This is a genomic window from Microcoleus sp. T2B6 (assembly GCF_036700475.1).
In the GTDB taxonomy this organism is placed as follows: Bacteria; Cyanobacteriota; Cyanobacteriia; order Cyanobacteriales; family Microcoleaceae; genus Microcoleus.
In genome coordinates this window covers 1-115,343 of the sequence record NZ_JAUBOZ010000008.1, presented here as the reverse complement: position 1 = coordinate 115,343, position 115,343 = coordinate 1, and the positions used below count along the sequence as shown (strand labels likewise).

The 115,343-nt window shown below is 43.1% G+C and carries 88 protein-coding genes and 3 pseudogenes (1 of these 91 running past the window's edge); 32 read left to right on the top strand and 59 right to left on the bottom strand.

Features of this window, described 5'->3' with window-relative positions:
- Window positions 1-2,867, top strand: partial view of an ATP-binding protein gene (locus QUA00_RS05845; protein WP_333409016.1) — the 3' portion only. It extends 1,705 nt beyond the left edge of the window; only the last 2,867 of its 4,572 coding nucleotides appear in the window; the start codon falls outside the window, past its left edge; it ends in the stop codon at window positions 2,865-2,867.
- A gap of 81 nt (window positions 2,868-2,948) precedes the next feature.
- Here QUA00_RS05845 and QUA00_RS05840 read toward each other — a convergent pair whose 3' ends face one another.
- From QUA00_RS05840 to QUA00_RS05825, 4 genes are all read right to left on the bottom strand, one after another.
- Complete coding sequence (locus QUA00_RS05840; protein WP_333409015.1) at window positions 2,949-3,263, bottom strand: hypothetical protein; 315 nt, start codon at window positions 3,261-3,263, stop codon at window positions 2,949-2,951.
- On the bottom strand, window positions 3,260-3,622 hold the full coding sequence (locus tag QUA00_RS05835; protein WP_333409013.1) for a DOPA 4,5-dioxygenase family protein: 363 nt from the start codon (window positions 3,620-3,622) through the stop codon (window positions 3,260-3,262). The genes QUA00_RS05840 and QUA00_RS05835 overlap by 4 nt, the downstream gene beginning before the upstream one ends.
- A gap of 134 nt (window positions 3,623-3,756) precedes the next feature.
- Window positions 3,757-5,067: a hypothetical protein gene (locus tag QUA00_RS05830; protein WP_333409011.1), complete on the bottom strand. Its 1,311-nt coding sequence runs from the start codon at window positions 5,065-5,067 to the stop codon at window positions 3,757-3,759.
- Between the two features lie 139 nt (window positions 5,068-5,206).
- Window positions 5,207-5,521, bottom strand: coding sequence for a hypothetical protein (locus QUA00_RS05825; RefSeq protein ID WP_333409010.1), 315 nt, complete (start codon window positions 5,519-5,521; stop codon window positions 5,207-5,209).
- A gap of 26 nt (window positions 5,522-5,547) precedes the next feature.
- Between QUA00_RS05825 and QUA00_RS05820 the strand changes: the two genes are divergently transcribed.
- The gene (locus tag QUA00_RS05820; protein WP_333409009.1) at window positions 5,548-5,988 is read left to right on the top strand and encodes a hypothetical protein; all 441 of its coding nucleotides are present in this window, start codon (window positions 5,548-5,550) and stop codon (window positions 5,986-5,988) included.
- A gap of 133 nt (window positions 5,989-6,121) precedes the next feature.
- Here QUA00_RS05820 and QUA00_RS05815 read toward each other — a convergent pair whose 3' ends face one another.
- The 4 genes from QUA00_RS05815 to QUA00_RS05800 form a co-directional block, all read right to left on the bottom strand.
- Window positions 6,122-8,053, bottom strand: a complete 1,932-nt coding sequence (locus QUA00_RS05815) for a hypothetical protein (RefSeq protein ID WP_333409008.1) — start codon at window positions 8,051-8,053, stop codon at window positions 6,122-6,124.
- Entirely contained in the window at window positions 8,031-13,202 is a 5,172-nt protein-coding gene (locus QUA00_RS05810) for an AAA domain-containing protein (protein WP_333409007.1), read from the bottom strand. Before QUA00_RS05810 ends, QUA00_RS05815 begins: the two co-directional genes overlap by 23 nt.
- Before the next feature lie 518 nt (window positions 13,203-13,720).
- Entirely contained in the window at window positions 13,721-14,800 is a 1,080-nt protein-coding gene (locus QUA00_RS05805) for a GIY-YIG nuclease family protein (RefSeq protein ID WP_333409006.1), read from the bottom strand.
- Window positions 14,801-14,835: 35 nt separating this feature from the next.
- Window positions 14,836-15,537 (bottom strand): tyrosine-type recombinase/integrase, encoded by a 702-nt coding sequence (locus QUA00_RS05800; RefSeq protein ID WP_333409005.1) that lies wholly within the window; start codon window positions 15,535-15,537, stop codon window positions 14,836-14,838.
- 543 nt (window positions 15,538-16,080) lie between these two features.
- On the opposite strand from QUA00_RS05800, the gene QUA00_RS05795 reads away from it, so the two are divergent.
- Together QUA00_RS05795 and QUA00_RS05790 are read left to right on the top strand one after the other, a co-directional pair.
- A complete protein-coding gene (locus QUA00_RS05795; RefSeq protein WP_333409004.1) occupies window positions 16,081-16,326 on the top strand; it encodes a hypothetical protein in 246 nt (81 codons plus the stop codon).
- A 243-nt stretch (window positions 16,327-16,569) separates the two neighbouring features.
- Window positions 16,570-16,734: pseudogene (locus QUA00_RS05790) on the top strand (IS701 family transposase); the annotation flags it as partial.
- 142 nt (window positions 16,735-16,876) lie between these two features.
- Here QUA00_RS05790 and QUA00_RS05785 read toward each other — a convergent pair.
- From QUA00_RS05785 to QUA00_RS05765, 5 genes are all read right to left on the bottom strand, one after another.
- Window positions 16,877-20,257, bottom strand: coding sequence for a DUF499 domain-containing protein (locus QUA00_RS05785; RefSeq protein WP_333409003.1), 3,381 nt, complete (start codon window positions 20,255-20,257; stop codon window positions 16,877-16,879).
- 394 nt (window positions 20,258-20,651) lie between these two features.
- Window positions 20,652-23,915 carry a DUF1156 domain-containing protein gene (locus tag QUA00_RS05780; RefSeq protein ID WP_333409001.1) on the bottom strand — a complete coding sequence of 1,088 codons (3,264 nt, stop codon included), beginning with the start codon at window positions 23,913-23,915 and terminating at the stop codon, window positions 20,652-20,654.
- Between the two features lie 96 nt (window positions 23,916-24,011).
- On the bottom strand, window positions 24,012-27,338 hold the full coding sequence (locus QUA00_RS05775) for a helicase-related protein (RefSeq protein ID WP_333409000.1): 3,327 nt from the start codon (window positions 27,336-27,338) through the stop codon (window positions 24,012-24,014).
- Between the two features lie 92 nt (window positions 27,339-27,430).
- On the bottom strand, window positions 27,431-27,814 hold the full coding sequence (locus tag QUA00_RS05770) for a hypothetical protein (RefSeq protein WP_333408999.1): 384 nt from the start codon (window positions 27,812-27,814) through the stop codon (window positions 27,431-27,433).
- On the bottom strand, window positions 27,811-28,224 hold the full coding sequence (locus QUA00_RS05765; protein WP_333408998.1) for a hypothetical protein: 414 nt from the start codon (window positions 28,222-28,224) through the stop codon (window positions 27,811-27,813). Before QUA00_RS05765 ends, QUA00_RS05770 begins: the two co-directional genes overlap by 4 nt.
- A gap of 2 nt (window positions 28,225-28,226) precedes the next feature.
- On the opposite strand from QUA00_RS05765, the gene QUA00_RS05760 reads away from it, so the two are divergent.
- The 9 genes from QUA00_RS05760 to QUA00_RS05720 all read left to right on the top strand — a co-directional run bounded on the left by QUA00_RS05760 (window position 28,227) and on the right by QUA00_RS05720 (window position 36,722).
- Complete coding sequence (locus tag QUA00_RS05760; protein WP_333408997.1) at window positions 28,227-28,403, top strand: hypothetical protein; 177 nt, start codon at window positions 28,227-28,229, stop codon at window positions 28,401-28,403.
- Window positions 28,404-29,233: 830 nt separating this feature from the next.
- A complete protein-coding gene (locus QUA00_RS05755; protein WP_333408996.1) occupies window positions 29,234-29,569 on the top strand; it encodes a hypothetical protein in 336 nt (111 codons plus the stop codon).
- A gap of 329 nt (window positions 29,570-29,898) precedes the next feature.
- A complete protein-coding gene (locus QUA00_RS05750; protein WP_333408994.1) occupies window positions 29,899-30,810 on the top strand; it encodes a glycosyltransferase in 912 nt (303 codons plus the stop codon).
- Window positions 30,811-30,836: 26 nt separating this feature from the next.
- The gene (locus QUA00_RS05745; RefSeq protein WP_333408993.1) at window positions 30,837-31,781 is read left to right on the top strand and encodes a glycosyltransferase family 2 protein; all 945 of its coding nucleotides are present in this window, start codon (window positions 30,837-30,839) and stop codon (window positions 31,779-31,781) included.
- A gap of 101 nt (window positions 31,782-31,882) precedes the next feature.
- Window positions 31,883-33,067, top strand: a complete 1,185-nt coding sequence (locus QUA00_RS05740) for a glycosyltransferase family 4 protein (RefSeq protein WP_333408992.1) — start codon at window positions 31,883-31,885, stop codon at window positions 33,065-33,067.
- Window positions 33,051-34,241: a glycosyltransferase family A protein gene (locus QUA00_RS05735; protein WP_333408990.1), complete on the top strand. Its 1,191-nt coding sequence runs from the start codon at window positions 33,051-33,053 to the stop codon at window positions 34,239-34,241. Before QUA00_RS05740 ends, QUA00_RS05735 begins: the two co-directional genes overlap by 17 nt.
- Window positions 34,238-34,963: a PIG-L family deacetylase gene (locus tag QUA00_RS05730; RefSeq protein WP_333408989.1), complete on the top strand. Its 726-nt coding sequence runs from the start codon at window positions 34,238-34,240 to the stop codon at window positions 34,961-34,963. Before QUA00_RS05735 ends, QUA00_RS05730 begins: the two co-directional genes overlap by 4 nt.
- Window positions 34,964-34,980: 17 nt before the next feature.
- Window positions 34,981-35,907, top strand: coding sequence for a hypothetical protein (locus tag QUA00_RS05725; protein ID WP_333408987.1), 927 nt, complete (start codon window positions 34,981-34,983; stop codon window positions 35,905-35,907).
- The gene (locus tag QUA00_RS05720; RefSeq protein WP_333408986.1) at window positions 35,904-36,722 is read left to right on the top strand and encodes a glycosyltransferase; all 819 of its coding nucleotides are present in this window, start codon (window positions 35,904-35,906) and stop codon (window positions 36,720-36,722) included. The genes QUA00_RS05725 and QUA00_RS05720 overlap by 4 nt, the downstream gene beginning before the upstream one ends.
- A gap of 75 nt (window positions 36,723-36,797) precedes the next feature.
- Here QUA00_RS05720 and QUA00_RS05715 read toward each other — a convergent pair whose 3' ends face one another.
- The 3 genes from QUA00_RS05715 to QUA00_RS05710 form a co-directional block, all read right to left on the bottom strand.
- Complete coding sequence (locus QUA00_RS05715) at window positions 36,798-37,745, bottom strand: IS630 family transposase (RefSeq protein WP_333408985.1); 948 nt, start codon at window positions 37,743-37,745, stop codon at window positions 36,798-36,800.
- Window positions 37,746-38,586: 841 nt separating this feature from the next.
- Entirely contained in the window at window positions 38,587-38,859 is a 273-nt protein-coding gene (locus QUA00_RS36765) for a transposase (RefSeq protein ID WP_445305721.1), read from the bottom strand.
- Entirely contained in the window at window positions 38,852-39,241 is a 390-nt protein-coding gene (locus QUA00_RS05710; protein ID WP_333409049.1) for a transposase, read from the bottom strand. Before QUA00_RS05710 ends, QUA00_RS36765 begins: the two co-directional genes overlap by 8 nt.
- 653 nt (window positions 39,242-39,894) lie before the next feature.
- On the opposite strand from QUA00_RS05710, the gene QUA00_RS05705 reads away from it, so the two are divergent.
- The 3 genes and pseudogenes from QUA00_RS05705 to QUA00_RS05695 all read left to right on the top strand — a co-directional run bounded on the left by QUA00_RS05705 (window position 39,895) and on the right by QUA00_RS05695 (window position 43,020).
- Window positions 39,895-40,689 (top strand): glycosyltransferase family A protein, encoded by a 795-nt coding sequence (locus QUA00_RS05705; protein ID WP_333408984.1) that lies wholly within the window; start codon window positions 39,895-39,897, stop codon window positions 40,687-40,689.
- Between the two features lie 453 nt (window positions 40,690-41,142).
- Window positions 41,143-41,976 (top strand): annotated as a pseudogene (locus tag QUA00_RS05700) (IS1 family transposase).
- Window positions 41,977-42,327: 351 nt separating this feature from the next.
- A complete protein-coding gene (locus QUA00_RS05695; protein WP_333408983.1) occupies window positions 42,328-43,020 on the top strand; it encodes a class I SAM-dependent methyltransferase in 693 nt (230 codons plus the stop codon).
- A 319-nt stretch (window positions 43,021-43,339) separates the two neighbouring features.
- On the opposite strand, the gene tnpC (QUA00_RS05690) is transcribed toward QUA00_RS05695, so the two are convergent.
- Window positions 43,340-44,434, bottom strand: a complete 1,095-nt coding sequence (gene tnpC / locus QUA00_RS05690) for an IS66 family transposase (RefSeq protein ID WP_333409047.1) — start codon at window positions 44,432-44,434, stop codon at window positions 43,340-43,342.
- Complete coding sequence (locus QUA00_RS05685) at window positions 44,422-44,739, bottom strand: hypothetical protein (RefSeq protein ID WP_333408982.1); 318 nt, start codon at window positions 44,737-44,739, stop codon at window positions 44,422-44,424. The genes tnpC (QUA00_RS05690) and QUA00_RS05685 overlap by 13 nt, the downstream gene beginning before the upstream one ends.
- A gap of 972 nt (window positions 44,740-45,711) precedes the next feature.
- On the opposite strand from QUA00_RS05685, the pseudogene tnpC (QUA00_RS05680) reads away from it, so the two are divergent.
- A pseudogene (tnpC, locus tag QUA00_RS05680) lies at window positions 45,712-47,158 on the top strand (IS66 family transposase).
- A 108-nt stretch (window positions 47,159-47,266) separates the two neighbouring features.
- On the opposite strand, the gene QUA00_RS05675 reads toward tnpC (QUA00_RS05680), so the two are convergent.
- On the bottom strand, window positions 47,267-48,031 hold the full coding sequence (locus QUA00_RS05675) for an HAD-IIB family hydrolase (protein ID WP_333408981.1): 765 nt from the start codon (window positions 48,029-48,031) through the stop codon (window positions 47,267-47,269).
- An 84-nt stretch (window positions 48,032-48,115) separates the two neighbouring features.
- On the opposite strand from QUA00_RS05675, the gene QUA00_RS05670 reads away from it, so the two are divergent.
- The gene (locus QUA00_RS05670) at window positions 48,116-49,354 is read left to right on the top strand and encodes an aminotransferase class III-fold pyridoxal phosphate-dependent enzyme (protein ID WP_333408979.1); all 1,239 of its coding nucleotides are present in this window, start codon (window positions 48,116-48,118) and stop codon (window positions 49,352-49,354) included.
- A 48-nt stretch (window positions 49,355-49,402) separates the two neighbouring features.
- Here the strand turns inward: QUA00_RS05670 and QUA00_RS05665 are convergent, their stop codons facing one another.
- Both QUA00_RS05665 and QUA00_RS05660 read right to left on the bottom strand, forming a co-directional pair.
- Complete coding sequence (locus QUA00_RS05665) at window positions 49,403-50,278, bottom strand: radical SAM protein (RefSeq protein ID WP_333408978.1); 876 nt, start codon at window positions 50,276-50,278, stop codon at window positions 49,403-49,405.
- A gap of 66 nt (window positions 50,279-50,344) precedes the next feature.
- Entirely contained in the window at window positions 50,345-51,400 is a 1,056-nt protein-coding gene (locus QUA00_RS05660) for an IS630 family transposase (protein ID WP_333408977.1), read from the bottom strand.
- A gap of 520 nt (window positions 51,401-51,920) precedes the next feature.
- On the opposite strand from QUA00_RS05660, the gene QUA00_RS05655 reads away from it, so the two are divergent.
- Window positions 51,921-53,495, top strand: coding sequence for a glycosyltransferase (locus QUA00_RS05655; RefSeq protein ID WP_333408976.1), 1,575 nt, complete (start codon window positions 51,921-51,923; stop codon window positions 53,493-53,495).
- 408 nt (window positions 53,496-53,903) lie between these two features.
- Window positions 53,904-54,119 carry a hypothetical protein gene (locus QUA00_RS05650; protein ID WP_333408975.1) on the top strand — a complete coding sequence of 72 codons (216 nt, stop codon included), beginning with the start codon at window positions 53,904-53,906 and terminating at the stop codon, window positions 54,117-54,119.
- Window positions 54,120-54,654: 535 nt separating this feature from the next.
- On the opposite strand, the gene QUA00_RS05645 is transcribed toward QUA00_RS05650, so the two are convergent.
- From QUA00_RS05645 to QUA00_RS05610, 8 genes are all read right to left on the bottom strand, one after another.
- On the bottom strand, window positions 54,655-55,629 hold the full coding sequence (locus QUA00_RS05645; RefSeq protein ID WP_333408974.1) for an ISL3 family transposase: 975 nt from the start codon (window positions 55,627-55,629) through the stop codon (window positions 54,655-54,657).
- A gap of 516 nt (window positions 55,630-56,145) precedes the next feature.
- Entirely contained in the window at window positions 56,146-57,051 is a 906-nt protein-coding gene (locus tag QUA00_RS05640) for a ThiF family adenylyltransferase (protein WP_333195953.1), read from the bottom strand.
- Entirely contained in the window at window positions 57,017-57,655 is a 639-nt protein-coding gene (locus tag QUA00_RS05635; RefSeq protein ID WP_333408972.1) for a Mov34/MPN/PAD-1 family protein, read from the bottom strand. Before QUA00_RS05635 ends, QUA00_RS05640 begins: the two co-directional genes overlap by 35 nt.
- Window positions 57,656-57,699: 44 nt before the next feature.
- On the bottom strand, window positions 57,700-58,488 hold the full coding sequence (locus tag QUA00_RS05630; RefSeq protein WP_333408971.1) for a hypothetical protein: 789 nt from the start codon (window positions 58,486-58,488) through the stop codon (window positions 57,700-57,702).
- Complete coding sequence (locus QUA00_RS05625; protein ID WP_194060237.1) at window positions 58,478-58,834, bottom strand: DUF3768 domain-containing protein; 357 nt, start codon at window positions 58,832-58,834, stop codon at window positions 58,478-58,480. The genes QUA00_RS05630 and QUA00_RS05625 overlap by 11 nt, the downstream gene beginning before the upstream one ends.
- A 133-nt stretch (window positions 58,835-58,967) precedes the next feature.
- Entirely contained in the window at window positions 58,968-59,765 is a 798-nt protein-coding gene (locus tag QUA00_RS05620) for a hypothetical protein (RefSeq protein ID WP_194060236.1), read from the bottom strand.
- Complete coding sequence (locus tag QUA00_RS05615; protein WP_333408970.1) at window positions 59,765-60,229, bottom strand: hypothetical protein; 465 nt, start codon at window positions 60,227-60,229, stop codon at window positions 59,765-59,767. The genes QUA00_RS05620 and QUA00_RS05615 overlap by 1 nt, the downstream gene beginning before the upstream one ends.
- A 10-nt stretch (window positions 60,230-60,239) precedes the next feature.
- On the bottom strand, window positions 60,240-60,710 hold the full coding sequence (locus tag QUA00_RS05610) for a hypothetical protein (RefSeq protein ID WP_194060234.1): 471 nt from the start codon (window positions 60,708-60,710) through the stop codon (window positions 60,240-60,242).
- A 243-nt stretch (window positions 60,711-60,953) separates the two neighbouring features.
- Between QUA00_RS05610 and QUA00_RS05605 the strand changes: the two genes are divergently transcribed.
- Window positions 60,954-61,097 (top strand): hypothetical protein, encoded by a 144-nt coding sequence (locus QUA00_RS05605; protein ID WP_333195947.1) that lies wholly within the window; start codon window positions 60,954-60,956, stop codon window positions 61,095-61,097.
- A gap of 791 nt (window positions 61,098-61,888) precedes the next feature.
- On the opposite strand, the gene QUA00_RS05600 is transcribed toward QUA00_RS05605, so the two are convergent.
- From QUA00_RS05600 to QUA00_RS05580, 5 genes are all read right to left on the bottom strand, one after another.
- Complete coding sequence (locus QUA00_RS05600) at window positions 61,889-62,206, bottom strand: helix-turn-helix domain-containing protein (protein WP_333313954.1); 318 nt, start codon at window positions 62,204-62,206, stop codon at window positions 61,889-61,891.
- Window positions 62,175-62,525 carry a hypothetical protein gene (locus tag QUA00_RS05595; protein ID WP_333313952.1) on the bottom strand — a complete coding sequence of 117 codons (351 nt, stop codon included), beginning with the start codon at window positions 62,523-62,525 and terminating at the stop codon, window positions 62,175-62,177. Before QUA00_RS05595 ends, QUA00_RS05600 begins: the two co-directional genes overlap by 32 nt.
- A gap of 303 nt (window positions 62,526-62,828) precedes the next feature.
- Window positions 62,829-63,587: a 4'-phosphopantetheinyl transferase superfamily protein gene (locus tag QUA00_RS05590; RefSeq protein ID WP_333313951.1), complete on the bottom strand. Its 759-nt coding sequence runs from the start codon at window positions 63,585-63,587 to the stop codon at window positions 62,829-62,831.
- Window positions 63,588-63,607: 20 nt separating this feature from the next.
- Window positions 63,608-63,877: a hypothetical protein gene (locus tag QUA00_RS05585; protein ID WP_333408969.1), complete on the bottom strand. Its 270-nt coding sequence runs from the start codon at window positions 63,875-63,877 to the stop codon at window positions 63,608-63,610.
- 415 nt (window positions 63,878-64,292) lie between these two features.
- Window positions 64,293-64,658, bottom strand: a complete 366-nt coding sequence (locus tag QUA00_RS05580) for a hypothetical protein (protein WP_333136337.1) — start codon at window positions 64,656-64,658, stop codon at window positions 64,293-64,295.
- Between the two features lie 289 nt (window positions 64,659-64,947).
- Here QUA00_RS05580 and QUA00_RS05575 point away from each other — a divergent pair, with 289 nt between their 5' ends.
- From QUA00_RS05575 to QUA00_RS05565, 3 genes are all read left to right on the top strand, one after another.
- Window positions 64,948-67,929 carry a DUF3987 domain-containing protein gene (locus tag QUA00_RS05575; protein ID WP_333313949.1) on the top strand — a complete coding sequence of 994 codons (2,982 nt, stop codon included), beginning with the start codon at window positions 64,948-64,950 and terminating at the stop codon, window positions 67,927-67,929.
- Entirely contained in the window at window positions 67,911-68,186 is a 276-nt protein-coding gene (locus QUA00_RS05570; RefSeq protein ID WP_333195936.1) for a hypothetical protein, read from the top strand. The genes QUA00_RS05575 and QUA00_RS05570 overlap by 19 nt, the downstream gene beginning before the upstream one ends.
- 691 nt (window positions 68,187-68,877) lie before the next feature.
- Entirely contained in the window at window positions 68,878-69,132 is a 255-nt protein-coding gene (locus QUA00_RS05565) for a hypothetical protein (protein WP_333360258.1), read from the top strand.
- Window positions 69,133-69,822: 690 nt separating this feature from the next.
- Here the strand turns inward: QUA00_RS05565 and QUA00_RS05560 are convergent.
- Entirely contained in the window at window positions 69,823-70,059 is a 237-nt protein-coding gene (locus tag QUA00_RS05560) for a hypothetical protein (RefSeq protein ID WP_333360261.1), read from the bottom strand.
- A gap of 746 nt (window positions 70,060-70,805) precedes the next feature.
- Here QUA00_RS05560 and QUA00_RS05555 point away from each other — a divergent pair.
- On the top strand, window positions 70,806-71,780 hold the full coding sequence (locus QUA00_RS05555) for a tyrosine-type recombinase/integrase (protein WP_333408968.1): 975 nt from the start codon (window positions 70,806-70,808) through the stop codon (window positions 71,778-71,780).
- Window positions 71,781-72,206: 426 nt separating this feature from the next.
- On the opposite strand, the gene QUA00_RS05550 is transcribed toward QUA00_RS05555, so the two are convergent.
- From QUA00_RS05550 to QUA00_RS05485, 14 genes are all read right to left on the bottom strand, one after another.
- Window positions 72,207-77,141, bottom strand: a complete 4,935-nt coding sequence (locus tag QUA00_RS05550) for a CHAT domain-containing protein (RefSeq protein WP_333408967.1) — start codon at window positions 77,139-77,141, stop codon at window positions 72,207-72,209.
- Window positions 77,142-77,199: 58 nt separating this feature from the next.
- The gene (locus QUA00_RS05545) at window positions 77,200-77,961 is read right to left on the bottom strand and encodes a DUF1822 family protein (protein ID WP_333408966.1); all 762 of its coding nucleotides are present in this window, start codon (window positions 77,959-77,961) and stop codon (window positions 77,200-77,202) included.
- Window positions 77,958-78,653: a hypothetical protein gene (locus tag QUA00_RS05540; protein WP_333408964.1), complete on the bottom strand. Its 696-nt coding sequence runs from the start codon at window positions 78,651-78,653 to the stop codon at window positions 77,958-77,960. Before QUA00_RS05540 ends, QUA00_RS05545 begins: the two co-directional genes overlap by 4 nt.
- Window positions 78,654-78,719: 66 nt before the next feature.
- Window positions 78,720-78,983, bottom strand: coding sequence for an HNH endonuclease (locus QUA00_RS05535; RefSeq protein ID WP_333121326.1), 264 nt, complete (start codon window positions 78,981-78,983; stop codon window positions 78,720-78,722).
- Window positions 78,984-79,135: 152 nt separating this feature from the next.
- Window positions 79,136-79,315 carry a hypothetical protein gene (locus tag QUA00_RS05530; RefSeq protein WP_333230114.1) on the bottom strand — a complete coding sequence of 60 codons (180 nt, stop codon included), beginning with the start codon at window positions 79,313-79,315 and terminating at the stop codon, window positions 79,136-79,138.
- A 12-nt stretch (window positions 79,316-79,327) separates the two neighbouring features.
- Window positions 79,328-79,717, bottom strand: coding sequence for a hypothetical protein (locus QUA00_RS05525; RefSeq protein ID WP_333408962.1), 390 nt, complete (start codon window positions 79,715-79,717; stop codon window positions 79,328-79,330).
- Complete coding sequence (locus QUA00_RS05520; RefSeq protein WP_333408961.1) at window positions 79,710-80,177, bottom strand: hypothetical protein; 468 nt, start codon at window positions 80,175-80,177, stop codon at window positions 79,710-79,712. Before QUA00_RS05520 ends, QUA00_RS05525 begins: the two co-directional genes overlap by 8 nt.
- A 286-nt stretch (window positions 80,178-80,463) precedes the next feature.
- Window positions 80,464-81,405, bottom strand: coding sequence for a ParB/RepB/Spo0J family partition protein (locus QUA00_RS05515; RefSeq protein WP_333408960.1), 942 nt, complete (start codon window positions 81,403-81,405; stop codon window positions 80,464-80,466).
- Window positions 81,402-82,157 (bottom strand): AAA family ATPase, encoded by a 756-nt coding sequence (locus QUA00_RS05510; protein WP_333054914.1) that lies wholly within the window; start codon window positions 82,155-82,157, stop codon window positions 81,402-81,404. Before QUA00_RS05510 ends, QUA00_RS05515 begins: the two co-directional genes overlap by 4 nt.
- A gap of 202 nt (window positions 82,158-82,359) precedes the next feature.
- The gene (locus tag QUA00_RS05505) at window positions 82,360-84,702 is read right to left on the bottom strand and encodes an ATP-binding protein (protein ID WP_333408959.1); all 2,343 of its coding nucleotides are present in this window, start codon (window positions 84,700-84,702) and stop codon (window positions 82,360-82,362) included.
- Window positions 84,703-85,267: 565 nt separating this feature from the next.
- Window positions 85,268-86,017, bottom strand: a complete 750-nt coding sequence (locus QUA00_RS05500) for a hypothetical protein (RefSeq protein WP_333408958.1) — start codon at window positions 86,015-86,017, stop codon at window positions 85,268-85,270.
- A gap of 106 nt (window positions 86,018-86,123) precedes the next feature.
- Window positions 86,124-88,163, bottom strand: coding sequence for a hypothetical protein (locus QUA00_RS05495; protein ID WP_333408957.1), 2,040 nt, complete (start codon window positions 88,161-88,163; stop codon window positions 86,124-86,126).
- A gap of 195 nt (window positions 88,164-88,358) precedes the next feature.
- Window positions 88,359-89,072 (bottom strand): hypothetical protein, encoded by a 714-nt coding sequence (locus QUA00_RS05490; RefSeq protein ID WP_333408955.1) that lies wholly within the window; start codon window positions 89,070-89,072, stop codon window positions 88,359-88,361.
- A gap of 57 nt (window positions 89,073-89,129) precedes the next feature.
- On the bottom strand, window positions 89,130-90,215 hold the full coding sequence (locus tag QUA00_RS05485; RefSeq protein WP_333408954.1) for a hypothetical protein: 1,086 nt from the start codon (window positions 90,213-90,215) through the stop codon (window positions 89,130-89,132).
- 299 nt (window positions 90,216-90,514) lie between these two features.
- Between QUA00_RS05485 and QUA00_RS05480 the strand changes: the two genes are divergently transcribed.
- Window positions 90,515-91,705, top strand: coding sequence for an endonuclease (locus tag QUA00_RS05480; protein WP_333408952.1), 1,191 nt, complete (start codon window positions 90,515-90,517; stop codon window positions 91,703-91,705).
- 182 nt (window positions 91,706-91,887) lie between these two features.
- Here QUA00_RS05480 and QUA00_RS05475 read toward each other — a convergent pair whose 3' ends face one another.
- The 4 genes from QUA00_RS05475 to QUA00_RS05460 all read right to left on the bottom strand — a co-directional run bounded on the left by QUA00_RS05475 (window position 91,888) and on the right by QUA00_RS05460 (window position 99,719).
- Window positions 91,888-92,874 (bottom strand): hypothetical protein, encoded by a 987-nt coding sequence (locus QUA00_RS05475; protein WP_333408951.1) that lies wholly within the window; start codon window positions 92,872-92,874, stop codon window positions 91,888-91,890.
- A 14-nt stretch (window positions 92,875-92,888) separates the two neighbouring features.
- Window positions 92,889-96,092, bottom strand: coding sequence for a hypothetical protein (locus QUA00_RS05470; RefSeq protein WP_333408949.1), 3,204 nt, complete (start codon window positions 96,090-96,092; stop codon window positions 92,889-92,891).
- 308 nt (window positions 96,093-96,400) lie between these two features.
- Window positions 96,401-97,024, bottom strand: a complete 624-nt coding sequence (locus QUA00_RS05465; RefSeq protein ID WP_333408948.1) for a hypothetical protein — start codon at window positions 97,022-97,024, stop codon at window positions 96,401-96,403.
- Between the two features lie 253 nt (window positions 97,025-97,277).
- Window positions 97,278-99,719: a hypothetical protein gene (locus tag QUA00_RS05460; protein ID WP_333408946.1), complete on the bottom strand. Its 2,442-nt coding sequence runs from the start codon at window positions 99,717-99,719 to the stop codon at window positions 97,278-97,280.
- Window positions 99,720-100,064: 345 nt separating this feature from the next.
- On the opposite strand from QUA00_RS05460, the gene QUA00_RS05455 reads away from it, so the two are divergent.
- The 3 genes from QUA00_RS05455 (at window position 100,065) to QUA00_RS05445 (ending at window position 101,960) form a co-directional block, all read left to right on the top strand.
- Window positions 100,065-101,300 carry an RNA-guided endonuclease InsQ/TnpB family protein gene (locus tag QUA00_RS05455; protein ID WP_445243065.1) on the top strand — a complete coding sequence of 412 codons (1,236 nt, stop codon included), beginning with the start codon at window positions 100,065-100,067 and terminating at the stop codon, window positions 101,298-101,300.
- 163 nt (window positions 101,301-101,463) lie between these two features.
- Window positions 101,464-101,793: a XisI protein gene (locus QUA00_RS05450; RefSeq protein WP_333408945.1), complete on the top strand. Its 330-nt coding sequence runs from the start codon at window positions 101,464-101,466 to the stop codon at window positions 101,791-101,793.
- 32 nt (window positions 101,794-101,825) lie between these two features.
- Complete coding sequence (locus QUA00_RS05445) at window positions 101,826-101,960, top strand: hypothetical protein (RefSeq protein ID WP_333408944.1); 135 nt, start codon at window positions 101,826-101,828, stop codon at window positions 101,958-101,960.
- Between the two features lie 143 nt (window positions 101,961-102,103).
- Here the strand turns inward: QUA00_RS05445 and QUA00_RS05440 are convergent, their stop codons facing one another.
- On the bottom strand, window positions 102,104-105,625 hold the full coding sequence (locus tag QUA00_RS05440) for a hypothetical protein (RefSeq protein WP_333408943.1): 3,522 nt from the start codon (window positions 105,623-105,625) through the stop codon (window positions 102,104-102,106).
- A gap of 521 nt (window positions 105,626-106,146) precedes the next feature.
- Here QUA00_RS05440 and QUA00_RS05435 point away from each other — a divergent pair.
- Window positions 106,147-106,359 carry a hypothetical protein gene (locus QUA00_RS05435; protein WP_275526104.1) on the top strand — a complete coding sequence of 71 codons (213 nt, stop codon included), beginning with the start codon at window positions 106,147-106,149 and terminating at the stop codon, window positions 106,357-106,359.
- Window positions 106,360-106,428: 69 nt separating this feature from the next.
- On the opposite strand, the gene QUA00_RS05430 is transcribed toward QUA00_RS05435, so the two are convergent.
- The gene (locus QUA00_RS05430) at window positions 106,429-107,073 is read right to left on the bottom strand and encodes a siphovirus Gp157 family protein (RefSeq protein WP_333408942.1); all 645 of its coding nucleotides are present in this window, start codon (window positions 107,071-107,073) and stop codon (window positions 106,429-106,431) included.
- Window positions 107,073-107,255 (bottom strand): hypothetical protein, encoded by a 183-nt coding sequence (locus tag QUA00_RS05425; RefSeq protein WP_333408940.1) that lies wholly within the window; start codon window positions 107,253-107,255, stop codon window positions 107,073-107,075. Before QUA00_RS05425 ends, QUA00_RS05430 begins: the two co-directional genes overlap by 1 nt.
- A 65-nt stretch (window positions 107,256-107,320) precedes the next feature.
- Between QUA00_RS05425 and QUA00_RS05420 the strand changes: the two genes are divergently transcribed.
- Together QUA00_RS05420 and QUA00_RS05415 are read left to right on the top strand one after the other, a co-directional pair.
- A complete protein-coding gene (locus tag QUA00_RS05420) occupies window positions 107,321-108,349 on the top strand; it encodes a hypothetical protein (RefSeq protein ID WP_333408939.1) in 1,029 nt (342 codons plus the stop codon).
- A 71-nt stretch (window positions 108,350-108,420) separates the two neighbouring features.
- Window positions 108,421-109,467 (top strand): Fic family protein, encoded by a 1,047-nt coding sequence (locus tag QUA00_RS05415; protein WP_333408937.1) that lies wholly within the window; start codon window positions 108,421-108,423, stop codon window positions 109,465-109,467.
- Window positions 109,468-109,536: 69 nt separating this feature from the next.
- Here QUA00_RS05415 and recG read toward each other — a convergent pair whose 3' ends face one another.
- The 3 genes from recG to QUA00_RS05400 all read right to left on the bottom strand — a co-directional run bounded on the left by recG (window position 109,537) and on the right by QUA00_RS05400 (window position 115,200).
- Window positions 109,537-111,621 (bottom strand): ATP-dependent DNA helicase RecG, encoded by a 2,085-nt coding sequence (gene recG / locus QUA00_RS05410; RefSeq protein WP_333409046.1) that lies wholly within the window; start codon window positions 111,619-111,621, stop codon window positions 109,537-109,539.
- 78 nt (window positions 111,622-111,699) lie between these two features.
- On the bottom strand, window positions 111,700-113,298 hold the full coding sequence (locus QUA00_RS05405) for a BRO family protein (protein WP_333408936.1): 1,599 nt from the start codon (window positions 113,296-113,298) through the stop codon (window positions 111,700-111,702).
- Window positions 113,299-113,436: 138 nt separating this feature from the next.
- Window positions 113,437-115,200 (bottom strand): relaxase/mobilization nuclease domain-containing protein, encoded by a 1,764-nt coding sequence (locus QUA00_RS05400; RefSeq protein WP_333408934.1) that lies wholly within the window; start codon window positions 115,198-115,200, stop codon window positions 113,437-113,439.
- Window positions 115,201-115,343 lie beyond the last annotated feature (143 nt).

Below are 115,343 nucleotides of genomic sequence, written 5' to 3'. Positions count from 1 at the left end.
TTCTCGTTCATCCTCAGCTACCTTTTATCCGTCCCGCAGTTCGAGCATTTTTCTTTTATCTGCGTGCTTCTCAACCCGACATATTTAGGCGACAGGTGTGGGAGGTGTTGTCCCATGAGGGAATTGCTTATCATGTTAAGCGTCTTATTTGCGAATCCTTTTCCGAAATATCACCCGTGGATGAAGATTGGCGATTGCTGCGTAGAATTTTCCAAAACTTCCCAGATTTATTTCGACGTTTGTTGTGGCGAGTAAAAAATCGAGCTTGGTTCGATATTCTCACGAAGCAGTGGTTTCCTGAAGTTCTATTAACAACAGAACGGGAAACTTGGTTGCTTGAGTTTGTTCGGCATCTGAATGTGTGGATGAATGTATACCCTGTAGAAGTCGTGGCATTTTGGAGCGAAGCAATCAAGATACCATGGGCGAATGAGCAAAATGTCGCAAATACCATTAGCTTTAGGTTAAACAATTTTGAAGCTTGGAATACTGATGGTATCCGTGAAATACTGGAACAGCTAATTGAAAATGTTAATGCTAAAGATACCCGGCTTGGCAAATATCTTAGTCAATGGGTGCAAGCAACAAATTCTGGAGATGACTTGTTGTGGAGGTACATTACCAAAAATATTTCAACCGAAGATGTAGATAATTGTAATTTAGGGAAACTGCGTTGTAGGCCTCATAATTTCCACAAAGATGACTTTCTAGAAGTACGCCTTTGTCAGTCCGATATATTATTTGATTTAGTTTTAGGTGAATTGGAATCTTGGAGCGCTACGAGATATAGAGAAGGTAGAGGGAGCCATTTTTTACACGATACATCATGGGTAGGAAGACACAGTAGTAATGACATCCTTCCTTGTGATGACCTTAACGTCTTACTTGATGTTGTGGAGAAGGCGCTTAAACATCGCGTTCGCCAAAACAACGCTTGGTGGCGGGAAAATGAATCTCGGTTGCAAAACTTTCAAGAATTAGCTATACGTTACTTTCTCATTGAAGCTTATCAAGAAAATATTTGTGATTCCTGCTCTATTTGTGGAATAGAAAGCCTGTTACAAGATGAGCAACTTTTTCGCCATAGTGATTTAAGTGACGAACTAAGTAAACTAATGCACATGGCTTACCCCAAACTCTCACAATCAGCGCGAGAAGCTAATCAAACAATGATTTTGTTGCTTGTGTCAGAGCGAAAGGAATATGAAAAAGAATATTCTTTTGAGGTGTACGACGATCTATTCTATTTATGCCTTTCAATTCCATCCTACTTCCGAATCGAAAAATTTCAGGAATTTATTGATAATGGAGAAAAATATTTTGGCGACACCCGTCCTGAACCTAACATTTATAGTTGGGGTGGATTTGTAGGACCACCGCTATCTCCACAAGACTTGCTCAAGCTATCAGATCGAGGCATCTTTCAGTTACTGCGTTATTACCAAATACATCGAAGCCAAAACGGATTTGATTTTGATACAGTAGATAGGTTGGGTGGATTTAGTGAGGTTAAAAGCGTACTGCGCGATGCTTGCTCCTTAAACCCTGGACGTTTCGTAGTTTTATTTACCCGTTTTATCGAAGAAAATCTGCACAAAGATTATGTAGACAATATTGTAGAGGGAGTCGCGCTTCATCTGCGTTATCGTGTTGGTAACTTAAGACCAGCACAGCAATCGGAACCGATAGAACCCCTTCCCGAACAAGAAACACTCGCAGCTACTTTGCTCAATTGGCTGGAACGCTATTGGATTATTTGGGAGAATGGTAGGATAGTTAGTAAAGCCTTAGAAGCTTGCTGTGAGGTATTAATTGATTCTGAGTCAGCCGAACGCTTATCATTATTGCTATTTTGGCTATACGCGAAATATTCGAGCGATAGAGACATCAGAGCAAATAACCAAGATATCGTTTCCGCCGCTTTTAATTCGATACATGGTGTTGCAGCACAAAGCGCAATAACGCTCTGCAATCGATTATTAGAAAAAGAACAGCCTGTCCCTGAATTGCTGTTGTTACTACTGCGTAACGTTGCAGGCGATACAGCAATTTATGTCCGTATTCCTGTTCTTCAACGTCTTCCTTTCCTAATGTACAAAAAGCCTGATTTGGGATGGCAACTGTTAGCGGATGTTTTTAAAGAACCGCAATCCCATCTATGGAAATATACAGACAGGTGTTTGTATTATCAGTATCAAAACAATTTTGACCGAGTGGCGCCGTACTTAAATCGTCTTTTGCACGAAGGAATGGAAGAATCTAGCGGTATTTGGGGACGAATTTCTACATTAGCCAGCTTGGCTGGACATATCAGTCTGTCAGAATTATTTGAAGCATTGAAAAAAAACAATAGTCATGCCGCATTGCTGGGAGTAACTAAAGTATTTACGGCTAATTTAAGCTTACAAGAACATACATCCAAATGTATCTCTGGACTATTTGCTGTTTTAGAACATGAAAATTTATCTGATAACATTATTAGAGAAATAGATAAATGTTTTAAAGACAATAAAATAACTTTAATTCCGCATGAGTTTGCTTTTGCTTTTATTAAAGCACTTCCAGGATCCACAAGTGAGTTTGATTTTCAGGGCTTTCTTGAATGGTTAGGTTATGAATCATGTCGAAATTCGTTATCTGTACTGGAATTAACTGAGGCATTAGCCCAAAAATTAGAAACAACGATAGATGCAAGTCAACTATGGGAAACGCAACCATTAATTTCAGCATTAAACGAAATTTTACGGGAAGCAGATGAAACCAATGATCCACAACTAATCCAGCGTGCTATTAACCTACAAGACCGTTTTTTGAGATTGGGTGTATACGGGATGGAGGAATTACTTGATAGGGCTGGACAAGACTAATTAAACTCGCTACTACATATAGGCATTGAGCCAAAACATGTGTAAAAAAGTGCAAGATAAACCACCCAAGCCTTACCAAATCTAAGTTTCAATAATACCAAACAGCAGAGAGATAGCCTGTTCCCAAGGTTGAGGAACATTCTTCGCCGTATAGCCGAGATAACGGCTTTCCGAGGACATGAGGTAAATAAAGGTTAAGAAACACCCGGTAGAGACTGAATTATTGGAATCAAAACGCCAGCACCCCATTATTGGAATCAAAACGCCAGCACCCCATCTAAAGTCTACGGCACTGCACTGCATCCAAATCGATCGGGTGTCGGCAACCAGAGATCGGGCATCGGAGTTCACGGTGATGACAAAGGAACTGCTACTTTTTACGGAGCGTGAGCTCACCCGCTGGTGCTGGCTGTCCTAGGTCGCAGAACTTCGACATTCAGCTCTAGTTTTTCTCCCAGCCACAGAGAATGTAGGGTGTGGTCTGCCAGATCGTCGCCTGTTTCGGGATGGACGAGAATATCTAACCCCTCGCGGTGGAGCATCAACCAAGGAACGACTTTGCCAAACTGCGGGGGTAAAAACGCAACTTGATACATCGCTTGGGGGTGGGGCCCGATGGGTTTGTCGTGCCAGCGCCCTAACTGCACCTCAAATTGAGCCAATCCTTCGCGCACGTGCTCTGCGGCATCGCGGCTATCATTGTCAAAGTAAATATGTGCGTGAAAACCAACAATTTCGATGGTGTCTTCTTTCATCATTTTCACTGGGTTATTGAGCCGACATCATGATAAAACGGCTGTTAACTGAGCGGCTAACTTAGTATGTTGCTTGGGGAAAGGCTGAACCACTACTTTGAAGGGGTAAGCCGTGTTATCGCAAGATTCCTCGCTCATTCGCTGTCCTCCCAATCGAGTTGCCAGGGATAATCAAAGAGCTTCAACAAAACTTGTTCCAGGTAATTAAGGCCCAATTGCCACGCTTGATATCTGGTACTGTCAGAAATGCGGCTTGCCTTCCTGCGCTCTTTGCTTCTGGGATGAACTATGGCGTTTCGCAATTCGGTAATTGCCTGCGGCCCATCAACCCAGTTGTATTCCTTTGACTGCTGAACCAAATCAGTCCAACGGTGGTGTATTGACGAGTCAATCCCCAGTTGCGAAAGCAACAATCTAATTTGATCGGCGGCTGGAATTTTTTCAAATCCATGCGCGCTGATGCTCCTCTTTTCTTCTACCAAAAACACCCACGCTAACCTTTCCAAAGCTGTTTGCTCTAAAACAATTGAACCATTTATGCCACCCGCTTTTTTGTTGCTTTCTAAATACCAGTGAATTGACTCTTGCACTAGCTCTCGCCAGTTGTCATTTTCCCAGCGGCGCATAAACCCTGGGAATATATCAACTACTTCTGTAGAATCAATGTCAAACCAGATACAGCCATTTTGCCAAGGGTCTGCTTCGACCAGAGTGAACCACTCTTCCCAGACCTGCTTTCCTGCTTCATCATAACCAGTCAAAAATATGGGAGCGACTCTTATTCCTCGTGCGAAAGAAAGATATTCGGAAAATGCTTCTAACAGTTCGTTGGCTTCGTCCAGGCTAAACAGGTTTTTGTCAGTTCGTTCCAATTTGCAGGCATGGGTGAAGGCATAACCTCCTTGTTCTTCAAGCAGTTCTTTCGTATCTGGTGCGCTGTTCATTGTTACCAGCACTATCCGCCACCGATCGGTTTTGTAAACAAACTGCCCAAACCAAGTGTCTAAATCCCAATCCCAGTCGGTGTCGTCTTCCCGTTGAGAACAAGCATGGGCGGTAAAAAACGGAATATTAGTTAAATGAAAGAGCAAGGATTTTATTTTTACTTTCGTGCCAATAATAACTGGCTTATTAAAAAATCCAGCAATCTCAATTCGGCTGCGATTGCCGTTACTTGTGATTTTCAAAGGGTAGGGTTCTGTTATGACTCCCATTTCTGTCAGGTTGAGAGTCACTTGCCCAGATTCTAAGTCTGTTTGATTTGCATAAATAAATTCAAATTTGGTATGTGGTGCGGGAAACCATGCAAACTTTACAGTTGCTTCTCCCTCGATAACATTACTTTCCTGAACAATTTCTGCCGCACCTTCATACAACAGTATCGGCTCATTAGGTTGGTGTCCTTCGTAAAGCTTTGGATTCTGTAAATAGTTGCTGGATAACATATATTTGTTTGCTGAGTAATTAGTGTAGTGTAGCATACTACAAGAGATTTTTGGTTTTTAAATTACGGTGTAATGGTTAATGTTTGTACTTGGGAACGATGGCTGCGCCTTCTGGGCACTTATCTAACCCGCTGCTCTCTCAATTTTGACTCACCTCATCTTCCATCTCGATCGCCTTTCGCATCCGATTCAAAATCACGCTCGCACTTTGGGCCTCGTTTCGTACAAACCCCGCAACACGACCTTGATTGGAACACGCGAAATAATTAGTTAGGCAAGCCGATGCAATGGGGGCTCGGGTTGCGTGCATATAAAGTGTAGCGACCGCACTCTTCGAGATTGGGGGCATGGTTGGTGTTGGGTTTGGTTCGGTTTCTCCAAAAATTGGCGTATCGGTGGCGATCGGCAACAAGTTTGGTAATAGATTGGTCGTGGTGACAAGAGAACTCGCCAAGCCTGACACTCCCCTTATTTCCGAATATGTTAACCGTGAATAAAAACTTGAAAACTTTGTCGGTTTTCCTACCGATTCTAGCACTGGGTATTGTTGCCACACCTGCACGCGCAGGGAGAATTGAGGGAGCATCTGTTTCCTGTTGGTTGCTTCGCCAAGACAAGATAGAAGTTAAACAAACCTGCATCTATGAGTCGGTTTCTTGGACTGGAGGCGGAGGAAGGACTTTGCGCTGGTTCGATGGCAGGCAAACAAAAATGACGTGGGGATTACAAGGGCGCGGAGAAAGACCTTGTGCCGGGGATAGCACGAGCATAGATGGTGTCTGCGGTGTGGTATATTTCCGCCATCCCACCACCTTACAACGGATTTCTGAAGAAGAGAGCTACAAGCGCGCCATAAACCGCCAACTGGCCGTGACCTGTGTCCAAGTACCAGATAAATCAATCTGCTGGCTATTTAGATGAAATTAATCACAAAGAGAGAGGTGTGAGTGTTAAAGTTACCTTCGCAGAAGTACCAAAAATAGATGAAATCTCAATAGCAGCAGCTTTCATTCTTATGGTCGGGCAGCAACTAATAATAAATGCTGTAACTTTTTCAACCTTGCTTACTCCTCTTTTTTTTAAGAGATGCTTTTTTACCTGATGTTTTTTGAGGGCGATCGAGTTCTTTAACAACATATTTTAAAATAAAATCATCAGGCTTTACTAACGCCGAGTCTGCAATGTTCAGGCGACGGAATTGTGACCAATGTTCATTTAATAGCCTCAAAGCTTGGTGGCGATTTAAGGCGGAGATCGCACCCATAACTTGACGCAAACTCGACTGCAATAACTCAAGATTAGGGTCTGCCTCCGAAAATTGACTCACCATTGAAATTCCTGTTGCCAAATAAGGTGAATCCGGGGATATCTTTTTCGCTCTTAACCCCTGACGAACCACATTTAGCCACACCGGATAAAGTTCTAACCAATTAGCGAGTTGCAATTCGTTTAATGCCATTTCCTCCATTCCCAACGCTCCCCAAGTGCAAAGCGATGTTTCCGCTAAATTAGCATTCCGATTTTTCACCGCTAACTCCCATGATTTTTGAGCATGATCCTTAAACCGAACTGCTAGAAAATCATAAGCTTCCTCAACTTTATCAGTAGCCGTAACCTTATAAACCGTCTCACCGCGTGGTAGCTTATCGCCCCGATAAGATAGCCAATTGTGAGAACCGCACAAGTGAACTTCCCGATCTACAACAACTTCCTTCGCATGAGAATTTCCCAGCCAAAATACCTGCACTGCTGACAAACCTTCCCGCGTTTTAATTTCTCTTAGCTTTTGCTCAACTTGTGGCGGTATGGGTCTGCTTTCATTCTCTTGTCTCCGAGAAATACCGTGACCAATTAAAACCCATACTCCCCTATTAGCTAAATTTTGGAGTAATTGGATAAACTCATTATCTACCACTTCCTGGCTTACCCAAGGAGAATAAATTAAGACTTGATGATTTCCTCCTCTCAAAGTTTCTAAAAAAGATTGGCGAATTTGAATATCTCGCAGTAAAATTACCTGGTCTTTTTCCTGACTTCCCTTCGGCGGAACTTGTTTTCCAGTTTCCCTCAATTCTTTAACAGTTTCAATCGCCTGCTGTTCAATTTTCTTAATTCTGTCTTCAACTTCTTTATTTCGTTGATTGAGGAGTTGTTCACGCTCCGCAGCAATCGTTTCATCACTCAAATATAACAAAGTTTGTAAAGAAACTTTTCCTTCACTTTGGAAAATGTCAAGTAAATCAGAGGCATAATGTAAAATTTGTTTTCCTCGTCTCATTTGCAACTTAATGGCATCTTCAAGCGCATCAAAAATAACAAAAATTGAAACAGATTGCCAGATAGTTTGGCTCTCCTTGGTGAAAAAAGCAGCAGTAATGATTTTCCCATCTTCAGGAACGTGCAAGCCTAAACCAGAACCCTGAATAATTCGTTGGAGTTCCTCAAGTCCTAACTCAGACATTTCTTGACACCGATTTTCCAGGGTGATAAAATCACCAAATTTTGGTAGGTCAATTTCTACTGCCTCTACAGGGGAAAATACAAAAAATAGATTTCCTTGCAAGGGGTCAGCGATCGCATAAATTTGCTTTGTTTGTGGTGGTTGCGGCACAGAACCTTCCAGATAAAATTGCCGACCTTGAGGGGTTAGAATAATTTTGGCATCCGATGTCCAAGCTAAAGTTTCTAAACTCCGCAGAGTCTTAGCAGTATTTTGCACAAATACGGGATCAAGACCTAATGCTGCTGCTAGTTCATTTTCAGTGGGTATCAATTCACTCTCCATACCAGCGCGGAGAATAAATTCTTCCAGAATGTTAAATTTGCGAGGTTCGCTAATAGTAACTTCTACTGATATTTGCTCTAAAGGATAGCGGAATTGACGACCAGCCAGCACTGATATGCCAGCCGGACTTTGCTTTTCTATTTGTTGAACAAAATCCTGTAATTGGGGGTCAATTGGTTTAGGAGAGGATACTAGAAACATCAATCAGTCCTCCATTTCGGCGTACAATATTTGCTATTTCTGAATACATACTTCCAACTTTACCTTTATGCTGTGTAAAAAGTGAATGGCATCCCACAACTACCAGCAATTCTTGAGCGCGGGAAAAGGCGACGTTTACCCGTTCTGGCTTTTTAGCAAAACCAATATCTCCATTAGGGTTGTTCCTCACCATGCTGACAATAATAACTGCTCGTTCCATGCCCTGAAATCTGTCAACAGTACCCGTTCTAATGGAAAGTGAGGGAAATTTGCGATCGCTAAGCATTTCTTCAATTCGCCTCAATTGAGCACCATAAAAGGTAATGATGCCAATTTCTTTTTTGGGTTCTCCTTCCGCAACTTTCAGGCTCCACACATCCTCCATTTGTTCGCAGAGAATGTCAATCACCTCGACTTCCTTAAGATTATACCTTGAAGTTCCCTCTAACTGCTCTTGAAAACTCTGTTCTTGCGGCATTTTTACCCAGAGCAGGTGATGTTCAGATCGGATGATGTCGCCTGCTAAATTGTGCGATCGCACCTTCTCAGGCTCAATAATCCCACAACGCAGGCTATGGTCGTAAAATTGATTAATCGCTCCCATAATGTAGGGGTGCATCCGATACTGAATAGTCAGCCGTCGCTTGATGCTTTCTGGTGCAGCTTCAAATTGTTTCTTAAAGAGAGATTCTTCCAGAAAGCTAATATCATCCGGTTCGCTTCCCATTTCTGTCGCGATTTCCTCTAAACTCTTTTCATGTAGCATTGGCGGTAATTGGCGGTAGTCACCAATCAATACTAATTTTTTACCTTTGAGTGCAGGTATCAGAATTTCTGGAGGCGTACATTTGCTCACTTCGTCAATGATGACTACATCGAAATTAGTAAATTCTTTGAAACCGTAACCTGCTACTTGGCTGCAAGTAATACCGATGACGTTGGCATTGTCGATGTACACTTGCCTCAATTCACTCTGATCTTGTTCGGAGGGGTTACGGAGTTTGGCTATCCAATCATGAGTTAGGTTCTCATAGCCTTTGAGCTGGGATTCTTCTTGAGTTAGTTCTTGATGCCAAGCATCGAATTGCGTTTTTACTATGCGTAAGAAGTTCAAATCAAATAATCCGTTGACAGAAATTGGTGGTTTAAGGCGATCGGGGATACTTTGCCATGCTGACTCCCACCATTTTCGTTCAGAAATTAAAGTTGGTGGTAGTTGCTGTTGTTGGAGCTGTTGCAGTTGAACGTCCATTTGCTGAAGCTGATTTTGATATTCTCGAAGTTGATTTAAGGCATTACTAACCGCCTTTTGTAAGCTTGCTTGAATGGTTGTAAGAGTCTCTTTTGTTTCTTGTACTCCTAATAATGGAGCGAGTGAGGAGATTAATTGTTCAAGCTGACTGATCTGATTTTCCCACGGCTTTGCTCGTTCCAAAAATTCTGATACAGGTGTGTTAGCGAGCGCTTGTGAAAAAAACTGAAAGGAGTGATACCGCATAGCTAAAATGCGTAAGTTTGCGGGAATACCTGACTCCTTGCTCAATTTTGCTAAGACTTGTATCGCTCTTTGTGACTTGGCTTCAGATTCACGCTGAAGAGCCTCTAATTCCTTTTTAGCATTTGCTATTGCCTGCTGTTGCTTTGTTGTCACTGGCTGCTGTTCCTTAAGCTGTAGTTTTAGCTGCTGGAGTTGTTTTTCAGCTTCCGGTTGATTCTGCTTCAGCCATTGAGATATACTGGCAGCAATACCATCAATCACTTCGGTTGCAATGGGACTTAATTCCGCATCAAAATTGGGAATTTGCACTTCACTTTGTTTGGCAATTAAATTAGCAATTTTCGAGCGACACCTATCGAGGTTAGAACGCCAAGGCTGAGGTTGTGTAGGGACAATTGCCAGCAAATTAGGTGGCAATTTAATCAGGTTATCTGTAAATCTCCGCCTCTCTTCTAAACATTTTTTTAATTCCTCATACACGCTATCATAAGCTGTAGATTCCCAGTTTTTTAAGGCTTTTAAAACAGAGTTCTTTCGGTTGTCTTCTAATTCCTGTTGTTGGTTCAGCCAGTTTCGCGCACTAACAGCAATACCGCTGATAACTTCTTTGGCTACTACGTCCAGTTGAGGCTCAACAAGAGAATTTTGCTTGGCTTCACTTTTGCTTAAATTAGCAAGTTTTGACTTACACCTATCAAAATGCGATCGCCAAGGCGCAGGAGTAGCATTTACAAATGACACCACATCGAGCGGTAGTTGAATCAGATTATCTGTAAAGGCTCGATTAGTTTCTACACATTGCTTCATCGCTACATAAACGCTATCATAAGCGGTGGATTTCCACTGGTCTATTTTAGTTCTGAGTGCAACAATTCTTGATTGTCGGTTTTGCCAACTATTGAGGCTTTGTTGTAGGTTTTTCTGGTTGGTAAGACTTTGCTGATAGTTTGTTTCCAAAAGTTGAACGGAGGCTGACTTCTCACGGAACACTTGTGCAGCTTGCTCGGCTTCTCTAAGGGATGACATCGCATCTCGGAAATGAGACAATGACATTTGAATTTGTGGAAGATATTGATGATTATTTAACCAAGCCGCTAAACGAAAATGATTAAGCCGTAAATCGTGAGGAATTTGAAGATTTATTTTGGTAGCTAGAGTAACCGCTCTTTCAACTTTTACCTTGAAGCTTTCTTCAGAAAGATACCCCAATCTAAGGTCTTTGGTACTGTCGCAGAGTTTTAGAGCTGCTGTCAATAAATTACTGACTGCTACATCTTCCCAATTAATTGAAGATTGAGATATTAGCAATTCCAAACCAGGAAGGAGATATTCAACAATTTCGCGTTGTTTAGCTTCCGCTTCTTGATAGACACCTTCCTGCACTCTACAAGTTTCCTCTAACTCTACCTTGCGCGATCGCAACTTCTCTTGACTTATTTGTAAATTTTCCTCTTCTCCCAAATAGGCATAAAATCGCGCAGATTCTACTAACAATTCCCGAAAAAACTCTATATTTTCCCGCTGTTTAACTAATCGCTTCTCACAATCATCAGCCGTATTTTTCAGCCAATTACCAATTACTTTATCTTCCAAAAATGGCAACCCTTCCTCTTCCACTCGCTCCGCACGACCCTTTCGCAAAGCGCGAATAACAGGACTATGAATTAAGCGACTCAACGCATTATCAACAGCTAAATTCGCTTGAGAAGCAATTAAAGTCCTCCCACCCCGCAGGGCAACTTGATAGGAAATTTCAGCGATGACTGTTGTTTTCCCCGTTCCTGGTGGCCCTTGGATTAGCACTAAATCGGGTGCACATAACACAGCTTCTACTGCTGCAACTTGGTCATCATTAGCCCCAGATAGTAACAAATCCTCTGGCTTCAGTTTAACAGTTGCTTGCAAGGGTCTTGCCTTAGAAGCATCAAAGAAAAACTCTCCTACATAGGGATTCTGAGCAATTCCCATTTGCAAATCATCTAAAGCTTTTTTCTGTCGCTTAATTTGAGTTAAATCTCCCGCCGCCTCGAAAGACAAAAAGCCTGTTTTCGGTAACTGATAGTGTCCTTCTCCTATTTTTTCTACTAACTCAGAATCCAGTCTCACCCGGATAAATCCCTTTGCTCTGTCAATCTCTTCTATCGAGCCTAATAAAATTGCATTCCACTTTGCCGGCTGCGGGACAGATTCTATCTCTGATTTGTTATCATCTTCTTCACGAATTTCTTCGACTCGAACTACAAGTTTTATATCCTCATTTCTAGCCTTAGCTGCTCTTGTCCAGAAGTCATCCTGTTTGAGAAAAATTCCTGATGATTTGTCTAGTTTTGCCTCATATACAGTAATCTCAAAAGTGATTTTACGGGTAGCAGAGCCGTAGTTATGACCATAAAAAGGTACGAAAAATTCTCGCGTCTTAGCAATTCGCTCTTCAATCTTTAAAAAGGCTTTCCAACCTTTTAACTGTTCTTCTGTCGGCACGCAATCCCCACAAAAGGGAACAGTTTTCATGCGATTTAAAGCTGAAGTTGGCACTCCCCTCCGCGATTGGTGATTTAGGTGTAGACTTAGGGAGAAAAGAACGGAAAAACCATCACTATGTCCTCGCTCTGGGGAAACTAAACGAGCAGAAAGTAAGCGCAAGCCATCGGCTCTGCCTTCGGTGACAAGAGCTAATAAACTTAAGGTTTTTTGCCGTTTTTCAAGGATTTCTGGTAACTTTGCTGCTTCGATATCTGTGGCGATCGCTAGTTCCCATTTTTCTTCTCCCGTTTCTTCTCCTGGCCCTTTGCGGCGGACATAGAAAAGCCTGGGTTCGTCTCCTAAAATATCAGATAGCAAGTCTTCGGCACGATCGCGGCGATCGCTAAATTCTGGATACTTTTCCAGAGCATCTTTACCTTCCATTTCACGGATTAGGTAATCGATCGCCTGATTCCCTAAAAACCGATATCCCCAATTTTCCTCATGATCATTGAGAGGTGTTGTTGCGATTTGTGATGAGAGAGGGGATGGATTATTACTTATTTGAGGTGCTGTAACAATTGCAGAAATTTCTATCGAGATGTTGTGGCTAGATGCTTGCAAAACAATAGAGCCAAATAGGTTAGTTCCGGCTGGAATATCTTTGGAATTGACGATAATATTTAGTTTCTGCAAGCCGCAACAAAGGTAAGGCTGCTGTACTTGTAACCAAGGCTGGGAGCAGGAAACTGTGCAGTCGCTGCCAAGTTGGAGTTGTTCGGTTCGTTCCAAGTGTCGGTCGGTTTGGATTTCCCCAAAGTAGACGGCGGCGGGAATGTCCCAGCTTACTCCTAGCCACTGGACGTGGGGAGCGGTTCCTAGACATCTTACTCTATCTAAAACTGGCGCGGTATTTACTGCGGCTGCGATCGCAACTTCTCCCGTATTGCCACCGACAGTCCGCTGAACGGTCAAGTTTTCCAGTTTCACTCCGGGAACTGTGATTTTTAAGGCAGGTTCGTCAGTGGCAAAAATGACGCTGTTTTCTCCCTCCCCCCGAAGCAAAATCGCTCGTTCAATGGTAAATGGCCCCTTATATTCCCCTCCTGTCAAAGCGATCTCGTGTCCATCTTTAACCATTTGCAGCAATTCGCCAAAGTTGTCGGGGTTAGCGGAGAAAGTAGGCATAGATGCTTATTTATGGGGAGTGCTCGGAGAAAGTGTTGATTTTTGGGCTTCTGAGGTAAACTACAGTTTAACGCTGTTTAGTTACGGATAAGCTGTTCCATACTTCAATATGCTTCACTTAAGAGTGACAGTCTGACGGATGATGCGAAATTTTGAGCCTTAACTCAATAGTATTGAGGCAAAGCGCTTCGCTCCATTCATTGACGATTGCTACGCCTCTAATCGATAAAAAACTCGATATTGTTACGGAGTATAGCTTTAACCATATCCCCGCGTGCAAACCAAAATAATTTTTATGTCGCGGAGCGTCCAAGAAAACTACATTAGTTATCAAGTTGCGAGAAACCCGAACAGGTTTTATTAATAAGGTAGACTGGAACTTGATTCGCTATATTGAAGGCTTAGACGCTTGTAAAGTAGCTCCAAATCTTGTAGTGATTGCTAACCTTATCCAGTTTGATGAACCTGCCACAAGCCCTTATAGTTCGGTGACGATGCGTAACTGCTGCGGGGTTTAGTCAGAGGCGATCGCACAAGCCGATCGCATCCGACTCAACATCACTCAACACTTTTGCTTCCATCCCGTACAAATCATTCAGCACCGCCTTGACGTTCGGAAACGCAAAATACTCCGTCAGTTTCCCGATGCGGTAATTAAACGCTTTGTATCGGTGTTTGAAGTACAGTTCCACATTCCCCCGGCTCTCCCAAAGTCCCAGCAAATTAACAACTACATCCGAGTAATGCCCTCTCACATCTCGCTGCACTTCGGCTATCCTCTCTTCAATCTGACGAGTTGTAATGCCAATTTTATAGAAGCAGTGACCGTCCGCTTTGACTTCCAGGAAATAGAGCGAGTTCACCAAAATCCGACGAAGCTGCGATCGATAAATCAGCAAATCAGCCCGCCGTTCATCAAAACAAGATAACCCCGCAGCTTCAGCCACCTCTACAGAGCGCTCTAACTTCACCAACTCCGACAACAACAAAGGTTCTTGGACTTTGTTGAACAACACCAGGGGAAGTGCGCCAACGGGGATTTTACCGAGGTTAGTAAACTGATAAGAGCGATCGCCCTCCGACTCTAGCAATCCTTTCAACTGCCATCGAAAATTTACCAAGTCTTTGGGAATGGCGTAATCCTGTGCACCGTACTCTTTCCACAGCACTTTCAATTGCTCCAATTCCTCTCCCTTAAGTTGCACGTTGAAATGCTCGTAGAGGGGAAGCGAGGGAAACGCTTTGGTTTTAATCCGCTGTGACACGGGCTTGCAAGTTTCCCCGGTGTGGGCGAAGTGATGTTCTTTCACCGCACCCTTTTTTGCTGTGAGTCCGCCACCGCAGTAGAGACAAGCGAGGTTAGTTTTTCCGCGCACAACCTCATCAATGCTCGTCAGTTCGCCGCTGAGAGCAACACCAAATTTAAGCCACATTGTCAACAATTCTCCTTTGAGCCGGTTTTGTAGATGCACCTGCTCCACACGATGGCTTACGCCCCGCTTCGCTACGAGAATTGTAACAACAAATCTAGGGGTTAGGGCTTCTGCCTTGGGAAAGAAAGCGATCGGCACTCGATGCTCTTGATGCGCGGCTGTCAATCCAAAATCTAAAATCTAAAATCTAAAATTGCCCGTCACCAGTCGGGAATTTCTTGGGCCGCGTCGTCGGATGGGGCTTGTGACAGTTGCTCTCTGGGCAACGGATTTTGTGGGGTTGGGGGAGCTGAATCAGGATAAGTGGCTTTCCTGACGTAGGAAAGGGTAGAGAGTGCAGAGACGGCTCCCCTTACTTGGTCGGGCCGCACTTCTAAGTATTTCTGCAATTGTTCTAAGTTGCGGTGGCCGCTGATTTCTTGAATAATCCGCAGCGGAATCCCGGCGTTGCTCATCTGAGTGAGTGCCGACCTTCTGAGGCTGTGGGTGGAAGCGCCGATGATGCCAACTTTTTCGCAGGCTTCTTGGAACAGGTGAGAGGCGGCTTCTGGGTTCATGTGCTTCCAGTGGTGGTTGAGGTGGCGGCTGGGGAACAGGTAGGGGTGTGAGGGATGTTCGTAAGTTTCTAACAGCAGCCTCAAATCTTGAATGATCGGGATAGTGCGGGTGCCGAGTTTGCCTTTGGTGTTGCCTTTGCGGATAATCATTTCGGAGCGGATGACACCCGCCGGGGTGAAAACATCGATGACTTTCAAGCTGCACGCTTCGGCAACTCGGCAGGCGGCATAGAGGCAAATTCCGAAGAGGGCGCGATCGCGATCGCTCTGCAAACCGTCGTTGAACAACTGTTCGATTTCCGCTTGGGTGAGGATTTTCGCCTGCCCATGTCCCTCTATTTTCATTTTGGTGTATACCCGACCTGACACCAGAAAGTTTGCCGCAAATACTGCATTACTGCACCGGTAGACGGGTATTTCTTATTAATGCGACGGATCTTTTAGGATGGGAATAGCTGGGAGATGAAGAGAATTTGGTGTACATAAAGTTTTTTGGGGTTAGCGAACGCCAGCTTTAACAGACTGACCCGTAGAAACCGCTTGTTCGATAATATCCGCAGCGCGAGTCACACCGCCAGCATGACGAATAGTATCTTTTGACATACTCACCGGACTGAAGCCACGGTGATTCTAAGGTCAGACAGCAATTGCAGGCATAGCCTGTCTAACATCGCCTAACTTAGCGAAAGACATTATTAATTATCAATTATCTTCGTTGTTTCGGTTAACAATTCTGGGTTCAGGCTCTGTTTGATGGCTTTGGTTTTGGCGCTGTGTTTTTCTCGCAGCGGTGATTTTGGTATCTATCTCAAAGAGGAGCTGGACGAGCGCGCATTATTGGCATTTGCCTCTACCTAGCAGGCTTCTCTGATTCTGCCACCAGCGTAGATGTTGCCGATATTTACTCCCGTCAGCTTGGGTGAGTATTGGTTTGTCCGTTTCTTTCTGTCTTGCTCTAATGCGCGATCGACCCGACAAAGCAAGAATTTGCAGCACTTACTGCATTACTGCATCCGTCGGGGGTATTTCTTAATGCGGCGGGTGAAGAATTGGCAAGTTAGGAGAGGGCGATCGCACTCTGGTTTATTGATATGTTTGGTTAAGGATACAAGCGCTGCGTTTGAGGTGAAGTGATGCCGCTGAGAGCATTTTTTGTAGACCGAGAGCTATTAGCCCCAAGAAATGTCCGATGAAGAATGGCTCAATTTAAAAGCTCAGCGTATTCTGTCGGTTTAAGTTGCTTGGACAGGTGACTTTGGTAAAATTGAGGTAACATTATTGATAGATGGGGCTGATTAAAAATTTTGATCTCCTCTTTTTTTAGCTCAAGTTACGCAGATCCGATACAGGTAAGGCTTTTGACGGGGTTGTCACCCCGTCAAACCTTTTACCCTATTTAACTTAATTCAGCCTTGGCTTACAGTCTTTCCTATTCCTCAATTATCTTTAGGGTTTGCTAAACTTCAATCTATCGTTGATAGGCTTACTTCCTCAATTTTTATATTCCTGTCTCACCCTGATTTATATTTTTCCTCTGTCTAAAGTGACATAAAAGGGTTAAGTGCTACTTTGTGGCTAGTGACAGCTTTGCTATTTCTAGGTCAAGCAACGGTCAGTCTCCTTACAGATAGCGATTAATTCTTTGAATCGCTCGGACGGAATTTGTATTAACTCTGACCTTCAGCTATTGCAGGGTTAATTTGTCAGAAATCTTGTGCAAGATTTCATTGATTTGTCCGATTACTTCATCGTAAGGAGGCGAGTCTCCACTAAGTTCGATGTGAAACTCGAATTTTAAGTTCATCCCAACAGCCGCCTGCTTAATTTCAGTGAGTTTGTCAGACAACTCTTGAATTTCAGAAATGGACAGTTGCGCTAACGCCTTTACGCTGTTTTTGTGGGTGTCAGTTGATGCAGTTGTAACAACTTTGTAAGCTGATGGTGCTGGGTTAGTTGGTACTGTGAGGGACGTTATTGAGGTAGAGGCGATATCTGGAATGGGTTCTGAAGACGGTGACACAGCAGGCTGCGGAAGTTGCAATAAAACTGTTGCGGCATCAGCATAGGGACAAGGCAGGTGGGCGGAATTGGGTGCATAAGCAATGCGTCCGGTTCGCAAGATGCCTTCGATCGCATTTGCAACAATTTTCCAAGGCAGAGGATGTCCTTTTGCGTGAGATAGAAGCTGGGCGATCGCCCCAGCATTGGTTTGTCCGTCTTGCCACGCTGCGGGTAGATTTTCGGGTAAAATATCGTTAATTGAAATGGGTTGAGGAGGCGGTTGTAGTTGGGCGGTTTCTGTTAGTAAGCCGGTGGGAATGTCTTCCTCCAGCAGGCAGGTATTTTCTGCGATTAAGCACAATTTACCGCTTTTGACAGCTTCCGTGATCGCGGCGTCAATAATACTCTGTTCAGTTTTGGGTATGGCTACATATTCTGAATAGCCTTCTTTGGGAATTTCTATTGTATGACTGCCCGAAAAATATTGATAAACGTCGCCAAGGGTGAGAATATTTCCCGTCCACAAGTGCTGGAGTCGGTTGGGTTCTAATACCGAGGCATCTAATTCACTAAGTTCGGCAAATTCGGGTAAAACCGCTTCTAAACTGGGTTCTTTTAGGGCAACTTCATCTGGGCGTGTGCGCCAGAAAGTTTTAAACGAGCGATCGCCTCGCATATACTGTAAGACAAAAATTCCTTCCACGCAGCCATCAATCAGCGTATCGCGAATCGATTCCGTTTTCAGCATTTTCGGTAGCGCCGGACGTTGGGAAAATGCACCTACCAAGTCATTGAAGCGTCGCGAGGGTTCGCCTTCCCGCCAGAGGTCGTAAGCGCCACCGGGGAGAATGGCTTCGGCGGTAATAGCGGTTTCCTGAATGCGAGATTTGGAGTCAGCTTTAATTACGTTAAATAACGGTTCGCCGTTCCCTACTTGCACTTTAAAGGCTTGGATTTCATCTTTATCAGAAACAGTTACCACAATGCAGTAAGCTTGTTCTACTGCTTCTGGAATTTTGTTTTTGGAATCTTTGAGGTTTGACTCTAGCAATTGTTTGCGGTTGATATCCATGTCTTGGTTTTTCAGTTGGTCTTGCACTTCCATCCAACCGAGGTAATTACGAATGCACGATCGCGCCACGTCTAACCCACTGCGATCTGGTACGGCAAGGACTATGACATTACGATTTTTGGCGCGAGGGGCATTGGAGCCAGTTTCGGTAATGAATTTGGCGGCGTAAGCGCTGGGGTTGCCAGATGTAGATGTGGCTTGCGGGTCGAGAACTGCGTAATGAAATTGGCCGTCATCTTTGATATCGCTGGGAGATTTTGGTAGTAAATGCGTCTGTATGCCTGTTCCTTTGGCACCGGCGATGAGGTTCTTGCATTTTTTTATTTCGTCTTCTAAACTTCTCTCAACAAAAGCATTAGAAACGCGATGCTTGCAGGCCTCATGGTGCATTTGTTTGAGATTTGCTTTTGACCCCAATCGCCAAAATTTTGGCAGTTGATTTTGCCCACTTTCAATATCTTGAAGCATCTCTTCGTCGAGAAACCAAGAGACATTTACCCACCGGATCAAAGCTTTTTCTAATTCGATTTTGTCAGGGTTGGTGTGACCTAAAAGCAAAAGTAACTCCCGCGTTAAAGCTTTTTGGCCGATCGGTTGCGAGTGCAAAAATGTGGCAAAAACCGCTTGTTCGATTTCCCGGTGTTTTAAATTGGTTTCCGCTTGCAACTCTCGCGCCTTTGCTAATTCGCCTTCAATAATATTATTCCAGTCCTGGCGCTTGCCTTCATATTCCTCAGTGGTGGCAATATTGGTGAGTTCTTGCGCCCCGTCGGAGAGAGAAGCTTGGGTAGGGTCGCCAATAAATACATTCGCACCAATGAGAGGAGATGTATCCCACTTTTCGGCATCGCGGAGGGCGAGGGTAAAGGTTCGCAACACGCCCCGTGTGCGTTGAAATTTTTCTAATCCCGTCCATTTACTGTAAAAAATTTCGGTTAAGTCTGGATGAAAGGGATAGTTTTGTACGAACCTTTGTTCAGCTAAGTGCCGTGCTTTATTGGTTTGTTCGTCGAGGGCGGCAATTCCTTTTAAGGCTGCAACGGCTTGGGGTTTAAATGCCGTTCTATCTTGAATAGAATCAGGTTTAAATAATCGACGGCGTAACACTTCCGCCACGTCATCTTTGCCAACAGGTTGTATTTTTTCTTCTTCTTGACGTTGAAAAATATTAGCAATTTCTAGGGTCAGTTCTCGTCCAAAGGTATCGTTTTTATTAGGATCGGAGGCCAGAAGGGAGGCCACGATACAGGCGCGATCGCTTTTCGTAACTGCTTGCAGAAGATATTGGAAAAAGTTGACTAACCGGGTGCGCCATTTTTCATCCAAAGCGACTTTTTCTCTAACGTACATCAACACTTCATCAATGAGGATTAAAGTTCCCAATCCTTCAGATGCCGGAATTTTGAGCAAGTTACTCCATAAATTCTCGGCGGGGGCGCTTTCTCGTTCGGTATCAGTATTGTCAGCGCTAATTAACTTTAACCCTTCAATTCCAGCGAGTTGAAAAGCTAAAACACTCCAAGGCTGCTTTAACCAGCGTTTCTCGCCATCGGGACTTTGCACTTCCATGCCTTTTTCGGCATCGAGTTTATCAAAGGTGAGGGCGGCAACGCGAGTTTTAGGGGGCGCGATGCCAATGTGGGTGATAAATTCGTCAACGGCAGGCAAGTTTGGCAGGTTATCGGGGTTGTTGACGAGGTGGTAAAGAGTAATTAAAGTGTGAGTTTTGCCACCACCATAAGTTAGTTCAAGTTGGCGGATGGCTTTTTCACTTTGCCCTGCTAACCGCAATACGACATCTTTGGCTAACTCGCGCAGGGCAAATGTGGGATAAGTGAGGGCAAAAAATTCATCTGGTTTTTGGTAAATGGGTTTGGCTTGACCCATCATTACATCATAAAGGTCAGCCGCAAACATGGCGAGAGATAATTCTCCCGATTTGAGATCATCGCGCAATTGAACGACTTGATGCCAGGGTTTCCAAGGTGTCATGGGTTTTTTCCTATCCAAGTGTTGATGCGAGTTTCTAAGTTAACTATATCTTCTGGGCAAAATTGCCAAATGCGGTCATACCGTCGCGCCGCTTCTTCAGCTAGAAGCTTGCGTCCTCCTCCCGGCGTAGCTAAGAGATTTTGCTGTTGGGCGAAGGGTAAAAAGTAGGTTGCTTTAGGGTGGATTTATTGGCGAATCTCTTGCCAGTTATACTCTTTTGGTAAGTCTTGACCTGCTAGAACCCAAACTTCGGTTTCTTGCCAAGCATTTTCTGCTACCAATAGTTTCTGGCGATCGCCTAAAATCTCAGTAGCTTTTTTTCCAGATTAACCAAAACTTCTTCGATGTTTGTGGCCATCTTTTAATATTTAGGGGCTAAAGCCCCTACTACGAACTAGAATAAACTTAATTGATCTGTACCTCCTAATGTGGTGATGTGATTGCTGATGCTTTCAAGTAGCGCCCGTTCGTCGCTTCCCACTTTTGCCAGTTCGATTAATGCTTGCAACACTTGGTTAAATAAAGCATTGCGGCGCAGTCCTTGACTATCGGCATAGTCATCAACTTTGCTTACGTCACCGGCTTTCCATAGATGCATGATACAGTGAATTTTATCAATGAGAGGAATGGGACGAGTACCGTATCCTTCATAACCCATTGATTTGCGTTTGCGCTGTTGCCAAGGTTTAAGTTTTACTTTGCTACCTTTGCCGGTGTCGGTGTCGCCATCGTCAGTTTCCCTGTCTTCGTCCTCGTCTTCGTCTTCGTCTTCCTCTTCCTCTACGGTTTTAGATTTAGCAGAACTTGCAAATAAATCGAATTGACTGGCTAAATCTTTATCGGAAAGTCCGCAGGAAACCGCGTAAAGAATGCACGCGCCAATGGGGGCTTCTTCTATGCCAAAATCATGCCGATGTAACAGGTAATAGGTGGTGATGTCATCGAGACCACTGGCGTTTTCATCACCACCTGTTTCAGAGAGGAAACGCCCGACAACGAAATCTAAAACCAGGCGGCGAACTTGGCTGAGAAATTCGCTGACGGTGAGGACTTTTCCGGGGTCGTTGGCTTTTTTGACAACGGGATATTTACTATAGGATTCCATTGCTGGGCCGGTGGCTGCCCATACGAAGTCAGGCCCGCGTATGCCATCATCCCAGAAGCGCCGCAGTTTGTCGGTGATGTTGGAACGCATTTCGTCGAGAACTTTGTTGTCCCATCCGGGACGGGCGGTTTGGGGGCGTTTTTTACAGACTAGCCAAACTGAAGAGGAAAGGGCGGCTGAGGCATTCGCACGCATTCTACCAGAGCGTTCTGTTTGAATAGGCCAGCTTCCATCTACAATAAACCCAGCACGGATAATAGCAGAAACAAGGGTTTCCCATGCGTCAGGATGTTTATGAGCAAAAACAATAACTAAGCGTCCTTCTGGTGTCAATGATTTATAACAAGATTGGAATACTTTAAACATTCCGTCTTCATATATAGCTTTCGCTTTTTCTTTATTACCATCAAAACGAGTGGGATTATCAATTAATTCACCATCATTTTTATCATAATCCCATTTTGGAGCTAACTTTTCTCTAAAAGCACTGTCAATTTCTTGAGAGACTCCGTAGATACTTCTTCGTATCCAAATATAGAAGAAATCCATTAAGTCTGAGTAAGAAATAGCATCGTAATAGGGTGGATCTGTTATAATAACATCTATATCACCGAAAGAAATAGATTGGGATGATTGAAGAATTACATTAGGATTGATCTTTCTGGCTGCTGTTTGTGTAATGTGGGAACAAACAAGGGAAATCCACTCTATTTCTCCAGCATAGTTTCCACTGGCACCTCCTAAAGGATTTGCTTCAGCAAAATCCCAAAGAATAGGGAGAGCAAATCGAGAAAATGTTTGCTCAATTACGCTGCTTTTTATATTCCAAATGCACTGGCAACTGCTACGATTTGCTACTCTATCTATTGCGAGCGACAAATAAGCTAATAAAGCCTCTATCCAGTCACCAGAGTAATTATTCGTTTTTATTAGTTTTGCCGTACTGCGAGTATGCTTGCTAAACGTACCTAGTACCAAAAGCTGACGATATATAAAGATATCTTTCCATTCTAATAGTCCATATATTCTTAGAGAACATGAGTTTTGTTTTGAACCTGCGGGTAGTGGTGTAGGTTCCTCTGGTAACCCAAAAGGAATCTCAGAAAACACCCCTTCTAATTCCTTCTCAGCCTCAGCAGCTACTTGAAATTCCTCAGAGGTAGGCAAACGATACTCCTTCCCATTTTGCCCATCCACCACTACCGCCGTCATCACTTCACCTAACTGTCCCGCACATCCTTCTAAACGAATATCTTGCATCGTCATAATCGAATTACAGCAAGGACAAGTTGCCCCAGATTTCGACATCGTACCCGCACCAATTTTCAGATCGTGCGCTTTCTTCTGAGCCTCATTTCCTCCCACTATCGGCACATCATTCTTTATAGCAAACACCAAGCCGTTTTTCTCAGCATTTGGTTCCATTGTCAGCAAAACGCGCTTTTTATCTTTCTTGCACAACCAGCGCGTTTTTAGCAGAGGCGCGATCGCCCGACAGCTTTTACACTTAACAGTTCTCGCCCACAAATAAGCTACCGTTGGTTTCGGTATCCATCGCGGATTTGTCGCAGTAGCTAAATACTCCTGATCAAATTCCTGATTAAGTTTGACTAAATCTAACGTGCCATCCTCCAATAAAAGCACTTTTTTCAAGCTCGTAGTAAGCACTGAAGCGCCATCTTCTAAAGGCACTTCAGTGCCTACGACGAAAGATTTTCTCCCGGTTTTTAGTGGTTCAATTTCGGCATAAGTCGGATAAAAATTAGCTAAATCTTTTCGTGCTTGATTGAGTACCCACAACCCCCAAGCACGAACGTGCCAAGCTAAATCTGCTTCTATGGTAACAGAAGATTCTACATAGGCTGCTGCTTCATCCCAACCGGTAATTTTTTCCTTATCCTTATCTAAATTAAGCTTTTCTAATTGTCTTTTTAGCGAAGCACCCTTTAGCCCCTGCGCCTTAAAATAAGACTCCATAAACTCTTTATCTGCCAAGGCAAAATCAGGCAAAGGCAGCTTTTGACCCGCCAATTTTTGCGGATATTCCAAGGTACACTTGAGGATAAACCACGCCACCGGATTAATATCGATCGCCGTCACCTCACATCCCAACCGCATTGCCTCCAACGGAATCGCCCCGCCACCGGCAAACGGATCTAAAACCTTTGGTACTCGCCCCCCATAAGCTTCCCGAATCTTCTGGCGAAACCACTCTAAATCCTCACTCGATTCCTGCCCCCAATGTAGAATTCCGCCGACTGTTTCCTCTTTAATAGTTTGCTTAACCTTGCCGTTAGCTAACTTCTTTTCAACCGTTGTTTCCTTAATCGTGCCCGCCAGTCGCAACAAAATTTCATCTCGTTCTGCCTTATTGCCAGGATCGGGCAATAATGTGGCAATTAATGCCGCTCGACAAGCTGCCAAAGGTCGTCTCGCTGGCCAAATATGCAGCGTGGAAATATGACCATGCCGCACATTTTTTTCATGCACAGAATCAAGAGAAACTTGACGCAGGGGAAAGGCAACTTCAATTAAGCGGGGGGTGTCAGTCATTGCACTAATTTAAGGTTCAGGGTTGTATAGGGGCTAAAGCCCCATCAGGCACAGTTAGCTTACGGGCTTACTACGAACGGAACGAAACAAATGCTTTTAATGTGAAGGATTGGAAAAAGATTCTGCCGCTTCTAAAATTTCTGATTCGTTAATTACCACACTAATTTTTTTCTTCCCAATTAACCTACCAAACGGGTCTTGAATGCGTAACAGTTGCGGATGAGGACTGGCACAATTAAACACGACATACAACCAATAACTCTCCCGCAAATTACACGCCGAAATCCATTCATTTTCGGTTAACTCCACCGTTCCTCTGTCAGCCCGCCCTTTAACTTCAATTAATCGTCGTTCTCTGTTAGGATAGCGCGAAAGTAAGTCAAAACCTGGATAGTCAGTTAAATTTGCTGCCCTAGCGCGTTCCGGTGTCGAGACATCTTGCACGGTCGCTCCATTGGCTACTTCATGGGCCCACGCCACTTGTACGGCGATCGCTTCGATTTCTAGATCCTGTCGCTTTCTATCTTCGGGGTCAGCAGAAGGAATTACCAAGGCGTGGGCGATAAATTCTACCTCTCCCACTGTAATCAGTTCTGGTTCCCGTTGCAAGGCGGCGATCGCGTGCGATCGCATCGCTTCTAACTGCCGCTGACGGTTTTTCACCTTCGTCAATTCTCCCTTAGCGCGACTATCCCCAGCATTCGCCTTATCCCGCAGTCTTACCCGTTTCGCCGCTAATTCTGATTCCTGATAGTCGTACCCACACCGCAAAAACCGCAGGCGATCAGGTAATTGTTGGGTGAGTGCCTGACGCTGTTGACTTACTAAAGATTGCCCGATCGTCTCCCACGCATAATTTAAAGCGCAATTTGCCGAAGTTTCTGCACTTAAAACAAACTCACTTAAATCAGCAGACATTTCTTGACTTTCACGCAATAAAGTTAAATATTCCGGTGCTACCTCCATAAGTTGATCACCTATTTGTTTGATTCCCACCAGCCTATTTTCCAAAACATTCTGGCGTAATAATTGCGGATAATTAGCATCTGATTTCCGAATGACTGAAACAGAAAGCAAATGGAATAAATAAGGATCTGTTGCCCTTGAATCGACAAAAACAGCACCTTTTAGGGCTTCATCAGCAAACCGCCCGCAGAGATACTCGCGTAAGCGATCAAATATTGGTTCGCCGGGATGTAAAAATACAGCATTGTCACGATTTTCTGGTTTATAAACCGTAAGACGATGGCGCGATTCTTCTGGATAAGTTTCTAAAACCTTCCAAAACCAATCTAGCGCTCCCGCTTCTAAAGGTTTAAATGAAAAATATTCATCTAAATTTCCCTCAATACCAATGCCAATTAGAGGCGCAACCTTTTCCAAAAACTGACGAACATAACCGGGTAAAAGACGGCGCAGTTTTTCCCGTTCCATTTGTTCATTCAGTTCGGGAAGATGCGCTCGTACATCTCCCCCTTCTCCATATAATTTTTGTGCTTCTTGTTGTAACTGCGCTACTTGTTCAGTGGTTAATTTCTGCTCAATTTGTTGTGCTGCGTGTTCTGCCCCTTCTTCTGTTAGGGCAGCTTCCATATATTGTTTAATTGAAATTCCTTCAAAAATCCGCCCGACTACATCAAAAACTTTATCAGAGCGCAACTCTTTCCGAATGCGTTCTAACTTATCTAATAACGTTTTCAATACTCGACCTTCCCGAGTTTTACCAGCAACTAAATTCATAATAATTACCGGATCGTGTTGCTGACCAAACCGATGAATCCGTCCCATACGTTGCTCTAAACGGGCCGGATTCCAGGGAATATCATAATTAATCATTATCCAGCAAAACTGTAAATTAATTCCTTCTCCTGCCGCATCTGTCGCAATTAAATATTTTGCTCCTCCCTCCTTTATTGGTGTGCGGAAAAATTCTACCTGTTCATCTCTTTCTATATAAAGCATCCCACCGTGAAGACAAGCTACTTGATCGGCATACCCCATTCCTTCCAATCTGCCAGTTAAAAAGTCTAAAGTATCGCGATGTTCAGTAAAAATTATAATTTTTTCATCTTGATATTGAGAGTTATCCAAAAACTCCTGTAACTTCTTAAATTTAGATTCTTCAGCCAATTCATTAATACGATTTGCTAGATCGAGCAAATATTTAACTCGTTCGCGTTCAACCTCTAAGTCTTCTAAAGAAATAACAGTGATGGCTCCTAAAGCCTGGTTTTGACTGATTTCGCTTTCTTCTAGTCCTCCCTCACTACTTTCTTCATCGGCAGTTTTTTCCTCTAAAATATCATGGAGATTGCGGTCTAACCTATGTTGTAAATCGCGTAATTCATTAAGAGAACCACGCTGAATATCATTAATTAATTTCTCAATTTTTTCTAAACGTCGCTCAAAAGATTTAAGTAGCGCATAAGTCGAACTTGCTAACCGTCGCTGAAATACACTCATTGCTAATTTAGCCGCAGACCGATTTAAAATTTGAGCGCGGTTATAGTAATTTTCAATATAGTGAGTAGTTTTTTCATAGAGAGTTTGTTCGCTAATTTCACCTTGAGTGAGTTCGTAACTCAGAGTGTCTGAAATTCGCATCGGATAGATGAGAGTGCCATCAAAACGCACCATTTCCTCTTTGGTGCGTCGCATAAAATGTTGCTGACGAGAAGCAGGAGGGTAAGTGTTAAAAGCGTCATAAGTTGACAAGACTTCTGGCTCCAATAACCGCCACAAATAATAGTAGGGAAAATCCTTCCCCTGATGAGGGGTTGCTGTCAGTAACAATAAATGCTGACAAGTCCATTCTAATTGGCAGTTTTCATCATCGTTAATTCCCACCAAAGCTTCTGCCAGCTGGTAGCGTTTAGTTTTGCGAATATAAAAGTCTGGTTCGCGATCGGCCGAGAGTTTGTGAGCTTCGTCAAATATTACTAAATCATAGGGAATTACTGGCGACTCTTGCAGACGCGAAAACATTCGCTCTCCTGCTAAAGTATCAACGCTAACAATAAGAAGGTTGCTATTTTCACCAATAAAGGGATTAGTAGATTTTGCTTCGTTGCCAGTGGCAATGCGAAACGGCAGACTAAATAATTTGTTCATTTCCCGTTGCCAGTTTCCCAATAAGCCAGCCGGTGATACAATGAGAACCCGGTTAATTAACCGACGCGATAGCATTTCGCGAATGTAGAGACCTGTCATAATGGTTTTACCAGCACCGGCATCGTCAGCAAGGAGAAACCGCAGTCGCTGATGTTGCAGTAAATGTTTGTAAACTGCAATACGCTGGTGGGGTAAGGGTTCAATAAGTGAGGTTTCTGTGGCGAAGGTCGGATTAAATAAATAACCGTAGGCCAGACGCTCTGCTTCTGCAACTGCCCAAACTTTTCTGGGACTGGCTGAAAATTTAATCATAATATTTGTTCGCGCCTGTTCCTTCAGTATTTAATTTCTCATCCTTCATAGGAAAGGTAAACCATTCTGCCATTGCGATCCCCTAAAAAAATTTAAAGGTCTAATAGGTTTAACTGTTTACGCAACTGTTCAACATTCTTGATTTGGCTCCAGTCCACATCAGCCTGTTGTAACAGAGAAATCGCCACGCCCATCAAATGCTGAGGATACACTCGTTCTGCTGGTGGCACAGCTTGGGCGTTGTTGTCCCTAACAAGTCTGGCTGTATCTGCTAACCATTCGTGCTGGTTGCGAGTAATTTTGAAATTGACCGCTACCAGTTTCTCCTTGGAATTAGCCAGAGTCGCAGCTTCAACCGGAGGGTCAAGAGCCGGTGCCCTATCAGCTTCCATATCTACAGATGCCGGTGACTGCTTAATTCCCGAAAACTGGCTCAGCTTTCCAATCCCCCCCATCTTACTTTTAGGTTTGTTCACGACAACCTCCACAATTTTTTGCACTCTGAGGCCAAAAACCGATAAGATGAAGAACCGGATGACTTGGCAGCATAGGCGGTGACAGGCTTTTGCTGAGCAATGGATTCTGCCACAGCAATGTTGTCAGGAATCACCGTATGCAGCAGCCGATAGTCCAGTTCCACAGAAGCCTCAACCAGCAAACTGTCAGCTTCTTGGGTTAACAGCAGGCGCGACTTATAGCGAGTCCGTAACACCTCAATTGGCACTCCTGTTTGCTCCCCTCGAATTAATTCCACCGCTTCCGACAACCCTTTGAGGGCAGCCGGTTCGCACAGAGTCGGAATCAACACGCGATCGCCCGAAGTCCCAAGCACCGCAGCAAAGACAGCAATTAAGCACCTAGCAAACACTAAACGGAGTCTAGTCATTGATGTTCATTGCACCAGTCGTCCCGGCAATTACTGCTCAGCTTTCTCAGTTGCCAAACAATCAAATTAATGCCCAGGTAGTCAGCGTAGGCGACAGGAACACTCTCACAATCCGTAGCAGCAATGGGCAAAATATAACCGTGCTGCTGGCTTGCAGGGAATCAGCCGGGAGGGAATGAATCAGCCACACTCCTCAACACACTTCTTCCGCGCGGTACAGCGGTTAAACTTCTACCAGTAGACAAAGACCAGTACGGACGCACCCTTCCGTAACCGTCATTTGGAGCCTTTCCTTAGTGTCACCGTCAAACCGCGACTTTCTCAATCTCTTCTAAAAGTTTGCTGTGCGGCTTGGTTATGCAGCTAATGTCTGAAGTCGCTGCGGGTTTTTATTCAGGATAAAGTCGAGATTTTACAGATTCTCGCTTCTCTCTAAGACGTTTTTCTAGGTGCTTCACATTAAGTTCACCATAGTATCCCCCTATTAGCGCCAGTGTGCTTAATCTGCTTCGGCTCTGGTTGTGCCCTGTCTCCAGCTTCACTCTGGTGATTATCCTCGGTGTGGACAGATAAGGAGTCACTTCTAACCTTGAAGGGAGGGGCTTACACCCTCATCCAAGGAACAGTTATAAGATTTCAAGGTGTTACCTTGACGTTCTCACCGCAGCTTATGAATTAGGCTGCGAACGAGTCGCACTCAGACCGAGAGTTCAGCCTTGTGGCTGGAAACGCTATGTACGGGCTTTTTACCGTGATTCACGTTTCAACGAATCGCACTTGCACCCATCATTATCTCACTCTCTACTGCATTGTTGCATCGGTCGGCAGGGATTTTCTTAACGAGGCGGTTGAGCGGGGTCGAGGGGAAAGAAGGGGAGATCGCGAGCATCCCGTTTCGCTGAGCACGAACACTTGCCAAACGCGAGGTTATCGGTCGGTTGTCCTCGCTCGCAGCGCCCTCCGAGCGACCAATTAATCCCGCACTTCCCCAAACACTACGTGCAGCACTGTGCTAAAAGCTATACCAATTCAAGGTTTGAATCAATTGGCAGCTTCACCGCTACGGAAGGAGGCGATCGCCTTTATGTTTGTATTGCACCCTTGGAAAGTAAGGGCGCGTATTTTTCTACCTTCCTCTTTGATGCGATCGATCCAACAAAGCAAAATTTTGCCACAAATACTGCATTACTGCATCCGTCGGGAGTATTTCTTAACGTTGCGGGTGAGCGGGGTCAAGGGAACAGTGGAGCAAAAGGCAGTAGGTCGTGAAGAGATTGAGACTTGGGCGATCGCTATTATAAACAGCCTTCTAAGAACTCAACATCAGGTAGTTTACCCGACCTGAAGTGTATCACTTGATTCAAGGCAGTTTGAAAAATAATTTGGCAGAAGATATGCTACCCTTGCTTTATAATGTTGAAAATCGGATTCATCGGCTCTACTACCATGAAGTGGTATGGCTCTCACCCTCATTCAGCCAATTTCTCGCAAGGATTCAGGTCGGGAATAGATGCGGTTGCCTCAGTGGAGAGAGTTTCGGCAGTAATGGTAATTGTCTAGCACTCAGGCAACCGTTCCTACACGAAACCGTCACCACAGTAGTCTGTTTTTCTATTTCTACCGACAGTTCAAACATTTGGAAGTTTTCTTTTCTTAATTCTAAAACATTTTCTTATGTCAGAAATATTGAAAATCGGTCCTTCCTTTCCATATGTAACTGTAGTCATTCCAGCCTTTAACGCTTCTTCATTTATTGCTGTTCAATTAGATGCCCTTGTACAGCAAGAGTATCCCGGCGGTTGGGAAGTCATTGTTGTAGATAATGGATCAACTGATAATACAGTAGAAATTGCTGAGTCGTTTAGACATAAGCTAAATATTCAAATAGTCTCTGCCGTAGGTACTTATTGTCCAGCTTATGCACGAAATACTGGTGCAAAAATTGCTAAAGGCGAGTTACTGTGTTTCTGTGATGCAGATGATCGTGTTTGTCAGAGGTGGATATTGTCTATAGTTTGTTCCGCCTATCATGCCGACGCTGTAGGCGGACGAATTGATGAGGTTAGTCTAAATGACCCAAAAATTCAGAGATGGCGCACTCCTCTTTCTCGGTCAGGCTTGCCAAATGCTTGGTACTATCTTGATTATGCTCCTAGTGGGAACTTTGCAATTTGGAAAGATAAATTTGATCTTCTTAGAGGATTTGATGAAGAATATTATTCTTGTGAGGATATTGAAATATGCTGGCGTTTACAAATAAATGGAGGTACTTTGTCCTACTCTAATGATGCAGTTGTCTCCTATCGACATCGCAATTCGTTACTGAGACTTGCCCGACAAAATTATATACGTGCAAGATGGGCAGTTTCACTTGTTGCTAAATATAAGGCAAATAGGGAATCTGGTCCACATCTTGGAAGTCTGATCGATCGAGTTTTATACTGGCATCCTATTTCTCCAAACTTTTTTTCTATAGGTCGTCTAGTTGGGATAATTTCTATGGAGTTAGGTATTTTAGCTGGAATAGTTCTTCAAATTTGGAATAATATCAAGATATTAACGATAACTTCAAAAGATTCTTTATAAATCAAGCTTATTTAACTACAATACAAATGAAATCCATGAAAAAACAACCCAAAGTTTTAGTGATAATTCTTAACTGGAATCAGAAAGATGATACTATAGGATGCTTAAATTCCTTGAAGAAGATTAATTATCCTAACTATCATATAATTGTAATTGACAATAATTCTTCAGATGACTCAGTAAATGCAATTTTGCAAGCTCATCCAACTATTGAAGTTTATAAGCAGAAAAGTAATTATGGATGTGCTGGAGGACGTAATGCTGGTGTAAAATATGCTGATAATCAAACAGATTATATTCTTTTCTTAGATAATGATACTGAAGTAAGTCCGAAATTTTTGACGTATCTTATTGAAACTGCTGAACAAGAGTTAACTGTAGGGATTGTTAGTTCCATGATATTATATTGGGATAATCCATCTATTGCATGGACATCGGGTGGTTCAATTGATAGGAATGGAATAGTAACTGCTCTTTACTACAACGAGCCACAATCTACTGTACCAAATGCTTCATATAAAGTAGATTGGGTTCCTGGTTGTGTTCTACTAGCGAGAAAATCTTTATTTGAAGAAATTGGTGACTTTAATGAAACCTATTTTATTTACTTTGAAGATGTTGATTGGTGTCTAAAAGCTAAACAAGCTGGATATTACGTTGTTGTTGATCCCAGATCAATCGTTTATCACAAAGCTTCTCAGTCTTTAGGGGGTGAAACATCATTAGGAAAACTTTATTATATGACTCGTAACCATCTCTTGTTCGTTAGCCAATACTACAAAGGAATAAAATCATTTATGTCAATTAATTTGATTTTAATAGAAGAATTAAAAAATATAGCAGACCAAGTAAAAATGAAAAAATTTATGCAAAGCTTGATTAAAATAAAGGCTATTTTTCATTTTTTTGTTGGCAAAAAAGGGGCAATTACACTAAAGAATTCCCCAGCCATTAGTACAATAATAAAGTGATAAATGAGAGCATCTATCACGCCCAAATATTTTTTTATATCCGAAAAAATTACCTATCAAATTCATACTTCCTGATTTTTAAAGTACGCTTTTATTTGCCAATGAAAATACTATTAGTTCTATACTATCCATTTCATCCTCATCATCTTGCTGGTGGTGCTCAGACGCTTTTATTGTTGCAAATGCAAGCCCTAATCAAACTGGGCTTTAATTTTCGGATTCTCTGTCCTTACTGTGACGCAAAAGGAATAGTTGATAACACACATATCGAGATTTTTCCCGTACTTAGTGAAGTGACAATTACTGAACCTTCACCACAAGACCAAGCATCAAACCTCAAAGTAATTGCTCAGTTCTTAGAAGGTATCGATCTGGTGTGGACTGTAGACCGAAAATTTCCTCTGGTAATTGAACAGCCAATTATACTAACATTTACCACTCAATGTGTGTATCCTGATGAATGTTCAGCTTTGTTTGACGGTAATTGGGATATGCTTCTTCTGCTTTCCAATTTTAGTAGACGTAGTATAGAAGATTGGCTTCCTCATATACATAGTTTACGAAAAGCACCATGCATTGAAGTAGTTCCTGCACCTTTTGATCCTAAGCTTAGTATTCATTCCGATTCGGTATCGTTTAATAAATTACTGGGGCAAAATAATACAAAATTACGGTACATCTTATTTCCCCATCGCCCTGAGCCAGGAAAGGGACACGAAGAAGCATTGGAAGTATTGAAAGAATTAATTAAATATGATCCAATGTACCATCTATTAGTGCCAGAGCCACCAAGGTCTCGTAAATTCGATGTTGACCAAGAATATCGTTTTATTAGTTTTCTCAAGTCCAAGATTTCTGAACTTGATTTGAATGAAAATGTAACTTTTCATGAATGGATTCCGCGAAATCACCTCTACTCATATTATTCTTCTGGGGAGTGTTGCCTTTTTCTGTCAATGTTTCCTGAAACTTTTGGACTTAGCCTCATTGATTCATTGCTTTGTAAAACTTTTGTCATTAGTCATGGTGTTGGTGCTCTTTCTGAAACAGTCCCACCCGGCTATGGACATGTTGTTATTCCAGAAAGAGATCCTGTTAAAATAGCACAAGCAATTGTCAATGGTTCAAGTCTCAAAGAAATAGAGCTTGGCTATAACTTCGTTCGTGTCCAATATAATCCCATTGAAATTGGGAAACGATTGGCTACTTTATTTTATTCAGTTACAAAATCTGATTGGTTATTGTTAGGTAATCAAAGGTTAACAAATAATGAAAACAAAAGTTAGTATTATTACAGTCACACTTAATAGAGTATCTCTTGAGGATGCCTGCGCTAGTATAGATAGACAGTCTTATCCTTACTGGCATCATTATGTTATTGGAGATGGAGTTCTCCCAAGTGACTATGCTCACAGCAAGCGAACATCTTTTGGGTTTAGCCGTGCTCTTGGGGCTGAAGAGCCAGGACTTAACAAACCTGATGGCACACCAAATCCACTACAGAGGTGGGCTTTAAAGCATCTTGATATTTCTGATTTTGTCTGTTTTCTGGATGACGACAATATCTACAAACAAGACTTCCTTGAAGAAATGGTTTCACTACTTGAGAAAAATCGCTCTCATGGAATTGCACTTTGTGGTGTGGAAGATCGTCGCTACCATCAAAACATTGATGGATTTCCAGAAATAGGTCATTGTGATAACAGTGGTTTTATGGCGAGGGGAGAAGCGGTTAAGAGTATCCCTTTTCCCTTCGCAAGTATGGAGAAAGAGGTTATACAAGATGTAGAGTATATATGTACTCTGTCCAAAGTTTTTGGATGGGTAAGGACTGATAAATGCCTTGTTGTATTTGGCAATTCCCCTGACCTACCACCAAAACGCAATGGGGTTAAATTAGTGACTTCTTGGGAGGGTCCCTTTTTGGCAATGCAGATGATTCGTAAAGGTGACAAATTCAATGGTATTAAGCAGCTAGAAAAATGGGTAAAGGAAGATCCATTAGACGGTTGGTCACTTTGGCAACTTGCTGAAGCATTTCTCGTAACTCAACAAAAAGATAGAGCCTTAAGTTGTTGGCAACAATGGATTAAATTAACTAGTAATATCAATAATCCATTTAATGACTACATATACTATTGTCAAGCTGTAGCAAAGTTTGCTATCGGAGACGATAAATGGCAAGAATCGCTCAATTATGCCTTGATTATGGTTGAGAGTAGGATAAAGGATAGCATAACTATTGCTGAACCATACTTTAGTCGTGGACTCTATTCACTCTGGAATAATGAATTTTCTAAAAGTGTTAGTGATTTTCAGTATTCCTTAAAACTATCTCAACGGAGTGGTGAACTTGATGATGTCATACATGGCATAAAATTATTGGGATTATTACAGCCTGAAAAAAATGAAATCATCACAACTATTTTAAATTTTGTAGAGAAAAACAGGTATTTATGAGCAAAACACATTTATTTTTATCTCCTCATTTTGATGATGTAGTTGGTTCTTGTGGGGGTTTTATTAGTCGTTTGTCAGAAAAGGGCGAAAAAGTGTATATATTAACGATTTTTGGTGGTGATTCTCTTTTCCCACTATCAGAATTAGCTAATGAACTACATTTAATTTGGGGAGCAGAAACAATTGTTACAACACGACGAAATGAAGATACTTTAGCCTGCAAAAAGCTTGGAGCCATTTCAAATTTTTTACCATTCCCTGACGCGATTTATCGTAAAAATTCGCTAGGACAAAATCTTTATTTAACAATTCAGGATTTTAGAACGTTGCAGAAGCAAGAAGATAATATGCTACCTTATGAAATTGTGTGTAGCCTCAAGAATAATTACAATATTTCTTGCTCAACAATTTATTGCCCAATGGCGAATGGGAGTCATGTCGATCACATTTTAACTCAAAAAGTTGGCTTTTTGCTTAAGAAGGAGGGCTATAATGTTATATTTTATCAAGATTTTTACTATGAACAGGAGGAAAATGAAATTTTTAATAGATTATCGTTAAAACGTATAGATATCAATTTGAGTGATCAAGAATTAACATCCAAGATCAATGCTTTTAAATGTTACAAATCACAAATTCTCTGCCTCTTTGAATCTTGGGATTCTATGGAAGATTATTTTAACACTGTTGGTTCCGTAGAAACATTTGCTTTTTTTAGATAATTTAGAAGGGAATTTTTGTGAAAATGGAAGAATTATTAGTGATACGACAACCCAACTCTCGACGGAAAGCAACATATGTTGCTTCGCAAGAAGCTATTCATCTTCTGCAACATTTAGGAGCAGATATCATAAGTGGCGGTCCTTTTGGAGATCCAATGGGATTATTCTATCTTAAGCTACCTAGTGAGAATCTAGAACCTGCTTGTAGGCTTTTACCTCATCTTGGGTATAGTGAAATAGTAGAACAAGTTGTAATTGTTTCTGACGATTTAATTCGTAATAAAAATGAACTGTCTAGATGGAAAGGAAAATACTACCGTCTAGAAAAGCTTTATCAAGCTGATACAAAAGCCATACGAGATATGTCGCCCGATCGGCGAGAATTCCTTTTGCCAACAGAAGATGGAGGTGTTCGTCATGTTGTCGGTTACCGTGGTGATGGGGGATTACTGAGTCGTAGAGGACTTCCCGTGATTGATTCGCGTATGCTTGTAAATCTAGTTTATAATCCAAAACTTGAACGTTTTCTAGATCCTTTTGCTGGAGCAGGAGGACTTGTCGTAGAAGCAGTCGCTCATAATTTTGAAACATACAGCACCGATATTGATCCTAAAGTTAGGTTTGGACTTCAGTTTTTGGGAGCCAAGCATACTGTAGCTGATGCGCGTCAATTACCCTTTCCTTCCTGTTATTTTCATTCAATTGCGAGTGAACCTCCTTATGAAGAAGTAGCAACTGATACTATATGCGAATCACTTTTAGAACTAGATCGTGTACTTCATCTGGATGGTCGTGTCGCTTTGTTGATTGCTGAATCACAATACATTAAAATTAGTGAATGTGCCAAAAATATTGGTTGGCAAATCGAGTTAGATCATCCCATAAATCGTAAAGGCTTACCAGTTAACGTTCTTAGTTGGAGAAAAACGGCGAATCCAGTATGAAAACAAAACGTATTGTATTTCAGCAATATCCCCATGTAACTGTGATAACTATTACCCGTAAACGTTTAACTACTTTAAGTCGGGCTATTGCGTCTGTTGAGTCTCAAGATTATCAAGGTCAATTAAGTCATTTAATTTTGGTTGATGATTGTTATGAAACTAAGCTAGTTCTTGAAAAAATTCAACACTACAAACCAAATCTCAAGTTCTTATACTGCACTAGGAATCCCGAAGACAAGAGTGGTCCAACTCGGTTAGCAAGGCTTAGAAATCAAAGCGTTTTTGAGGTTATTTCCCCATGGGTTTGTTTTTTAGATGACGATAATGAATTTGAACAAAATCATATTAGCAGTCTAATGTCTTGTGCCCTTACTACAGGCAAACAAGCAATATATTGTCATCGTAAAATTTATAATTTTGATGGAACTCCATTTCTTGAACAGTATTGGCCATGGAGTCGAACAATCGCAGATGGTCTTCACAAATACAAACAATTTTGCGATCTTGGAATGATTAAGCCTGGATCAAATATTTTTCGAGACCGTATCGATCTAACCGTTGGCTCATCTGTTATGCAAGTCGATACTAATGTTTGGTTATTAAATACAGAACTATTACGAAAATATCCGATTCCAGAGACATTTACGAAGCATGATTGGGAGCAGAATTTAGCTGAAGATGACAAAATGCTTGACAATTTTGTTAAATTAGGTATAGAAATGATATGTAACGATCAAATAACTGTTAGATATTATCTTGGTGGGTATTCCAATGATTTTGATGGAAATTATCAATCAGATATTTGGGAATTATAGGTAAATTTGGAAAAGTTATGTTTAATAGAAGGTGTTTACAAAATATTCTTGATTTTTATACAGCACTTCCGGATGTTATGAGGTACAGTAGCAGCAATTAGTAAACCAGTTTTTAAGATGTTTCGGATTAATTAAGTCAAGAGCCACAGCAATTATGGTGTCAACCATTTTAGTGGTGGTTGGTGAAAACTGGATCAATAAAGATTTGAGTTGCGACCACCATAATTCAATTGGATTAAAATCAGGAGAGTATGGCGACAAACACAAGATAGAAGCACCCACCGCTTCAATGATATGCTTAATTGAATCTAGTTTATACGCTGGTAAGTTATCCATCACTACTACTGCTCCCGACCACAATTTTGGCACTAAACATTGCTCGATAAATACCTCAAATGCTTGGTTATCCATAGAGTTGTCTAGGGTCATTAATGCCACTACTTGCGTGAGACTAATTGCACCAATTACTGTGACTTTCTTGCCTCGATAAAAAGGTTTGACCGCATAGGCTCTCGTTCCTCGTTGGGAACGTGCATGAGTTCTGGTTAAACCTAGCAATACTCCAGTCTCATCTAAAAAGACTAGATTTTTTGGGTCGATATGCTTAACTTTTTCCCAATACTCTAACCGTAATTTCATGACTCTTTCAGTGCCGGCTTGGCTACTTCTCACGGTTTTTTTTTTACGATTTAATCCCAACTTTTGTAAGGCATTACACATGGCTGTTCTACCCACCCAATTTCCGGTCTTCTGGGCAAATAACTCACACAATTCTAGTAAGGTTGCATCGGGATGTGCTGCCACTATTTCTCTCAAAGAAGCTGTGGAATTATTCAAATGACTGTATCTCGGTTTCCCCCTGGGTTTCGGCTGTAAATTCCCATCTATTTTTTGTTGCTTGACCAGTTTTTGAACTAAGCTTTTACTGACGGAAAATATCGCTGCTGTTTTTCTGATCGACAACTTCTGATCGAGATGGGCTGCTACTATTTTTCTTCGCAAATCTACTGAATATGCTTTCATTGGTGTATTTTTTTAATCTATTCTTATTGTACCTCATAACACCCGGGAGTGCTGTAAGTAGTCGGACATAAATAAACGTAAGTATGTCATTGCGAGCGAAGCGAAGCAATCGCAAGGACTTGAGGTGGGGTTTCACAACCCTCGCAATAACACTGTTTATTTTTGTCCAGGTACTTAACCTCTGGAGTTTAGACTAAGAAAAGCTGGCTCAGTTAGAAACTGAGGCACAAAAAATCCATTGGGCAGCCAAATATATGTGATTAAGAAGTCAAATTTCGATGATTTTGGAACTGACCTCGACCCTTTTTTACTACTGGATAGCGAATGCGCTCAGAGCGAGATTGACCAGTGGGCCAACCAGGGGATTTTCCCCGTGGTTTTGGTGCTTGAGCTGGAGTGCCAATCTTGACCAAAAGTGGGAAAAGCGATTGAGCCACCCGTCCTGGAGTCAAATTAGTCAGAGGTTTTTGCCTGCAGCAAGTGATAGTCTCGAACTAAATCTTGAGCCAACCACAACTGCCAAGTTAACAGAGGCATCAAATCGCTCCAACGGTCACATTGTTCGCTTGGTACTTAGATGGGGTAGAGTCCAATGTAATGTTTGCTTGGCTCTCGCGATACCAATGCTCAATGGCAAAACGGCGCAAATAGTCCATCCAGACTAATTCGAGAGAACAAGAATTCTCACCTATCCATGCTAACCATAAAGGTTTAACCTGACGACAATTACTACCGAGAGCCTTTGGCTCTACCAAGATCAATGTCATCGGATGTTGAGCACTAGAACGAAAGTGTAAGTTATCCCACCTTCTGATTTGTAATTGTCCTAGCTTTGGGTTATCTAATTCAACCATCTCCTCAGCAACCCACCAAGTCTGGGGGGGCGCCCCCGCTGAAATTTCTCCCCGTGACGACGGGGACGCCCTCGGCCAGAATAAGCTGGTGGGGCAGAGTATAAACAGCGATTAGAACGCAACCGGATTAACTTGTCGGCTTTGAGATGGCCGGTCTGCAAAACTAAACTGGCACACCCATATTCCCGGTCAAATAATACTAATGGTCGTTGTGGCAACCCTGCTATCACTGGCTCTAACTGCCCTGCCGCTTTACTGATGGGTGTATCCTTTCCTGGTGATTCGTTCGTGTCTTAAGGGTAAGGCCCAACTCCCTTGCGCCGAGGGTATCCTGGCAATTGTGCTGTAGCCCAAGCCGATTGCTATCGGTTTATTGCCATGAATGGCAGTGGCAAGATGTTCATAGGTACGCTCCCTCAAGGTTGGTGCATCTGGTCTCACCCACGCTGTATGGTCTACTGCTAAGATTGGTCTCTCTACTCCTGACATCTGCTGAAGATACAGTTTCATTAATTGCTCTCGGTCTGGCTGACAGTCCTGTAAGGCTTCGGACACGCTTGACCATTTTCTTCGGAACAATGGGTTGAGTGCCATCTCTGTTAAACAATTGGCTTTTGGCGTGGTCATCACTGCATCCATCAGCTCAAAGGTGGCATATGCAGGCTTGACTAGCGCATTTTATAGGCTTGTTGACGAAATTCTCTCAAGACTTCACAATTCATGGCAGGCAGATTTGAGGTTTTTTGCTAATTCTCAATTTTTTGCCTTTAGGGAGCCTGTGCCAATCACAGGCTCCCTTTTCTTTCCCTTGTTAGTCTAAACTCCAGTAACCTGGGAAACTTAAAAAGTTATCAAACTTATACAAGGAAATCAAAACATCTCCAATTATGCTATATTTTATCAACAACAACTAGCAAATATTTTATGAAGCAATATAAAGAATTTGAGAACTTTAAACATCATGGACTTTTTCTCATAAATTACGGTTCTACCAAAGTTGTCATGTAAAATCACAAAAAAAAATCACAATTTTTTTAAAAAGTAAAAAAGAATTACAGTGAAAACATTATATAATTTGCATTGTGGTACTTTTAATGATTAAATAAAAGAAGCCCAAAACCATTATATAGACGTGAGTTATATTTATAATCTAATCCCGAACTAAAATTAATGACTAACCTCCTTAAATTAGAAGGGGTTAGAGTGATTAATTATCAGATTATAGACTCATCGTTAGAACCAAAATAAGATATGATAAAAGTTTGTAAAGATTTTTCAATTCGAGGTATTTTTGTATGAAATCTGCTGTTATTATTACGCCTACTATTGGAACTGCACATCTTTCCTCGTGTCTTGAAAGTGTGCAGAAACAAAACTACAAGAATTTAAGTCATCTAATCGTCATAGATGGAGAAGATTATCAAGATATCGTATTTAATATTGTAAAAGATTTTAAATCTTCACACATACCAATTCATCTTATAACTCTTCCCAAGAATACAGGTAAATATGGTTTTAATGGACATCGAATATATGCAGGGTTCTCATATCTGGTTGAAGCAGAAATTATTTTTTTTCTTGACGAGGACAATTGGTTTGATACTACTCATGTTACTCTCTGTATAGAAACTATAAATAAATTTGAAGTCCAATGGGTATTTGCTCTTAGGCGGATTTGCCAAGAAGATGGAACTTGGGTACTTGACGATAACTGTGATAGTCTCGGATACTGGAAGCGTTTTGAGTCATATGAAAGCATTTCTGACGGGCTTGATTCATCACTTGTTAATTTCTATAAAGAAAATCCTTTTCTTGTTGACACAAACTGTATGGCAATTAGTAAGCACACACTGACTCAAGTAGGGCATTTGTGGTTCAATGGCTATCGTGCAGATGCGATTCTTAGCAATCATCTAGTGCGTACTCAGTGTGGTGCTTCAACAGGTTTTCGTACAGTTAATTATAGGTTACATTCAAGCGATGAAAAAGGCATGATTGAATATTTTACATCGGGCAATAAAGCAATGGATATTAGATACCAAGGGATTTTCCCTTGGTTAAATGCGATGTACTTTCAACCACCTAAATAAAATTTGTAAAAACTAGATAGGTGTAGGCGTAAACATAGGGTTCGTGTTATGAAGTGCAGCGTAAGTAGGTAGGCGGTGTAAAACGCAACTATGTAAACGATTGTCAAGTATCCTTAGCCCTGTTTAGATACAGTTACATGGTTCAGTTTAATCCCACCTACTTACTTAGGGTTAAAACCCTTGTCATCCAAGAGATATAGTGATGGTGTCTTGTTGTGGCTGCGATCACGCAGCGTCCCTACGGGAGCGCTAATAAGATAAGTTTTATAAATACTTATTTTGTAGCATAACGAGCCAACAAGCTTTGCCTAAAATAGAAGTTGAGGATTCAAAATTATTGCTATAAAAGTATTACCACACCCTAGTGTTCTCGAAAAACATTGCCTAAAAGGGGTCGTGCAACAAAAAGCTGTGGGATACGTCGAATTGAGTGAGTGTCAATCCTAAAAACAGATGAATTGCTTACTATGTGGCCACGATAAAGTCCATAGACATGGAAAAACGGAGAAAGGGCAGCAGAGATACAAGTGTCCTTGCTGTGGTAAAACTTTCCCCGAACACTTTGACAGTCTCTACTATGGTCGTCATCTAACAAAGAGAGGAAGTTCATACCATCCTTCAAGCTCATGGAGAGGGAAGTAGCCTTCGGGGAATTAGCCGTATCAGTGGCAGAGCCTACGGGACGGTAGTCTCCCTTATTCAAGGTGAAGCGTCAAAAAGCACTGATGATTCACAATCAAGAAGTCAAACAGATAGAAACAGAAGAAGTGATTGCCGCCGAAATGTGGTCATTCGTCGAAAAAAACAGAAAAATTGTCTAGCACAGGAGTTAAGAGCCGGAGACTGTTGGATCGGATTGAGTTTAGCATTGCTATAGTGGCTTAATTCTGGCAGCCAGAGTGGGAAAACACACGGATGCCTTCATCGAAGAATTGGTCAACAGCACCCTGCCGGAAAACCGACTGTCTCAATTGGAAAACCGATGGTTGGGGCGGTTATGAGCGAGTACTAACTTCAGAAATTCACCATCAAATCGGCAAAGAGAACACCCAGAGGCTAGAACGAACCAACGGGATTTTGCGACAACAAACAGGGCGATGGCATCGGCGACAGAATAAATTTGCCAAAATTTGGGAACAGACAAAGGTGATCAACAGGCTGGTGGTCAGCTATGTCAACTGGATTTGGGTTCATCATCGTTTAGGAACAAGGGCGGCGCAGAGAGCGGGATTAACAGATCGCAGATGGACTTGGAACGACTTGGCTCTCTACCCCACAGTTCTTTGATGCACGACCCTAAAAGGATACAAACTAGAGATCCGATCCAGTAGAATTATTCTCAACGAAAAATGGTTGTGTCAGCGCTGCCCAACCAAGGATTTCTAGACTGAAACCTACTTATTTCGTTCTACTAGACCGATGCTCTAGGCAAAGGGGCATTGAGCCGAGATAAGTGCTACTCAAACGCCGCAAAGTTCTCATTACAATTTCTTATCAATCAATGCTCAAAAATGGGTCATTTTTACTAAACTTTACAAGGCTGCACCTGGTGACACGAACCCTATATTTACGCATGGTACAACGGATGCTATTCTTAGCATAACTTCTGTTTCATTAGCATTTAAAGAAAAAAAAATTATGAATATCACTCCAGAAAATTTGAAGATATATGAGGATTTAGCTTTGACTTGTGCTAAACAAGGTAATTTTGAGGAAGCTGCTGCTTATATCCAACAGGTACATACTTTAAGAGGATGGCATCAGAGTAAGGAAAAAGGATATCAGTTTACAGCTGATTGGTTCAGTTGGCATATTCCAAATTGGGAGCGATTACTAAAAGGGTTTGTTGGTTATCCAGGGCTAAACGCTTTAGAAGTAGGCAGTTTTGAGGGGATGTCTACTTGTTATCTACTAGATCATATTCTTACCAGCCAAACTGCTAGCATAACTTGCGTTGATATTTTTGAAAATATGTTAGTTGAGCATTCATTTGATTTTAACATTTCTCAAACAGGATCACAAAACAAAGTCAATAAAATAGTTGGTCAATCTAAAAAAATCCTTAGAATGCTTCCCCTTGAAAGTTATGATCTTATTTATATTGATGGATCACATATTGCAACAGATGTACTTCGGGATGCAGTGTTATGTTGGGATCTCCTCAAGGTAGGAGGTATATTGATCTTTGACGACTACGAGTATGAAACACCGATTGAGAAGCCAAGCGATGCGATAGATGTATTTCTAGAGATTTTCTCAAGCCACACGGAGATTCTTGAAAAAGGGTGGCAGGTGTTTTTGAGTAAAAAGTCTTTTATCAAAGGGGGTTAAATGCTATGAAATTTATACTTGAGATCCCACCATATACTTGTAGTTTAGCCATCAAAACATTTGCTAAACCAGGGGTCGCCGTCTCAAGTACGATCGTCAAAAAAAAATGAAAAAAGGAGTATTATCATCCCTCAGTTCATCATAATTAACTAACTGCTCTCTAGCTGTTTCGTGTGCTTGTTTTTCGAGCATAACTGGTAATTGATACTGTGAGACCTGCAAAAATTTTGGGATATGTTTCATTGTTTCTGAAAAAGTTAAGCAAATATCTATTTCACACTCCACAGTTTAAAGCCAACAGAACATATTTTGTAATTGCTCAACTAGGGGAAAAAAGGGAGCCATCAATAGAGAGAGCTTGTTGAATGGATTGATAAGCAGTTAAACCCTGTCGCTTCCCAGTATTGACAACGGAACGAACGGCTGCAAACAAATCTCGACCCCATTCCGAACGGAAGCCATTAGTCACACGGCGAAATACCACGCTCATCCTAATCGCCTGTTCACTACTATTATTCGTTGGTGGAATCCCCGCCTCTTCCAGAAATAGAAATAAATTGTCAATTAGCCCACCATAGCGTTTTCGTAACCGGATACCATCCGGATGATGTGGCGCTAAATTTAAAATCCCGGTTAATCTTTCCTGTAAATTTTCTCGGTATCGCTTGAGTCTGGCATCGTCGATTTTTTCTCGTCTTCGATGGATAATAAAAGCCCTCAATAATAACCTCTTCATCCCTGGGGCAAAAATTCTGTCCCCAGCATCAATCGCATATTGGCAATCCCGCAGTTGATGGGCCAAACACACTTGCCATTGTGGTGCGGGGTGATTTTTTTGAGCACTAAATAAATCTGACACCCAGATATCGGGACGATGTTCTGCGAGAACTTCGTTAATTACCCCAGTCCCTCGACTCGGGCGGATGACGTGTAAACAAACATCCTGGTTCTGAAATACCCACTCCCACTCCCAATGTCCGTTAACTCTGGCACTGGTTTCATCTGAACAAATTAATTTTGCCCGCCGCAACCGATGGAGTATTTGAGTTACTTGGTCATCTAAACTCGTTTTGACTTTCTCTAATAGGTTGGCGATTGCTCCTTCTGATATCTTGAGTCCAAAGACCTCTCCAAATATCGACGACAGCCGTTCGTAGCTGATGGCATGAGTGTAACGAAGATATGTGACTAAGCTTTGAATTGAACTGCCAAACGGTGAACCTGGTTCCATTCCCAATGGTACAGGTGCAACATATTCGGTCTGACAGCAGGCACACTGACCACCATAACGTTCGATGCGGGTGATGATGGGGCGAATTGGCGGTAGTTCGATTTTTTCGTAGACGGATTGCAATTTTTGGGTGGCGGCGGTGACTTTCTCTCCACACTGGGGGCAATTTTTCAGTTGGGCGATGATTGTTTGGTCGGGATGAGGATGTAGTTCTCTTCCCCCCCTGCTCTTCCTAGGCTTCTTTGTCTTTTTATCCCCTCAATTTTCGATGGCTTAATGTTGGGCTTGAATCCTGTGGACGGTGGAGTGCTGGAATTTTTGCTAGTTTTTTTGGGAGATGGGTCTAGTTTTGGTTGGTCTGTGGTTGCTAACGCTGCGGTTAGTTTTTGGATTTTCTCCCATAGCTCTACTATCAAGGCTTCTTTTGCCTCGTTCGATAGCTGTTTTAGGTCGGGGAGTTTTTCCATTCCTTGATCGTAATTGCTCAACTACCCCCTCCCCTGAAACTGCCTCCTAGAGACAGTTTCAGATTGTGAATTTTAAGCAAAAAGCTTCTTCTTTAATAAAATCAACGAGATAATGAGGGTTTCAGCGATCAAAACGGAAAAATGAAATAATTGTGTTCAAACTTTGCAATACTTGCCTACAAAGGGTTTCAGAGATTTTATTTTTGTCCGTAGGGGGGTTGAGCAATTACCCTTGATCTAATGTCTATCTTGTCTTCTTGTCAAGGGGGTTGAGCAATTACCGAGCGGGCTACAGAAAAACGCTTAGCTATTGCTTTTTGTGAAATGGGTTCAGCATGATAAGCATCAAGGATTTTTTGCCTAATATTAATCGAATAAGCTTTCATTTTTAACAATGTATGAAGTTTGGTACAAGTAAACGTGTTGTGAGGCAAGCATCGCGTGCTGTCAAAAAAATGCTATTATGTGTGGTATCGCTTTCGCGTGGCTCAAATGAACCATTTAATTATAGTTCATTTGAGCTGATCTTCTCTTTTTGACCCTCACGAGTGAGTGTCAGTAACATGATACCTCATCTTTCTGAGAAAGGCTATATGTAGGAGAACCATTAATTAACACTCCTCATAAAAAACCTCGTCAGGGAGTTCTGACTCCAGCTTGCATAGAGAGCGAATAAGTCAAAGGCTCAAAAAAGAATCTTTGTAGAGCATTTAATTAGATTACTAAATATCTTTCGAGTAGCAGCAGAAAGATTCCGCTTAAAACCGAAAAATTACAAGACAGTAATTTTGCTGGTATGTAGATTAATACGGTGGCGCATAAGTGCGATCGTTATGTGTCAATAACAGTCCCTACAAGCTGAAAAAAAAACAGTAAAAATTAGGTCATAAAATTGGGTATTTTTTATTGAATAACCGTTGAAACCCTTATTGAAGCGTTGTAAGGATTCAGGTCAAAAAAAACTTCAGTGGCAAAAGCGGGTAAAATAAAGGAATGAAAAAGCCCGCAGCGAGCAGAAAGCAGAAAAAAACCGAAATCGAGCAGTTGAGCCAAGCTGAACTGGTGGAAATGGTACTGGGGCTGCAAAAAATCATTGAAGAATTGCAAGAAAAATTAGCTATTGCTACGGGCAAAAGTCGAACCACCAGTCAGACTTCATCAAAGCCCCCATCAACGGATCTGATCCAAAAATCAGAGAAACCAACAGTCCAACCAGAAGCAGACCAAAAAAAGAAACCAGGCGGACAACCGGGTCATCAGGGCAAAACCCGAAAAGGGTTTGGACGAGTAGACAGAACCGAAATTAGCTCACCCGACATCTGTCTTAATTGTGGTAGTCAAGAATTAAGTGAAGTAATTAACATCCACAGACAGCAAGTAGCAAGTCTAGTAGCAAAACCAATCGAAGTTGTTGAATATCAAACACAATCGTGTAAATGCCTCGAATGTGGTGCAGTAGTTAGAGGAGAAGCACCTCTGGGAATAGTTCCAGGACAAGACTTGAGCATTAATCTTCAAGCACTCTTAGTCTGGCTGGGGAATTATGGACATCTTTCCTACGACAAGCTGACTGAATTGTTGTGGGAACTCGGCAGGATAGAAGTGTCCGTAGGAACACTCCAAAAAACCAATCAACGAGTAGCAGCAGCAGTAGAGCCAGCTATCAAAGCACTGTGGGAATGGGCCCCTCTACAATCAAACGTTCATGTAGATGAAACGCCGTGGTGTGTGATGGGGGTTAAAGAATGGCTATGGACGGCTAGTGGAGAAGGATTTTGTTTATTTCATGCCGCAGATACCAGGGGGCGCGTGGAACTAGAAACCATGCTGGGCAAAGAATTTGCGGGAGTCTTAAGCTCAGATGATTTCAGTGTTTATAATGGTGTGAAAGTCGCAGCCCAACAGAAGTGTCTGGCCCATTTACGACGGCATTTTAAGAAAGTGCTGGGACTTCCTGGCAATAATAATGCAGCAGTCGCTCAAATATTTCTGTCATTAATAGATGAAGCTTTTAGATCCCATGAGTCCTGGCGAAAGACGAGGGATCTACTCACCTATCACTCGTGGGCTCAGGATTTCAAAATACGATTGAATCTTGCTTTGGCGACTTGGTTGAACCTTGTGGGTTATGCCGCAGGTCTGTTACTAAAATCCTTACGGGATAAGGCAGAACAATGGTGGTATTTTCTCAATGACCCCTCGGTTCCTCCGGATAATAATTTAGCAGAACGTTCTCTACTCCTCGGCTGTAACTAAACGGAAAGTTTCTGGCGGCTCTCGTTCGATGAAACGATTTGAGGAAACGGCTAATCTGCTGAGTGTGATTCAAACCTGTCGTTTTCAAGCTCGTTCAGTAATGGCTTTTTTCCGTCAGGTTATTTCTGCCCATTCTTGTGACTACTTTCCTATGCCTGACCTCATTCCCTTCTTTCAGACCTGAATCCTTACGAAGCGTTGTTTTCTGGCGGACGGTTCTTCCTGGAACCGTCCGCCAGAAACCAAGCGAGGAAAAGGATTGAGAATTATGGGAGATGTCTAATATCTATGGTTATTTCTTGCTATTCAGCAAGAATTCTACCAACTCGCAGAAACCCTCTAACTCTTGTGCTTTAGTAATATATTTGGGATAATGACGCATTCTTTCTTTGTAGCGCAAGATGTTGGCAACCCCTACTGAAAGCGGAAACTTGTCCGATGCGAACATGGCTTCATCGTTAGGACTATCACCAACAGTTAACACCTGCTGAACACTTAAATCTGGAAAATATCGTTCTAATACTCGCATCAATCCTGTAGCCTTGTCTTGCTCGGAAAGTTGGATATGGCATTGCTCCGCACTATAGGTAAATCCCCACCCCATTGCATGACATTGTAGTAAGATTGCTTGTAATTCTTCAAGTGACAAATTATCGATATTAAACGTCCAGTCAGTAATACGAAACTGATTGTCTGTAGATTCGCGTAGATTAGGAAATTGTTCTTGAAGCTGTCGGAAAACTTTTTCTAGTTGCTGACGGTGTTTGCTCGAACTCGTAATGGTAGAAAGCAAATACTCACTGTGACCTTCTTGCAAATACAGACCGCCATTTTCGGCGATCACGGCAGTTACGGGCAAGTAATTAACTAAAGCACTGACCCATCCTGCTGAATTTCCAGTTACCAGTAGTACGGTAACTCCTGCTGCGCCTAACTTGTTAATAGTTTCGAGCAAAGTAGGTACAAATTTACCATTCTGTGTAAGAGTACCATCGATATCTGACGCAATCAGGCGGATATCAGACAAACAGACTTGACTTAATGATAATAAGGTCATGGTGCTAAGATTAAACTGCTACTAAGATGGTATTATAAGTCTGGAGGGTTTGTCCAATAAATATATCTTAAGTGGGTTCTTAACATGAATTTGAGCTTACCAATTACCGGAACAACCAGAAAATTTATTACCACAAATGGAAAGGAAATATTTTTTGATTCGGGCATGGGAGGAATAGTTGTTGATACTGAGGGAAAAGAGTATTTTGATTTTGTTCTCGGTTTTGGTCCAGTGTCAATCGGTCATGCAAACTCTGAATTTAATAGTATGCTTCTTGAACAACTCAGTAAAGGAGGGCTTTTACCAACATATAGTTCCATACATGCCGAATATTGTGAACTGTTATCAAAGCACTATCCAGATTGGAAAACGGTATGTCTTTTCAAAAGTAGTTCCGAGGCAGTTACAGCAGCGTTGCGACTAATAGGTATGAGGTTCACAAAAAAAGGCATAATTCGGTGTGGTTATATTGGTTGGCATGATGTTCATCTTGCTTGTACTCCTAAATGGCACGCTCCTAGAGGTTCATTGGAACGTGAATCTTTATATTTTACCCAGGGTATGCGTGGGGTTAGCGACATGGAACCAGTTTATAATTGGTTGGATGACAATATTTCTACACTTGAATCACTCTTAGTTAAATACGAGAAGAATATATCATGTTTTATTTGTGATTTTTATGCATTAGGAGACAATGCTTTAGATAAATTAAGACAGTTACAATTACTCTGCCGTAAAAGAGGGATAGCCATAATTGTCGATGAAACTAAAACCTCTGGGCGACTTAATCCTGCTGGAATTACTATGGATGAGAATGTAGATGTTGACTTCGTTATATTAGGCAAGGCTATTGGCAATGGTATTCCTCTAGCATCTTTAATGGTCAAGAATGTTAATGATTGGAACTTTACAGATTCACGTATCGGCGGCACTTTTTCTCGAGATACACTTGGTGCGGCAGCAGGTGTAGCACAGATCAGTTTAATGACTCAATGGGACGGTTATCTTAAATTACCACGAACGGGTATTCGAGTTTGTAATACAATCAACAAGGCTATCGAGGTAGCTCAAGTTTCTCAATTTGTTAAAGTGATGCCTATGTTTAGTGGAGCATTGTTTGAAATGCGATATAGCCAATTAATAGTAAAAGATATTAAAAAACGTGCTTTATTAGAGAGATGTTTTATTGATAAAGGAATTTTAATAATGGATGGACATTGCAATTATATTTGCTTAGAGCATGAAAATATTGATTGGGAAAACCTGACTAATTCATGTGTGAAAGCTCTACTACAATGGAAAACATTGCTACTCAGACTATAATCGGATTAAAACTATAAAACTATTTTAAAATATTTAAACATTTGTGTTCTAAGTATAACAACCATTTTCCTGATCAGGATTGATATTTTCAAGATGTTCAAGAAAGTGCCAGTCTATCAAGTTCTCTAGGGGAACTTTTTGCTTATCTTCCCAAGTTTTGCGTTTTAACTGCTCGTGATAAAATATAAGACCAACACTTCCCAAACATTTTCTACAAGTTCTTAATGGCTCACTAGATGCAAGGTATTCTTTTAGCCGATCTGACAAATTTGAACTACCATCAAGAGGTACACCATCTTTGAATAAATCTTTAGAATTTTGATTAATGGTATGGGACTGAGGACATTTATAGAAGTATCCTTCATGCACTGAATGACAGCCCCATTGATGTGCAATTTGGCAAGTTGAATAAATGCGTCTTATCAAATCTATATCATCCGTACCTAGACTCGAATGAGACTCTCTGAATGATTTGTAAGTTTTGTTTTCAATGTCAACTCCAAATTCTTTTCCCCGAATATATAGTTTATTAAGGGTTTCAGTAGAGATTTCAAATCCAGGATAAGAAGAAATTTCAATAACATCAATTAACTTCCACAAATCATCAGAAGTTTTACCAAGAAGGATGCCATTAGTTACAATCTTGATTTTATCTGCAATACCAGTAGAAATTGTTCTCAGAACAATTTCGGTTAAGAAAGGATGAAGTAGTGGCTCGCCACCCAATAATCTCAAGGTGTGAGCATGATAAGACTTGGCTAGAATTCTTAGTGATTTTTCAATAGCTTCTGGATCAGAAAATCTAGCTTTGGATATAGGGGATAGATGACTACAAGCTCGGCAAGAAAGATTACAGTGTGAAACAACATCAATCTCTAGTATTTCAGATTCAATACGGTGATCGTCCTTTATATAATAGGCCATAACTTTATGTATCTAAGTTTGATTTAAGTAGGTCGGCGGGGAAATTCACAGGTATGTAACAAAACATTAAGTAGGGTGAAGGGACTTAAATTTAATATGTTGTGTACGGTAATCTCCTCTTTTTCCTCTAACTTCTACTCCCTCCATTACGGCGTAGGCGAGTTCTAATTCATCGTCAAACATTTGTCCCGCTAATTCATCTTCTTTAATGTGTTGCCACTCTAATTCAATTGGGTTCATTTCGGAACAATATTTGGGCAAGAAAAAGATATATAAACCCTGACCTTCCCACTTTGACCACAACTGTTTAACCTCCTGACATCGGTGTATTGGACCGTTGTCTTGTACAATGATTCTCAGCCGTTTCATTTGGGCCGCTTCTTGCGCTTCTTTCTCCATTATCTGAATATAAGCTTTTCGATCAACACCTCCAATGACCAAACCATATAAAAAGCTACTTAAAGGTTCAAAAATTCCAACAATACTTAATCTACGACCTCGACTTTTAGTTTGTTGTATACGTTTTTGCTCGCCTTTTTTGTAATAGGTATAACTAGGTTTACTCCACGCACAAAATCCTGATTCATCTAAATACTTTAAGTCGATTTCTCCCGCAGCGGCTGCTAATTCCAACATATCTAGGTCTGATTGCTTTATTTCTCGTTGTTTGGGGTCTTGTTTTCCTTTATGACTTGGACTAGCTCTTTTCCAAATAATCCCCTTTTTTTTTAGTACCCGTCTTAATCGGTCGGGACTTAATTTAATAGAGCGCTCTTTTTCTAATTTATCAGCTAATTGAAAACTGTTATATGTACGTGGTTCTTTTTTAAGGCATTCTTCCAAAAACTCTATATCCTCTTCTTTCCACGCTTGCTTTCCCCCTCGACCTGGTTTTTCCCAAAGGCTTTCTATACCAAACTTTTCCCATTTATGTAAAACTACTCTCACGGTTTGTGAAGCCCAGCTAAAGTGAGCAGCTATTTTCTCAACATACCAGCCATGTGCATTTAACCTGATTACTTCGGCTGGATCTTTAACTTTTTGTGGTACTTTCGCCTTTCTCAGATTTAATAGGGTTTCGTCTTGCTTTTGAGTCAGAAATACTCTTAATCTAGCGCCCATATATTAGTTACCCCACTAGAGCTATACCTTTATTTACATATCTTAACATAGTTTTGTTTTTTCTCGCCGACCTACTTAGTAGCATATAATCTCACGATTCGCTCATTTTTTTACTGGTTTTGAGAATTGACCAAACGCTATATATAGCGTTTGGTCAATTCTCATCCGCTATATGTAGAATTAGCAAGATTTTTCTGTTCGTTGTAGGAGGGTTTCAAACGACCGCTGAAAACCCTGAGTGGGTCGCGATCAATTCTGGAAACTCAGATCCAAATGAGCGAACTGTGATTATAATATTATCATAAAGATTCTTCCGTATAAACTGATATCTTGCACCATTGTCATTAAGCTAGGGTGGGCATTGCCCACCAACAGGAGAATCAGCTTTTCACGATGGGCAATGCCCACCCTACAAAAAACAGCAAGCGACTGGTAGTAATTTATAGAGTAGTTCAAGTATAATAAAGGACTGATAGTCAGCAGTCAAGATAAAAGTTAATATCTTTTACTACATTTAATTATGAAAAATGTATCAGACTTAATTCTAGAATCCAACAATGATTATTCTAAATTAGAAAAAGATTATCAGATATATGGCTATGGATCACTGGTTCTTGATCCCTACAACTCGATTAAGCAAATTCAAACATCTTTATCTTTTCTTTCAGTATCAATAATTATACCCTCATATAATTGTCGAGATACAGTAATTGCATGCCTAAAAGCATTAGGCAAAAGTAGCTTCAATAATAGACATTCTGACCAACTTGAAGTCATAGTTGTAGATGATGGATCTTCTGATGGAACTTTTGAGGCGCTGATTGAATTGCGTATTGGTCTTAAATACTCAGTCATGAGACAAGCACATCTTGGACGTGCTCATGCAATGAATACTGGAATTGCAGCATCTACGGGAGATATAATTATTTCTTGCGATGCTGATATGATTTTGTCAGTTCATACAATAAGCGAACTAGTAAAACGCCATAGTGTTCTGGAAGAAGAAGTAGTTTTAGTCGGTTTTCGTAGCAATATTCATGATGTTTCGTTAGATATAGCCCAGAACCTTGTCGGACATTTACCAAAATTTTGGGATGATAACCGCTATCACTATGATTGGCCGGGATGGCCAGAAAATATGATGCAAGTGACTAAGCATTTGAAACTTCTGGGTGATGGGAGAAAACTCTGGCTAACTGACACTATTACACCTAGTGATGAAATCTGGACTTTGCCGCGTATGGTATATGGTGCGTTATTTAGTATGCGGCGCAGTTTGATAAACCGTATCGGCGGTTTTGAAGAAAAATTTCAAGGATGGGGATGGGAAGACACTTGGATTGGTACGCTGGCAATTTGTGAAGGTGCTCTTATTATTCCAGTTCCTTCAGCAACTGGCTATCATCTCGATCATCCTGATCGCTCACCCTCAAAATGGGAGGAATCTCGACAAAATTTTACTTTAATAGAACAACTTTCACGCCAATCATTGAATACAGCTAAATCTAATTATTTAGAAAATGCTCTTGCTAGGATTGTAGAACACTATGAAAACCGATTTAGGTGTTATGAGCAAGAATTAACCACAGAGTTTGAAAGTATAAATCGCATTAAAAAATTTTTAGCTGATGAAGCTAATACAGCTTTTTATCACTTTTGTCTTGGTCAATATAAATTGGCAATCTCATATTATTGTGAAGCTCAAGAGATGAAATCACAGGATCTTGCTAATTATGCTCGGTGTTACTTTGAGATAGGTAATCCAAATGCGGGACTTGAAGTATTAGCAGAGGCTCTTCAATGTTTTCCCGATGACCCATTACTCTTGATGGAGTCAATCTGGCACTATGCTCGTCTTAATAAAATTTCAACAGCGAAGAAACTTTTTTACGATATGTTATCTGTGATATCAAATGACCCAATTTGCCTTTATCTACTCCGTCATTCACCTGAAGAACATACAAATCGTGGATGGAAATATTTGCAACAAGGATTTGTAAATTTGGCATGGCGCGACTTTACGGCAGCACTTCTACTGGACTGTGATTATCAAGAAGCACATTATGGGTGGGAGCAGTGTGACAAGAGAAACTGATAAATCATAAAATATCAATTGGGAGCAAACACAAATGGGACGAAAACAAGCACTTTTTCACGGTAATGATTAGCGTTTTGATGATCTAGCTGATTTTGTAGGCAATTATTTCACAAATAATGTTAAGTATATAGCTGATGTCACTGGAGGACAAGGAATGTTAAGCCGGCTTCTCAAAAAAAAATATAACTTTGAGTGTGAAGTTATTGATCCTCGTGAATATAGCCTAAAAGGTGTGTTTCATCGTCAAACATACTTCAAAGTTGAGATGGCAGCTTACTATGATCTTTTACTTGGATTACATCCAGACGCGGCATTGCCAGAGTTAGTGCTAGCATCAATCATAGGACCAACTCTTATAGTACCATGCTGTAATTTCTGATCTCCTTGTCGTATGGGATTAAGGAGATGATTGCAGATATTCAATGTTGGTACAAAGAACATGAAGTATCTTATGATATAGTTTGTTTTCCGTTTTCTGGCCCCTACAACATTGGAATGATAACGACTCCACCAATTTCTCCACCAGTAAAAATTCAAGAGGTTGGTTCACATCTAAATAAATCTGATCAAATTACTGAAATCAGAGGTGTACGCCGTCAATTTAAGGTACGAAGTAAGTAAGTCGGCGCTTTAAAACGCAACTATGCAAACGATGTAAAGTGTTCAAATGCTCTCTACTGGCTGACTTAAGCCTATTTACATACTGTTACATTATTCGGTTTAATCCCGCCTACCTACTTAGAAATTACTACCTGGACTAATAGGGTGGAGAATTATAACCGCCATTAATAGCTAGGAGTCGAGCGACTGCTGTAAACCAAGTCAGGGAATAAATGTTTAGCCGACTGTCAAGCTTTATCAGACAACAACAGTTTAGCCGATTGCAAAGCGCGAGTCCGACAACAGCAATTTACGCGACTGTCAAGGCTGGTATAACGGCTACTGTGTTGCCAATTTTCTCATACTCCTTATTTGATTTTTTATTCAATTTAGATAACGGCTACTGTGTTACCAATTTTCTCGCACTTGCTCAACTTGATTCTTAATTCAACTTAGCGGGGATCTTCTGGGTTTATGGGGATAAGTAAAGCTAATGAGAAAGACAGGCTAATAATCTAGAACGAAAGTTTACAAAATTCAAAAAGCCATAGGCTTGTCATTTAATTAATTTGATTCGGTTATTAAGTCCCTCCATCACACCACTAGATGTACGGTTTAAAAAGTAATTACAAATATTGTCTAGATGGTTGTGAATTGTTTCCAAAACTGCTCCGTAGACAACTTGAGCTTTTTGAAGCCATTCTTTCAATTGTTCCTGACCATCTTCAGGGGTTTTACAAGTTTCAAAAATACTCCTAAAATCTTCTTTTAGAGTATAAGCTAATCGCCAACGCTTAGAATACTTCAAGACAGTTTCCAATTTCACTTTTTCTTCTTCTGTTAAATCAATATTATTTTTTAGCAGGATAAAACGACTGCCTTTAATCTTAACTCCAGTTTGTTTACGCAATTGATTTAACTCTTTGATCACTGGCTGCATGACATGAAATCTGTCGATGACAATTTTGGCATTTGGGAATACCTCTTTTACAACTTTTGGAAATCCTCCCCACATATCAACGCTGACTTCCTCAACTTTCTCTCTGATCTCAATTGGTTGCTGCTTAAGGATTTCAATGATGTCATCTTGTTTATGACTATCAATCACTTCTAGCAATTCTCCTAAGTCAATATTTGATACGACCGTGACCAAATTTTGATGTCCTTTGCGTTTACTCACTTCATCAATACTCACCCGTTTTACTTCTTCCCAATTCTCCTTTTTTTTGAGAGAAAATTGGTGGTTAAATATTCCCTGTACTTGATCCAAACTCAAAAATTCATCTCGACTTACCTGCTCTACACTCGCACTTTGCACTCGTTGATAAACATACTCTTCAGATCTTTGTGTGTATCGTCTTTCCCAATATACAAAGGGTAATTCTTCCGTAAAATGTTTTTGACACTGATGACAATAAAATTGGCGGCGTGGCGTATTTAAATAAATTACTTTGCCAAATACTGATAAATCTCGAATCAGTATCGGTCGATTTTGTTTGAATTTTCTACTCTGCGTATTACAATGGGGCAAGGAGCTTCATCATGTAAGAATCTCAGCTTGAGAATAATTTTATTTTCTTCTTCCGTAAAACTTTCGATGGTTGTATTTGGTAAATTTAGCAACCTATCAAGATGCAAGTCCATGCCGATCACCACGTATTCATTGTATCTCATTATACATTAATCCCCTCAAACCCAGAAGAGCCAGAAAGAGTCAATTTTATACTTATCCCAGTGAGTTTATCGAGTTTTTAGACCGGGCAATTCACACAGTATTAAATCCGAAAAAATCTCGTTAAAGTAAAAGAGGGGGAAGGGGAAGGAAGGATAAATTTTAGCTTTTTCTCTTTAATAAAAGCTAACAATAACCTATAACTTTCCATTCGGACGTTCGGTAAGCGGGGTTCCCGTCGGACTTCGGCGTGAGGCTTCGACCATGAGCTTAGCCGAATTGTGGCTCGATTGAGCGCAAGCCGAATGTCGCTCAGTCGAGCCGCATAGTTCACGGCGAAGCCTTCCTTTCCCCTCCCCAAATAATCAGCTTTTTCTACCCTTCCCCTTCCTCTTCCCTTCCTTTTTCCACCCTTCCCCTTCCCCCTCCCCCTCTTGCAAACCTTTTAAGAGATGAAAAACTGATAAATTCCGAGCGCATAGAACCAGATTTAAGGTTAAGGAAAGTGGCAAACCTGCGCAAGTCATTCGTCAAAGTGAGACGGAATAAATAGTCAGCAATAATGGAGGCCATCCCCTGATTAATTGTGAGACTCTGAGCGTTAATAGTGGCTAACTCAGCACAAGATAAATAGGTATTTGCCAGTTCTTCAGGCTGGGATTCTCTCAAATTGGGGCACTGCCAAATAGGAGAGGGTAACGCTCCCATAATGCCTGTTTTCTCAAATTGATCTAGGTGAGTAATTAACCCCTCACCACAATTATGACTACCTAGTAGAATTTGACCGCTATCAAAGTTATTGCCAGCATCAAGATACCAGATTCTTGGAATATCAGAGTGGCGGTTACTTTCTAGTGTTTTGCCGAGGGAACGACGAGCCGCACTATTGTCAACGCAGCCAGTGATAATTACCAAATCATTCCAGTATGATTTTACCAATTTGGGGTCAAAATAGTCAGGAATTGCACTAATTTCTAGCCCCCAGGTAAGATTGTAACGCAAAGCAAGAGTAGCGGCTTTATTCAATCCGAGTTCAGATTGACAAAATCTCTGCCTTCCCAAGTTTTTCTCTTCAACAATGTCAGGGTCAACAAAGGCAACATTGACATTTTTACCACGTTGTTTGAAAACGTAAGCTAATCGTGCTAAACTTTCAGCTACATAAGAGCCAGTGCCCCCACAGCCAACGAGCCACAAGTGTAGGTGAGAGTAATCTTTGAGGAGGAGAGGGGTAGAATTGGCGTACTCAAAGTCGAGGTTTAAGGGAGTTTTGGTAAGCATCGGTGATAAAATATGGCTCTTCAAATACAGAACTAGCTTTAATTAAGCTATAGTGTCCGAAAATTCCGATTCTGACTAAAATCTCAGGATTTAAAGTATTAACTTTACCCAAGACTGCATAGAGTCTAAACCCGCGCTCGTCAGCATCATCTGTGCTACTAAAGAAAGCAGGCATTTCTCCGTGAGAGTGGCATTCAATTAAGGCAGTTGAGCAGGATAAATTATCAAGAGGTTGGCAGTTTGTTCGTGTAGTTGTTTGGAGTGGAATTGTCAGTTGCCATTGATTGCGGCTGTCAAGGGATAGGTGAAATAAAATCTCTGTGAGATTCCCACTATTATCTTTGCTAAATGCAGATTTTGTACACATAGAAAGGAGTAATTCTAATGGTACTGAACGAGTGTCAAGGTACAAGTACGGTTCTATAGATGGCAACCCTTTGATAGTATTGGGCGCTGAATTTGCAACAGGAATCATTGCCTCTAGTCCGGGGCGAACTGAACGCACAAACACGCCGTTAGAAGCTGTAACGTATTCGCAGAATACTCCAGTAGCAATGGGAGGCAAGGGAATAGAGGCATGAATGTGGTTAAAAAGTTTTAGCATTAACTTAAACTTGGCGGTTGAAAGAAAAATGTTGAGTGCAATCCCTAGATAGGGTTAGCAATCAATAAAAGGTGTTCTATTAAAGAGTTAATTGACTGGTTGCACCTGCTTTCAACTAAATCTTTAACAGGATAGGAACGCCTTTTTTTCAAGGCTAAACTTTTCAGATGTTCTCTGACATCTTGGGGAAACTTTCGGCTTTTTTGGCTGGATAAGTCAGCATTGAAAGGAGTAGTGATGAAAGTTTGCCAAGCAATATCAATGGTTTGAGTTGAAGCAACCGGGGGAGTATTTTGTCCCCAGCAAATTAAACCGTTTGGGTGGATATTTGGTAAGGGAGTATGGTAAGCTTTCGCCTCTGGGTTGAAGGTGGCGACATCAGTTGCCCATACCCAATATTGAGTGTTCTGTCCTACCAATACCAAAGCGGTTAGCGGAATAGTAATCGGTTCAATATCATCAAAGTGGAGGTTATATTGAGCAGGAGGTATGAATTTTACTACCCAATTTCCTTGAGAATTAGTTCCCCACCTTATGACTCCTGGAGGCATCCAACCTGTATCAATTGGCTCGTGAGAAAATGCAGTTCTCAAACTGACAGAGGAGAGTAGTTTGTAGTGTTCCTTTGTCCCTTCTCGATAATGGAACAGGTATTGTTCTTTGATGAACAGTAATTCAGCATCAATTTCTGTTAGCTGTCGGGGAGCTATTTGCAGAATTTCACGGAAGGCTTCTCCTGACAAATGTTGCATACATAATAGCTTAAAATTGATAGAGGTTATAGAGCTAACCCGATAGGTAAGGTTAGCTCCTACTTGAAAATTAGTATTCATTCGATTTCATTAGGGTAGCAACTCTCCAAGTTTTATCCGAGTTTTCTGGGCATTCTGAACTCACTTCTTGGTTGTCCAGCCAAGCTTTTCTGTCAAAATAATCAATTTTGAAAAAGTAGTTTTTGCTATCCAGTTGAATGGCAAAAAAATCTCGTTCTCCGTAGGGGTCGTTGCCTGATTCAAAACTGTTAAAATCTCTTACTAATTGCAGTAATTTTTGTTGGTATTCAGGAGGAAGAGCTTTTACAGTTTGAGTGATCCGAATTTCACCAATTTTGGTATTTCCTTGACGCAACTGGTCATTGAGACGTGCAATTCTTTCGGTTGTTGTTAGAGTTTCAGTCATGGTTAAGACCTCAATTTCCAACAGCTACAACCGCACTAGCGGTTGCTGCTTCACAATGAATACGCTTAAGCGGGGAGCTCAGCATTTTTAGACTTGAGAGTTTCAATCGTAATTATTTGGATTCATAGGTAATTCAAATTGACAAAGTGCTCTTGTTCCAGAGTTCAAGAATTTGCTGAAAACGTCGAGGGCGGTCAGTAGCAAGCCAGTCGATAACCTGTTGAGCTTGGGTTATTACTTCTTTAGCACTTTGCCATTGCGCTGATAAAGATATCAAGTTTTCGACTGTCCATTCTCTAAATTGATACTCGTCTTGAGCGCAGCCGTCTAGCCAAATATTACCTGTTGAATAATTGAGGAAACTTAGTACAATTGGCACTGATTTTATGGGAAAGTCAGCCAGAGAGCAAAGCTCTTGGAATTGCAGATAATTGATACTATCGGGTGGTAAAACGTGAGAAAATAAAACGTTAAATTCCTCTTCATACCAATCTTGTGCGTCATTTTCAGTTAGCCAATCTAGTCCTTTAGAAGTTAGAGGCAGCAAGATTTGCCACTCAGGGGCTAATGACTCAATATCATAATCTTCATAGCTCAACCAATCTAACCCCCAAGGCTCTATCAGGAGTTCGTCGAGGCGTTCTTCTTGGGCTATTTCTAATTGCCAGGGGCTGATAGGGATAAGTTCTGTTTCGTCAAGCAGACTAAAAAATTCTAATTCGCGGGGGCTATGAATGTCAGGACTATCAGAGTAAATAGAACTGGTACTGGTGGTAAATTCAGTTGGAAAAAAGTGTTGGTAAAGGTTTAGTATTTGAATACTATTAAGCGTTTGCTGGAGAAATTCAATCGCTTCAATTGGCTTGGTTACTGGGTAGGAGTGTCGCAAACCAGCGATGGCTTGCGACACAGACAAAATGGTTGCAGGCATTAAAAATTCAGGGGAATTTGGGGATGTGCAATAGCTGGCGCAAGTTGCAGTTGTTTGAGAGTTGCTTTAAATCGCTGTAGTTCTTGTTCACCTCTCGCTATTGCTTGAGAGATTTCTTGAGTGCGACTTGCTAAGGTTAGCGGAGTAACATAACCGTTGATAGATTCACATTGGAGAGCCCAAGTGAGTTGGACAGCTTGATTCGGTTCTTCTGGTGCTGCCATAAGTGAGGAGAGTGGGGAATGGGGAGTGAGCAGTACGCATAGTTCTTTTTTCCAATCTTCTTCTACACCCTTTGTCTTGGCTTGTTTGATGATTTTAATGGGTTGACCTGTTTTTCGTTCAATTGTAGCTTCGCTTAATTCAGGGAAGTAAGGAAGTAGGACTTCTAGCAATTTTTCATCATTTGCAGTAATTTCGTTGGGCAGTTCGATTTGCCTGCCTTCATATTCTATTAGACTCATTGTTACCTCTTTAAAACAGGGGGATTTGTACTCCAGCTTCACCTTTGTTGACGGGGTGGTTAGCAGGATTTTGAAGATTTGGTTTGGCTTTTTTCCGGGGTTGAGCAACAGAAGAACGAATTTGAGCGCTCACTTTTCGGTTAGGTAGGTTAGAGGCTAACCGCTGGAGCAATTCTTGTAAATGGTTTGGCCAAGCTCCAATCGAGTTTTCTCTAACTTGTACTAATAGTGGTAAGTCGTCATGGCTCGTTGCTGTAATTTCTACGATTCGCCCTTCTGGATGCCCATCGTCTGGTCGCATAACAATGTGGATTTTGATTGTACAAAAATTGAATTCATAAGGTTCTGATTCTCCTTCATCAAGTAAGTCAGGACTCTGTGAAGTGTTCTCAGTTTTGTTGATGGTTTCACCCACTTTTTGAGTAGCTGAAAGTGGAATATCCTCTCCTGTTGGTTCGGAATTTGGTTCTATTTGGGTCATGGCTGGATTCGCAGTACAAGCAAGTGCAGCTTATTCTCAAAAATTGCCGCGATCGCGGCCTTGCTTTTAACGATCTATTTTTTGTAAAGTTTTAACGGTAAGCGTGTTTCCCAAGAAATTTCTTAATTAATTCCCATTAATTATCTGTCCGACAAGATGCGGTCGCACTTGTCTCTATTGATTCTTTGATTGTAATTGCTCAACCCCCTTGACAAGAAGACGAGATAGACATTAGATAAAGGAATGGAAAAACTCCCCGACTTAAAGCAACTATTGAACGAGGCAAAAGAAGCCTTGATAGTAGAGCTATGGCAAGAAATCCAAAAACTCAGCGCAACATTAGCCACCTACGAACCTTGCGCCAGAGCCATCTCTCAAAAAAACTAGCAAAAATTCCGAAGTATTGATAGATAAGGAATATCTATTGCGCTCGCAAGCTATATTACTATTAGCCACATCTACGATTGCACAGCTATCAATCAGAGCATATTTACTTATGCAATTGTAACTATCCGTACAAATGCGATCGCTTTAGAGCGTCAATCAATACTATGATAAAAAGTTGTAGTTAGTAGAGAATCAGTAAAATATATAAAAAATTCTCCCAGCTATCAGTAGGTTCTGTCGCTGGGAGAAATCGCTGGAAAGTCGGTTTATTCAACTAACGCAGGTATCTCGATTAATTCGATTTCAAACCTTCGCTGCATTCGCCGTTATTCTTTAGGCACAGTAGGCTTTGGTTGGATGTCAAAAATAATCACAAATGTGCGCGTTTTCACTAACCACTGCAAAACCCGTAGATGATCGTCTGCATCGTTTCTCTTACGAAATCGTGCCACAATAACACGCTGACAATTAGGAAGCAGGCTAATGATACACCACGGGTGCAATTTTTCAGAGTAGGTCATTTTAGTACCTCAGCAGTAAAAGTAACAGATTGTGCTCTTGTTTGATTGCTTGCCAAGACAGTAATTGAATAATCTTGTCAAAGACAGGTCACGGTGACATTGATATTTGACAAGGTTTGTGCTAAGACAAGCTCAAATTATTTTTTGATGCTGAAAAAGCTTGATGTATAGCAGCCAACAAAACTGTTAGAACAAGTCAGCAGTATATGATTGCGACAACGTATACAGTCGTTGCCCTAAACAGTCTTTCCGTTATACGCGCCGCTACTATTAATCCAGGCTATTCTCTTCGCAAGGCGGACACAGGAAAGCCACCAATCCCTCTGGAATTTCCTCAAAATGCTCCAGCAGAAAATCCATTAAAGCCAAATGACGCAAATCGACAGCAGTAGGGAATCGGCGATTTTCCCCCTTTCTAAACCAACCCCGCACTGTAGAATCAGAACGAGAACAAATAAAAGCAATTTCCTCATAACTCACTCCCCACTTTGCATAAAACTGCCTCGGTGTCATTTGCAATTGGCATTGACTGTAAACTGCAATCAAATTGCGTTCTCTATCTGTCAAAGTCTGCTGCTTTTTTATCATCCTCAAACTTCTCCAAATCTTCCTCCCAGGCAGTATCAAACTGACACCACTTTGCACTCTTGGAATCAGGAGTAAGGCAAATGATATAACACCACATCCAACAACGCTGACGCTGTTCATAGTTGTAAAATTTGCCTATAACCATTCCTCTGTCACCTTCTTCGCCAACATCAGTCCAGCGCACCATCTCGCCACACTCAAAGCGCGGGGGATGAATTTTGGCAAAATTTGCAGGCAACTCAGTTGAAGGTGGTATATCCTTCAACTGTTTTAGTGGCAGGCCCGAAATCAAATCTCGCTTTCCTTTTGAGATTGACATGAGTTCTTAACTGTGCATCGACTGCAACTGATTTGTTTTGATAGGTTTTCAGATCAATTTCTTGATAAAGAAATTGCAGCGCGACATCTCCTTGAATCAATCAATTGGAATCTATATTTGACCGACTATTTTCAAATTCAAACTCTGACTAGGCTATGAATTTTTTGAGACTCCGCCTAATCGCGTTGACTCCTTTTTTGCCCGCTGCAATTAATTTCTAGACTGCTGTTTGTCCGAGAGAAGGTACTAAAACTTTGCTTAAATCGGCTGCGTTTGATCAACCAGAATCCCTTCTAGGATTTATTAGCAGGAGTATTGCCACTGCCAGCAGAGAAGTTGGCAGCGATCGCCCTCAACGGCAAGAGTTGCTACCATATCTAAACCGGGGACTAACTCAATCAAAGACCATCGGGAAACTTCTTTTGGATTTTCCAGAAAGTTTAACAGTGCTGCTGGTTCTCCCGGCGCAATCGCAACATCAAATCCATCCAAAGGAATTGAAAGACCTTTACCTACCGCTTTGATGTAGGCTTCTTTGCGAGTCCAGCAGGTAAAAAAAGCTCTCAGTTGTTGATGTTTGGGGAGCGAGCGCAATACGGCGTTTTCAAAAGGCGAAAAAAAACTTTCGGCTATCTGCTGGTAGGGAAAATCTTTACGAATGCGTTCAATATCAATGCCAACTTCTCGATTTTGCTCCACAGCAATGAGAGCAATTCCGTGAGAGTGAGACAAATTGAAGCAAAGTTTATATTCGGATACTGCGGTAACTAAAGATGGTTTTCCGTAGGGGTTATAGCTAAAGCGCAGTTCGTTAGGATTTTTATTTAGATAGCAGCCCAAAATTTTTCTGAGAATACCGCGAGCTGCGATAAAATGCGCTCTGTCTTTCTGAAAGTAAAAACGCTCTGCTCTTTTAAGTTCGTCAGTAGAGAGACTCTCCTGCAAGCTTTGTAGGCAAGATGCTCTCATCTCCAGATCAACGCGCCAAACATGAACCTCATCGCTATTAAGTATTAGGTCTTTTGGGGGTATTTTCCACTCAATTATATTAGTATTCATCATTAGTCGTAAGCCGTGAAAAATTATTGATTTTGCTGCAATTTTTGAAAAGTAGCTTGAAGCAAAAGCAACTGATATCTCTTTAAAAAAAAGTGATGGTATGGAAACATTTGCAGCGAACAAAAAGCGATTGTATGTTTGTTCCAACCTTCAATAATATCGGGACTCGTTTCGGGGTATTGCAAACCACCAATTACAGTAATCGGACATTCTAATGGCGCTTCGTTAGTATAAACATAGACTTCATCAATTGCTAAATCTGCCCGCACAATAGGAATCAGTAGTTGCATCATTTCGTAATTTTATAGAACTTCTTTAGGGATACCGTTGAGACGATGCAATTCATGCAACAATTCCGGTTCTGACAGAGCGTGCATTGGCTATGGATCGGGAATGTGAGGTGCAAGGCTAGCGGATGCGACTGCTAAAAATTGGTAACTCGCTAAATAGGACTCAGATTTTCGCAAACAATTAGGCCTACCACCAGAGACCTCAATAACAAATAAGTATCAATTAGGAACAAATCTAGTGAAGAAATGGTAGTTGTAGTTGATAAATAACTACTTTTTGTTGCTATATTTGGGTAAATTAAGTAGTTAAATTAATTCCATATCACACTAAATATTAATTTTCATTAAATATGAATTTTGCAGGTATAAAATTATTAAAAATTTGGCGCTACATCTATTATCTTAGAGTGCTACCATTTTAGCGATGGAACTCCATCAACGCACTTGTTGCATAAATTGATGGATGGTCAACTGATTTCCAGCAACGCGCGATCGCCATCAACAATTCAGGAATATCCTCAGCAGAAATCTCCTTAATTGCATTCTCCACACCCGCTCCTTCCACCAGCTCCCCAGCTACCAGCGAACAAAAATGTTTGCGTGCTCCCGGAGCAATCTTCTGCATCGCCTGCAACAGGTTGTCGAGCATCTCGTCAGTTACACCCTTCTTGCCGTGCCTAAACTGCGACACAAGACTCTCGCTGACCCCAGCAACTCGAGCTAGGGCTTTGCCACTGATGTCATAACGTTTCAAAGTATTGTGGAAGGCTTCATAAATTAGCATTAAGATTTGTCACCTTAATTCACTGTGGGTGAATCTAGATTTACTATTGGTAAATGATTGGGGTCAAAATGGAGGTTTTTGATGAAGACTGACCTGCATCCACAGCTGCATAAAGCTTTTTGGCTGGGGAGGCAAAATTGGATGCTATTTAACTTTAGCAAAATTAGGAGGTTTGCCAACACAGATTGCCAAATTTTTAGCAAAAACTTCTCGGTAACCCTCGCAGGGACTTGGAAGATGTCAAAACAGGCATCGCCCAATTCCTCTCATATCGCTTGGAGGTGCACCGATGAGCGACATTAATCAGGCTCCCCAGACGATCGCCCAGACAATCGACTGGCTCCACAATTGCTTGGGCAGACCTGCGCTGCCGGAATGTCCCAAGGAATGCGAAAGGGACTGCAACGTTCCCGGAGGCAAAGCGCCTGCTTGGATAAACCAGAAAGGAAAAGCAGTCAAAGTCAGTTGGAAACCCTATCAAAAGCAATTGCCAACTCAGGCAAACTTAGCGAAGTGGTTCGCCCACACCACTGGCATCGGCACTCTCGGCGGCGGACCTAATACACAGGGCCACTACATCGCCTTTGTCGATCTAGATCGCAAAGAAAAAGTCTTCTCCTCGCCACAAGCTTTTGAGGCGCGCCTTGAACAGTGGTTCAACGACTACCCCCTCCTGAATGTCGCCCCTCGATTTCGCACCCCTTCGGGCGGATACCGAGTCATCCTCGCCTTCACAGAAGAACCAGATTGGACAGCCTTCAGCCTAGATCGAGACAGGTCCCGAATGGGCGAACTGCTTGCCCGAAACGGCGGTCACACCCTGCTGCCCCCTACTGTCGGCGCGAACGGCATCCCATACCGCTGGGAGTATTTTGTTGCATATCCGCCTACAGTTGCCAAACCGGAAGATGTTGGTATTTACCCAACACGGCAACAGCACCCGTCTGTTCCTGCCAACACCTCGCCCCGTTCTGTAGGAAGTTACGTCCCCGGCGCAATTCGCCTAGAAGACCTCATCTCCCCCCGCACCCTTGAAATTCTGACAGGTGGTGCCAAAACAGGCGATCGCTCCGACGCCCTGACCGCTCTCGCCTCCGAATGTTACGGCTGGGAAGAGTTCTGCCACCGCTACAGTATCTCCTACTCCGGCACCACTGAAATCTTAGCCGAGTACGCCTGGGGGCTAATGGAAGACAGCAGCCGAGATCCCTACAAATGGCAGCGCATCCTCAAAACCATTAGCCCCTCCGCTTGCCAAACCGCCGCCGAATATCACAGCGGAGACTCTGAAAATTGCTGGAAAAAGATTTACCGGCTGGATCGAGAAACCTTCCAGGCTTCATGCCCCCCTCACATTAAAGACAGGATTTTAGGAGAATGGGGTATCGACAAGCGCCCCAGGGCATCACCGACCGCGAGCCAGCAGCAGCTCAATTCTCAAAAGTTACAAGCAGATGCGCCAGAGAGCATCCCGCCAAACAACGGTGAGGTTACAGATAATTTTTACCCGCCGGATTCTGACAGCAAACAGAAAGAAAACCTGCTCCTCAAATATATCGATCGGCTCCTGGAACGGGGCAACATTCCCCTGTCAGAACGAAGATCCGAGTGCGCCCAAATCGCTCAAGCTTTGGAACTCGACCCCAAATACGTCGAACAAATCGTTTTAACCCGACTGCAAGAATGGCAGTTCGCAGAAGTCGAAAGCGAAAAAACCCTTATTGAAGATTTAGTTAGCAAGCGCAAGCAGAGTCTCGACTTGCACCAAATTTTACCGCCTGAAATTGCCTGCATCCTGGCACAAATCGCTGCTGCAATGCCCACCAGCGCCGAACACCTGATGACAGTAGGTTGGTCAACCTTCGGCTGCGCGATCGGCACGGCCGCTGAAATTGTTGCTTGGCCTGGATTCAGACAAAAGTCCTGCGTGCTGTGGACAATCAGCACCGCCCGGTCGGGGAAGCTTAAAAGTCAAACTCAAGAAGTTATGGTCAACCCCATCCGGCTCTTGCAGCAGGATGCCAACAGCGAATACTGCATTGCCCTCAAAAGCTACAAAGAAGCACAAAAAGCCACCCAGCAAAATCGAGACTCTGACAGCCCGCCAGAAGAACTCCCGCCCCCACCCGTTCCTCGCGAGTATTGGGTCGAACACATCACCGTAGAAGCCCTGATCCGCACCATCAACGAAAATCCGCGCGGCTTCCTCGTCCACCGCGACGAAATCGACGGCTTCTTCAAAGCCCTCAACAAATATCGGGCTGGCAAGGGGGACGACGAAGCCTTTTACCTCACCCTCAACAACGGCGGCGGTCCCAAAGTCATCCTCATTGACCGCGATCGTCGAGTCGAGGTGGAGAGGTCGTGCGTCCCCATCACCGGCACCATCCAGCGCAAGACGCTTGACGAAGAGATGACACCTCGCAAAATTTCCAGCGGCTGGATGGCCCGGTGGGTAATCTGCTTGGCCCAGATGCCCAAACGGCGGCGGACGCGACTGCCCTACCCCGACATTGACGCCTTTCTCAAAGACATCTACCACAAACTTTCCGTCCTCAAAATGCACTATCGTCCCGTTCAAAATGAGGAGACAGGCGAAGTGCTCAAAGATGAAACGAACCGCACTGTTTACCAGGGTTTTCCGATCACTTACCACCTCAGCGACTCCGCAGCAGACTACTACGAACAGCACTTTTTCAACCCGATGGTCGAGCGCGAAGAAGCTGAACTGAATGAAGGCTTCCAGCTAGCCATGTCCAAGTGGAGTGGGTACTGCCTGCGGATTGCCCTCATCCTGCATTGCTTGCACGAAATCTGCAAGTTGAAAAACCCGGACGGCACCCTCAAAACTTACTTGCAGTTGAAAGAAGAGTGGAAGCTCTCAGGCGGGGAACATTCCGAGAAGCCTTTTGAGATTGAAATTCCTACCTCGATTGGGGCCGAGATCATTCAAAAGGCGATCGCCACCAGCTACTTCTACATCAACCAGGCTGAAGTGCTTTACAAAGGGCAGCAGCAAGATGAGGACGATACAGTCCCGGTCATCCAGAAACTGATTCAGAAATCAGAAGAGTTGCGGGACACGGTTGCTGAAGGTTGGATCAGCACCCGTGAAGCATACCGCAACTGTCGCGAACTCGTTGCAGGAGCTAAACTGCGCCAGATGTCGAACACCGACTTTACGGCTGCGGTCTTCAACCAAATGGTTTCGATGAACCTCGGTGAAACGAAAAAGGTCGGCAAGTCTTTCAAGTGGCGCATTCTAAGATAATTGTTGCTCGGCCACGTTTTGGCGGTTATATCATTTCCGAAAAATCCTGCTACAAACACGAGCGTTGGGTTGATTCGCAAGTCAAAGCCAACAAAAAAGTTGCTACTGTTGCAGAATTTTTCGGAAATGGTATTAGTTGCAAGCCCGCAGAGCGATCGCGCGAACCGAGTTGCAAGTGCAGTCCAGGGTATTTGTGGCAACTTGCAAAAAATGCCGTCCTCCGACAGCAGCGATTCTTCCAAAGTCTTCCAGAGTAAGCGATTACGTTATCAATAATGACAGTTGTGACGATTCTCAACCGTCATTGACGATCGCGCTTCCCGCCTGGAGCGCTCTACACGGTGGGGCTGCTCGCACCGGAGTCAGAATCGTCAAAACCAGGTAGGGCATTCCTCAAACCGCATGATAGAAATCTGACCTTAGCGGGTATTTGCACTTCAATCGTCAAAACCAGGTAGCGCATCCCTCTTGCCTTATAGGTCGTGAACTCGATCGCGAGAATCGTCAACCAGACTTACGCAAAACCTCTATGTGTAAGGTGCGAAGTGATAGCGTAACGCATCAAACCACCACATTTTTTGTCGCGGGGTGAGTCGTGGTCAAAAATTTTGTAAAAAATCATTGGTGATTCTTAAAAGCTGAAACCTTTACAGAGAGAACAGTTCACTATAATCGTCTTGCACGTTGGGCGAAATTTGTAACTGTTAGCAGCCAGGGCTAAAGCTGAGCATTGAAACCTTCGTCTGTTGCCTCAAGAAAGAAGCTGTGTTGGGAGAAGAGCGGAAGAAACTAAATAAAGCCCAGTCGGTTGTGGGCGATCGCAATTGTCACCGGATACCTAATTACCGCTAGTTGAAAAATTGCGTTGACGATTTGACGATAGTTTGAAACTCTTACACATCAAGCAGTTCCCTCGTCAATAACAGCTTCGACGATTGAAAATCGTCATTGACGATTCCTCAGCACATCCCAAGAGATTTACGATCGCCCGCAGGTGAGCATACTGGTAACAGCGGCAACCTACAAACTGCTAGTTCGGCAAGCTGGACTCGTCAAGCAATCGTCAGAATCATAGAAAACTCCAAGTACACCAAATTTTGTGTTGACGATTTGACGATTCCCTATAACTGTTACCCCGTAAGCACTTTAGTCGTCAATAACAGCTTTGACGATTCTGAATCGTCATTGACGATTCACTGCTGACGTTACTCACGGTAATTACATCAAGCACTATATAGCACCATATTATATGGTGTGGTGTCCTATTTTTGTGTTGACGATTTGACGATTCCCTATAACTGTTACCCCGTAAGCACTTCAATCGTCAGTAATAGCTTTGACGATTCAGAATCGTCATTGACGATTCATTGTTGACCTTACTCGCGGGACTTACAAAAAACGGTATATATAGTGTTTTATTAAATTAAAGTCTACATTAAATAACTATATATAGAGTAACTGCGTAAGTCCTGCTCATTCGCTTACATCGAGTTCATGTGATAGTGGCAGTTCGCTTGTCCACCAGAGGTTGTCAAGCAATCGTCAGAATCGTCAAAAACTCGCAGTACATTCCCACAGCCCTTGCAGAGAAAGCGTTTATCGAGAATCGTCAAAAATAATGTCAATAATCGTCAATAAAAGCTAGAAGCTGAAAGCTTTATAAATAGAAGAGTTTAGGAGAATCGTCAAATCGTCAAAGAAAATTTCTTTTTTAGTCGCGCTCTGGTTCACGGCTTGACACTGAATCCCAACCCCTTTGTAGAAGCTGTGTTAGGAGAAAAGCGGAAAATGCTGGGGTGCAAGTTGGTTGTGGACGATCGCGGCGGACTATCCGGCATCTAATTACCGCTAATTTAAAAATTGCATTGACGATTTGACGATAGTTTGAAACTCTTACACATCAAGCAGTTCCCCCGTCAATAGCAGCTTTGACGATTGAAAATCGTCATTGACGATTCCCCAGCCACATCCCAATAAATTCACGATCGCCCGCTCCCGCGATAACAAGGACAATCGGTTTCCCTGCCAGCTTGATAGGGCGATGGGCGTCAAGCAATCGTCAAAATCGTCAAAAATTTGCAGTATATCCCCAAAATCCATGCTGAAAAAGCGTTTGGGGAGAATCGTCAAAAACAATGTCAATAATCGTCAATGAAAGTTAGAAGCTGAAAGCCTTATAAATACGATAGTTTAGAAGAATCGTCAAATCGTCAAAGAAAATTTGTCGTGACCTTGAGTTAGGACACTCGTGAGGCATCAAGTCCTCAAAAGCCAAGGTTATGTCGGATGCTGGTTCAAAACGCTACAGGGAAGTTAGTTGCTCCCGAGTGTGATCGCGAATGCCTGCCGATCCCTTTTTTGCAAAAGCTTAAAATTAGCGTTGACGATTTGACGATTCCCTAAAACTTTTACTCCATAAGCACTTCAATCGTCAATAACAGCTTTGACAATTCAGAATCGTCATTGACGATTGTCAATCAGATAGCAGTGGCGACCGGATCATGTCAGGCGCAAGTCGTCAATGACGATCGCGACAGGTCGATCAACCAATCGTCAGAATCGTCAAAAACAGAGGGGCTATTCCCCAAACTTATAGTTGGAAAGCATTTGGGGAGAATCGTCAAAAACAATGTCAAAAATCGTCAATGAAGCTTAGAAGTTGAAACCTTTACAAACAGGGAAGTTCAGGAGAATCGTCAAATCGTCAATAAATTTTAGTTATAAGTAGTGTTGAGACTCAAAATTGAAACTGAGTATTTTTACAGCCCAGCAAATTTTCTGCACGTATTCAAGTTGTCTTTCAAGGTTGAATCTTGTGCTATTTGCACCTCTCGATCGGGTAATCTGGTCTGGAAAGGCAAATTATCAGACCGGCTATGGACTTAGAACACGCTGCTAATTCCTTTGGAGAAATAGCTTCGACGCGCGACCTAGTGGCAGAGCTGTTAGCTGCCAAGCGCTCTGTCAACACTAGGCGTGCTTATGAGAAAGACTTGTACGATTTCTTTGCGACAATGACGGGGCAGGAACCGCACCCGGCATTGGTGCGCGAGTTCCTACGGCTGAACCGCTTCGCCGCTGTCGCGGTGGTTCTCAAGTATAAAGCCAAACTAATCGACAAGGGACTCAAGGAAGCGACGATTAATCGGCGGCTGGCGGCGATCAAAAGTTTGGTGAATTTTGCTCGCAAGGTGGGCGAGTGCGAGTGGAGTTTGGTAGATGTTGAAGGAGAGAAGGTGGTTCCTTACCGGGATACTACAGGGTTTGGCCGAGTTGCTTCTGAGAATGTGGCGGCGATGCAGTCGGTGTTGTCCATTCCTGACCGGAGTACACCCCAGGGAAAGCGCGACTATGCAGTTCTCCGGCTGCTGTGGGACAATGCGTTGCGCCGGGGGGAGCTCGGCGGAGCCAATATAGGCGACTTTGACCCGCTAGCCCGAACTCTGAACATTTACGGCAAAGGTAGGGGAACTCAAGCGCAGCTAATTGACTTGCATAGCGCGACGGCAGATGCGATTTCTGATTGGCTGAGCGTGCGGGGAGCTGCAATGCCCCTCGATCCTTTATTTATTGCTTTGACAAAGCGGGAATACGGGTTGAGGTTGAGCGGGTACGCTATTTACAAGCTTGTTTTCTCAACTTGCTCCGCTGCGGGAATTCCTAAAAGAATCAGCCCGCACAGAATACGCCACGCTGCAATTACGACGCTGTTAGATGCAAGCAACGGCAATACGCGAATGGCGCAGAAGTTGAGCCGCCATACGAGCTCGAACGTCCTTAATTGCTACGATGACAATCGGCAGAGCTTGCAGCGGGAAGCGTCGGGGCTGCTGGCTGGTTTGGTACGCTAAGTTTAGATTTATATGTTCGGATAATAATCGACTACAAGACTATGGGGAAACTTACCGAAACTGTTAACTCTCGTCTCACACTCCTAGTCCAAGGAAATATGGTTGAAATACTGCGATACAGTATTTAGGACTCAAAATGATTTGTGAGCGAGATTATCTGCGAATACTAGCCAAGAAATTGTAAAAGTTGGGGGTATCGAACCCCCAACTTTTATCCCCATTCCTCTCACTACTGTTAAAGCAGTCGAACCCAAATCTGCACCTGGTATCGAACCCCCAACTTTTACCCCCATTCCTCTCACACTCTCCCGTTGCGGTGAAACGTGAGGCTCCTGCGGAATTAGTTGAACTTTCCTAACTAATGCTTGAACGAACTGCTATACTGGTTTATTCAGGTGTTGCTAAATTCCTCTTTAATAGTCTATTTTACCGAATCCCAGTGCAGGTAAAAGCGGCCCAGTAAAAAGGGTGAGAGAACGGCTTTAATTCTTGACAATATTTATCTAAATTTTTGAGAGATAAATAAATTTGTTTGCCAATTTTATCATACTTTTTGTATTCTTCATCCCATTGCTGATATTCTGAGGAACCGGAGGAGCAAGCTTTTCGTTCTGCCTCGGATATTTTGCGGAGGGTGTGGGTTTCTTCACGTTTCTGTTTCAAAAGTTCTGTGAGTTGGGGTTTATAACTAGCAGCTAAGGTATTGCCCGTAAGCTCTCGCAACTTAACTTGAGCTTGTCTCATAGCTTCTGGGCGATTCTTTCCCTGCTGCCACTCTTGATAGTAAAAAATGGAGAAAAGCGCCGTAGCTAAATCATCGACAGCCCAAAGCGTACTGATAACACTTCTGGCTCCCGCCGACAAAAAAGCAGTTGAAAAAGTGAGGATATCACCAGTAATTTCACTCAATCCCAATCCTGTTTCGCAGCAGGAAAGAAATACATCCGACAACTGAGGGAGACGCCATGCAGGAGTCATTAGCTGACCTAAAGTAATGCAGCCATCTCCTAAAATTAATGTCGATTCAAAGGGATTGTCAAAGCGCGACTGGGCGTGGTGGCTAGAGTGGAGGATTTGGACGGTTTGCGCCAGTTCTCGATAGTTACTAACAGTAGCTTGATGGCGACCTTTTAAGCGTTGATTGTCTGGGATACTATAAAAAACTGCGATTTGCTCTCCTTCAAAGCTGGCGCAAGGCAAGTCGCCCGTCGCATCTTCAATAGTGCCACAGTTTAGATTATTGCCGGGGGAAGGGCGTTGCTGGCAGAATTCTAAGACTTGACAACTAGGTGCGTAACGAATGAGAAACTTGTCTCCTAAATATCGGTTGTCTCCGATGGGTAGTGCAGCGAAGGGGATTTGGTGAAGGGCAAAATGAGGAACTATAATCAGTTCCGAAATTCCTTCTAAATGCCATAAGAAGAGTTCGTTTAAATTTAACTGTTGTGCCAGTTCAGTTAACATCCCAACGAACTCTTCTTTCCAAGAATTGTTATCTTCAACATATTGTCCTAACCAATTTTGGAAAATCCATCCGTGCAAAGTCTCAAATCCTAAATCAGCGCAACTTTGCAGGGTAATCTCGTTTTGCCGCACTACGAAGATAAAGGTGTCGCTAACAGTGGTGTAAAAGCTAATAATTGCAGTGGTGGGTTTGTCGATAAGCTGCTGGATGGATGGAAATTTGAGAGGATTGACTCGAATTTGACCCGCAAGCACCGGATCTAAGCGACGAAGTTGTTCCCAAATTAGGAGTTTTTCAGCTTCCCGATCAGCTATTGTTTGATTGTAAGCTGCTAGTGCTGCACGGCTGTTATCAAGTTTGCTATTATCAAAGTCGTTGCTAGGTTGATTGCGCCCTCGTTCCTGGTCAATTTGTTGCTGTAGGCGTTCAAAATCCTGTAAATACTCTTGAATTTCAGCAGAAATTTCTGCACTTGAGTAGAGATCATTGCTTGCCATTAAGTCTACGAGGCGTTTAGAGCGCGATCGCTCTACATATTCAACAGCTTTATCTAACTGCTTGTTATTGATACAAGCTTGCACGATGTTTGCATAAATGTCGATCGCCTCTGACAAAATCTCTTGGCGGCGAAATTCAGAAGTTGCCCAAGTACGGCTGGTTTCTACGGCTTCAATCGCGATACCGTATCCCTCAATGGCTAACTGCCAATCTCCCATTACAAATGCTCTGTTTCCTAGCATTTCTCCAGTTTTATGACATTCAAAGGGGAAAGCAGTTGGCGTGAAGACTTCCATTGCTTTTCGATAACAGGCGATCGCCTCTTCGTTTCGCTCAAGGCTGAGGTAGCTATTGCCCCGATTCATTTGAACCATAGCCCACTCTGTAGGAAACTCATCCTGGTTAAAGATTTGTAAGGCAGCTTGATGGGCGGCAATAGCTATTTCTAAATTCTCATTTGGATCGCCCTGAAGTCGATGCAAATAAGCATTAGCCAGATTCATTTTTACTCTAGCCCAATTTACGGGAAACTCGTCTTGAGTGTAAACTTGTAATGCTTCTTTGTTAGCTGCGATCGCCTTCTCAACATTTTCTACCCAATCGCCATGAAGTCGCTGGCGGTAAGCAGATGCCAGATTCATTTGAGTTTGCGCCCAAAGTTGAGGAAATTCTTCGCGGGTGCGGAATAACAGGGCATTTTCATAACAGGCGATCGCTTGTTCCAAGTTTTCCGCCTTGTCGCCGCAGATGCGATCGCAGTAAACGATGCCCAAATTGTTTTGCACTTGGGCCCATTCTTCAGGCATTGCTTCGCGGGTGCGAACTTCCATTGCAGCTTCGCCAGCCGCGATCGCCAATTCTGCATTCTCTAACCGATCTCCCCGAATTCGGTTGTCATAGACAAGAGATAATGTATTTTGAATCGTTGCCCACTTTTTCGGAAATGCTTCGCGGGTAAATACTTGTAGGGCATCTTGACAGTAAGCAATCGCTTGTTCTTGATTTTCGGCGCGATCGCCCTTAAAACGACGGTGGTAAGTGTTACCGAGTAACATATAACAAAGTGCCCACTCTTCTGGAGTAGATTCGCGAGTTAAGGCTGTGGAAGCAATTTCGTAACCTGTAATCGCAATTTCTAAATTATTAGCCTCATTCCCTTTTTTTAATTGGTGGATGTGCCAACTTAAAGCCAAAATACCAGAAGCAATTTCTTTTCTTTTTTCAGGGGGGACTTCAGATAGCATAGCATCGGCTTCATCTGGCATCTCCTTAACAAAAATTTCGTCAAGTTGCTCTTGGTTAGCGTCAAGCAATATTTTCTGTACCCACTTGATAAAAAGTTCGTCTATGGGTTCTGGATCAGCTTTGAACGATAGAAGTTTTTGCGCTATTTTAACAAAATACTTCTCAAGTTGCTCTCGCTCATGTTCTAGTAAGGTATCAACTCGAATTTTACCTTGACTTTCGGAAATAACTTCCAATAATTCAAAGGGTAAATTAGGGCAAATTTTATGTTGAATAAAATTCCATTGTTCGGGGAAGTCTTCTTCGGTAAAAACAGTAGCAGCAACTTCGTAGCCTGTCTTAGCAATCTTCCGGTTGTTTTCTGCATTGCCTTCGGGAAAATCTTCAATCAGGCTGCTAAAGTTGAGAACTCTTGCCGCTAAATTGATTGCTTCCCCTGGCCCTAAGTGAGATATATCAAACTTTATTAGACTTAATCGTTCTACAAAACTGTTGTCCAGTTTATCTAGGTTGGCTTCTAGAAGCTGGTACAAAGCTTGCGAATTATTTTCGCTTTGGGCAACGGTGTCTAAAACTTTAATAAGAAACTGTGAAGTTGAAGTTATTTGCTGGATCTGAACATTTTCTAGTAGGTCTAAAATAAAAGGATAACTTGAGCGTTCAGCATATTCTCTAGCTTTTTTTAGTTCTCCACAGTCCATGCAAAGCGCTACTATTTGTGTGTAAGCAGAAATCTTTGCAGGAATTTCTTGATGTAAAGATTCAGAATCACCCCAACGGCTGAGCATCTCTACAGCTTCAATTACAATCTCAAAACCTTCAAAAGCTTCTGCCTTTTTGCCAGTAGCCAATGCTACCTTTCCCAACTCAAGTCCGGTTTCGATGCACTCTCTAGGGAACGAAGTAGGAGTAAAAACTTTTAAAGCTGCTTGAAAACAGGTTAAAGCATTAGCAATTTGTGCCAATTTGCGGTAAGCAAAACCCAAATCTAACTGGGTTTTAGCCCATCTTTCTGGATAGGTTTCGGGAGTATAAATTTGTAATGCGGCTTGGTAGGCTGCGATCGCCCGTTCCTGGTTCTGGATTTTGTCCCCTAAAATCCTTTCGCTATAGGCAAGACCAAGGTGAAATTGGCTACTAGCCCAATCAGAATCAGTGCGAACTTTTAAGGCAACTTGATAACAAGCGATCGCTTTCTCGAAATTTTGCGCTCGCTCTCCTTCAACTCGGCGAGTGTAAGCAAGTGCCAGGTTATTTTGCAGTGTTCCCCAAAGTTCAGGATCTCGATCGCGGCTAACCACTTGCAGGGCTCCTTCAAAACAGGCGATCGCCTTTTCTAAATTCTCAGCTTCATCTCCGACGATTCGGTCACTGTAAACAAGACCGAGGTTATTTTGCACCATCGCCCACTCTTGGGGAGAAGTGTCGCGAGTGAAAATTTGCAAAGCATTGGTGCAAGCGGTTAGGGCTTTTTCAAGGTTTTCGGAGCGATCGCCCCAAATCCGATTGCGGTATGCTGGAGCTAAATCGCTTTGGATTTGCACCCAAATTTGGGGTAAAACCTCACGAGTCAAAATCTTGGCAGTTCCTTCAAAACCTGCGATCGCAATTTCCAGGTTAATTGCCCTAATGCCCAGTGGAAACAGCCAGAGCATTTTGCAGAAAGATATCAGTAAAAGTGCGATCGCTTTTTTTAGTTTTTGCGGGGTTCTCAGGAGCGTACAATCTATCCAGAGGCGAAATTGCAGCAAAAAATATTCATTCAGTTTGTCTGAGTTAATTGCTAGTATCTGGTAAGCTGTTTGTTCGTCCCCTTTTAATAAAATTGTCCGCAATACTTCCCACAATAAAGCCGGAGCTTTAACAAAAGTGCCTGTTACTGGTGAGCCATCTGCTCCTATGTAAGACCTGTATAAAAAATCAGCCAAATCGATTAACAAATTAGCACCAGAAATCTCCCTCTGTGCTACCAGAATTGTAGCGACCATTTCCATCATTTCCACCAAACCAACATCCACCAAGTCCGGGTGCTTCCTTAAAATTTTCAGTTCCTTACCGCGAGGACATTGGAGGAGCGCTTGAATCAGCTTGAAATAAGCTGTCTGGCGTTTTGTCGTTTGGGGAGCTTTCTTCGGGCCGAATCCTTTTGCCATATTCTTTACAGGTTACGAAGGGGATACTACATATACACATCAGCTATCCGCTCCAAAATTACGCAGCATCCCTCCATATTTCTGCTAACTTTTCCAGCAGTGCTTCGGCTAAATCTTGTAAATCAGTGTCGGCGCTATCCGCACTTTCACGAGTAAACTCCCCTCCTGCGGCACTCCCGGCTAACATCTCTCCCGCTGCGTACCGCCACTCGTACTCCTCGCAAGTTCGATAAATACGCTCGAATTGAGCAACAATATTGCTCTGCGATTGAGTTTCTATCTGAGAGCGCACCTGTACCGCCACTGGATCGTCAGTTTCTAAGAAGGCGATCGCTTCTTCTAAACGAGTAATCTGTTCAATTAAAGCGTCGATCGGCATCAGTTCTGCTACCGCGAGTTGTTGCGGTGGATTTGAGCTATCTAAGCTTGGAGCAAATCCCAATAGTTGCACGGAGTCAAGGCGATCGCTAAACTGTACTCCCACATATCCAATCCGATTTTCTATTACTTCTTCGGGTAAGAAAATGCTTGTTTCACCAGGTAAAACTGGGCGGCATTCTAAGGAACCAATGCCAGTAATTAGCAAGTCAGCGACATTAGCTAGCGCTGTTTTTACTTGATTGAAGCTATCAGAACCTTCCAAATCGGTTTCAATTTGCAGCCATTTTAAATATCTGTGAACTGCGTAAACTGCCAGTGCATTCAAGTAAACTCGTTTTCCTTTTTGGACTGTACTTTGAACGGCTGCCAACTGTCGCGCCATTTCGTGAGCTTTTAACTCTAGCGGTACTGTTAATAGAGGGAGTTCTGCAATGTTCATGGTTTTGGTTCCTGCTCATATCCTAGAGTGCGGGCTATTTCTTGCAACGAAGGTTCACATTTTCTATCCCAGTGAGAATTCAGAGTTGTGTACTTAACGTTTAACTCTTTTGCTAAGTCTTTAAACTTGTCCGGGGGTTCTTTTAACACTCTTCTTTTGCTGAGGAATTGGCAGTTGCACTCCGGGTTAGAACGAGGGTAGCTATTTCTTAGCTTGCCTTCTGGATCTTGTTCTATGTAAAGTTCTAGTTGGAGACCAATTCGCTGAGTGGTTTCTTTCTGAGCACTTTCAATCATGCCATCCAACCCGCTGAGCGTAAAATCAGGTAATAGTTCGAGCCGAGTTGTTTTACCAATATCTGCTGCGATCGGTGCATCTAAACTAATTGGAGCATCTTTGTCAGGAGAGTACAAATCTTTAATTCGCCAACCCAGGTAGCCGTTGATCCAGTTGACAAAACTTTTTGAAACTGAAGGTGATCGCGGCTCAAAATTAGCAATCTCGCGACTCACCCATTCTAAAGTAAGGTTGAGGGCAGCAGGATAATTTGGATGAGCTGATTTTTTGACTCCTGGTAGTTGCTGAATTTGCAATAACAGCTTGTTCATGGCTGTTCGCCATTTTCTACTTTTAGCTGGGTTGTGGCGCACCTCTGCAATTAGAGCGCTTAACCGTCCATCTAGGTCATCCATGCGACTTTTTTGAGGAGCAAGTTAGTTTGTTTATTAGCTATGAAAATTTGTGATCGTGCGAAAATCCTAAGCTATTTTCTCATGTGGTTGAGCTCTTTGTGTGCGTAAATTCTTGCCGGGAGGAGGCAAGAGGCTATTTCCACGCGAATTATTGCAACTGAAGCAGGCTAAACGCAGGTTGGAGAGTGCGTTAGACCCGCCTCGGCTTTTCGGGAGTAAGTGTTCGATGGTTCTTTCTGATTTCTGCATCGACTTGTTGCACCAGTGGCAGCGGTTTCCGTACAGTTCCAGAAGTTGGCGTCTTTTGTTGCGTCTTGAAGCTGGGGACATAAAGCTTTCGGAGCCTCACGGCTGTTACGTGTTCATTTACGTATCAGCTCCCTGCTAAAAATTTACGCAGCCATAATTTAAACTCTCCTGCTGCCTTTGATCCCTGGACTAAAGTCGAGCAGGTTTTCATGCTCGTTTTTGAGGATTTTTCTTTATTTTGGTTGGTAATTAGAAGACTTCAGAGCAGGAGCCAAAAAGCGTTCTGTGTAATACAAAGCCAGTTGATTGCTCACACCATTAAAAACCGCATCAAAGGCGTGTTCAGCCCAAGGAATTTCGACCATTACCGCACGGTTTCCAGTGGCTTGTAATTGTTCGTAGAGAGCGTCCAAACTAGGCCCCAACTATATGGTCGCGACCTGCATAAACCAGTAGAGAAGGGGAAGGTTGGGTTTAACATAATTGATAGGAGAAGCTTCATGGTAAAGCTCTCTTAATTTGTCGGGGGTTCCTCCCAGAAAGGCACGCAGAATAGCTCGGACGTTTAGCGGGTCGGGAAAAGCTGGGTCATAATATCCCCGGAGCAGGTCATTTGGCCCGTAATAATTCACTACTGCCCGAATTGGAACTGTAGTTGAACGATAAGCATAAAGCGATGCTAAATGGGCACCGGCTGACCTTCCCATCAGAGAAATTCTGTCAATATCAATGAACCACTCATCGGCATGGGTTTTGATATACGACAGAGCAGTTTCACTTGATCGGGGGAAAGCAAATACAACGCCGTTATTCATGCGAACTTCCCGGACGGGGAATTCCCCGGAAGGCATCTGCTAGGATAAACGGTTGAGGGTGTAGTTGTGCCTGTTCAATTTGAGGAACGGCGGCCAAATAATCTGCCCCCAAAACTGCTTGGACTTCGGCCGTGATCCGTGTATTGGCTGCTGGGAACTGTAGCAGGGGGATTAGGCTGAGGCTCAGGGCAAGCAGGCTACAGACCAGGGATGTGTTGCAGAACCAGCCTTGTTGTCGTCTGAAGATGGTTAGCATTCGGGCGATCGCATTAATACCTACAAGCCAAGGGCTAATTTCTGGCGCTCCCACTGCCAAAGGAAACAGGGACAGTGTGGTCGCTGGTACGATGACCCAGAGGCTGAGAAATAATCCAACTGCACTCAGAAACGAAGAGATGAACAGGGAGACTAAAAACCATACTAATGACACTAGCTTTTTGTCGTTATTTTTAGGTCGCACAGATTTTTTCCCAAAGCCGGATTTTTAACTATTACGCCTTAGATCCCGCCACTGAAGTCTGTACCCAGAATTAGTGGCGGGATCTAAGGCGAGAAAAAGCGAAATTGTTTTCAGGCGAGAAAAACCGAAATTGTTTTCAACCGATATGAGGTACAGCCGAATAAGGACAGAGAACATTTGAAGTTTTTCTAAAACAGAAGCCTACACTGCTCCTGCCGATACAGTGTAGGTAGTTCACTCAGCTTAAATTAATGTGAATTTAAGTAGTTTTACTTTAAAATCCGCTTCATTTTTCCAATCCCTCACCCACCAAAGCTTCCAGTTCAGCTAACAGCTTCTCTAGTTTCTTTTGCTTTTTGGGGTCATCCCAAACCTTAGACTTTTTCACTCTGCCATAAGCTGCATCTACGCGACTTTTAAGTGAGTGATTTGGTGCTGTCGCCGGGCCTGTACTTTTCGCTGTTAAATCGGCAATGCGCTGTTTGATTTGGGTCAGGGAGAGGTCGAGAGCGATCGCCTCTTCTAACAATTGGAAGCGCTCTGAGCTATCCTTAACTCGGGCGATCGCTCTGGCTTTGGTATACTCAATCTGTCCTTTCCGCAGCGCTCCAATCACATCATCTGGCAGGTTCAGCAACGGGAGGCGATTGGTTCGGAAACTCTCTGGAGTGTACTTCCCGACGAGTGCAAATATATCGCTTACTATTTCCCACTCCGAGCTGTGAATAACGTTATCCACACCGGCGCGTTCCGGGTGCGCGGCCGCTCCGAGCAAAGCAATAACTGACGAAGAGGTAGAGTTCAATTTCATTGCCAGCAATTGCAGAATTCCCTCAGTTTCCTCAATCGCATTCAAATCTTCCCGCTGCAAGTTCTCCAGCAGTGCAATTTGCAGAGCCTCTGTGTCTGTCAGTTCCCGAATCACGACAGGAACTTCAGTCAAGCCTAACGACGACGCGGCTCGATAGCGCCGTTCTCCCGCTACCAATTCGTACTTGTTGCCATCTATGGGGCGTACCAGGAGCGGTTGCAGAATCCCTAGCTGCTTGACTGACTCCACCAGTTCTTGCATAGCTGTCGGATCGAAATAGCGGCGTGGCTGCTGCTGGGGCAAGACAATTTTGTGTATTGAGACAAGGGAGGATGCGGCATCTTCGCTGTCGCTGGTTCCTAATAGAGCCTCAACCCCTTTGATTTGATAAGGCTGACTGTCGCGCTTTTGATTCATGCCAGAGCTAAGAGTCCTTGTGCAATAGTATCGAGTACGGCGACGGCTGGATGTTTTGGATTGTACACGGCCAGAGGTACGTGTTGCTGTGACGCATCGGCGAAAGCGACAGTCCGAGGCACGGCAGGGTAAATCGCACCAATCTTCTCCAGAGAAGTAGTAATTGACTGCAAACTTTGAAAGGCCTGTACAGTACGGGTATCGTACAGCGTCGGAATCACTCCAGCAATCTGCAATGAACGATTAGCGCGTTTTCTGACGCGAGCAATGGTTTGCAACAGCAATTCGGTTCCTTTGAGAGCTTTATATTCAGTCTGAATCGGAATTAAGACGTGAGTGGATGCAACTAGACTGATATAGGATAGGATGCCTAGCGAAGGAGGGCAGTCTATCAATATGAAGTCATAGTTCGAGCTAAGGGGGTCAATGACTTCTTTTAGCCGACTATCTCTCATGTCAGCCACCACCAGTTCCAGCTCTGCTCCGCTCAAATTAATATTAGAAGGGAGCAAGTCCATGTTGTGAAGGTTTTTGCGGAGCGCCGCGTCAGAACCGTTCATAATGGACTCGTAGACAGTTTCCTGCAACTCAGATGGCTCCAAGCCCATGAAGGCGGTAAGTGAGGCTTGGGGGTCCATATCTACTAACAAGACTTTTTGCGAACGCTTCGCCAAATGGTAGCCTAAATTCATTGTCAAACTGGTTTTGGAGACGCCACCTGACTGGTTGAACAGCGCAATAATTTTGCTCATCTATTTTTAAGCACGCTCTGAAACGTGTTGATTCAACAATATTAGTGGACTGCGGCTTATTCTAGGCTAATCTTTGAAATAACTTTGAGAACCGCCTCTGATAACTGCGATCGCAGTTAGCATTGAACTATCGCAGTTATCATTGAACTAGAGATGTTGAGCGCAGTCCATACTCATAATCTTGGATTTGGGTGGGGTTCGTTCAAAGGTAGTGTTGAGTTAAATCGCTGATAATATCTAAGCTCATATTATCAACTAATTTAGTCAGAGCCACAGCAAGAGGCTTCTGCGACAGGGGAATTCGCTCAATCAACAGCCTTACCGCTTGCTCGTCTCCACAAGCGGCTGCTTTATAAAGCTTCTCAATCGACTCCCTCGGCAACACAGATAGCGACTCAGGAGTCAGTTGCATAACAGGCTCATCCTGTTCGGACTTCCTAGACGCCTCCTCTTCATAGATATAGCGAACACCCAAATGAAGCGCCATCTTCTCAAAAATTACTGCCTCTCGGAACGGTTTGGCAACAAAGTCATCGAAGCCGTTCGACATGGCGAGTTCCTGGGTTTTAACAAAAGCATTAGCGCTCAAAGCAATAATTTTAGTGTTAGAACCGTCAGGCAGAGCTCTAATTTTTTGAGCAGCTTGAAAACCGTCTAGAACAGGCATCCTCAAATCCATCCAAATTAAATGCGGCTTATACTTTCGCCATAATTTAACAGCCTCAGTTCCGTTATCCGCGAACCACACAAGAAAGCCAGCCGACTTCAATATCTGAGTTAGCAGTAACCGATTTGCCGACTCATCGTCCGCTACCAGAATGCGATATATTTGTTGGTTGGATGCCAACCCCTTTACTCGTTTTTGTGGCAGTCTGTCATAAATTTCGCTCTCAGTTGCATGACTGACTTTAATGTAAAAACTAAAAACCGTTCCTTTCCCCACAGAACTTTTGACCTTAATCTCGCCACCCATCAGCTTCACGAAAGAGCTACTGATTGGCAATCCCAAGCCCGTTCCCGTTTGCGATTTCCTACCAGTTTCAGTTTGCACAAACGGCTTGAACAAACGGCTAATCTCTTCAGGGGCAATACCAGGGCCTGTATCCTTCACTGAGAACTGGAGAAAGAATTTGGATAGCGGTTTTTTGGTCATAGACTGAAGGCATTTTACAGTCAGCTTCACCCTACCCGTCTCAGTAAATTTAACAGCATTGCCCAACAGATTAATCAAAACTTGGCGCAGCTTGCTTTCATCAGTTCGGACGTATTGCGGTACATCTTTCCGGAGTTCAAAAACAAGCTGCACTCCTTTAGACTGAGTTTTGAGTTGGAACATCCGTTCTATGTCCGAGAGCAAACTGTAAAGGTCAAAAGCATTTGATTCGAGGGTAATTTGACCAGCTTCAATCTTAGACAGCGACAAAATATCGTTGATTAGTTTCAACAAATGCTCGCCACTGCGATTGATAATATCTAAACTCGACTGCTGTTCCGGTGCAGTTTTTTTAGAGTGCACAAGGAGGTGAGCAAAGCCGATAATCGCATTCAGAGGCGTTCTCAGTTCGTGGCTCATATTAGCCAGAAAGGTACTTTTAGCGCGATTGGCACTTTCGGCGGCAATTTTAGCTTGTTTTAGTTCCTTTGTTTTCTGTGCAACTTGCCGCTTTAAATCGCCAGAATATTCTTCTAGCCGCTGGCGAGATGCTTTTAACTGGGAATTCATGCGCTTGAAAGCACAGGCTAGGGCTTCGAGTTCGGCAACGCCGCTACCTGAAACTGTTGAGTCGAAGTCGCCACCAGCTATCGCCTCTGTTGCCGAAATTAATCGCAGCAGCCGCTGTTCTATTCTTAGGGAAATGGACAGCAAAAGGCAGATAGAAAGAACCAAAGCCAGCAGCACGAGCAAAATAGTGTTGCGAGTATTGGCCTGAACTTTGTCCGTAAAATCGGTTTCGGGGACAACTGCTACAATCAGCCAGTTTAAGCTTGAAGAGTTTTCAAAAGGTCTGACTTGCAGTAAGTATCTAGAGTTGCTGGCGGTAAAGTTAAGATTTTGGCTGCTGTTAATAGCAGCGAGGCTGCCATAATGTTTAAGCAAATACTCTGTGGAAAGCTGGATTACTTGTTGTTGCAGAGCTCGGGCGCTTCTTCGCTGCAGTCCGTCAGCAGAAATAGACGGTTTTGGTTCAGTTACCTCGTTCCAAGCAACAGAGCGTCCCTCTCGGTCTAAGATAAAGACTTGACAGTTAGGGCTGATGTGGAAATCGCGCAAGTTGAATGTTGAGGTTGGGGTGGGAAAAGCAGAATTTGTTTTTTGTTGACGGAATATTGTTTTTGGAGAGTCTGACCCATTTCTTTCCCCATTTGATTTGATTGTGACTCCGGCTGTTTGACTTGGGGGAAGTTGGTTTACCGAACCAGTTTGCATTTTTTTATAAGTCCCTTCTCCTTTCCCAACCCCAACCCCTTCTTTTAAGTAGTTGTCAAGGCGGTCCCAGATGCGGCTCGTTGCTTCGGACAATAGCTGTGCAACTAAGTCATTCATTGTCTGCCGCCCTGTTTGAAAAGAAAGCCATCCCGTTAGAGCTAGTAAGGTTGAAATTAGGAGAGCGTTGGGGACTGTAAGCACAACGCGCAGCGGGAGGGCAGACTTTTTTTGAATTGAGCTTTTTGGGCGGAACATTGGTTGAAAAAAGGGAGTGGGAATGAGGAAAAAAACGTTCTTCTTCAGAGGGGAGTAACACCAGAAGTAGAAGAGTTCTCCTCTCCTCATTCACCATCCCCGCTCGGTCTCGTTATGCTGTTTGACTAATTCCTATTAATAGCGCAGCCTCAAACGAATCTGAATCAGTCAAAAGCCATAAGTTCTCAGAGCGAGCGGTTAGCGACACTGGCTCCCGCTTGGCAGTATTGAGGAGAGGATTTGCATCTCAACTAACCCAAGTTGCGTACTTAAAGCCGCTCTAGACTGGTAATGGGTAATGGGTAATGGGTAATTGGAACAATTTAAGATTTGAGATTTGAGATTTTAAATTGATGGGATTGCCGTTGCTCCCGCTTTGTGCTTGACCCCGGAACGAATGCACTTACCTAACTCTGTCTAACATTGGTTAGATATGAGTAGGTTTGTGTGAGCGGTAGTTTGATTCAAAAGCTATTTTGGCTAGCTCGACAATCACAGACAAGTCTACTCCGGCTCGTGCAGCAGCATCGGCCGCCGATAGATTTTGATTTCTTACCAGAGCTAAAAATTGTCGCACGCTGTAGACTACTGGGTCGTTGGCTGCTGTGTAGCCTTTTTGAATGGCAATCAGCAATCCTTTTTCGACATCTGATGCTGCGGGGGCGCGACCTCTATCAACGTTCACAGTCGGCTCCATTCTCGGAGTTAGGGGAACGATGCGAATTCCTAAGTGTTCGGGTTCTTTGTTGGTAGGAACGATGTTGAAGTTGTAAAGTCGCTGTTTCCCTTTTGAATCTACAGTTTTGATTGAGATATTGGTGATGGTAGCTGTGGTAGCTCCCGGAAAATTGAGCGCTTGAATGGGACGCAAGAAAACAGTTTTGGCTTTGCCACTTGCCAACTGTGCGTCGGTGCTGAAAACTATTTTTGAGGGGTCGGCAATTAAAACGTAGGCGACAGCTTCGTCGGTTGAGCTGAAGTCGATCGCACTTGCGCGGCCGGAATAGACTAAAATATCGATCGCACTATTGACGGCAATATCTCGACCCACAGTTTGATAGCCTGTTACTGGGGATTGAGCAAAAGCACAGTCGGGGTAGCTTGCAGCAGCGAACACTGCTGTGAACAAAAGCCCTCCGAGGGAAAGCATTCTTGGAGATTGGATGCGAGTAGTCATGGCAGTTATCGGTTGATGTTGAGAAAATTGTTGACAGTAAAAACGGGGATTTCCTTTACTAATCGCAGTCGCGTTGGGGCGACTTAACCGTTTACCAACGCCTCGGTCAACGGTAAATGTTGAGAAAGCTGTTAACAGTAATAGAAACCGGGGTTCCTTTATTAACCACAGCTACATTGGGGCGTTTTAAAAGTTCTTCAGTTGCTCTATCTGAGCGGCTTTCCATCCGTTTTGCCAAGGGACTGAAAAAGCCATCGAGGACGGCTGACCAAATTTGGGGGTCTCGACTTTCAACGGTGGTTGTACTGCCCCCAAACCTACCGCTAATACTGCTAGAGCTCCTGACTTTAGGCTCTGCGAATACTTGACCGACTCGTCCAACTCCCGACAGCACTGCGGTGAGGATATCCTGTCCGGCAATATCGGAACCAGGGTCGAAGTAGCCTGAAGCAATCAGCGGCCGCCCGCCCTCTCCTGCAATCAAAATTGCGCCTTCTGGAATGGGCTGCTGTTTAATCTGACCGTTTCTATCAGAGTAGACGAGCGCCACAGCACTAGCTTGTACCATGCGATTGGTTTTGCTGACGGTGTTGGCTTTGGCAATGACAACTGTGCCGGCAGGAAAAGCAATAGAGCCGTCAGTTGCCGTGAAGTCGGCTGTGAGAGTGACGGCAAATTTGTCGTAAAGCTGTTTGCCTGAGCCTTCATCCCACAGCAGGGGAACCGAAACTATGCCGTTGGCTGTGGTTCCAAGGGGAACCTGAGCTGTTTGGGAGGTTGAGGAACTTTGGGGCGTGCGGTTGAGAATGCCTTTTGCCCCTGGGGAGTTTACTTGTTCTAGGGTTGGGGAGTTTGTTAAGGCAGAAGCCTCTGGAGCAGCTTCTGGGGAAAGGGTTTGAAATTCTGTATCGGCGGGCAAGGACGTTCGGCTCGCGCTCAGTCGAGCCTCCGTCTCGATTGAGTTATCAGTAGAATCGGAACTTGTTTGGGGGGAAAAGGGAGCCGGAGTTAATTGGTTAGTGGGGTTTTGGGAGTTGTCGGTGGTTTCGAGGCTGTCCCCTCCATAAGGAAACTCCGGGTGTAGCCTTTCCCCGCTGGCGTTATTTGGGTGGCTATATAGTTTTTCTGGGATTTGCTCGAAAGAAACGTATGAGGGTTGCGACTTTTGGTTGCCGATATTGACTGTTAGGAATTCAGTTGTTGGAGCTGGCTTTGTCAGAGCGGCGGCGGTAGCGCTTGTTGCCGCTGGAGTGCTTGGTGTTGCACTCACGGCATTCGCTATTCGGTTAGGGTCAAAATTTCCCCTAATTTGTCCGAGTTGGGCGAGTTGGTTCCACCGCTCAAACGGGTCGATTTTTTCTTCGGTTGGAGTTGGAATTAAAGGTGGTGGTACTAACGGTTTGGGTATAGGGGCCGGGGCTGGTGGGGGCGCGGGTGTTCTTTGCGGTATGGGTGCGGGTAGTGTTACCGTCCGCACTACTGTTCGGGGTGCGGGTAGGGGTTCGCGTAGAGGAGTAGGTGGCGGTGCAGCGCTCCGGGTAGCGACTAGACGCGGAGTTCGCGGATTTCGCGGGGCTCTTGACGGTTTGGGCGACGGTTCTGTTTTGGGTTTTGCGGTTTTTTGCGGTTTTTCGGCTAACAGTTTTTGTTGGTCTTGGTAAGCTAATTTAGCCAGCAACTCCGGTTTTTCATCTTTAATGGTGCCAGAAGAGCTTTCTTTTGGTGTTGATTGTGCGATAGGTTCGCGAGGTGATTTAGGCTTGATAAATTGCCAAATCAGCAGTCCTAGCAATAGTATTCCACCAGTCAACAGCAGCATTGTCACTGCTCTAGGAACGCCTCTTTCGGAAACAGGCGGAGGCAGTGGTCTTTCCTCATCTTGAGCGAGTTGATATTGAGTTTCAAGTGTTAGGGGTGCATTGGGGTCGAAATTAGCAATGAAGTTCTCGTCAATGTCATCGTCAGAAGGGGAAGGATTGGGAGAAGGGGAAATAGGGGAAAGGGAAAAGTTGTCTTCTGACATCTTGTTACTATCGTTATTAAGGATACTTTCGCTATCAAGAGGGAGTGAATTATTTGGCTCAATTTCTGCGGTTGTCAACTTTGTTTGATGAGAATTGTTTGAAGAGTCTTGTCTATTACTCATGGCTACCTCTGTTGTTGCTTATTACGATGGTTAATTAACAAATGATTGGCTTTTCTGTGAGTGGGAAAGAGCAGAAAATCACGACTTCTTTGTTGTTAAATACAACCGCTTGAAGTTCATATACAGCACTTGTCAGGTAAGTGAAATACAAACAAATCGGTTTCTGTAGGGGCGGTACTCCTTCCCCTTCCCCCTCTAAGGTTTAAATTCAACAATTCGGGAAATTTCTAATCCGGCTGCTCTCAAAGAGTGAATAGTCTTCTCTAATTCATTAGCGTTTTCTTTGAGAGGGGATTTGGGAATTTCTACGGCTTTGATGGTGAAGGTTCGATTAAACTGTTCTCGGCTTTCTCCAATGCCTTGCTCTAGCACTACGCGAGTAGCAATTACATCTATTTCCCAAACTCCTCTTTTTATTTCTCTGGGTTCTCCTATGTGAGAGATATAGACTCCAGAGCGGGTTTTTCCTGAATAGATGGTGTTAGGAACGAGTTGGGCAAGTTCGACAAGGGAAGCTTTTCCAAACTCTGACTCCATCATCAATGAACCCATCCAAGCAGTTGTAGGAACTTTGGTACTGCCTTTAACTTTAATGCCGGGGTCGGGGTCATTTGTGCCGGGTATTTTGCCTGACCAAGCCCAGGTTAAATTCACCCAACTTGACACGAAAGTTTGGATAGTTTTAGGCTCTCTGTAAAATTCATCTTGTTCTGCAATTCGGGCTGCGGTTCCGTCTTTGAGCTGAACAAATGTAACTTTTTTTTGAGATAAAGCTCTCAAACTAACTGTGTTAACTAAAACAGCAATTGTTAGTAAAAAAACAAAGCTGGTTAGCAGGATAAAACACAAGGCTAAGGTGTTTTTAGATTCGGGAAGTAAGGGTTGAGATTGCTTAAGTTTGACATTCATAAATTCTAATGTTGAGTAGTGGTGAATTTGAACAAATTTGGGTGGACGAATTCAGTCCTAAAGGAGTTTTCCGGCAACAAGACCAATCGCGTTACTGGCAATGTCTGTAAGCTGTTTAGTGCTATTAGTGATCGCACTATACAAAGCAGTTCCTCCACCCTTGGCTATTAACACGGCTAGAACGGGAGAAAACACAGCTAAAAAGAATAAAAAGGCGATATCTGTAACTAGCTCTGCATCAGATTTGACAATCACTACGGCGACTAAGCCAACGACGATGTTGTAGCCCAATTGCACTCCAAATAACGACATAAACCCTATTAACCAAGCCCAGATGGGTTTTCCTTGCAGCGGTAGCAGCGACAAGCCCATTGCCAGAGGCCCGAATAAAGCTGTTAGCAACAAGGCGGCTTCTAAAATATTGACAAATGCCCACTGTACCGATCTAAGAATTAAGCGAATGATGGGCAAGACAGTAGACCTAAAAACTTGCCCTGCAAAATCGCCATTTCCTATATCCTGAAGATTGGCAACATTGCCTAAGTTTTCAACAAACCGCTGCAAGCTTTTGAGGGGGCCTCCATTTTGCTGTTCCGCTGCCTGGAGAATTTGTTGAGCAGGCTCTTTTTTGCTGTTCCAGCATTCCACTAAACCCGATCCAACTTTGCCCTGGCATTCGCTGTAGAGTTTCTCAATCTCTTCTTTGCCAGCACTGGTGAGGTTAACGTCGCTCAGGGCAGTTCTGAAGGTCATTTCTCCGACTTGAATTTTCATAATTTCTTGAACTTGAGTGCTGCCTACAGCTTTGATGAATTTGACGCTTTCAGCTAAGACTTTACCGTTGTTGCTGAGAAATACTACAATCACAAGCGGCCAGATAAACATGGCTACTAGCTCTGACCAAGACTGTTTTTCGATGATTTCTTTGCCACTGGTGACAGCGAGGTAAGTAACAGATATTCCCGCCAGAATTAGTCCTAGTTTGACTAAGGCAATCCAGAGAGAGGATTCTTGAGTGTTGAAGGTGTTAAACCAAACTAAATTCCACGATTCGACGGTTTTTTGAGAGACTTCTATGGCGTCAGATAGAGTGTCCAGGGCTTGTCCTGCTGTGCTAGTTTGGGCAATTAGTTGTGTCAGCATTTTTGGAAGGGGAGGGGGAAGGGGAAGGGGAAGGTTAAGAGAAGGGGAGGGGAAAGGGGAAGGGGAAGGAGAGGGAGAGAGGGGGAGGGGGAAGGGGAAGGGGAAGGAAAAACCAGGTTATTATTAGCTTTGCTCGCTACTAATTAGTGGTAGTTTCGGAGTTGAGGAAGGGGGAAGAGAGGGGGAGGGGGAAGGGGCTGACAGGTGTAGGTTTTTTACGACTGGGTAGTATAAAGTCAATTAAACCAGGCGAAAATAAGGGTGATTCAACGAAACACGTGGCTGGGGAAAAACCCAAAATGCTGAAAAATAAGCATCTCAAGGATTGGTCATGTATTGTCTCCAAACAAATGCCTCACCTCTCCATACCTCAATCGATTGGCTTAGCGACTTGGAGCTTTGGTGTAGTCATGACCAAATCTAGCAGCTTAACCCAAGTTTCGCATTTTATCGCTCAGCTCAACGGAGAAAAGCCGAACACAGTCCGTCAGCGATTAAAAGAATGGTATCAAGAAGCCCCAGCTAAAAAAGGACTTTATCGTCGTGAGCTGGATGTTAGTGGTTGTTTTGCTCCATTACTGTTGTGGGTGCTAAGTTTACTGCCGAAAAATGTTGAGGACATTGCCTTGGCACTGGATGCCACTAGCATCGGAGATAAATTTACAGTTCTGTCGATGAACATCTTATTGGGTGGGTCGGGAATTCCTGTAGCTTGGTGCATTGTCGGAGCCGAGGAGCCCGGAAGTTGGAAACCTCATTGGCAAAAACTGATTTGTGTTGTTCAAGGTGTGATTCCGGCAAACTTTAGGGTGATCGTTGCCGCTGACCGAGGATTGTATGCTGATTGGCTATATCAATTGATTGAAAGTGTGGGCTGGCATCCATTTCTACGTATCAACCATCAAGGAACTTATCGTCTGCCCTCTCAACAGACATGGCAGCCACTGGCACATTTGGTTCGTCAAGGTGGACAATCATGGTCTGCCGAAGTCGTGTGTTTTAAAACTAATCCTCTGTCTTGTACACTCTTAGCTCGTTGGGATCTAGACTACAAAGACCCCTGGTTGATTCTGACAGACTTCAAACCGGAAGAAGCAAACGTTCTCTGGTATGGACTACGTTCTTGTACCGAATGTGTTTACCGCGATTTCAAATCCGATGGCTGGCAATGGCATAATACACGTTTACTCTCACCACAACGAGCCGAACGAATGTGGTTAGTGCTGGCTGTTGCCACTTTATGGATGGTGATCCTGGGTGGCACTCATGAAAATCAATCACTTGCCTCAAATTTTCCACAACTTCCCCTTGGACATACTGCTTTAAATCAGCCTCAAGGCCTCAAAAAAGGGCGTCATTTGTCTTGTTTTCTTAAAGGATTTGTGACTTTGATGGCTAATTTACTCAACAATATTCCCATTCATCTGGAGCGTTGGAGTTCCTTCCCTCACACTCCTGTGGATGCCTTTTATGCTTGTAACTCCTCCTAGTTGTAAAAAACCTACACCTGTCAGGGGGGAAGGGGAAGGGGAAGGGTAGAAAAATTTGGGGAAAATCGCGTCATTTTCTACATTGGGGAGCTGATTATTTACAATTTGATAAGTGACAGAAGAAGGTGCAACTCAAAAAAGCGAAAGTTTATCCTTCCTCCCCCTTCCCCTTCCCCCTCCCCTTATTCACCCAAGGTGATGCCTCCCGGCATTTGAAACAGTCCGGCTTGAGTAGAAGAAGCGGTAGCAGCCGCAGCATCCTGCCGTCTCTGGGCTGTGTTAATTTCGTTGAGTTCTTCAGCTTGTTGAGCGTTGAGAATGTTGGCAAAACTGCGATCGATTTGAGCTTGCTGGCCCTGCATGACTAAGGCACTTTGATTTTCTGCTGATAAGGCTGCTTGCTTAGCTGCGATCGCACTTTGTTGAGAGATGTTTCTCATAATGTTCTGTGTGACATCTTGACCTTCTGAATCAGCACCCAATTCCATTGAATTTTGGCTCTCGCGATTAGTTTGCTCTACGTTCTGCTGGACAATTTCTTTCATCTGAGCTTGCTTTTGTTGAGCTTCTTTACTGAGAGTGGCTTTATTGGCAACACTTACAGCACTTTCTCTTTCTGCGAGTTCTGCGGTATTCTCTTTGAGGCTGTAAGAATCTTGCGGTCTCTTCTCTAAAGCAGCGGATAGTTTTGTCCCTTCGCTTTCGGAGGTGTTGCCGTCCATTATGCTTTTAACTGCTTCTTTTAGGTCTGGAACTTTCAGTTCTCCCAGGAATGAAGAGAGGGTTGACTCTATTTCACTGCTGAATTTTTCTACTTTGTTTAACAAATTGTCCCAGATGCCTGAGATGCTGTCGGAGATGGTGGAGATGGTATCTGAAATTTCGCCTGTTATGCCGCTAATTGTGTTTTCTATACCTCCTATTTCTTTCGGGTTGCTCAAGAAGTTATTAGCTGATTGTTGGATTTGGCTTTCTATTTGTTGATTGGGAACTGTGAAGCTGGAGGGGTTGAAAGTGCTGCTGTTAGGATTGTTTAAACTGGGAAGCTGTGTTGCAGTCGGATTGCTGTCAGAGGTTTGAGCTTTTGCTTCAACAGAATTTAGTATTAAGCTCAGCCAAATTGCAGGAATGCCGAGGGCAAGTTTAACAAGCAATTTCGGTGATTTCATCGGTTTTTCTCCGTCTAGCTAGCAATAAGGTCTTGAGGGGATTTGTGGCCATTGATATCAGTGACTGCATTCTTGCCAATATTGGTTAATGAACGTCCTTCTTTAACAGCTTGTACGTATTCAGAGGCAAATTGTTTGAGTGCTAGCAATTGCCCTTTTAACGTATTGGGATATTGAGCCATCACTCGCGCGCGAGCCATCAATTCAGCTTGATTGTTAGCCACACTTGCTAATATCATTTCGCCTGGATAGTATCGGCTTTGCCAGAAACGACCTCCTTTTTCAATTAGCCAATTGGAATAAAGGTCGGCAGCTCTGGGAAGGAAAGCTTCTGTGGCATTCTGGCTAATAATTTCAGCCGGATATCCCAAATTTTTGATCCAAGAAGTGGCTCCGTTTGATGTCAATCTTCCGGTAATTCGATACACCATGTTTTGCATAATCATAGTGCCCGCACTACAGTCGCAAATACTGTCGATATCTTGGGATAGCAAGAGCACTGAAATGCCATTCTTTCTACCCACTGCACAGAGTTCGCCTACTACTTCAGCAAATCCATCTTTTTTAAACAAAATCGAAAGTTCGTCTCCGATAAATAGGCTTTTAGGGTGAGAAAGTGCGTTGCGGATGCAAGCAGCATGGGCGTTAATTGCCATTAGGTATTGGTCTTGTTCGTTACCCAGGCCACTAAGGGCAAAAAACTTGACAGCGGGTTCGGGTGAAAATGTACTCGGTCTGCCAATTGCTTTCCCTAAAGGTGAGGCTAGTAATGCGTTGCATTGAGTGATAATTTGGTTGATGGCAATGCGGTCGAAGTCGGTAAAGTTTTGCAGGTTTAGTTGCTCTTTTGTGCAGAATTTTAGGAGGTTTGTGAGGGTTGGCATTTCTTGCCAAGCGGTCGATTTCCAGCCTTTTTCAAATGCCGTATTGTAGCGCTCGATAATGTCTGGGTCTTCCAGAAATTTTTTCAGAGTTAGCAGCAAAATGGCATCGACTCGCTGCGCTAATTTTGGGTCGCGGACTTTGCCCATGCTGATAATAGTCAGCGCTTTTCTGATAAACTCTTTCCATTGGTCTAGTCGGCGCGATCGCTCTTCTCTAGCAAAACGCCTCAAATCGGGTATTTCGAGTAGATTCGAGCTACCAGAGGTGATGTCGTAGTAAGCACCTTCGTCTCCTAACAGTTTTACTGCTGTCTCAAAGGTGCTGCCGCTTCCTGCTGAGATGTCCATACCGACTACTGGGATATTAGCGGCTAAAGCATCGACCGCAAATCGCCATCCTACAACGCTTTTACCGCAACCGGATTCACCTGTAATAACGGCGCGGCTAGTTTGGTTGTGCATGAGGTCAACGTACACGGGTTTGCCGCCTTTGGTGATGAATTCAACTCCTTTTGAGTCGATGTCCCTTACAGCAGTTAAGGGCAAAATACCGGGGACAGTTTCGGTGTCTAAGGTGAGGCGGCGTTCGTTAATTAGCGAACTGCTGTGCAGCAGCCAGCTTACAGTAATGGGCAAAGTTTCTAGCCACAGTTGCCAAGCAATGTTGCGCTCTCTTAATACCTTGGCAGAGCCGAAGCTGTGGGAGAGCATTTGGCAAGCGTGTGTTAGTTGCTCCGGGGTTGGTCGGTAGACTAAGAAGGTGACAGCAGCGTGAATTGCTCTTGCACCTTTGTACATTTTTTTCTGGGCTTCAAAGGATTCTTCCTGTTTGACTTCTGCTCCTACATCGCGACCTTGACCTTTTTCTAAAGCGCGTTTTTTGGCAGTTTTAGATTGTTTAGCTTGCCTTGCTAAGTTGTCTTGAATAATAAAGTTGGGAGCGGCGCTAATTTCGACAACGGCTTCAGTATCGCGGACGTAGCTGTTGCTCATAATTTTCCAGAGCCATTGCAGTTGCTCTCTGGTATTGAGCCAGCCGCCGGGGCCCTCTTCCATTGTTAGCACGCCGCATTCTGCGTTTCTGCCGGGAAGCAAAATGCGTGAGCTAGCTTTTCTGTGTTCCGGGCAGCTCGAACGGCCGCTCATACCTTCAATTAAAATCGTGCAGGCGTGTTTGTGACTGTTGAGGGTTTCGGTTAGTTTGTAGTCGGACGCGGTTTCTTTTAAGGTGAGAAGTTGGGGGATAGGGGGTACGGGTGCGCTGTTGAATTTTTGCCACAGCCATCCCCACAATGCTTGGGCATTCATGGGTTGAATTTCCAGTCCAATTTTGGTGTTTAGCAAGAGTTCCCACCGGATATAGCCTTGCTCGAAAGCGTCGAGCAGCAGTTGTTTGTAAAAGCGTTCAGAGTAGATGCGCTGGTTGCCTGTAAATTGTGCAGCAATGCTGTTGGCTGTGTTGATAATTCCATTGATGAATTTACTCAGAGGGTCGTTGGATTTGGAGCCAGATTGAGCGTTGAATGTCCAAGTGCAGAAAATAGTTTGGTTCCACAGTTGTCTGGTGCCTGCTAAGTTGAGTTCTTGAATGCGTTTCTGTTCGTTACGAACGAGTACAGAAATGGGTTTGAGGTGGCAGTTATCAGCCAATTCAGTTAACTGTTGCTGGCGAACGCAATCGCTGCTGTAGCAGCCGGTATGAAAGGTCATTTTTTCGCCTGGGGGAATGTCTTTTAGTCCTTCTTCTAAGGCAGTAGCTGCGTTGTTTACTTCCTGACGGTACAGAATGTTGTGAAAGCCAGCCGTCTCGAATCCGAATACAATTTGGTATTGACTGCCTTCATTCAGTAAGTAACCAGAAACTTCCCGACCATCCTTTTTGATAGTGACTAAACACAGGAGGTTTTGGTAGTTTTGGAAGGGCATAAGTCGGCTGTTACCTCCTTGTTGAGTGGGAGCAACTTTGGGTTTAAGTTTGACTCGGACTTGTGAATCGCTGATTCGGTGGCGAATCGGGTTTGGTCGGTGTTGGGGAACGGGAGAAAGGTATAAAAGATTACCGTTGTACCACTCATTCCCCGGCGGAGGTCTAAACCTGTCTACAAAAAGGTGAGGTTTGTTACCTGTCAGGAGCCACCAGCTTACAATTAGCCAGAAAGTAGTGATGAAAAACCAAGGCATTCCTAAGCTGAATAAGCCGTTGGTGAGGAGGTAGGAAATTACGGTGATTAGCATCCAGGGAATTAGCTGTTCCGCTGGAATAATGCCGATGCTGGCTTGTTTGCCGAGAATTTTGTTGACGGAAATAAAGTCTTTATCTGGGTCTTTAAGCATGGTAATAGGGGGGAGGGGGAAGGGGAAGGTGAAGGGAAGGGAAAGGCAGGTTGTTATTAGTTTCAATCGCTACTAATTTGTGTTGGGAAGGGAGGGGAAGGGAAAAAATAGAGGGGATTGTTAGCTAGTAACATCTAGTATTCAGTGTTCCTAATTAAAAGAATAGGAAGGGTGGAACAAGTTGAGTAAAATCACGTTCTTCTCAAGGCAAGCGAGATGATTTTTGATCAGTAAGAGAAGAAGGTTTAACTCAAAACTAGAAAATTTATTCTTCCCCTTCCCCTTCCCATTCCCCTTCCCATTTTTCCCTAAGCTCCTCCACCTCCGCCATTGCCAACGAACAGAAAAGTTATTACGTCAACGGCAATTACAATGGCAAAGGCTAAGGCAACTTGGGTAACAATTGGTCTCCAGTCATTACCTTGTTGTGCTTGGTTGTAGGCGAAAAGAGAAGCGGCTGCTACTAACAAAAGAAATGCTCCGCGAATTAAGTTGAAAATCAGTTCAATGACTTCGGCATCAATAGCTTCGCCTCCTGCTGAAGAGGCTCCTTCTGCGAGTTCTTGCATAAATTCTTCTAAGCCGGAGAGGAAGAGGGCGTTGGCTGGGGAATCGAGTACGGAGCAAAGCGCAGTAGAGGTGATAATGGCAGTGGCAATGTGCCAAAAGCGGATTTTGCAGCCGATATATCGCTCTACAAGAGGAATAGCTCTAGTGATGTGCCATAAACTTAAAAAGAGTATGCTGGAGCAGCCTAAAGTCGCAATTAAGAGCGGGTCATGGATAGTAAAATAGACAAGTGAGGCTAGGCAAATCCCGATAAATAGGAAGTCGCCTGGGCGGATTTTGTGTTGTTTCAGAAATTGAAAGGCGGGGCTTTGTGAGCCTTTTGCAGTTGGGAATAAATAGCGGGATGAGGAACGAATAGTCATGCAAACCTCTCTATAGTGTAGTTATTTTCCTTATTACTACTCTAAGTTTTGCCACTAAGCTTTGACATCACCAAAGGCGGTGTTTTTGAGTGACCAAAGTGGATCGATCCATTGGGAGGGGGTTGTCGTTGAGGAAGTATAAAGTAGAAGGTAAATAGCATCCAATACGGTTCACTTAAGGCTCAAAAATTCGCATCACCACTCATGCTGTCAGCCTTAAATGAACCGTATTGAAATAGCATCCTAGACTTCCCTAGATTTGAACTTCTCGATTGGCTTTGTGAGTTTCTCGGTGGGAGTTAGAAGTCGGCGTTTGCTGAAGTCTTCGTTCTAACCAACTTTCTAGTTCGTTGGCGGGGATGTCGCATTGTAGTACCTCTACCTGGTCTGGTTGAAGGATGGCTTCATAAATTACTTCGCCGTGTTCTGTATAGCCAGTCACGATTCCCTCTCCGGCTTCAAACTCGAATTTGTTGCCTTGAGAGTCAGTTAAACTGATGGCATCTTTGCCCCTTTCGGCTACTAGCAGAGCGAGGTGTTCTTGGTTACTGACTTGTTGGAACTCTTCTAAGCTGTGAGGCAATTTCAAAATTTCTTGTTTGTCTTTAGGAGTCAGTTTGTCAGTGGTAACGTTCCATTTTCTCGTCTCATCTGAGGTAGCCTCAAAGACTTCAAAGCCATCTTTGGTTTCTAGGGTGACAGTTGTCAATTCACCTTCAAGAAAGACGTAAAGTTTGGTATTTCCCAGGTCAACACCACCATTAGCTGCTGCTGGGGTAGCTTGAGAGCGATCGCCTTCATATTGAGCAGCTTCTTCAACAGCAGCATGATAAATTTGCACCAGTGCTTCAGCAATCAGTGCTTCATCAGTTGAGGGAAGTCGCTCGGTTTGAGGGGTAGAATTTTCTTTATCTAACGGATTTCGACCTTGAGCAAAAGCAGGTACTCTTGCGTCCGTCCTCTCGTTTTCTGGGGAAGGCGAGCGTTTTCCTCCGTTAGTAGGTTTGGCAAAATCATCCTTATTTTCTTCTGGCATAACTTCCGCAGCAGGCGGTGTTTGGCTCAAAGAGTGCTGTTGAAGTGCTTTTTCTAAAGTTTCGATGCGGCTTTCTAGGGTATCGAGTCGTTTTTCTAAGCGGTCGATGGCTTGATTAATTTGTTTGAGTTGTTCTTCAAAACTAGCATGAGGATTAATCTCAATTGGGTTAAGTTTTCTACTTTCATCATCTGGTTGAGGGATGGTTTTAAGTTTGTGGGTGACATGATTAACGGCTTTGGCTAAGATTGCTCCAACTGACTCAGAAGTTTCAGTTTGAGATAAGGCTTGATTTTCGAGTTGATGTTCTTCTTGGGAGAGAGGAGGTAGGGGTGTATTTTCTGATTCTTGTTCATCAATAGGTGCTTCTTGTTCATCAATGAGTGCTGGCAAATGATTGGCTCGTTCAGTTAGCCGATCGGCACGCTGGCTTTGAGATTTAAGCCTTTTGATGAGTTGAGTAACTTGGTGTTCTTGTCCAGCTTCCCTGGCTGCACCAATAACTTTTTGTGCTGCATCAATGCCTACAAGGGTGGCTAGAAATGCAGCTTGAGCACTCAGTCCAGAGAGGGTTGTACCGTTTATCTCATTTCCTGAAGTGGCTATTCTCTCGCTGGTTTGTGCGCCTGTTTTGAGCAGGCTATCAATATCCAATTCGTTTGATTTCTTGCGGCGTTGGGTTCTGGGATTGGCATCGGATGGCAAGGATTGTGTTGTAGGACTTTTGGTTAGGGTGTCCTCAAGTAGGTCGTCGATGCTATCAACTGTCTCAAACTGGTTTTGATTAAGTTTTTTACTACGAAATTGGTTGTGGGATTCAGTTTCACCTGCAAATTCTTCATTTTGGCGGGATTTTGGTTTAACTTGTTGCGGGAGTGCAAGTTCTTCGTCTTCATCAATTTCAGCAGTGACAAATTTTTCTACATTTTTAGTTTTAGGCTTAGCCTGAGATTTAGTTTTGGGTATACGTTTTTTATCCTCTTCCTCAACGTCATCTACCACAAATTCGTCGTCAACTTCAACTTCAGTGATTTTAGATTTAGCCTGGGACTTAGAATGACGGCTGTCCGCTATTTCCCAATCGTTATTGCTTTTGGTTTGAGATTTAGCTTGAGTTTTGATTGTTGGTTCGCTGCCATTAATTTCATCGAGAAGGTCATGATCTTCATCGAATTCGTCTAATTCCAGTTTTTTATTAGCATTGGAACTAGCTTTTGACGCTTGCTTGGGTACTGAATCAGTTTCCTCAATTTCGGAGAGTAGTTCGTCTAAGTCTGAAGGCTTATTTTTCCTCTGAGATTTACTCTTTTCTGGGGTGAGGGTGGCTTTAATGCCGACGGCGGTGAATCGGTTGTCATCTGGTTCTCCCAGGTGTTCCATCATGTATTTGCCAGTGGTAGAACCATATTCAGGTCGGTCTGTGAGGGAGAGGACGAAGCCACCTTGTGTGACTTTAACGCTGATACCTGGTTTGCCGTCAGCTTCAGTCAATTCTTCGACAGCTTCGGCAAAATCTTCAACAGCAGTCAGGCCTTGTTCTTGGCAGTAATTTAAAGCCTTTTCACACCGACTTTTAAGGTACTTTAGTATTTTTTCTCCCTGTTCTGTTTCAGCCGTGATGTATTGGTTTGACTTTTTTTTGTGGGCGTAAGTAACCATTGAATTTCTCCTTGGATAGGGAAGGGGAATGGGGAGAGGGGGAGAGTGGGAAGGCTTTGCCGTACAGTTAGACAAGCATTCGTAGGAAATAAGTGTCAAATTCTCCTATTCTCCCCCACTCCCCACTCCCCTCCCCTTCCTTTTTCAAACCTAAATTATTTCCATGAGTTCTGGCTTCCTGACAACAGGTGTTTTTTATTGGTTCAATTGGATCGATCCAATTGGGGGGGTTGCAACTGTTTACAAAAATTTACCCAAACTTCCCTATATCTACTCATAAGTTGCGCTAAAATAACCGCATGAGTAAGTTAAAAAACAAGTAGATAATCACAGAACTCAAAGAAAGTGCTGCGAAAGCTTTTACCGAATATGTACGCCATCAAACTCGAACTCAAACTTAATAACAAGCAACGCACCTTGATGGCGCGACATTCTGGCTATGCCAGATTTTGCTACAACTACGCATTGAGTCTTTATCAAGAAGTAAAAAGTCTCCCAGATGGTAGCAGCAAAAAGGTAGCAGCAATCGAAAGAGTTTTCACAAACCATGTCAAAAAGATGCCGGAATATCAATGGACTAACACCCTGTCTTCTAGGGTTTACAAGATGACATTTCGGCATTTTAGCTCGGCTTTATCTCGTTTTTTCAAAGGATTGGGGAAATTCCCTAAATTTAAAAGGAAAAAAGATGGTGATTCATTCACTGTAGATGCTGCTGATTGGAATCACTCAATTTTATTGGCAGCTAGCAAATCAATTAAGATTCCCACGTTAGGAACATTTCGGCTCAAAGAATCCATCCCATTCCCTTGCGTAGCGCAGACATTTACCATCTCGCGCACGGCGGATAAATGGTATGTATCCTTTACGCTCAAAGCCGACAAAATCCCACCAATGTTTCATCCCGTTGCCTTACCAGTGGGAATTGACTTAGGAGTATCAACCTTTGCTACTCTTTCTGATGGTAATTCTTACTCGTCTCCTCGTCCACTCAAGAAAGCGAAAACCAAGCTGAGTAAAGAACAGTGGAGAAATCGGAAAAAGCAATTGGGCAACAGAAAGTTGGGTGTGAAAGCATCAAAGAATGCTCATAAGCACTATCTTAGAGTTGCCAAGATTCATGGGAGAACTGCAAATGTTCGTCGAGATTTTCTACAGAAAACGACGACAAATATTAGCCAAAAATATGCTCACATTCGCATCGAAGATTTGAATGTGAGCGGAATGATGGCTAACCATAAGTTAGCGGCGGCTATTTCTGATTGTGGTTTTTATGAATTTCGTCGTCAGTTAGAATACAAGTCTTCTATGTATGGCACGAAGGTTGAGTTAGTAGATAGATGGTTCCCTTCTTCTAAAACCTGCTCAAACTGCGGTCATGTTCAATCGATGCCATTAAAGGAACGAGTGTTTGATTGTGGCTACTGCAATTTGTTAATTAATCGAGATTTGAACGCGGCAATCAATTTGTCTCGTTCTCAATTAGTAAGACCAGCTCGGTCTGAAGTTACGCCTGTGGACAAGTTGGAGCCGACTCCCTTGGTAGAAGCAGGAAGTGAACATCAAGTCTGCCGTAGGTAGATTTGAGTAGGTTTCATGGAGCGGTATAGTGTGATGAGTGCAAGGGAGCAATTGCGTAAATCCTGAATGTATTTGTAAAATTCCTGGGCTTTTTGCACATTTAATAAAACTTTACATTTGACCTGTATTGTGAGTGGAGAGCAAGCCAACAGGAGATTGTTTTATGGAAGGAATAAACTATTCAGAGTTAGTCCAGACTGTCTTAAAAAGACATACAGCCAATCATTTATCTGAAGATACGGAAAAAGAGTTAATTTTCGATAAAGAGAGCGATCGCTATCTTTTAGTTCATTTAGGTTGGGAAAACCAAGAGAGGGTTTATGGTTGTGTAGTTCATGTAGATATCAAAGATGGAAAAATTTGGATTCAGCGCGATTTAACTGAAGCAGGAATTGCTAACGAATTGGTAGAATTAGGTGTACCAAAAACAGAGATTGTTTTGGGATTTAGAACGCCTTATGTGCGGCAATTTACTGAATTTTCAGTGGCTTAATAGCTGCTGTGGGTTGGGGTTGGGGTTGGGGTGTGAGCGCAGATTTTTTAGAGAAGGCGATCGCACTTGCTTCTTTCGTACTTACCCTAACTGGAACTGTTAAGCTAGGTAGAAAGATTTTGTACCCTTTAGGCAAAGCAACAGGCGATCGCGCTACCGTTGGTTAAAGTGGAGGGGCGGGTTTTCTGGATTCATCATTTGATAGGAAGATATGGGTGAACCCGCCCCACCCCAGCTTGACGCGGGCGATCGCCTCGAACTCACGTTAATCTCGGCTATACCTCTTTCTCTACTCCCCATTCCGCATCATTTAAAGTTCGACAGCAACAGACGAATGGCGTTTAGGACTAGAATTTTCTAAGATTTCTGCGACAAACTTAGCGCTATTTTCTTCAGACAATCCTTTGATAATTCGCTCACTTTTCAAGTCAGCAGCAAAGATAATAGCGCCACTTTCATCCTCAACGGTACATTTTTGAGTTTTGCTGTTGATGAATACTCCCCAAGAACCAACTGGAAATTCAATAGCGCCTGTTTTATGGTAAGCATTGCCAATCGCAGCTTGCATTAATTCAGAAATAGTTGCGGAATCGCAATTTTTTTGTTGAGCTTGAGACTGTTGCTGTTGGGAAATTTGAGATAGCGATTTCCCCGGTCGAATGTCTTCGCCGAAGCCCTCTCTATTGGGTGCAGATTTGCCTTTTACTGACAGGATTTCCACTTCAGCCGCTTCTTCAATTAACCTCAGCGATGCCGGATCGATGTTTAAAATGAGAGCACTGCTTTTGGGTGAAGATTCGATAGTTGCTTCAAAGGTTGCACCAATAGGCAGTTTAGGAGAATTAGGCGAAAACATGGCTAGTTGACGGTCGTTGAGCTTGACAATTGGGCTGCCATCTCGGTAATTACCAGTGTCGCTTTTAAAAGCATCGACTTCAAAACTCAATCTTTTTCCCTTCCACTTCTCGGTGCTAAAATCAACATCTTTGAAATCGTTGTACTTTTGACCAATTAGTTCAACAGTTTCAAACTGAAAAGTCTGCAATTGCTGGCAAATTTCATCGGAGAACAAGTTAAGAACCAATGCAGCTTTGGGAGTTTGGCTGTCTTTAGATTCAACCCAATTGTAGCTGGCAGGAGCTACAATACGCGAATTGGCAGTTTGGGTTCGACCTAAGCGATCTCGGTAAGTTAAATTGAGAGAGTCGATGTCATTTTCATTGTTGCCAAATTCCTGATCTAGGACTTCTACCAATTTCTCATTGGGGTCGAGCAAGGCAAAGTTAACCATCGGCAAGCTGGGATGTAAACTAGCTTCGTATTTAATGCCTTTATTGTCTAGCTTTTCCTTCCATTCACCAGCTAAGTCAGTGCTAATTGGCTGTCGCTTGCTATCCCTTTTAATTTGACCGCTTCCATCTCTTGCTAATTTTTGAAAAGGGACGCTCAAAATGTAAGTATCCTTGGGCAGAGCTTCATGTAGCCGCTCATAGTCAGATTCGAGGTGGAACTCAATTTTCAGTTGGCGCGACAGTTCAAGACAAGCTTTGCGAGGCACGTCTAAATTGGGATTTGTAGTTTCTACGTGCCACAATGCGCTAGCAGCTAACATCCGCTCTTTGGGGTGAGGAAATGCGTCAGCTACGTCAGTTCTTAAACTCTCATACAATTTGCCAACAGCTTCTCTAATAGCTTTGAGGTCATCGCCTTGTTGCTCGTAGATTTCTGCCATCCGTTCTCGATATCGCTCTTTAGTATCTTTGGCCCATGTCACGTAGTATTTCTCCCAATCTTCTCTCTCATCTAAATCTTTAGGAGAGGGGAACAGGTAGCGAAATTCATCGCGGTGGCGGCTGGTTAAGCGGGTGGGTTCCCACTCAGGATTAACCGCACTGCGAGCGATGCAACTGATGGCAGCGTTGTCTTCTGCGGGCAGTGGTACTGTTTTGTAAAGCCGGGGGTCGTCTTTGAAGTCAAACAAGTAAGAGGGGTATTCGTTTGACCATTGTTTAGCAAGATTTAGCAAATTGGGGTGGTAGTCTTCTGTGCGAGTAGCGCTTTTGGGGCTGTCCACTTCAATTTGTAGGGCATCAAACAGTTGACCGAGTAGTTTCTGCTTCTTGTGGTTAAATAAGTTTGTAGGTTGTTTTGGTTGGGGTACAGAAGACTGTACTCGTCCAATTAAGGTAGCAACCCAGCCGATTTTGTTGTGTGCGATCGCTACAGCAATTTGCCGCAGTTTGGTATACTTACGGTTGCCCTCTTCATCAGTAGCTTTGGTGTAATCAATTTTACTGCGCTTGGAAACAGCTTCGTACTCGTTTTCTTGATTAGCGTGTCTGGTTTCAGAGGCAATATTGGGCAGTTTTGAGGCGGGAGTAATCACTAATTGATCTCCATCAAAATCGCACTGGTGGTGCTGCATAGCTTGGTCGGGGCGAATGAAGGCGCATCCTTTGTACTGCATTAATTCGGGATGGCTTTTATTGTCTACTGTGTAGCGGCGGATGTTATCTTTACTGACAATTGGGTATCGGGTAACGATGACTTCTGTGCCGTTTTTCAAGTGGGGGGCAACAATTGTACCGGGTTTTAGGTCTTCGCAGGGTTGAGCCATTGCTGAACCATGATGAATTGCTCCTTTAATTGCTAAGTCTCGCCACTTCTTAGCTAGTTGTTCTTGCATGAAATCGACGACTTTGGGAAAGTCAAGGAGTTGACCGAGTTTGTCGTTTCTCAAAATTGAAATTAGCCGATATTCATTGCGTTGAGCTTTTTCATCGGTTTCATCTTCTAATCCGTTGTTGTCTTCGTGAATGTTAGATTGAAAAGCCACTTTCTTGTCATGTTGCTCTACTAAGTATTTAGCAAGTTGCAACCGATTGTTTTGCAAGTCAGCTAACTTTTGGGCTTCAAGTTTGGTGGGGGTGGCGATGTCAGTCTGAATAGCTGCTTCGGAGTACCAAATCGAAAATTGCCAGGAATTTTCGTATTCAGTTACTTTGGCATTGCCTCGATTTCCTAGTACCGCTTTGGGAAATTCGTAATCTCCGCAAGGGATTAATTCAGCTAATTGCAATGCGGCAACTCCTTTGATGGAAGAGCGATCCATAATGATATCATAGCCTAAATTATCAGTTAATTGGGAATCGGGAAGTAGCGTTCCTTTAGCAAGGAAGTTAATTTGGGGAGTGGCACAATTCTCTTGTTCCCAGTCTGAAAGCCAAGCAAATCGAAATTGAAAAGGGCGGTTGTGAATGCCATCTAATTGTTGGGCTAATGTGGGTGAAATCTTGCCGTGACAGTCTCCGGTTTGATATCGTTGAGCTAAAGCTTTTTCAGAAGGGTCATCACTTTGGGAATCAACAATTTTGACTCGCAATGTTTCACCACTAACAGAGCAGTCTAACAACTGGACTCCTTGAGTGCAACTGCTTACTAGCAGAGAGCCGTAGCGACAGGAATGATCTGGTTGAGTTGTGAATACGCTTAACAGTTTGGCTGAGAGTTCTTTGTCAGCAAAGTAGACATTTTTGCCAGAACTAAAGGCAACTCTTCTAGCAATACCGTCTCCGAAGTCGATGTTTTTGAGAGGGTCAAGGCTGCTATCATTTGGGTCGGGTTTGACGATGGTTAGTGTTGCTAATTCTTCGGGTTTAAAGAGTAGTTCAAGCATTGAATTTCGGAGGATTTCCGGTTCTATTTGGTAGCGTCCTTTTTCTTTGCCGTTCTCTAAGGACATATCAAAGACAGGGATTTTTAGCCCAACTCCTGCTAGAAGCTCAGTATACTGGCAGGTAGGCTCTAGTGATTGAGAATGCTTTTTGGTCATTATGAGTATCTCCTGAAACCTGAAAAGTTAGTTGTGATGATTGATATCAATTCCGGTTGTACCGGAATAATGGGGAGTGGGGAATGCGGAGTATGAAAAGGGAATGGGGAATCATTGACCTCGACTTGAGAATTTCGATGCTAATGGATTGGATAGGGTTAATCAATGGAAGCGTGAAACCATGAGTGAGAGTAGGTAAATTTATGTCTTTTTGCCCACACACTCAATTTCTTTTGTACAAGTTTGGAAGTGAAAAGACATCCGATGATTGAGGGATAGTTACCCGCTCAATTGGAGGGGGAGAGTGGGGGAGTGGGGAGTTGGGGAGAAGGGGAGAGTGGGAGAGGATTTGACGAGTTTTTATCTGGCATTAAAAAATACCAAATTTTAATGCCGTACAGTTTAGGAAGTAAGCGTCAAATTCTCCCTAACTCCCCCTCCCCCACTCTCCCACTCTCCCCAACTCCCCACTCCCTATAAAGTGGGTTAAACTGAAGGTAACAATTAGGTAGGGTTAAAGAATGCAAGAGAATAAATTTGAATCACAGTCCCCTCAATGCCTTGATAAAATTGAGCTGGGTGATAATTGTTGGCAGGGATCTAATCCGCCTCAGTCTGATGCCGATAAGCGGCGGTTAAATAGCCACTTATTTGAGCGAGCTATGAGGTGGATTAATACTTTTGGTGCAACAGAAGAGGAGCTTGATGATTTGAGCTATTGGAGCGAGGTTTAGCTGAGGAAAGGGAAGAAAAAGGCGCAGCGAATGAAATTTCTGTGTCCTCCTAACTTCCCATTTTCCTATCTAAGGAGAGTGGCGCTTTTGGCGTTTTGCTTTTGGTTGAGTGGTCGATGCTGCGGCTGGCAACTGGGAGTTTAAATTAGCTGGGTAGGCATTCAAGTTATTGCCTTTGAGTAGGCTATAAACAACTCGGCGTTTGCGGAAAACCCTAGTGCCATCTACAGGCATTCCTTGTTTCCAAGCATCTGCTATCGCTTTTTTGTCAGCCGAGATTACGATTTTTGTCTCGGTGCGGCGATAGGGTTCTGGTAGTTGAGAAGCGTCAACTAAAACTTCACAGGTAGGCGGATTTTCCTTAACAGTAATGCGGTGGTTTTTACCGATAGTTTCTGAAGTTAACACGCCGCATTCGTTGAAGTAGAGAACGGTTTTGTCTAAGCGTTCTCTCCACCCCTGGAGTTTGTTGATAGCTGTGGAATGCAGTTCTATCAAATACTGCATTCGAGCCTTGATTGCAGCAATTTCGGCATCAATTTGGTCAGCTAAGTCCGCGTGGGTGTCAACAGCAAGTTCTTGGCTTTCTTGGGTTTGCCAAAGGGATTGCAATAGTTGGTCAATTTCTTCAGGAGTTTCTACTGATTCTAGTTGATGCCAAAGTTGAGCAGCAGCTAGGGAGGTTTGAGCGAGAGATTGAGTAGCAAGATTCATCAATATCGTCCGTTAATGCAGGTGTGGTAGTAATCATGTCGAGCTTCAATTTGAGTAAGTGCAGCTATTGTTTCTGGGTCAAATTCAAGAGCAAGATGCCTATCTTGTTTGTGGTTTTTAATCTTGATAACTGGTGGAAAATCAGTTGTTTTTTGGGAATTTGATGCTTGTGGTTTGGGCATACAGGTCAAAAATATTTTCTGACAAATAGCGCGATAGCGCTCTTAAAAAAAGAGGATTTAAAGAGATGAATTACCCCATAGTTTTTTACCCAAAAGTAGTAATGCAGTTCTGCCATCAATATCCTTTGTCAGAGGTAATTTCTAGTGGTGCTACCTCATCCCAAGTTGAAGAAACTCAACAATTCAGGCAACCTGTTGTTTTGCTGACTCCGCCTCAACCGCCTGTAGTGTTACCTGTCAAGTTGCTGTGGTTAATTTGGGTGTTTTGGCTCTATGGTGCGATCGCTCTCCCGCTGATTGCTATATCATGGGGTTGGCTATGGTGGGAAATGCTGCTGGTAGTAGTGGCTTATTCATGTTTAATTGCGGCTGCTTATAGTTATGTGTTTGGTTGCCGTCAAAAACTGTTATCCCGATATAAGCAGCAGGTTCTTGAGTATAAGCAACAAGAAATATTATCCAAAAAGCAGCCGGAATTGTCTAGTTTTAAGCTGGGAAAAGAAGGGTTGCAGACAGTTTTAAAAAGTGTAAAACTTGACTTTGATTCCAGAAATAGATTGCTGAAGGATTTGATGTCAATTCGGGTTAGTTATATTGGCTGTTCTCAAGCTCGACAAGGGGTGAGTGAAGAACGCTTTTTGCAATACTTGCAGCGGTATTTTAAGGGAGTTGTACAGGCAGCGGAGTTTAAAATTCCGTCATCTCGAAGAAGCTATTCAGCAGATTTTATTGTAATTCACACTCCATCGGGGATAGGAATTGATGTGGAGATTGATGAACCTTATGCAGGTAAATCTAAGCAGCCGACTCACTGTTGTGATACTGAGGGCGATGTCCGCCGCAATCAATTATTCTTAGAGTGGAATTGGATTGTGGTTAGATTTACTGAGAAGCAGGTAGTACAAGCGCCGTTAAGCTGTTGCAAGTTTATTGCTTTTGTCATTGCTGAAGTAACGGGCGATCTCTTTTCCTATAAGCTGTTAGAATCTGAACCTGATTTGCTTCCGGTTAAACCTTGGACAACAGCAGAAGCTAGGAAAATGGCTAAAACTAATTATCGCCTTAGCTATTTACCTAATTCTAAGGGGAGTTGATAACTAGATAAGTAAGCCTCTACCAAAACCTTTTTTATGCGGTATACTTATCAAAGTCAGGTGAAATTAATATGCAATCATTTGAAGAAGGTTTAATAGAAAAGCAACCCCTTAACCAACGGTTGCTTCAAACAATTCGCCTAATTGGAGAGTACAAGGGAAAGCAACAGTTATTTAAAGAACAGGCCCCACAAGTTTTAGGCACTTTGCGCCAAGCGGCGGTTATTCAGAGTACCGAATCTTCTAACCGCATTGAAGGTATTACAGTACCACTGGAACGGATTAAGAAATTAGTAGCAGAAAAAACAACACCGCGCGATCGTTCTGAACAAGAAATTGCGGGTTATCGGGATGTGCTAACTACAATTCACACCAGTTATACTCATATTCCTTTTAGTACAGGAGTCATTTTACAACTGCACCGCGACCTTTACCAATTTGCCGTTAATACAGGTGGACGCTGGAAAACAGTGGATAATGAAATTAGCGCTACTTATCCTGATGGGACTAAATTGGTGAGGTTTCGACCTACTCCAGCTTATGCTACTCCCGCAGCAATGGAACGTTTGCAAGAACGGTTTAATCACCTCTGGGAATCTGGTGAGATAGAACCTTTATTGCTGATTCCAACTTATATTTTGGATTTTTTGTGTATTCACCCATTTTTAGATGGAAACGGCCGGATGGCAAGGTTACTCACTTTGTTGCTGCTATACAAAGCTGGTTATGAGGTGGGGCGATTTATTAGTTTGGAACGGATTGTGGAGAGAACAAAGGAAAGCTATTACGATACGCTTTATCAATCTTCCCAGGGATGGCATGAAGGGCAGCATAATTTATTACCTTGGTGGGAGTATTTTTTGGGGGTTATGCTGCTATCAGCCTATCGAGAATTTGAGCAACGGGTGGGATATGTTACTTCTGCAAAAGGAACTAAAACGGCAATTGTATTGGATGGGATTAACAATTTGCCTCAAGAATTTTCTGTTAGGGAATTGCAGGAACGGTGCCCGACAGTGGGAATTGATTTGATTCGTCGTCTATTGCGACGGGAGAGGGATGCTGGACGTTTGCAATGTCAGGGACGAGGGGTTGATGCACATTGGCGAAAGCAATAGCGGGGAGTCGGGAGTGGGGAATAGAAAGTAAGCGTCAAATTCTACCTCTCTCCCACTCTCCCCTTCTTCTCAGAGGTTATTAACCTGTTGTCGCCGGAACAATTCTTTCGAGAGTTCAGGCCACCGTTTCAAATTAGGGTCTTTTTTGGTAACTAATTGTGCTGCTTTCCTCGCTTGTTCTAGTATTGCTTGGTCTTTGACTAAATCCAAAGTAGCAAATTTAGGAAGACCGGTTTGCTGAGTACCCAGAATTTGACCAGGGCCTCGCAATCTCAAATCCATTTCAGCTAAGAAAAAGCCGTCTTGCGAAGTCTCCATCACCGTAAGTCGCTCTCTGGAATTGCTAGACTTGGCATCACTTACCAGTAAGCAGTAAGATTGTGCAGTACCTCGTCCTACCCGACCTCTGAGTTGATGTAATTGCGACAGGCCAAATCGTTCCGCGTGTTCAATTAAGATGACGGTGGCGTTGGGGACATCAACTCCTACTTCAACGACGGTGGTGGATACTAGAATTTGAGTGCGATTGCTGTTAAAATTGGCGATCGCTGTTTCTTTCTCTGCTGAACTCATGCGGCCGTGCAGTAGCCCGATATTAACATCAGGAAAGACATTTTCACTCAATTGTCGGTGTTCTTCAATGGCTGCTTTGAGGTCAAGCTTTTGAGATTCTTCGACAAGCGGCAGAATGATGTAAGCTTGATGGCCGAGTTGGAGTTGTTGCCGAATGATTTGATATGCTTGACGGCGAGTTCTACTTGTAAATAGCCGAGTTTGAATTGGCTGTCTCCCCGGTGGTAGTTCATTGAGCAAGCTGATGTCTAAATCGCCGTGTAGTGTCAGTGCTAAAGTTCTGGGAATGGGTGTAGCTGTCATTGTCAGGATGTGAGGGCTAACGCCTTTTTGCTGCAATTTGAGCCGCTGCTGGACACCAAATCGGTGCTGTTCGTCGATCGCAACCATTCCCAGTTCCTTAAAGTTCACGGTGTCTTGAATCAGTGCATGAGTACCGATTAGCAAGGAAATTTGCCCTAATTCTAACTGCCTCAGTTGGTATTGGCGTTGTTGAGTCGGAGTGGAACCAGTGAGTAGGGCGACTTCTATCCCCAATGGTTCTAACCACTGGCTAATTTTGCGGTAGTGCTGCTGGGCTAAAATTTCTGTTGGTGCCATGAGTGCTGCTTGGTAGCCGGATTCAACGGCAGCTAGCATAGCAACTGCGGCTACGACAGTTTTGCCAGCACCCACATCCCCTTGCAGCAAGCGATTCATGGGTACAGGGCGTTCCATGTCTGTTAAAATCTCAAGAATGGCTCGTTCCTGCGCTTTGGTGAGGGCAAAAGGTAACGTTTTGTAGAAATTGCCTAGCAATTCGACTGTTGCAGACAAGGGGCATCCCGGCTGTTGCTGCAAGGCATATCGGCGCTGCAACAGTCCTAGTTGCAAGTAGAAAAATTCGTCGAAAGCTAAGCGCCGCCTTGCACTTTCTAACGCCTCATGGTCAGGGGGGAAGTGGATGTACGCGATCGCTTCCTTCAAAGGGGTAAGTTGTAAGCGATCCCGAAGTTTTTTGGGTAGCGGATCGGTAATTTTACCAACGCAGTTAATTGCTATGCGGGTACATTTTCCGATTGTTTCTGACGCAATCCCTTTGCATTGTTTGTAGACAGGTACAATAGAAGTTGCGCTGGCTTTGGCATCACTCAGACTTAATACTTGAACAGTAGGATTGTTGATGTTTTTGCCATAGCTGTCTTCTTTAATGAGGCCAGTCACTACTACAATTGAACCAGGAGCGTAAAGTTCGATTTGCTCGGAACGCCATGCGAGGGATTGGTAATAGCTATGGTGGTAGAATTGAGTGCAGGTGATTCGACCCGTTTTATCGCGGATCATCCACTTTTGTAAGGTGAGTTTGGGGTTGTTTCGGCAGTTGAAGATGCTGTGACTGACAATTTTGCCTGCAATTGTTACGTAACTTCCCGCGACTGCTTCAGTAATGCGAGTGCGTTTATAGGTGAGATGCTTTGTGGGAAAATAGTAGAGTAAGTCGCTAATGGTGCGAATTCCCATTTGGCTCAGTTTTTTAACTTCAGTTGGACTCAGACCGGGAAGGTGTTTTAGGGTGAGGGCTAGGTTCATTTCCTGATAGATTGAGTGAACTCTACTAAGCCGCTGAAAGCGGCTCCCTCACGGACATGGACAGCGGTTTTTACAATTACCCTCAATATCTCATAGGCTATTTAAGAGAGAGAAAACGTGGGTTGTTTCTTGAACTAAATGGTTAAAAGAAAATTTGGTTCGCTCGATTGACAATCTCAATTTGTAGCTTTCTGCTTGATATTGTTTGATTTCATGCTTTGCTGTCTCTAAGTCCTGTTCCAGTTCAGAGAATTCAGAATTGTCGTGAGAGCGAGCGGTACTATAGTAGCCTGTTTTACGAATAGCTGGTAGCACTTCGTGGAAAACCCATCTTTTAAACCGCTTTGCTATTGGCTTGCGAGATTTTAAGAGCAATCTGTACATTCCCGGTTCGGTAACAGTTAGCATGGGCTGTAACCGTTGTTTTCCAGTGATTTCGGTGATGTGCATAGTATGCACGCCTCTCTCATCTTCATCAAAATCCCGCATTGAGGATCTGGCTTCAGCAATCCCTAAGACATCGCAAACATCTTGAGCTATCCATGAAGGGGTATCGGGCGTTCCTACCATCCGCACTTGTTTTCCTTCAAAGTTGAATTGCTGCCATTCATGAAAGTTCTGAGTTTGGCTTGTTTGTTGAACTGGAAGAGATTCAGGTTTGTCAATGGCTGATAATGTGACTATTTCTGAATAGCTAGATTGGGGAGTTAAGGCGTTATTTACTTCGGTTTCAACAGTGGCATTAAAAGTATCGTTAGCCAATTCCATGAGTCGTTTTAAACCATTGTCTCCTAAAGCTTCTATTAGTTCGATAGCTGGAAGCTGACCGTTAATAGCTTGAACCTTCCAGTAAAGGTAAGCCATGTCTAAAGGAACAGGTTTTATGCGATTGTTTCGTTCAGCTTCTAGGCGGAAATTGATTAAAAAATATTTAGGAGGTGGACAACAGAGTTTTTTGATAATAATGAATTCCGGTAAGGTTGAGTGCCAAAGTTTAAATCGTCGGAGGCAATATTCTATGTCGGCTCCCGCAGGTGACTTGTCGATGGTCTTAAACACTTCTTTTTGAGAAAGGCAGTAGATGTTATGGAACTTGAAGATTTCTATTTCAAAGTTGTTGAACTTGAGTAATTTACCACAAGGAATTTCCTCCGTATAGTCTATATTTGTGAAAGCCACTGGTTGCTGTGTTTGAATTTTGGTTTCCGTTTGCGAGTGTGTTGGCGCGATATCTTCTGGCTTCAATGGCGGATTAATTTGGTAGGAAATAGGAGGTTGCAATTGTTCAGAACTGCTGAAAGCACTATCAACAATTTGTTTAAACTGTTCAAAACCATTTTCTCCGAGTGTTTCAATTAGGGCTTTAGCTTGGGGTCGGGTTTGGGCTTGAAGTTGCCAGTATAAATAGACCATTTCGAGAGGGATGGGATGAATGGTACGAATTTGATCGAGTTTGCCGTTGGGGGCTTGCTTTTTAACTTTGAGAGAGCTATTCCAAGATGATTTCCACAGTTGCGCTCGTTCGAGTTGGTATCTTAAAGTAGAGTTATCTTGTTTGCCAATGGCTCGTTCTGCTTGAGTCTGAGATAGGCAATATTCGTCTTCTACTTTGAGAACTTCGATTAAAGATTCGCCAATTTGGAGGGAGCGGTATGGGGTGATTATTGGTGTGATTTCTTCTAGTTTCATGGTAAGATTTTACAGCGTAAAGTGGAATAATGGTTGGTAACTTTCGACGATCGTAAAATATTAAATGGACTTTTGCCTACGGCTAAGAGAGTGAATCTTAACAGTAAAATCGGAGCGCTCCAATTGGGGGGGAGAAGTTCAGTCGAGTTCAATTTGTTTGCGGCTAGGCGGTTGTCGCTGTAGCTGGTTAGATAAACTTTTTTGTGGTTGTGGTACTTTGTATGGCAATTGTTCCTGCAATTCTTGGCGCAAAGTTTGAAAGTTTTTCACATCTTCTGGTGTAACGGAGCAAGCTGGTAATTGATAGGTTCCGTCGTCTTCAAAACTGGCTCGAAGAATCTCGCCTCTACCGTCAGAAATGGTTATGGAAAGTTCTAGCTCTTGGCGATTCCAGGAGATGCGATACTGGTTCCAATCTATTGATGGTGTTGGTGTTTTAGTAGTAAGTAGTGTGTGCTCTAACGCTGCTCCGGCAATGGGAACGATCTCTTCAGCTATGGTGCGGTTTTGTAGGTTTTCTTGTTGAGCTTCTAAAATTTGCTGTTGCGGTGTTTGTTGCTGTTGTAGTTGTTGCTGCTTATCCGACAACTGCTGGTCAACGGCCTGAAAGTGTTCTACATCCTCTTGAGTTAGCAGGTTGTGCCAAACTTTTAGTCCTTTTTTGGAGTAATTAAAACCTAGTACCTGTGTACAATTCGGTACGGGTTCAAGGGTATCTACACGCTGAACTACAACATCGCAGGTTTCGGGAAGCCGATCGATTTGATAGCGTTTGTTGTTACTTTCAAGGCTATCTGCTTGATAAGAATCAAGTAGAGCGAGTACAGTTGGTGCAATTTTATCTCCCCAAGACTGGTGGGGTTTCTGTTCTTCTTGCTTCTGTTGTTTCTGAGACTTTTGTTCTGGCAGCATTGATAGTTGTAACTCTAATTTATTTGGTGTTGCAGGGATTACAGGTACGGTGACTTCTATCTCAGATTGTGGCAACTCTAATTCATTTGCTGTTGCCAGAATTTTAGGTACAGTTGCTTCTACCTCAGATTGTAACGACTCTAACTCAATTGTTTGAGCTTCACCCCTAACAATTGCTAAGTGTTGTGGCTGCATTAAAGCATCAATTAGGGCGATATCTCGTCCTTGGTCATAGCTAACATTTCGATACTTCTGCAATCCAGAAAAAGTGTAGGCTTTACCTAATTGAGTACCGCTAAAAGCAACTCCATCTATTTTGTAAGAAATGCCTTGACTTAGTTCACTTTGAGTTGTTTTTACTTGCACCTCTACGCTTTGTTGCTGCAACCGTTCAACAAATTCTGGCATAGTTGGCTTATCTTGGGTGACTTCATCAATTAGGTCTTGCAATTGCACCCTGACGCTCTTGTTTCCCTTGCTTTGTAAGTACCTGTGTTCTCCTGTAGTCTGAGCCCGCTTGTCTGTTTCCCAACTGGGTGTAACAGTTTCCAGGTTGTAGTTCCGTTCAAGCTGGCGGATTACTTCTTGGCTTCTGTAATAATCCCAGCTATCATCAACGACACTCCCATCTAGGCGAATGCGACTGGCAACGATGTGAATGTGGTCATGGTTTGTATCGCTGTGCTTGACAACTGCATACTGGTTGTTGTCAAATTCCATCGCTTTCATGTAGTTAGCTGCAATTGCCAGCCAGCGCTGGTCATTGTCAACATCTACTTCTAGTTTCTGGGTGCTTGCGACTGATAAAGTGGCGTGAAATACTGCTACTTTCAGGTTAGGTCTTAGTTGTCTGGCAATGGCAAATTCAGCAGCAAGTTCTTCAGGTGTTTGTCCACACATAGTACCACCAATTAAATCGGCATCTTTTTTGCCGAGTACATAGTTCAGACAGCCACGAAAGCCTGTACCTTTGATTTGTTTGCCAATCATAGCCGTTTCACAGTAGATTTATTACATCAATTGCTGAGGCTTATTAAGAATTAGCGGACTGTAGATTTGGTGAGGTTGGCAACTATTGTTTTAATTGCAGTTTGGTTCTCTCGAATAAGTTGCTGTACATTTTCTAAGAGTCC

Bases quoted from the DNA above. Each gene is read 5' to 3' on its own strand.
- QUA00_RS05835 (WP_333409013.1), bottom strand. From the start codon at position 3,622: ATGAAAGAAGACACCATCGAAATTGTTGGTTTTCACGCACATATTTAC.
- QUA00_RS05830 (WP_333409011.1), bottom strand. From the start codon at position 5,067: ATGTTATCCAGCAACTATTTACAGAATCCAAAGCTTTACGAAGGACAC.
- QUA00_RS05820 (WP_333409009.1), top strand. From the start codon at position 5,548: ATGTTAACCGTGAATAAAAACTTGAAAACTTTGTCGGTTTTCCTACCG.
- QUA00_RS05815 (WP_333409008.1), bottom strand. From the start codon at position 8,053: ATGTTTCTAGTATCCTCTCCTAAACCAATTGACCCCCAATTACAGGAT.
- QUA00_RS05810 (WP_333409007.1), bottom strand. From the start codon at position 13,202: ATGCCTACTTTCTCCGCTAACCCCGACAACTTTGGCGAATTGCTGCAA.
- QUA00_RS05800 (WP_333409005.1), bottom strand. From the start codon at position 15,537: ATGAAAATAGAGGGACATGGGCAGGCGAAAATCCTCACCCAAGCGGAA.
- QUA00_RS05795 (WP_333409004.1), top strand. From the start codon at position 16,081: ATGTTGCCGATATTTACTCCCGTCAGCTTGGGTGAGTATTGGTTTGTC.
- QUA00_RS05785 (WP_333409003.1), bottom strand. From the start codon at position 20,257: ATGACACCTTGGAAACCCTGGCATCAAGTCGTTCAATTGCGCGATGAT.
- QUA00_RS05780 (WP_333409001.1), bottom strand. From the start codon at position 23,915: ATGACTGACACCCCCCGCTTAATTGAAGTTGCCTTTCCCCTGCGTCAA.
- QUA00_RS05775 (WP_333409000.1), bottom strand. From the start codon at position 27,338: ATGATTAAATTTTCAGCCAGTCCCAGAAAAGTTTGGGCAGTTGCAGAA.
- QUA00_RS05765 (WP_333408998.1), bottom strand. From the start codon at position 28,224: ATGACTAGACTCCGTTTAGTGTTTGCTAGGTGCTTAATTGCTGTCTTT.
- QUA00_RS05760 (WP_333408997.1), top strand. From the start codon at position 28,227: ATGTTCATTGCACCAGTCGTCCCGGCAATTACTGCTCAGCTTTCTCAG.
- QUA00_RS05750 (WP_333408994.1), top strand. From the start codon at position 29,899: ATGTCAGAAATATTGAAAATCGGTCCTTCCTTTCCATATGTAACTGTA.
- QUA00_RS05745 (WP_333408993.1), top strand. From the start codon at position 30,837: ATGAAATCCATGAAAAAACAACCCAAAGTTTTAGTGATAATTCTTAAC.
- QUA00_RS05740 (WP_333408992.1), top strand. From the start codon at position 31,883: ATGAAAATACTATTAGTTCTATACTATCCATTTCATCCTCATCATCTT.
- QUA00_RS05735 (WP_333408990.1), top strand. From the start codon at position 33,051: ATGAAAACAAAAGTTAGTATTATTACAGTCACACTTAATAGAGTATCT.
- QUA00_RS05730 (WP_333408989.1), top strand. From the start codon at position 34,238: ATGAGCAAAACACATTTATTTTTATCTCCTCATTTTGATGATGTAGTT.
- QUA00_RS05720 (WP_333408986.1), top strand. From the start codon at position 35,904: ATGAAAACAAAACGTATTGTATTTCAGCAATATCCCCATGTAACTGTG.
- QUA00_RS05715 (WP_333408985.1), bottom strand. From the start codon at position 37,745: ATGAAAGCATATTCAGTAGATTTGCGAAGAAAAATAGTAGCAGCCCAT.
- QUA00_RS05705 (WP_333408984.1), top strand. From the start codon at position 39,895: ATGAAATCTGCTGTTATTATTACGCCTACTATTGGAACTGCACATCTT.
- QUA00_RS05695 (WP_333408983.1), top strand. From the start codon at position 42,328: ATGAATATCACTCCAGAAAATTTGAAGATATATGAGGATTTAGCTTTG.
- QUA00_RS05675 (WP_333408981.1), bottom strand. From the start codon at position 48,031: ATGACCTTATTATCATTAAGTCAAGTCTGTTTGTCTGATATCCGCCTG.
- QUA00_RS05670 (WP_333408979.1), top strand. From the start codon at position 48,116: ATGAATTTGAGCTTACCAATTACCGGAACAACCAGAAAATTTATTACC.
- QUA00_RS05665 (WP_333408978.1), bottom strand. From the start codon at position 50,278: ATGGCCTATTATATAAAGGACGATCACCGTATTGAATCTGAAATACTA.
- QUA00_RS05660 (WP_333408977.1), bottom strand. From the start codon at position 51,400: ATGGGCGCTAGATTAAGAGTATTTCTGACTCAAAAGCAAGACGAAACC.
- QUA00_RS05655 (WP_333408976.1), top strand. From the start codon at position 51,921: ATGAAAAATGTATCAGACTTAATTCTAGAATCCAACAATGATTATTCT.
- QUA00_RS05650 (WP_333408975.1), top strand. From the start codon at position 53,904: ATGATTGCAGATATTCAATGTTGGTACAAAGAACATGAAGTATCTTAT.
- QUA00_RS05640 (WP_333195953.1), bottom strand. From the start codon at position 57,051: ATGCTTACCAAAACTCCCTTAAACCTCGACTTTGAGTACGCCAATTCT.
- QUA00_RS05635 (WP_333408972.1), bottom strand. From the start codon at position 57,655: ATGCTAAAACTTTTTAACCACATTCATGCCTCTATTCCCTTGCCTCCC.
- QUA00_RS05630 (WP_333408971.1), bottom strand. From the start codon at position 58,488: ATGAATACTAATTTTCAAGTAGGAGCTAACCTTACCTATCGGGTTAGC.
- QUA00_RS05625 (WP_194060237.1), bottom strand. From the start codon at position 58,834: ATGACTGAAACTCTAACAACAACCGAAAGAATTGCACGTCTCAATGAC.
- QUA00_RS05620 (WP_194060236.1), bottom strand. From the start codon at position 59,765: ATGCCTGCAACCATTTTGTCTGTGTCGCAAGCCATCGCTGGTTTGCGA.
- QUA00_RS05615 (WP_333408970.1), bottom strand. From the start codon at position 60,229: ATGAGTCTAATAGAATATGAAGGCAGGCAAATCGAACTGCCCAACGAA.
- QUA00_RS05610 (WP_194060234.1), bottom strand. From the start codon at position 60,710: ATGACCCAAATAGAACCAAATTCCGAACCAACAGGAGAGGATATTCCA.
- QUA00_RS05605 (WP_333195947.1), top strand. From the start codon at position 60,954: ATGGAAAAACTCCCCGACTTAAAGCAACTATTGAACGAGGCAAAAGAA.
- QUA00_RS05600 (WP_333313954.1), bottom strand. From the start codon at position 62,206: ATGATAAAAAAGCAGCAGACTTTGACAGATAGAGAACGCAATTTGATT.
- QUA00_RS05595 (WP_333313952.1), bottom strand. From the start codon at position 62,525: ATGTCAATCTCAAAAGGAAAGCGAGATTTGATTTCGGGCCTGCCACTA.
- QUA00_RS05590 (WP_333313951.1), bottom strand. From the start codon at position 63,587: ATGATGAATACTAATATAATTGAGTGGAAAATACCCCCAAAAGACCTA.
- QUA00_RS05585 (WP_333408969.1), bottom strand. From the start codon at position 63,877: ATGATGCAACTACTGATTCCTATTGTGCGGGCAGATTTAGCAATTGAT.
- QUA00_RS05580 (WP_333136337.1), bottom strand. From the start codon at position 64,658: ATGCTAATTTATGAAGCCTTCCACAATACTTTGAAACGTTATGACATC.
- QUA00_RS05575 (WP_333313949.1), top strand. From the start codon at position 64,948: ATGAGCGACATTAATCAGGCTCCCCAGACGATCGCCCAGACAATCGAC.
- QUA00_RS05555 (WP_333408968.1), top strand. From the start codon at position 70,806: ATGGACTTAGAACACGCTGCTAATTCCTTTGGAGAAATAGCTTCGACG.
- QUA00_RS05550 (WP_333408967.1), bottom strand. From the start codon at position 77,141: ATGGCAAAAGGATTCGGCCCGAAGAAAGCTCCCCAAACGACAAAACGC.
- QUA00_RS05545 (WP_333408966.1), bottom strand. From the start codon at position 77,961: ATGAACATTGCAGAACTCCCTCTATTAACAGTACCGCTAGAGTTAAAA.
- QUA00_RS05540 (WP_333408964.1), bottom strand. From the start codon at position 78,653: ATGGATGACCTAGATGGACGGTTAAGCGCTCTAATTGCAGAGGTGCGC.
- QUA00_RS05535 (WP_333121326.1), bottom strand. From the start codon at position 78,983: ATGTCCCCAGCTTCAAGACGCAACAAAAGACGCCAACTTCTGGAACTG.
- QUA00_RS05525 (WP_333408962.1), bottom strand. From the start codon at position 79,717: ATGAATAACGGCGTTGTATTTGCTTTCCCCCGATCAAGTGAAACTGCT.
- QUA00_RS05515 (WP_333408960.1), bottom strand. From the start codon at position 81,405: ATGAATCAAAAGCGCGACAGTCAGCCTTATCAAATCAAAGGGGTTGAG.
- QUA00_RS05510 (WP_333054914.1), bottom strand. From the start codon at position 82,157: ATGAGCAAAATTATTGCGCTGTTCAACCAGTCAGGTGGCGTCTCCAAA.
- QUA00_RS05505 (WP_333408959.1), bottom strand. From the start codon at position 84,702: ATGAATGACTTAGTTGCACAGCTATTGTCCGAAGCAACGAGCCGCATC.
- QUA00_RS05500 (WP_333408958.1), bottom strand. From the start codon at position 86,017: ATGACTACTCGCATCCAATCTCCAAGAATGCTTTCCCTCGGAGGGCTT.
- QUA00_RS05495 (WP_333408957.1), bottom strand. From the start codon at position 88,163: ATGAGTAATAGACAAGACTCTTCAAACAATTCTCATCAAACAAAGTTG.
- QUA00_RS05490 (WP_333408955.1), bottom strand. From the start codon at position 89,072: ATGAATGTCAAACTTAAGCAATCTCAACCCTTACTTCCCGAATCTAAA.
- QUA00_RS05485 (WP_333408954.1), bottom strand. From the start codon at position 90,215: ATGCTGACACAACTAATTGCCCAAACTAGCACAGCAGGACAAGCCCTG.
- QUA00_RS05480 (WP_333408952.1), top strand. From the start codon at position 90,515: ATGCTGAAAAATAAGCATCTCAAGGATTGGTCATGTATTGTCTCCAAA.
- QUA00_RS05475 (WP_333408951.1), bottom strand. From the start codon at position 92,874: ATGAAATCACCGAAATTGCTTGTTAAACTTGCCCTCGGCATTCCTGCA.
- QUA00_RS05470 (WP_333408949.1), bottom strand. From the start codon at position 96,092: ATGCTTAAAGACCCAGATAAAGACTTTATTTCCGTCAACAAAATTCTC.
- QUA00_RS05465 (WP_333408948.1), bottom strand. From the start codon at position 97,024: ATGACTATTCGTTCCTCATCCCGCTATTTATTCCCAACTGCAAAAGGC.
- QUA00_RS05460 (WP_333408946.1), bottom strand. From the start codon at position 99,719: ATGGTTACTTACGCCCACAAAAAAAAGTCAAACCAATACATCACGGCT.
- QUA00_RS05450 (WP_333408945.1), top strand. From the start codon at position 101,464: ATGGAAGGAATAAACTATTCAGAGTTAGTCCAGACTGTCTTAAAAAGA.
- QUA00_RS05440 (WP_333408943.1), bottom strand. From the start codon at position 105,625: ATGACCAAAAAGCATTCTCAATCACTAGAGCCTACCTGCCAGTATACT.
- QUA00_RS05435 (WP_275526104.1), top strand. From the start codon at position 106,147: ATGCAAGAGAATAAATTTGAATCACAGTCCCCTCAATGCCTTGATAAA.
- QUA00_RS05430 (WP_333408942.1), bottom strand. From the start codon at position 107,073: ATGAATCTTGCTACTCAATCTCTCGCTCAAACCTCCCTAGCTGCTGCT.
- QUA00_RS05425 (WP_333408940.1), bottom strand. From the start codon at position 107,255: ATGCCCAAACCACAAGCATCAAATTCCCAAAAAACAACTGATTTTCCA.
- QUA00_RS05420 (WP_333408939.1), top strand. From the start codon at position 107,321: ATGAATTACCCCATAGTTTTTTACCCAAAAGTAGTAATGCAGTTCTGC.
- QUA00_RS05415 (WP_333408937.1), top strand. From the start codon at position 108,421: ATGCAATCATTTGAAGAAGGTTTAATAGAAAAGCAACCCCTTAACCAA.
- QUA00_RS05405 (WP_333408936.1), bottom strand. From the start codon at position 113,298: ATGAAACTAGAAGAAATCACACCAATAATCACCCCATACCGCTCCCTC.
- QUA00_RS05400 (WP_333408934.1), bottom strand. From the start codon at position 115,200: ATGATTGGCAAACAAATCAAAGGTACAGGCTTTCGTGGCTGTCTGAAC.